The organism is Senegalimassilia faecalis (genome assembly GCF_004135645.1).
Lineage (GTDB): Bacteria > Actinomycetota > Coriobacteriia > Coriobacteriales > Eggerthellaceae > Senegalimassilia > Senegalimassilia faecalis.
The window spans coordinates 2,016,877-2,132,219 of the sequence record NZ_SDPW01000001.1; the positions used below are offsets into that span (position 1 = coordinate 2,016,877).

A 115,343-nucleotide genomic window follows, 5' to 3' on the forward strand; every position below is an offset into this window, starting at 1 on the left:
GTCGGGGTCGGCCATCTTCGCCAGCAGCTCTTCCATGCGCGCGTTGTCGCGCTCCATCTGTTTGTCCAGCTCGGCGATGCGCTTGCGATGGTTCTTCAGCGCGGCATAGGCGCGATTGCGCGCCTCGGCCTCGCGGCGCTTCTGCTCCTTCGTCTTCGGCGCGCTGCCGCGCTTGGCCGTCAGCTCGCCGGCCACAGGCTGTTCGGCGGCGGGCACCGGCGCCTTAGCGGCTGGCGCGGACGCCTTGCCCTTCGCCTTGCCGCCCTTACCCGAGCCGCCCTTGCCCATCAGCTCGTCCACCAGCGACTCGTCGGTGGGCGCCGGGCCGTCAAGCTGGCCGGACTTGAACAGGTAGTAGTCGTAGTCGCCGTCGTACACCGTCACCTTGCCCGGCTTCACTTCCACGATGCGGTTCGCCACGCTGCGGATAAGGTGGCGGTCGTGCGTGATCAGCAGAATGGTGCCCTCGAAGCGGTTGAGCGCCTGCTCAAGCACGTCGGCGCTGGCGATGTCCAGATGGTTCGTGGGCTCGTCCAGGCACAGCAGCGGTTTCGGCGCCACCAGCATCTTCGCCAATGCCAAACGGCCCTTCTCGCCGCCGGACAGCACGCTGACCTTCTTGTCCACCGCGTCGCCCTCGAACAGAAACGCGCCCAGCAGGCTGCGCACCTGCGAGATGTTCCAGCCCGGCGCCACGTGATCGAGTTCCTCGAACACGGTGTTGCCCGCGTGCAGCTCTTCCAGCTGGTGCTGCGCGTAGTACGTCAGCGCCACGTGCACGCCATAGGTGATGGTGCCCGCATCGGGCTTCATAACGCCCGCGATCATCTTCATAAGCGTGGACTTGCCCGCGCCGTTCGGGCCCACCAGCGCCACCTTGTCGCCCCGGTACATGGTGAAGTCGAAGTTGTCGTACACGCGCTTGTCGCCGAAGTGCTTCACCAAGCCGCGGCAGCGCACCACCTCGTCGCCGGTGCGCGGCGGCTGCACGAAGTTGAAGTGGATGGGCTTCTTCTCTTCCGGAATCTCGATAAGCTCTTCCTTCAGGCGCTCAAGGCGCTGCGCGCGCTCCTGGGCCTGGCGAGCCTTCGTGGCCTTGTAGCGAAAGCGCTCGACGAACTCCTCCAGATGCTTCATTTCCTCAAGCTGCTTCGTGCGCTGCTGGCGCAGGCGCTCGATGCGCTCTTCGCGCGCCTTGAGGTACGCGGAATAGTTGCCCTTGTACAGGTTGACGCGGCCGTTGGCCACCTCGGCCACGCGGTCGACCATGTTGTCCATGAACTCGCGGTCGTGGCTGACCACGATGACGGTGCCCTCGTAGCCGCGCAGGAAGCCTTCAAGCCACTTGACCGATTCCAGGTCCAGGTGGTTCGTGGGCTCGTCGAGCATGAGCACCTCGGGGTTGCGCACCAGAAGCTTCGCCAGCGCGATGCGCATCTGCCAGCCGCCCGAGAAGTTCGTGGTGGCCTGCTGCAGGTCGCCTTCCTTGAAGCCCAGGCCGAACAGCACGCCGCGCACCTTCGCCTCGATGGTGTAGCCGCCCAGCGTCTCGTATGCGTCGCGCGCGCGGCCGGCCGCAGCCAGCTGGCGTTCGGTGGGGTTTTCGCCCAGGGAGTTCTCCAGCTCGCGCAGGCGCTGCTCGGCCGCCAGGATTTCCACCTGCGAGGACATGACTTCCTCGAAGATGGGGCGGTCGGGCATCTCGATGGCCTCCTGCTCCAGGTAGCCCACGCGCGCCCCCTTCGCGAACAGGATGCGGCCCTCGTCGGCGTCTTCGCGCCCGCTGATGATGTTGAGCATGGTGGTTTTGCCCGCACCGTTCGGGCCGACAAGCGCCAGGCGGTCGTACTCCTCCAGCTTGAACGTGACGTCGGAAAACAGCGTGCGCCCCCCGAACGACTTCGTCAGATGCTCAACCTGCATGATCATGGTGCAATAACTCCTTTTCTTTGTTGCAGCCTTTCATCATACCGGAGATGCACCACGCACGGCCCCCAAACCACCCAACCTGACCGAAATGAGCACGAGAAAGAACAAGCGCCGGGCAATGGCCAGCAGCGAAGCAAACCTATTTGATTCAGGTTCTCAAAAAAGTGGCCATTGTTGGGCATTTTTCCGAAAAGCTGAACGAATGCGGGACATATTTCGACGAAGCTGAATGCCTCAAGCACGTCCCTCCGCGGCGTAGCGCAAGGCGTTATTCCAAAATTGCAAACCCCAGGTGAAAGGCTTGCTCAAACGCCAAGACGCAACAGCGCCCCCAACAAATCTGACACATTCAATGGCGAACATTCAAGAAATCGAAATATTGCCCAACAATGGCCACTTTTCCCATTTCCTGAATGCCGCGGTAGTGCCTGCAGCCGACGAGCATTGCGCACCAACAGGAAGCAATGGTGGCACAGATGAATTTGGGCTTATAGGGGAAAGACGATATGAGCAGGACATCGTGAGCCCCTGCTCCGTGCCGTTGCTGTTCTTCTCGTGGGTCGGGGCTGATAATGGCGTCGTCAGAACAGCTTGGTCCAGCCAGGTTGCCACACGCACGAGAGCACATAAGAAGGGCCAAACCCGAAAAAACAGCGGGTTTGGCCCTTCTTTGCCCTTGACAATGTCCTGCTCATATTAGCCCTCAGGGGTTTGAGGCCTCAATACTTGATAACCTGAAACAAAAAAGACGAACCGCTTTCGCGGTTCGTCTAGGAGCTTTATGGCTCCCCGGGTAGGATTCGAACCTACAACCCTCCGGTTAACAGCCGGATGCTCTGCCGTTGAGCTACCGAGGAATTTCGGTGCGCTTTCTTCTTTCGTGGCGCAAGAAAGTATTATAGACATTTCAATTTTCCGCGCAAGCCCCTTTTTTTAAAATTTTTCCGGACCGGGTTTTGAAGGCGCCCACGCCCCAAAACCCGCCCTATGCCCTCGCAAACGCATGAAGTCGAAACCACACGCTGACGACAGGGTCGGCCTCGTCGCAAGACGGCCTTGGCCCCTACAGCATTCGCCAGAAAGGAAAGTGGCCTCCCGTTTCTCCATCCAGGAAACGGGAGGCCACTCATTGTCGAACTCCTTGCAAGATCAACAGTAGCGAATTGCTTGCAAACCAGCCATCGCAAAAACCTGCGCGCAACGCCACGGGGCCGCGCTTACTGCAGCTTCGCCTCGGTCTCCTTCATGACCTTCTCGTAGTTGGCAATCTTGTAGTCAAGGCGGTCAACGCCGGCTTGCATTTCCGCAACGCGCGTGCGCATAAGGTCGCGCTGCTCCTCAAGCAAGCTGATGCGCTGCTTGATGGTGCTGTCGCCTTCCTCGATAAGCCCCATGTACTCGATGAGCGACTCGATGGACATGCCCGCGCCGCGCATGCACTTGATAAATTGAATGCGCGCGCAGTCTTGCTCGGTGTAGTCGCGGATGCCGCTTTCGGTGCGGCGCACGTGCCGCATAAGGCCGATGCGCTCGTAGTAGCGCAATGTGTCGGCGGAGATGTCGTACTGCTTGCTCACTTCGGCGATTTTCATGCGTTCCCCTTTGATGCGTTTCTGCTGCGCTTATTTCACCACTTTAAGTTTGCTCCATGTCAAGGTTTAGGGAACACAAAAACGCGAAATGTGCCGGAAAGTTGTGGCGCTTCAATATGCGCATCGCCATCGACCCTTGCGATTAAACGCGCGACGATTGCATAATAGTGCTCACAATCATGCAACGAAAGGAGCGAGCATGCCAACATGCGTTCCCATAAAAGATCTTCGCGACACTGCGGCGTTCGATCAGCTGGTTGAGACCAGTCCTTCACCCGTAACGGTGACGAAAAACGGATACGACCGATTCGTCTGCGTGCGAAGCGCGGACTACGAACGGCTTGAGCAAGCAGACGCACGCGCTCGTTTGCTTGAAAGAATCGTTGTTGCCGAACAGGAAAGGTCAGAAGGACTATCCACAGACGCGTATGAGGCAACCACGGCATTACGGGAGAAATATGGCCTATAACGTCCGCATCCAGCCAAGCGCGCTGATCGAACTTGACGAAATCGTCTCCTACTTGATGGTGTTCGGGCCGCACACGGCGCAATCGTTTCTTGACAATTGGGAAGCCATGCTCGACGAGCTGCGCGACGGCATTGCGGAACACGCGCTATCCAGATTCGAAGTGCTCGCGAAGCTTGGCTACCGCACCGCATTCGTGAAAAACTACATCGTGCTGTTTTTCAAAGAAGAAGACACCCTCACGGTTGCCCATATCTTCCATCAAAGCCAAGACTATGCGCGTTTAGTGCCGAACGGCAGCTAGAACGCCCTAATACATGCCGAAGGCGTTCCAGAGCAGAGCGTTTGCCGTGATCATAACCACCAGCGATCCGAACAGGAAATACAGCGCGATGCGGTACACCGACACCGTCTCGCCGGCGGCGCTGGCGTTCGCCATGGCGTGCGCGCCCACCTGCCCCACGGGCGCCACACCGTGCGCGCCCAGCTGCGTGGTCCAGCCCTTCGACAGCGGCTCTGACGAGCGCACCTGCAACAGCTCCAGGAACACCAACGCCGCGGCCAGCGCGAAGTACAGCCCAAAATCGCAGATGTAGCGCATAAGGATGCCCGCGCCCTGCAGGTCGAACACGCACAGCGCCACGGCCACAACCACTAGGCACACCCACAGCGGCAGCAGCCCCTTCGCCTTCAGCGCGTGGCGCACGCGCGGCAAGGCCAGCAGCACCAGCGTCATGGGATACAGAAAGAAGTAGCCGCCGAACATGGGCTCGTAGATGGTGACGCCTTGGTACGACGGGTCCATGTACGTCTGGTGCAAAAACGGGAACTGGCTGCCCAGCGCCGGCGGCTGCAGCAGGTACGCGTACAGGCCGAACGGGATGCGGTCGGCGTGGAATCCGCGATGCGTCATGTCGTTCGTGGTGAGGTTGTAGTTCGCGCCGAAATCCAGCGGGCTGCCGAAGCGCAGGAAGTTGTACGCCATCACGACCAGCGCCACCGCCGCAAACGGCGCAAGCGCCGCGCGGAACTCGCACAAGCACGCGCGGCGCGCCTGGGCGTTGCCGCGCGCGTCGCGCAAAAACGGCCAGAACAGCACCAGGCCGAACACGGCGGCCAACACCATCTGCGGGCGCGCCGCCAGCGTCAGCGCGATAAGCGCCGCACCTGCAACCACGCGGCCGCGCTCGATGTACCCGCGCGACGTGCCGCTGACCCACAGCCCCAGGCCCCAGCTGACCAGCGCCAAACCCATGGCCTCGGGCAGGAAATACATGCTGGGCGTGCGCGCCAGAATCAGCCCGCCGCCCGCCACGAACAGCATGATGTCCAGCACGGCGAACAGCCCCAGCGACGTGCGCGGGAACCACCGCCGCACCACGTTCGTCAGCAAGTACGCCAAGCCGGCCGCATACGCGCAATCGCAGATGGCCACGCCCAGCCACGTGGGGAAACCGGTTCCCGTGGCCAGAAGCCACGGCACATAGAACACCAGGCACGGCAGCACGCCGAAGTACACGTAGTACTTGCCCTCGAAATACGCGTGGTCCCACAGATACGGCACGCCGGCCGCGGCGCGCGCCGCTGTGTCGTAGGGGTTGTCCATGGCCTGCAACGCCGCGCTGGGCACGTCGTCAAGGTACAGGTGCCCCTGGAGCAGCGCCTGCGCAAGCTTTTGATACTGGAAGTAGTTTTCGGTGCTGGCGGTTTGCGTCAGCGACAGGAAGTGCGTGTTCGACATGACCAGCACGAATACGATGACCGCCTGCACGGCCACCAGGCCGACAACCATCCACCCGTGGCGCGTGATGCGCCCGTCGAACACGCGGCTGAACAGCATCGACTGCGGGCGCACGGCATACAGCAGCAACAGCACGGCCAGAATGTACGCAAAACGCACCGGGTCGATGTCAAGCGGCACCTGCTGGTTGAGGCTGACGCCCGTAACGGTGATCGGCCCCACATCGGCCAGGTTCGTGAACGACACGTAAATGGAATGGCACTTCCCCGCCGGGTCCAAGCTGATGTACGTGCTGGCCGCATCGGCCGGGTCCACCGTCACCGAAGGCAGCTGGTAGTAGTTCGCGTTGCCCTCGTCGGCAAGGTACATGGTCACCTGCAGCTTGCTATCGGTGGCTTTCGCGGCCGCCGCCGGGTTGTTGAGCACGGGAGCGAAGTGGATGCTGCGCACGGTGTCGTCAAGACTGGTCAGCTCGATGGCGTTGTTGGAGGCATCAAGCGCAATGGCGCCCTCGCTGCCGGAGGCCACGCCGTTGACCAGGTACGACCCCACCTCGGGATACGTCATGGACGTGAAGAACGCCAAGTTGAAGCCGAACACCTCGATGGCCACGGCCACCAGCACGCACACAAGCAGGCCGGCGAAGCGCTTCGCGGGGCTGGTGTAGGCGCCCGCCGAGCCGGCAAACCCCATGTCGCCGGTGTCGAAAGGCGACGCCCAGCCCGAACGCGGCTGCGCCGCAGCATGACGACCCGGGCGCGTGTAGGCGTTAGCGGCGCCGCGGCCAGCACCGCCGGCAGCTGCCGAGCCACCCGGCATACGCGAAGTACCACCATCAGGACGCGACCAGGGATTTTGCCGCCCACCGTTAGCACCAGCTCCGCCAAACGAGGATCCATATCCCCCGCGAACGCCGCTGGCATCGTGTCCGTTCGCGGCACCGTAAGCGCCATCGCCCGCAGCGCCCCGCCCACCGCCAGCGCCCGGCATGCGCGCCGTGCCGCTGGCATACGGCGCCCGACCGCCCTCCGCGCCCGAACGCGCGCGATTGCCGCCATGCGCCGAATAGTTCTCGCGGGCGTATTGCTGGAACTCCGGCGAGGAAACGCCAGGCTCGAAAGGGTCATGATACTGTTGATTCCGATTAGCCATAGGCCGGATTATACTTCCGATAACGAACCCGTCCGAAACCCTGGGAGGCACAATGGACGAAAAAGACATTGCGATTTTGCGAAACGCGAACATCGACTACGAAGATATCACCGACCGCTTCGAAGGCAACGAGGCGCTGTACCTCAAACTTGCCGAGCTCTTCCTGTCCGACCCGCACATGGCCAACATCAAGGCCGCATTCACCGAAGGCAACCTCGGCGAGGCCGAGCGCGAATCGCACGCCCTGAAAGGCGTGGCGGGCAACCTATCGCTGACCAGCTTGCACCAGCTGGCCACGCGCATGAACGACCTGCTGAAAGCCCACGACGAGCAAGCCGCCACCGCCCTACTCCCCCAACTCGACGAAGCCTACAGCGAAGCAATCCAAGCCCTACGAGCAGTCCTCGGGAAGTAACCAGCCCCAAGCACCCAGCACATCAGAAGGCTAGCCACCTACCCAAGCCCCGCCGGCCACTTGAGCAAGCCACGCATATGCAAAAAGGTGCGGCAAGCCCGCTGCTCGCCGCACCTTGCATCAATTCAGCTCTACGCTTGAAACGGTCAGAATTACCTGATCACAACCGCTTGAGCTCCTGTTGTCCAATAATTGTTGAAGAAACTGCTAGCCGACCTTGTAACATTGCCAGAAATGGAATCGGCAACGTAAACGATTCCGCGTTCCTCATCGTATCCTTGGACAACAATCGAATGATTGCCGGTGTAGAAGTTATATATGCGTCCACCGTACCACTGGGAAGCTTTTGCATACCCGGCTCCCCCGTTGTTAACCGTTCCCCACACCTGAATCGGTATGCCATACTGCAAATACCAATAAATGTCGGAACGCGAAGACCCCGTGACATCCTGTGCTCGCAAAGAGCTTCCACGAGAGCTGAGGTATCGATTGGCTGCATCGCGAACAGCAGGCGCCATACAACCGCCCATGGCATAAGCCGAAACGAAATTCCAATCGCTAAAGCTTAGGTAAGAATCCCAAATCGTTGTCTTACCGATTGGGAACCCGTAATAGCGAAGCATGTTCGCCAAAGCAACAGATTCGCAGCCGTCCGGAAGAGCCGGATACTGGTTCATCGCCGGAACATCGACCCAAGCACCAACCATACGCCCGCTTCCATTGAACTTGAAATCAACGGAGCCAACGTACTTCCACTTTGAAGACACCATCCGCCCGCCATTATTCGGATCGAGATAGTACCAGGAGGCGCCATCTTTTACCCAGCCCGTTGCCATAGCACCGCCACTACGCAGGTAGTACCAGCTGCCGCCGACACGTGCCCAACCGGTGGCCATAGTGCCCGAGCCGTCGAGGTAGTACCACGTGCCGTCGACCTGCTTCCAGCCGGTGGCCATGGCGCCGCTGCCGGGCTCCAGGTAGTACCAGGCACCGCCGGTGCGAACCCAGCCCTCGGCCATCGCGCCGGAGCCGTAGAGGTAGTACCACGTGCCGCCGACCTTCTCCCAGCCGGTGGCCATGGCGCCCGAGCCGTCGAGGTAGTACCACGTGCCGTCGACCTGCTTCCAGCCGGTGGCCATCTGGAACGTGGACTTGTCCAGCCAGTACCACGAGCCGCCGAGCTTCCTCCAGCCCGTCTTCAGGGCGCCCGAGGAGTCGGACCAGTACCACTTGCCGCCGTCCTTCGCCCACCCCGTGGTCATGGCGCCCGAGGACGCCAGGTGGTAGGTCTCGCCGTCCACCTTCTTCAGGCCCGTGGCCATCTTGCCGGATCCGGGCTCCAGGTAGTACCAGGCGCCGCCGGCGCGCAACCAGCCGGTTTTCAGCTTAGTTTTGGAAACCGCATAATACCAATCGCCGTTAATCAGGTTCCAGCCTGACTTATAGCGAACCTTGTCAGGAACCTTAGCAACATCGGAAGATTTTGCCGCCTTATCATCAGCATCCTTATTCCGACTTACGACCGAATCAGCCCCGCCGTTAGCGCTGCTCTGAGTCTGAACGGCCGAATCACCAGTCGCAGCACCAGCATCATCTGCCGCGTACGCCAAAGACGCACAAGCAACAGCCAACATCGCTGAAAAGGCGAAGGCTAGCAATAATCTTCCCGCGCGCCCGTTCATACTTAGCTCTTCTTTACGGCAGCCGGATTCCATCGCCCATTGGCATCAACGTAATACCCGCCAATCCAGCGAGAAGTTGCCATAGAACCGTCGCCCGTAACGTAATAGTTCCCTACCCATTGCGATGAAGCCATGGCTCCCGAGCCGTCGAGGTAGTACCACGTGCCGCCGACCTGCTTCCAGCCGGTGACCATGGCGCCGCTGCCGGGCTCCAGGTAGTACCACGCCCCGCCGGTGCGAATCCAACCCTCGGCCATCGCGCCGGAGCCGTAGAGGTAGTACCACGTGCCGCCGACCTTCTCCCAGCCGGTCGCCATGGCGCCCGAGCCGTCGAGGTAGTACCACGTGCCCTCGACCTTTTCCCAGCCCGTGGCCATCTGGAACGTGGACTTGTCCAGCCAGTACCACGAGCCGCCGAGCTTCCTCCAGCCCGTCTTCAGGGCGCCCGAGGAGTCGGACCAGTACCACTTGCCGGCGTCCTTCGCCCACCCCGTGGTCATGGCGCCCGAGGACGCCAGGTGGTAGGTCTCGCCGTCCACCTTCTTCAGGCCCGTGGCCATCTTGCCGGATCCGGGCTCCAGGTAGTACCAGGCGCCGTTCACATATCTCCAGCCCTCGGCCATGGCACCGGAGCCGTCAAGGTAGTACCAGCTGCCGCCGGTGCGAACCCAGCCAGCAAGCATCCACCCAGAACTGTCGAAGTAATACCACTTGCCATCGATCTTCGCCCACCCGTTAGACGGATAAGAGCCATCTTTGTAGTGGTACCACCAAGAACCATTCGAATTCACCCATTGATCACCATGGACGATGGGGCCCGTGTAATCAAAGTTGACATCCACCGCGCCGGCAATACCGGAAATCGAGCTTTGGCTATCAGCTTGCCATATGTCATAGTGCCCGCCGTAGGTGCACTGCCAGTTGTACTGAGCAACCCAACGCGGCCATTTGTTGTATTCGGAGCTGGTCAAATAATGCGTCCACCAATTGGTATTCGCATACACACCCGGCGTGAAGCCCGCAGCAGAAATGGCGGAGCAGAACGCCTTGGTGTTTGCCAGCAGCTGGCTGTTACTGATTTTCGGGCTGCTTCCGCCTTCTTCAAGATCGTAATACACGGGATACGATAGATTAACCGGGCTCAAGCCGGCTTTATCTAAAAGGCGCAAAACATGATCAGCTTCACTACGAGCCATGCTGGTATTTTCAGCATACGAATACAGGTAAACGCCGAACGGAATGCCGTATTTTTGGCATCCGCGAACATTCGCCAAGAACTGGTTGTCGTCCTGCGACGTGTAGTCGGAACCATAACCACATCGAATGATGGCGAACGTTACGCCAGAGCTTTTAACCTTCGACCAATCGATAGGCCCTTGGTGCGTGGAAACGTCAACGCCAAAGCCCTTAGCACCCCAAACAGTGGTCCCATTGCTGCCGTAATAGGTGCCTCCGCTTTTCCACCAGGTATTTCTGCTGGCGGCATACAGAGCAATCCTGTCTTCATTTCCCGCGTCGCCGACATAGCAACCGTCAACGAAACGCCAGCTTGACGCAGCTTCACCGGATGCTCTATCGAATTCAGGCTCGGATTCATACGCTTCGCCGTAAGGCGAATCAATCCCAAAGCCGATTTCCTCAGCATGCGCCATCGCCACGGGGAAAGCAGAAGCAATCAACGCTACAAAACCAATCGCCAAAGCCATTGGTAATCTGAAGCACTTTGTCATAGTTCTCTTTGCTCCTTTGCCTTATCCTATTTATGGGAACGATATTACCCGATTTTTTCTACATGGAAACTGTTTTCGGGCAAAGGGAGGGAACGATGAGAAACAAATTCGGCAAGTGTAGCCAACGCGCACCGATTCCGCTGCTGCTGGCCACGACAATGCTGTTACTCCTGTGCGGCGCGAGCGGCAGCCTAGCATTCGCCGCCGAACCATCAGACGGCGCCGATAAGCAGCAAACGCCCCTGGCGGAAGAGCAGTCCCAAAACCTCAACGACGACGCTCCCGATTCTGCAATGAAAAGCGGCACGGACGCGGTAAGCGAGCAGACGCAAGACGCGCAAAGCCGGCAAAAGGTCAACCCCAGCAGTACCGGAAGCAACGCCAACACCAACGGCGCCTCCAAGAGTGGAAGCACCGTCGGCAATGTCAGCGCTAGCAGCACTCCCGCCAAGCCCGTATACGACTACGCCAAAAGCGATAAGTCGCCTCACCTCACCTACACGAAAGACGGCAAACCATTCAAAACGTACGGATGGGCGCAGGTCGGCGGCTCCTGGTACTGGTTCAACAACAGCCCGTATGCATCCGAAGACTGCTGGCAACGCGTCAATGGCTCGTGGTATCACTTCGATGCTGCAGGCGTCATGCAGACAGGCACGTACGCAACAGCCGACGGATCGCTCTGGCATTCAAATTCGTCCGGCGCCATGATCACGGGAAACAACGGCTGGGTTCGCAGCGAGGGCCATTGGTATTGGGTGGCCCCCAACGGGAAGCTGTCCACAGGCTGGAAATGGAGCAACGGTTGGTATTGGCTCGACAAGAAAACGGGCGCCATGGCAACTGGCTGGGAAAAGGTCGGCGGAAGCTGGTACCTTATGAACGGCTCGGGAAAAATGCTCACCGGCTGGCAATGGCGCGGAGCCTGGTTCTATCTGAACGGATCCGGCAGCCTGCATACGGGCTGGCTGTGGGATAACGGCTGGTATTGGATCGACGAAAACTCAGGCATGGCAACTAGCTGGGTCAACGATAACGGAACGTGGTATCACTGCGCCAAATCCGGAATCATGCAATCTAACGCATGGGTGCTCGACGAAAAGGGCCTCTGGCACTGGGCTGGCGGAAACGGCGCCATGCAAAGCGGATGGGTCTACTACAAGTCAATCTGGTATTACCTCGACCCCAAAGACGCACGTCATCCTACGGTCACGGGCACCAAGTCCATCGCAGGGAAAGACTATCAATTCAACTCCGATGGGGCCATGAACGCGAATAAGTGGGTCGTCGTCAACGCGAAAACCGGGAAAGCAAGGTACGCCTCGGCAAGCGGAGCCCTTACCGCAAACGCCATCATCAAGAACAAATCGATTGTGCTCACCAACGAAAAGGGCACTCCTTTAAGCGGGTGGACGAAAATCGACGGACGTCAGTTCTACGCAACGCCCGATAGCGGGAAAGCGGCGATCGGCTGGCTGAAAATCAAAGACACGTGGTACTACTTCAACAACCAAGGCGCCATGCAAATCGGCTGGGTTTACACGGGCGGCGCCTGGTACCTCCTTGGAAGCAACGGAGCCATGCGGACAGGCTGGCAGAAGGTAAGCGGTACGTGGTATTACCTCGACAAGCAATCGGGAGCCATGTACACCGGATGGCTTAAGGATGGCGGCACATGGTATTACCTGTACGGAAGCGGAGCCATGGCTACCGGATGGGTCTACGTTGGAGGCGCTTACTATTACCTCAACAGCAGCGGAGCGTGGGATCCAAACGCCGATCCAATGTATCGCAAGGCGCAAGGTTACTCCAGCAACACGAATTGGCTGATTCTGTGCGACACAACCAGAAACCAGGTCTGCATCTATTGGGGTAGCAAAGGAAACTGGAAGCTGCAGAAGAACTGGACCTGTACTACGGGCGCATGGGATACGCCCACCGTCCTTGGCCAATACACCGTCGGCGCCAAAGGGTACGTATTCGGTTCCGGCTTTAGCTGCTACTACTACACGCAGTTCTATGGCAACTACCTCTTCCATTCAGTAACGTACTACCAGAACACGTTCAACATCATGGACGGAAGGCTTGGCATGAACTTGTCGCACGGCTGCGTGCGCCTGCAAATCGACAACGCAAAATGGATTTACGACAACATCCCCTCCGGAACTAAGGTCGTAACGTTCTAAGCATTTCGCAATATCGCAGTAAAACGGGGGCGCTTCGAGCGCCCCCGTTTTCAATTCAGAGCGATTTTAAACTAGCGCAAGCATCTTGCCAGCCGATTCAGCCAATGACTCATAACACGCCATCCGTTCAACACCCACATCACGGACAACAGCGTTCAAGCAACTTCCCTGCTGCGCAAGCGCGCAGGGCTCTTTAACCGCCGCAACAAGACCATTTCGTTCCAATTTCTTTCTATTTATCGATTTTCCGAACATACCCTCTTCCATATGTTCGCAATCTTGCTATGATAGTGAAAAAGCGAACAACAAAGGATTCGTCTCATGGCACTTAAGCATAACCACTTTAAAGTCATCTATGCCCTCAGCAAGCTTCCCCATGCAACGCAACGAGAAATCGCGAACGCTACCGGCCTGGGACTTGCCACCGTCAACGCCGCTTGCAAGGAATGCGAAGCCGCGGGGCTTATCAGCGACGGGCGCCTGACCGCACCCGGTATCGCATCGTTGAAGCCGTACGCCGTTGACAACGCCATCATCCTAGCCGCCGGCCTCTCTTCGCGCTTCGCGCCTATTTCCTACGAGCGCCCGAAGGGTTTGCTGCGTGTTCGCGGCGAAGTACTGATCGAGCGCCAAATCGAGCAGCTCAAAGCCGCGGGCGTTACCGACATCGTTGTTGTCGTCGGATACAAAAAAGAATGCTTCTTCTACCTGGAAGACAAATACGGCGTCAAGATCGTCATCAACAACGAATACGCCGTTCGAAACAACAACTCTTCCCTGATGCTGGTCAGGGAGCTGCTGGGTAACACCTACATCTGCTCTTCGGACAACTATTTCGAGGAGAACCCCTTCGAAAGCCATGTTTGGAAAGCCTATTACTCGGCCGAATACGCCGAGGGCCACACCAAGGAATGGTGCCTGCAAATCGGCACGCACGACCGCATCCGAGGCGTAAAAGTCGGGGGCGAGAACGCGTGGTACATGATCGGCCACGTCTTCTTCGATAAAGAGTTCTCCACCCGCTTCCGCGAAATCCTTGAAGACGAATACGACTTGCCGCAAACCCGCGACAAGCTTTGGGAAGACCTGTACGTCGAGCACATCAAAGAGCTCGACATGCGCATTCGCCGCTATGATCCCCCCATCATCCGCGAGTTCGACTCCCTTGACGAGCTGCGTGACTTCGATCCGCTGTTCCTGGAGAACCTTGATTCCGAAATCTTCGACAACATCGTTGCCGTGCTTGGCTGCAAGAAATCCGAGATTCACGACGTTTACCCGCTTAAGCAAGGTCTGACGAACCTGAGCTGCCACTTCGCCACCAACGATGGCGAATGGGTGTATCGCCATCCCGGCGTGGGAACGGAACTGCTTATCAACCGCACCGCCGAGAAAACCGCGCTCGAAACCGCCCGTCAGCTCGGCCTTGATGACACGTTCGTGTTCGAAAACGCGCGGCGCGGCTGGAAGATTTCGAAATACATCCCGCACTGCAAGAACCTCGATGCGCACGACGACAGCCAACTTGAAATCGCGATGGTTATGGCTCGCAAGCTGCACGAGTCGGGCGCAAAAGTCGAGCGCAGCTTCAGCTTCTACACCGAGGGCAAGCGATACGAGTGCATGCTGAAGGAACGCGGCCCTATCGATGTTTCCGATTGGCAGGAGATGAGCAGCCAGGCTGATATGCTCAACAACCTTATCAGCGCGGAAGCGGCCGACCCCGTGCTTTGCCACAACGATTTCTTCGGGCTGAATTTCCTTGTGGCCGAAGACGACCGCGTCAGCCTCATCGATTGGGAGTACGCGGGCATGGGCGATTATGCGAACGACTTCGGCACGTTCTGCGTGTGCGAACAGCTTGACGAAGAGCGCATGCGCGAGGCACTGGGGTATTACTTCGGCCGCACGCCCACCGCATCCGAATGGCGCCACAATCTTGCGCAGGTCGGCTTGGCGGGATGGTGTTGGTATGCCTGGTCGTTGCTTAAGGAAGCCGAGGGCGAGCACGTGGGCGAATGGGCCTACATCTATTACCGCTACGGCAAGACCTACCTGAAGAAAGCCTTAGACCTTTATAACCAAAGCGAACAGTAAGCATCGGGAAAGCACCAAGCGGAAAGGGCCAGACATGAATTCCTCGATCGAAACGCTTCGGGCCAAGCGGCGCAGAAGCTTCATGACGCGCGGCATCGCGTTCGCCGTTGCTTCGGGCATATGCTACGGACTTTACACGGGTTTTCTCACGCTTGCGGAAACGCAAGGCGTATGGGGCGAATGGTTCGCCGGAAGCACATGGGGCAATGGCAACGAGGCGTTGAGCGCGTTCGCCATCACGTTTACGCTTGCAGCGCTTGCCGCCGGAATCAACGACTTGTTCAGCGGCATATGGTCGGTTCTCGTTTGCGCAAAGAACCATCAGCTGGGCGATTTGCGCAAAACGCTTGCCTCTAAGCCCGGCCGCGTGATGATGCTGTGCGCCGCAGTTGGCGGCCCCTTCGCCACCATCGCCTATGTCATCGGCCTCAACTCCGCCACGGCCTCGGGAAATCCCGGCGTTATCGTGCCGATTGCAGCGCTGAACTGCGCCATCGGAGCAATTTTGGGCCGCATCCTGTTCAAGCAGAAGCTCAGCGCGCACAAAGTGCTCGGCATTGTGGTGTGCCTTGCCTCTGCAGGCATGATTGGCGGCGCAAGCTTCGCGTCCATGGGGCCCGATGCGCTGCTTGGATGCCTCTTCGCCTTCCTGGCGGCGTTCGGATGGGGCTTTGAGGGCTGCGTTGCCGGATTCGGCACCATCCTTATCGACTACCGCATCGGCATTGCCATCCGCCAAATGACCGCTGGCGTGCTTGAGCTTCTCATCGTCTTCCCCGTACTTGCGATTGCGGGAGACGGGGTTGGAAGCCTGGTGAGCCTGGCCGGCGCTGCCGCAACAAGCCCCACGCTGCTGATTTTCGCCATTTCCGGCCTGTTCGCTATGCCGGCGTTCTCGTTCTGGTACAAAGGCAACTCCATGTGCGGCACGGCGCTTGGCATGGCGTGCAACGGCATGTATGCGTTCTGGGGACCGCTGTTCATCTGGCTTATCATGGGCGTGCTGGGCATCGGCGGTCTTTCTGCTGACTATCCACCCCTCACGGCAATCCAATGGCTGGGCGCCGTCATCATGGTAATCGGAATCTTCTGCATCGCCGTAGAGCCCCGCAGCCTCCTCGGCAAGAACAAGAAGGGGGAATAATCCCATGAGCAGTAATCTAATGCCGCTGTATTTCGCCATCATGAAGCACTTCGAAAGCGGAAAGGCCGATTGCGTCGAAGGCGTGATGGACGCGCTGCGAAACGATTACGGCAGCTATAAGCTGTTTACCGAAAAGGACATCGAGGAGTCGCTGGCCACCGCGAAAGAAAACGGCCTGCTTGACGAATGCGATTGGCAGCTTGACAAGAACGGCAACCTCAAGGTTTTCTACCAAGCCAACGATTTCGGTAAAGACATGATTGCGAAATACCTGTAGCAAGCAGGAAGCAAACAGCAAGGCGGGCGACATCTTTGGGATGTCGCCCGCCTTTGCTTTCTTGCAGATAATTCTCTCATCATCACGCCGCCGGCATCTCTTACCCCGCCAGCGCCCGCAGCCCCCCGACATCGCATCGCAAGCCAAAGGGTGCGCAACCCCGGCGCTTGCCGAAAGGCCGCAAAAACAAAACGCGCGAACGTGGCGTGCGTGCCACGTTCGCGCGTTTGCAATTCCTGCCTGCGGAGGCCTTATGCTGCCGCTACGCGGGGGGAGGCGACGATGGTTTCGGGGTCGCCGCCGGCCTCTACCGTCTCGATGATCTGGGCCCACGTGGCCTCATCGCGATAGGCAAGCCACAGGTTGATATCGGGGTCGATATCGCCCTGGTACGGGCCCGTGCCGGACGTGAACTCGATCTTGTCCGCATTCTGCGCGAACACCTTCACCGTCTCCACCAGGTCAGCCGCATTCCAGTCGGTGTCGCAGTTGTCGACAAGCGCCTGCACATGCAGCGCGGCGTTAACAGGATCTGCGGCAACTTGCTGGATGCCCACCTGCACCAGCTGACGGTCCTGAATCTGGCGGCATGCGTCCAGGTCGTTGGCGTACTGCTTGCGCGAGCGCGCCAAAACCAGCGCCTCGGGGCCATTCAGCTCCTGCGTGCCGGCGTTCAGCGCAATGTTGTCGCCCGAAACAATGTCCACCAGCTGCATGTTGATGGGCACGTTCGCCGTCACGCCGCCCAGCTGGTCGACGAACTTCTCGAACTGCACGAAGTCCATGTCCAGGTAGTACTTCGGGGTGACGCCGGTGAGCTTGGCCACTTCGCTCTCAAGCGCCTCGATGCCGGCGATGCGGTACACCTCGTTCAGCTTCATCTTCTGGCCGTTGTACTCGGTGGACGTGTCGCGCGGGACGGAAATCAAAGCTACCGAATAGGTTTTCGGGTCGATGCGCGCAAGCATCAGCACGTCGCTGCGGCCGGTGCCGTCGGAATACTCCGGCTTCGTGATCTCAACCGTGCCCGTGCGCGAGTCGTTGCCCACGATCATCACGTAGAACGGCTCCGTTTCGGCCTTGGCGGTCTGCACGCTGTCGGAAACCTCAAGCGTCTCGTCCTCGTGAACGTTCGGCTCGGCCTTCTTTTGGCACCCGGCCAGCAAGCACAGCGCAAGCGTGCAGCAGGCCACGATCGCCAAAATCCTCTTCCTTGTGTTCATTCCCGTTTCCTTCCTTGCAAATCCTTGTTACGGAATGATTGCCGTTGAATCTACGTCGATGCCTTTCGGGTTCTCCCCGGCATCAACGGATTTCATGATGGTTGCCCAGCCCTCGGGGTTCTCGTAGCACATCCACAAACCGCCGGCTTCCTCGTTGTAATCGCCCTTCGACGGACCCGAGGTGCTGTACACGGTCATGCTGCCCGAGCCGCCCGCAAACGCCATGGCAAGCGAAATGATGTCTGCCGTGCGCATGTCGGTTCCCACGAAACCAGCAACGCTCAAGATGGTGTTGGGCATCTGATACACCGGCTCGCTGAGCACCTTGTTCATAATGGCAAGCGCAAGCTGGCGAACGTTATCCTGGCGGTGTTCGTCCTGGTCAACCTGGTATTCGTGGCGGGCGCGGGCAAACAACTGCGCCTGCTGGCCGTTAAGCACCTGCGTGCCCGGCTCAAGCGTGACCGTCTCGCCCGTCAGGGCATCCTGATACGAAAGCTCGATGTCCACGTTCACCTCGACGCCGCCCAGCTTGTCGACGATGTCCTGCAATTCGGAGAAGTGAACCTCGGCGTAGTGCGAAATGCTCACGCCCGTAAGCTGCGAAACCGCCTTGATGGACTCCGGCGCGCCGCCGATGTTATACGCCTCGTTGATTTTCATGAGCTGGCCATCGGACGTGCGATACGGCGTGTCGCGCGGCACGGTGACCATGGTAATCTGCTTGTTCGCAGCGTCCACGCGCATAAGAATCATGACGTCGGAGCGCTGATTGTCGCCGGATTCGGCCGCCTTGTCCGACGTGCCCGAGCCCTCGCGCGAGTCCGACCCCAGCACCAGCACGTAGAACGGCTGACCCATTTCGGCCGGAGTCAGCGCGTCGCTGACCGCAATGTCCTGCTCGGTACCCATCGAAAGCGCGCTGTCAAGCTGATGAGAGAACCACAAGCCGTAAGCGCCCACGGCGAAAACGCACACCAGCACCACCGCCAGGGCCGTCAAGCCGACGCGCTTGAGCAACCGCGCGCGGCGTCGCTTGCGCGCAACCGCCACATACGCGCGCTGCGCGTTCGCACGCGACTGAACGGGCGCGGGCGCCGCCGATGCACGCGGTGGCCGCTGACCTGCATAGGCACCACCAGCGCCACCGCGCGGGCGAGCCGCCTGGTTGCCGCGAGCTTGGCCCGGACGCGCCTGCGCGCCATACGGCCCGCCCGGCCGACCACCACGAGCCCCGCCCGGCTGGCCGCCGCCTTGCGGCATGGGAGCACCCTGACGTGCGCGCGAGCTCGGCGCGGCAGGCCTGCCCTGCGCGGGACGGCGCGGCGCGGCGCCCGGACGGGCGGCATAGCCTTGCCTTGGTTGATGCTCCCTGTTGCTCATGTCGAGAATGACCCTTTCTGTTTACGCTTAAACCCTTGAATTGTAACACCCTGGGAAATTCAGCAGCGCAAACACAACGCATCGTCTACAACCGAGCACAACTGGCAGCGAATGTACCGCGCTAATCCCCTATTCGGTACAACCTCATATCGCCTTCGCTCAACACCAGCGAAAAGCCCGGAGTTTCCGGCGTAATAGACTCGATACCCGCCCAATCTTCTTCCTTATAGCGAAGATTCACAACCGTGCGGTCGTCACCCGACTTGTCGTCAAGCATCATCACGTAGTGCGCGCCCGCCTGCTCAACAGCAGCACGCACCTCGTCCGACGACGCGTAATCGCACAAGCGGGTGCGAATGAGCGAGGCGAACTCTTCCAAACCAACCGGGCCCGACGTGCCCGCACGCCTAAAGTACGTGTTCACGCCCTCCACGCCATAAGCCCAACAACTGCCATCGTGAGGAAGATTGATCACGCAATCGTGACCCGCAATCGACATGACGTTCTTCACGAACGCGTCCTCTTCGGACGTGAGCCCCTTGTTCCACGAATAGCGGCCGCTCACCTCTTTGTGAATCTTCATAAGCCCTGGCCGAACATCGGTGTTGCCGAACGCGAAATGCACGGGAGCGAACTGGCACGCCGTCAGGGCGGCAACCACAACAACCACGGCAATCACCAAAGGACGGCGACCGTTCGCGCACGCAGGGCGCACACGACCAACCAGCTGCGAGCCAAGCTCCACCAGCCAGGCAAAACCCAACGCGGCAAGCGGGATGGCGAACAGCGCCGTCATGGCGCCGGTGCGGTAATAATCGGTGTACCAGAAGCCCGTCAGCAACTGCTTGACGAAGCCGTCGGTGGAAACGTCGATAACGTAGAACACAAGCGCCACCACATATGCCACGGACAACCAGCGCAAACGCTTGTCCTTCAGCGTCTTCGCAACGCCAAGCAGCACCAGCAACGTCAAGAAAGGCTGCACGCCTTCACGCGAGGTGAACATGAACAGCAGGCCGGAAACCACCGCCTCAGGAATGCTGAGCGTCGATTTCCAGGAGTAGGTGACAACGCTCTGCAGAGGCGGCGCAAGGAACAGCACAACCCATGCAGCGCATGCCACAAGAAGCAAAACCACAGCTGCGGTCTTGCCTCGACGGCTTGCGCCCGCTTCCCTACCCCACAGATAGGAAACGGCGAACAGCACCGACCATACGCCCAGCGTAAACGCCCCGTTCGGCTGTGCAAGCGCAACGGCCACCATGCTGCAGGCATAAGCGGCAACCCAAGCGCATTTCGACAAGCCGCCTTTGCCGGCAAGCCCGCAGATGAGCACGCCAAGGGCAGCAGGAATCATCGCGAACGAAAACAAGTTCGAAAGCAACTGGCCGTACACCACAAAGCCCCACGGAAACCCGCAAAACGCCGCCGAGAACAGCGACCCGCCGCACACGACCAGCTTATTATCCGGGAACAGCGCCCTCATCAGGCAAAGTACGCCCAGGGGAAGCACAACCGTACACGTCACAAAAATCATGGCGTTCGTTGCCAGCGCCACCTCGTTGCCAACAAAGGACGTCACAACAGCGGTAACCACGTGCCAAGCTGCCGGATAATATCCACCGGCTTCGCCCAGGTCAAGGTACTTCGTAACGTTCAGCGTGGAGTACGTACCCGAATCCAAGAACCCACGGACAACGGAAAGATGCACCGTCGTGTCATCGTTACGCGAAAACGAAGCCGGGTCGCCCATTGCGTGGAGGAACACAAGCGCAGCCACAAACACGGCAACGCCCACGCACAAAGCCACCTGCAAGCGCACATCGCCCAAAGCCGAAGGGTTGCTACAAGCCGTACCACCTTTCGCACGACGAACGCTGCCGCAAACAGCAAAGACCAGCAGGCACAGCACCACACAAGCAAGCAGCAGCACCCACGCACTGCACGTTATGCCGACGGCGAAGAACACAACGCCCAGCGCCACCAACGCAAACACGGAAAACGCCGGCGCCACCGCAACCGAGGCGAATCGGTCAAGCCGCAAACCTCTGCCAACCAAATACCCCGGCACATACAGCACCAAAACCGCAATCAAAACCGCAAAACCAAAGGTCAACCACATACCCTATTCCCCAACCAAAACAGCAAGTCCCACATCACGCAGAGCGCAACTTCCCAACTACTAACGTGTCCGCCAAATGCGTATAACACATCATAAACGCAACGTCACCAATATCATCACATCGCTCAATAAATCGAGGAAGAGGAAAGCAACCCAAAATCCGGCAGTTAGGCAAACGAAGCCACGGATGGGCCTCAGCGGTCAAACGCAGCAATAGCATTTAAATATGCGGCGGGGATTGTGAGCGGCGTTACCCGTTTCGGACCGCGAATTCAGATGAGATTTGCAAACAGGCGCATAAAACTAGGGCGAGGCCCAGTGGATCCCGCCCTTACAAAACCAAGAGGTTTTTACATCTGAAATCATTTTCAACGCATGGGGACCCATACGTCAACCAGTTTCCAAATAAAATCAAAAGAGTATTTCACATTATCGTTCGAGCTAAAGAGATGCGACTGCGATTCTGCGTACACGCGGACGTCGTTCATGAAGATGGCGTGCCTAGTGCGGGTGCCACGATTCGGGCAAAGCGCAGCCGACATGTAAAGGGTTGCCGCAATCTGAGACATTCGAAGATTGCGGAGCCTCGCTCGTCTCGTCTTCGTATTCCTCATGCCTGCGGTATTGAGCGAATCCGTGATGAGCTCATTCGGCCTGTACCCCGCAAGCTCCCCCGACGACCCAAACCCGTTGACAATGCAAGACCCATGAGAGACCGCATTGCGAAGGGCTTTAACGCTCTTGAGGACATAATGTTCTTGCATCATTCGAGAATCTTCCCATCGCTGGGAACAGAACAGCCAGAAATTCGCAAGCACGCCAAACTCCGATGCCTCCAGGAGTACCCAGACAGGCATCTGCAGTGATTTCACGCAGCGCAGCGCGCAATCGGCGATCAATGCGTGACAATTCGACAAGGTGAGCGAAGTCGAGGCCGACATAGGCTCCAACGTTCGGCCCGTCAACCTGACGGGGAAACAAAACCCGATAAGAGGCGGCGCGAAGGTAGTTGTTAGAGCTCGAAAGGTATCTAGCCGCATCCTCTTCCGAGCAGCCTTCAAACATGACTCCCTTAGACTTGAGATGGGCTATCTGCTGCTCGACGGTCAGCATGGGCTTTCGATGGGAATGAAGCTCGACCGCACCGGAAGCAGAAGCCGAAGGACTAAAAGGCAAAACATATCCGTGTTCGCTCACGCCCGTCCTCTCTTTCGAATTGATAGCGCTTATTGCTCATGTCGCAAGAGAGTATTATATCGCGATACGGAACGAAAAAGCCTGCTGCAAAGCTCACGATGTCCTTCCGGCGGCAATTCGATAGCTCTTCATTCTTCGTTCAAGAAAATCATTTCATTGCATCTCTGAACGCCCTCACCAATCAGATGATGCCCTCAAGAAAAACTACCGCAGACAAATCAGTATCCAACCACAATAACGGCGATATCGATTAAAACAATCATACACAGGTAGGAAGAGAAGGGTAACGAACAATCAATGAAAAGGTAAGCCGTGTCGATATGTTACCAATATTGATAACATATCGACACGGCTCAAGTTTCCGGAAGTCTTCAGGCTTTTTTACACAGCCGCTATATTTCTAGTAAATTATCTTAAATACTGGGCTGGCCGAAAGGCCCTGGCCCACCCTTCCGGCAGGGACATTTTCCCTGCCATTTTTGTTTCTGGTAGGGATTACTTAAGAAAGTTTGTAGCCGGCAAACTCAATAACCAAATATCGTCCGCCCTTATCTTCTTCATTATGCTTCACCTCAGATTGCAAGCAGACTTCTCATTGGTCAATGTGTTATAGCATGTCATGTACATAACATCATCGATATTGCTGTATTTCTGAACGAACTCAGATAGCGTCAACTTCGCGTACCGCGGGTCATAAATGTAGACATTTTTATAATTCGCCAAGTACAACCTCTCGATACAACTTGAATAAGAGTCTCCAACAATCAAAAGCGACTTATCACCAGCATCTTCGCTTTTGTTTACGAGAACGATTTGCGGACAATCCGTGTGATAATAATCCGCATAGTAGTTCGAGAAATCCCCTCGAGGCCAGCCCCCTTGTTCGTAGCGGTCAGCGCTATTGACAAAGTCTTCGTCTTTTTCCTCCCCACTAACCCATATGTCATAGGCAGGTAAATTGAACTTGTAGTCGATGACCCCATCCGCATCGTAATCGGCATCTAAGCCCGTTCGAGCCGCCGAACCATAAAACGAGATATCATCGAATGAAACCGTTTCGACGGGCTGAACAAGATCGTCACCAAATCCAAAGAATGTCGCCGTAGTGCAATATGCATCGTAAGCAGCCTTGATATTCCAGTGGTGATCGGAGTTGTAATACTTCTCTGCATACTCAGAGTCGGAAGACGGGCTCCAATGCATGAGGGAAACATTTTCATCAAGCTTCGAAGAAATAGCATCGAGAACATATTCCTCCCCCGCAGCATCGGATACCAGTCCCGAATGAGCATCGAGTTCGAGGACACCAGCGCGAGCGGGCACATACATGAGATAATTCAACTCAGGATGAGCCTCGACAAACGAATTGATAGATTCGATAGAGTTCACTACCGCGTCAGTTTTGATATTCTCTTTCTTCATAGGTATCGCGCGAACGATATTGTAAGCTGAATCATAATAATAACCAGACCCAAAAAAGGTCGGATAATCGCTATAGCCGACCATCATCGACATGGGCACTATACTCAGACGCTGAAGCTGCGCATTCGTCAAAAGAACCTTATCGCGCATAGGAACCAAATCCGAAACATAGCTTTCGAACCCACTTTGGAACTTCCCCGACATGGCTGTATCAACAGTTGCTTTCGGAAATTTCGTATAGTTACGCCCTTCAAGATTCGAGTGCTTCGCGTTCACGGACATCCAGTCTGGAAAATCAAATCCTATCCTATCCGCAACCGTGCAAAACAATGTTCCGCACAGCAATACCGCCGAGCCAAGCAGTAAAACAGCATTTCTAATCTTAAGCATAATAATTCATCACCCAAGGTCGATTAAAAACGGAAGTAAATGAACGGATTAAACGAGCCAGAAACAACTGACCCGATAGAAATGAGCAGCATGAGCAACAAAGCAAGATCAGCCAGCAAAGCAACAAATTCCACTGTAAGCAATCGAGACTTTGCCACGATCTTCGAGGCATCGTAATTCAACTCGCAAAGCCCGTCGGTTTCATAGTGCTTCTCGTTCGGCAAATCGACTTCAAGGAAATTCGTAAGCGTCCTTCCCTCAGCCCATGCAACAAGCTTTGCTCGAATCCACGGCACAATCGGAGTAGAGGCAATCGCGCAAACCAAAAACACGGGCACGTATTCCCATGCAGTAAGCTCCCAAGGCGTTGAAGATCCAGAAATGCCGAACGCGCCGAACATAGCGAGTAGGTAATTCCCCAAATCCCCCATATCCTCAACCCAGAACAGCAACCATCCGAACATGAAAATCACGATGCCGTAAAGATGCTGCAACGCATTCGGAAGCTTCCGAACATGTTTCAGAATAACCTGCTTTTCAAGCACAAGCATGACGCCATAGAACAAGCCCCACAAAATGAAATTCCACGCAGCGCCATGCCATAAGCCCGTAAGAGCCCAGACAACACCGATATTAAAAACCCAACGCTTCGTAGTAACGCGACTTCCACCAAGCGGAATGTACACGTAATCGCGGAAGAACGTCGAAAGCGAGATGTGCCAACGACGCCAAAATTCCGTTGCATTTTTTGATAAGTAGGGGTAGTTGAAGTTACGTAGATACTGGAATCCGAACATCTTTCCAAGGCCGATAGCCATGTCGGAGTACCCAGCAAAATCAAAGAAAATTTGGAACGTGTACGCTATTAGGCCAGCCCACGCGCCTACAAAACCGATTTCCGTTCCCCCCAACTGAAGCATCTTCGTTGCTAAAATCGCGACCACATTAGCCAGCAGGACTTTTTTCGCAAAGCCAACGCAGAAGAGTCTCATGCCCGAACAAAATCCTTTAAGCGTCTCCTTGCGGTGAAGCACCTGCTCCTGAATGGTTGAGTACCTAACGATAGGGCCGGCAACCAACTGCGGAAACATTGCAATGTACATGCCTAGGTACACGAGGTTGCGCTGGGCGGGAACCTCTCGACGGTACACGTCCACAATGTACGAGACCGCCTGAAGCGTATAGAACGAGATGCCAATGGGAAGCGGGAGGTTCAGGTCGGGAATAGCCTCAAAACCTACCAGTGCATTTATGTTTTCAGCAATAAAGCCTTCGTACTTGAAATAGCAAAGCAGCGCAAGATTAACCACCAGGTCAACAACCAAGAGCAGCTTTCTCTGCCCATCCTTGTTCGCCCGATCGATGAGGACGCCAAACAGCCAGTTAGCAATAATCGAAACGACCATGAGCACAATATATGTAGGTTCGCCCCACGCATAAAAGACAAGAGATGCAAGCAGGAGTAAGCAGTTCTTCGCCGCACGACTAGGAATGACAAAGTAAGCCACCAGCACAAGCGGCAAAAACACCAAGAGAAAAACCGAGCTAGAAAATACCATTTACTACCTAACCAAAGACAATCCAAACTAGAACCCGCCGTTACGGTGCAAAACTTTTCGGGTATCTCGACACCAAGCGCTACAGAACTTATACCAATTCGGCACATAAGCCACCCAGGAAAGCGGCACAAATGATTGGCATATTCGGCTGGAACCATAGTTTCACTAGTAAAAAGCCGAATAATGAAGCCCGATGTCCTCACGCATCAACCAAAATCAATATCTTCCTTCATCAAGCTCTTTAATGCGCTTATATACTCGCTCGCAACATTTGCCATCGTGGAAAGCAAAGAATTCACTCATTCTTTTTGCATATTTCTCCTCGGGAACGAAACCACGCTCCGCACATGCTTTCAATTCTTCGACAAGAGCCTTCTCTGTTTTAACGACAGGACCAAACCCGTCTTTTTTGAAGTCAAAATAACCCTTTGAGTAAACTTGCATCCCAGAAAAAAAGCTTTCAGAATCAAATTGATAGTACAAGCATTCTTTATTTAGATAGGCAGTTTCGAAAGCAGTCGACGAATAATCGGTAATCATAAGAACTGCATTCGCAAACTCCTGCTGAATAGACGCTCCTGTCTGATTACCTTCCACCTTAATATAGCTCGGAATGCTAAACACTCCACTCTCCACGTAAGGAAATGTATTGGCATGGGGATAAAAGACAACATCAAGACCCGTGTTTTGGGCAACAGAGCGCAGGCTATCGCTGTTCAAGAACGATTCCCATCTCTGCTTATATTCAGAATCCTTAAAAGCATCATTCAAGCCACGTACATTGCCCTTGCCAATTTTGTCGCCACTGAGTTTATTTCTCCAAGTCGGCATAATGAGAATGCTTTTTTTTAAGGACTTTTTTCTAAGCAAGGCATCATGCCTTGGCAAACCGGTCAATTCAACCTGCCTGGGCGTCAATAAATAGGAAGAACCGTCGCCCCGAATTGATTCAGCCTCCCTTGTCGCCGAAGTAAACATCACGTCAATAGGTTTCCCGTTAAGCCACCCAGAAAGGTTGTTATGGATAACGCCATGCTGGAGAAAAATAAACCTTTTCGACTTATAGAAGTTGTCGCCAAAATATGAGTGAACAAAACCATCAGCGTGACTGCTAACAATTGTGGAACACTTTTTGAGAAACTCCTCGTGCTCTTTCGAACCAAAAGCAAGCAACTCGAAACCTTCATCGGAAAGCCTTTGCCAATCTTTAGCTTCTTTGCGGAGTACGAAATAGCTTTTCTGCTCGGGATGATTTATCTTCATCCACCGATAGAGATGCTCAGCATTGTCATCAGCTTGAGTATCCCTATCCATAAACAGCCATATATCGTCAGAATCTTGCTTATACTTATCCCATCCCGCTCTATAGATAGCATTAATGTCTTTCATCTGAACATGGTGACATGGCTGCTTACCTTTTATCGAAAGCCTGAGATCGGCAGTATTGTCGTGCACGTTATAGGAAAGCGTATCCTTTTCTGCAGGTAACGAGAACCATGACATATACAGCGAATAGAACTCCCTGCCAAAAAGAGTCCGGCTTACACGTTTAATTTCGACCGGATCGAGCTTAACCCCGTTTTTGAACAAGTCAAAATCCATGTTCAACGAACGAATCTGCATAACTTTAGATTTATAATCAATGCGCTCAATATATGCCACTTGATTGTCTGGCCGAACCCTCTTAAAAGCATTCAGGCAGGCATACTTCGTTTCGAAATTAAGCCATCCCCCCGATATTCCCTCGATTACATTAGCGTCAATGTAACCAAATATCTTATGTAAATTATCCCAAAAAATATCCCCGAGACCTACGTCTTCGAAATGTTGCGATCGCTCTTCGTGGCCAATCAGCTGCTTGAAATACCATTGGAGATCATACAGTACGGTCTCTTGAATATAGTAAGGCGTGTGTCCGCATTTTTCATTAGCGCGCCTAAGGAGATCAAGATACCCTTTCTCCAAAACAGTGGTGAACTTTTCAGACGAACCCCAAGAAGAGTCCAGGGTCGATGTCCCGTTATCCCTTTTTCGATAGTAATAAATTGGTTTGCGCAAATAAGCAATTCTACCCTCATCGAGAGAAAGCAGATACCTATTGAGAAAATGAGCGTCTTCGAAATTGGGCTTTATCTCTTCATTGAACAGTGCATCCATACCCCCAATCCTGCTCATCCTAAAGAAGGATTTGCTAGCAGAAAGGGTTATCGGCAGATAATCATCGTTAACATTAAACAGAGAGATGTCGTTCTTAAATTCCCCACGCAAAGGATGCTTGTCAAAGTATTCACCTTTGGTCTCGTTGTAAAAAATAATACGACAGGTTGCAAATTGAACATCAGAATACGTCGACACCGTTCTATCTACTTCTTCGAAGTAAGATTCCGAGACAAAGTCGTCAGGATCGATAAATGTAACCCAATCGCTTGTTACATGATCCAGCCCGAGATTTCGAGCACTGGCCTGGCCGCCGTTTTCTTTGTAATAGTAATCAATCAGTTCAGGGAACCGCTGCTTCCAATTAGCTATGACTTTTGCAGAACCGTCGGTGGAGCCATCATCAACCATGACGAGTTTAAGCCGCTCATCATTAATCGTCTGCGTAGTTAAGCTCTCGAAAAAATCGTCAAGATATTTCTCTGCGTTATAAACAGCGGAAACTACGCTATAGGTGTAGCGTCCTTCGTAACTGTTCGGCTTATAGGTAACGCCAAATCCTCCCTCTAATCGCTGTTTTTGAATACGCAGCACAGTTTCCTGAGGAAGAACCTTCTTGGCTTTCTTGAATGCGGTCTTCTTCATTTTTTTCGCAAAAGCGTTCATATATCACACCTCGTACTCGGCAAAACACATTCAGAGATCGCTGACATGTCATTCAGCAATTAATTCAATCGACCATCAACGCTGGCAAAGGCATCCTTCAGCCTCTGCATAGTCAATTGCTCATCCTTATCAAGCACTATCCCAGTTTGCTCTATTATGCTTTGGGTTCGGGGGACGTCCCTGCTAAATAGCCTCTTCCACACGACCGCGAAGTCGTGGTCGGACCTCCCGAACTCTTCTTGCAAGTCCAAAACTCGCTGGTAAATCCTTATGCTCGAATGCGGGTTGTCCCAGGACGTTACTGAAGCCTGTTCATCTGCCGAATCGAACGAGACGTGGTAGTACGCGTAGTCTGCCGCCACTGAGATGCACTTCGCCCTTAAGTAAGCCTCGAGTACAAACGGGATATCCTCTGGCATATCGTTCGGGAATCTCATGTCGGCAACCAAATCGCGCCTAAACAGTTTAAGCGGCGCGAACGTCCAGCAGATTTTTGAGGTTGCGATGTCGGCTTTTGGTTGGTTGCGGTCGAACATGGACTTTGGTACTTCGCGGCCGTTTTCGCCCCACATCTTTACCAGCAGTACATCGCTTCCCCACTCCACGGCGTGGTCGAGCATGCGCTCGATCGCCTCGGAGCCCAACCAGTCGTCTGCGTCAAGGAAGAACACGTACTTCCCCTGCGCCTTCTCCAAGGCAACATTGCGAGGCTTCGCGGGCGACCCCGACGCAGCCTCCAAGCGTTCAACCTTGAACAGCGCAGGATAGCGTTCCTGATACGTGCACAGCGTTTCCCACGTTGCATCGGTGGAGCCGTCATCGGTTACCAGCACTTCCATGCGCTCGCGTGGATACGTCTGCGCTAGCAGCGAGTCGAGCGCCCTGGTCAGACGAGGCATAGCGTTATACGCCGGAATCACGATGCTCACATCGATACCGCTTGCGTCATGCGCCCGCAAAACATCAGCAGCTTTCACGTTCGTCGCTTCGTTAAGCGGCGGCGCAAACACCTCGTTGTAGATACGCACGGTAGCTTGCCCATCGCACGCGCTCATGAACTTCTTGCGGAACGCCGCCACCTGCTGCGCGTCGAAGCGCTCGTCAACGTGTTTCACCCAGTCGATAAGCGACTTGTTGTCGCGGAATACCGGCCCCGGCGTCAACTCCTCGTACGGGTAATAGAAGCCGCGCCAGTCGCAATAATCGTCCAGGTCATACGCGAAAAATGCCATGGGCTTGCCGAAAAGCGAGTATTCGAACACCAGCGACGAATAGTCCGAAACGCACACATCGGCAACGCACAGCAGCTGATCGATCGGCAAGCTGCGCGTAACATCGAACGCAAAGTCTTCGCAGCCTGCGGGAATGGGCGGCAACTGCTTCACGAACGGATGATGCTTGATAAGCAGAACGAATTCGCCGCCAACCGCAGCCTTCAGGCCGGCGATATCCAGCCGGTCGGGCCCTTCGGCAGAGGCAACACGACCGCGAAACGTCGGCGCGTACAGCAGCACGCGCTTGCCTCGCATCTGCGGAACAACGCTTTCCACGCTTTCGCGCGCGTTCGTCAAAAACTGCTGGTCGAAGAATACATCCGTGCGGCTTACGCCAAGCGGCTTGATGATTTCGGGGCGATCTTGCAGCACCATGGCCTCTTCATACGCCCAAGCCACATCGGGGCTGCTAACGGTAACTAGCGAGAGGTTCTTGTAGAACGGATGGCGCAGAAGCTCTTTTCGGGTGCCGCCGAATTTCAGGTCGGCCGTGCTCATACCCCACTTCTTGAACGCGCCGCATGCGTGCCACAGCTGCACGACGCGCGTTTCAGGGCGCAGCCTAACGCAGCTGACCAGATCGGAGGCATCCGCCAAAAAGACCACTTCAGCGCGGGAAATCTCGTGCAGCGCCCAGATGCTGTTCTTCAGATACTGAACGTACGACACATGATTTTGGTTGAGCGTCATATAGCGCGGATGCTTACCGGCATCCAGCTCGAGCCGCTGGTACAGCAGCTCGAAGCTGTCGGGCATGTCCGTTTCCTTCGTCTCGAAAAACAGCACCCGACCAGCTGCAACCGGCTTGCGCGCAAAATACTTATAAGCAATCGGGAACGCAAAACTCAACGTCGCGTTCTTTATGAAGCGCTTTGCAAAGCGCTTGAGAAAACGCTTCATGCTCCTTCTTCCACATCAATCCCACAGCAACGAATCGGGGCCGCTTTACTGCGCACGCTCCGTGCTTCCCTTCGCGCACTGAATGGCGAATGTCGCCAACTCGCCGGCCGGATCCTCGGCGCAATTTACAAACGAGTCTCCCACGAATCGCTGCAACTGCTGGTGCGGGTAAGCCGACGGCTCGACCGCCCACGATGCAAGCATGGCGGCAAGCTGCTCCGGCGTATCGGCCACAAGGCCGGGACACAATTCTAGCGGATCGGCGTTCAGACCAGGCGAAAGCCGATAATATTGTATGTCAGGAACATAGAAACCGACCAGCTTGCCCAACAAATATGCTTCATAAACTATCGATGAGTAATCGGTGATCACAATATCGGCATCGATAAGGCTGACCGGCACGTCCCCACCAGCATCTTTGCCCGCCGCAAGCGGATGCAAAGAGCACGAAACCCGGTAGCTTCCAGACTGAAACAGCTTGCCAGCCGCGCCGCGCAAGTCGGCAAACGGGTCAGCAGCCTTGTCGTACTTCCTGATGGTAGGCGCAAACAGCACCGTCGCCTTCTCGCTCGCGCGATTGGCATCGGCCTGAGCCGCTTGACGCATATCGCAAAGCTTGCGGTATTCGGGCCTCCCGATGGGAAGCACGCGTTCAACCGGGCACGCAAACGCTTCAGCAAACGCCGTCCGCGCACCTTCGCCAGAGCAGATCACCCACGAATTGTTTCGGTGAATCTTGAACGCAGCAGCCTCTTCCGCCGCGTGGCCTTCGGCAACGTCGATTGCCTGATAGCCGAACTTCTTGAATGCGCCGAACGCGTGCCACAGCTGAATCACAACCGGAACCGCAGGGAACTCAAGGTGCTGGGCGCCGCGCAACGCAGTGGGCTGGCACGTAAAATCGAGCAAGCTGATAACCGGGTCGTAGCGATCGATCACGCAAACCTTGCACCGCGCAAGGTGATACAGCTCCCGAAGCACCAGGCCCGCATAGGCCAGCACCGACGACTTCTTGAAGTGCTGCGATAGGTAAACCGGCTGATAGCCGCGCGCCTGGAACGCCTTCCCGCATTCCAGGTAATCGTAAGAAGGCTCACCCGACTTGCGGGACACGAACAGCACCTCGTCCCGCCGCTTAGCCAAGCAAAAGACGCCATACAACCCGCGAAACGCAACACGAGCAACGCCTGCGGCGACCTTTTTCGAAAAACGCAACGACATGGCCTACATGTCCCACTTCATGATGGTTTTCCCAGCGCTCTTGCGCAAATCCGCTTCGAACGCAGTGCACATGTCGGCAATGGAGCGTACGGGGAAAACGCCGCCGATAAGCGACTCCAGATACCTTGCCATGTCGGGATGCTGCTTGTACATTTCCACAACGCTGACGAAATCCGCGCGACCGCTGCGACTGCTGCCGAACAGGCGCAGGCCCTTCTCAAGCACCATGCGCGTGTTCACCGGAACGGGGTTTTCCGACACGCCCAGCAACGAAACGGTTGCCTCGGGCCTTACCGCGTCGATGATCTGCTCGATGGCAGCCACCGACCCGTCGCCGCAGCAGCATTCGAAGGCGTGATCGCACGTGCACTCGCCCGGCGCGTCGTAGGTCAGGTGCGTTTCATCGGCGAACGTGAAGTCGTTCAGCTTGTACTCGTTTCGCCCATACACGCAAATCTGCGCTTGTGGATAGCGCATCTTCAGGATAAGCGAAACGATGAACCCCAGGTTGCCGTCGCCCCACACACCGATGCGGTCGCGCTTTTCGTGCGCGATGGAATCGAATCGGTTCACGGCATGGGCGGCAACGCTTACCAATTCGGTAAACGCTGCGACTTCGTTGGGAATGGAATCAGGCAAAGCAACCACGCGTTCGGGCGGCAGCACCACAAGCTCCTGCATGAAGCCGTCGAAGCCGCTGCCGCAGAACTTGCTGCTGCGCAGGTAGTTCTCCGCAATGTAATCGCTGGTCTCGCACGGCGCGTTCGGCACCATGACCACGCGCGAGCCGCGAGCAAACGTGCCCGTTGCGTCCTTGACCACCACGCCGATGCCCTCGTGGATAAGCGCCATGGGCAGCTTCTTGGCAAGTACCTGCGGCGAGCGCGACCCCTGGTAGTAGCGGATGTCGGCATTGCACACGGAAAGATACGTAGGACGCACCACCACGCCCGCCGATGCGTTCAACTCCAGCTGAACCGGCTCGAAAACACGCGGCGCGGTGAGGCGATAGGCACAGCTAAGCACGGCGGCTTCCCATCAAAGCCGTTGCCACGCGCAAATCTTGCGGATACGTGATCTTCATGTTCGAAACGTCGCCGCGCACAAGGGCAACCGCTTTGCCGCGCAGCGTGTAGATTTTGCACGCATCCGTCAAAACAGCCTCTTCATCAGGCAAAAGGCTTTCCATAAGCGCTTTAAGCTCAAGCAGCTTGAACGACTGCGGCGTTTGCCCTTGATACAGCTGGCTTCTGTCGGGAATGGACGAGATGACCTTGCCGTCAGCGCTTTGCACAATAGTGTCGGTTGCGGGTACGACGGTATCGCAAGCTCCGCAGTCGATTGCGGCCTGGATGTTCTCTTCGATAATGCGATGGGACACGAACGGCCTGACAGCGTCGTGCGTGACGATGATGCTGCTATCGTCCACAGCATGGTTTTCGCACAGATACGAGATGGCGTTGCGCACGGTGTCGTTTCTGGTAGACCCTCCGGCAATGACCGCAACATCTTGGCAGCAATCGGGGCAATAACGGCGCAGGAGGTCCTGCGTTTTCTGAATCCACGATTCGGGGCACAGCACCAGCACGCGCTCGAAAACGCCTTCGGCGCAGAACTTCTCGACGGTGTGCGCGATGATGGGCTTCGACCCCAGCATCAGAAACTGCTTGGGCTTTTCGGGATTGCCCATGCGCGTTCCCGACCCGCCAGCAAGAATTGCCGCGTACACGTTGCGTCCGCTTTCCATGCGCTTCGCTCCTTAGTAGTTCTTCTCGTAATAGGCCGTTGCGGCTTCGATGGTGTCGTCGAACACTTTCTTGCCGTGGTCAAGCACGATGCCGCGGCTGCAGAATTCCTTCGCCGTGGAGCTGGTGTGCGTGACGAACAGCACCGTGACGTTCTCGTCCATCATAATCTCGCGGATGCGGGCGATGCACTTGCGTTGGAACGCGCGGTCGCCAACGGAAAGGGCCTCGTCGACCACCAGGATTTCCGGGTCGATGGCCACCGCGAACGCAAAGCCCAGGCGCGCCTTCATGCCGCTTGAGTACGTGCGCATGGGCTGGTCGATGTACAGGCCAAGTTCGGCGAACTCGATGATCTTCGGCTCAAGCTCTTTGATCTCGTTGCGCTTCAGGCCCAGAATCTGACCGCGCAGCGATATGTTCTCGCGCCCCGTCAGCTGCATGTCGAAGCCTGCAGTAAGCTCCAGCAGTGCGCTGACGCGGCCTTTGACCTCGACGTTGCCCGTTGTGGGGTGCGTGACGCCCGTGACCATCTTCAGCGCCGTGCTTTTCCCGGCGCCGTTGCAGCCCAAAAACGCCACCGCTTCGCCCTTCTTCACCTCGAACGAAAGGTCGTCGCTGGCGTTGACGCTGCCCAGAAACGTGCCCTTCTTCTTGTAGTTGAAGATGCCCAGGAAGCGGCCGCGGTCGTTTTTGTACAGGTTGTACGTTTTCGTCACGTGGTCGAAGCGGATGACCACCTCGTCGCTGACGCTGGTTTTGTGCTTCGCCTTCGCGTCGCCCAACGTTTTCTGCTGGTCGTTAGAGGACATCGGCCACCTCCTCGTTGAACTTCTTGTACACGAACAGCGCCAAAACAAGCGTCACCGCGAACACCAGCGCAAAGCCTGCGCACAGTGTGGGGTCTTCCCAGAACCACACCTTGTCGTAAAACGCCCCGCGAAACGAGGTGACGAAAAACGTGATGGGATTGAAATACAGGATGGTTTGAATCCAGTCCACCGGGACGCTTTTCACGTCGAAAATGACGCCCGACAGCCAGAAGAAAGGCGTGGACATGGCGTTCATCAGGTTCTTCACGTCTTTGCTGATGGCCGACAGCTGGCTGAACATGATGGACACGATGTCCCAGAACACGAACATCAGCAGCAGCAAAATGGGCACTTGCAGCAAATACGCGTCGAACTGCATGCCGCACGCCGCGTAGATTACGAACAGGGCGACCATCAGCATAAGCTGCACAAGCATGGTGGCGCCGGTGTAGATGGTGGAAATGCCGCTGAGCGGGAACTTGATCTTGTTGACCAGGTACGGGTAACGATGCATGACGTCGATGCCGGCGCCAAGCATGTCCTGCATGAAGAACCACGGGATCAAGCCCGCGCACAGCCACAAGATGTACGGCGGCGCGCCGGCATCTGCCGCGCCGCTGCCAACGCGCAAGCCGATGTCAAGCGCAAACCAGAAGCAGAAGATGTACATGGCGGGCTTGATGAAGAACCACGACCACGACAGCACCGCGCCGCGGCTTTTCTTCACCAGTTCGAACAAGGCAAGGCGAGCGATTTGCTTTCGCCACTCCCAATTGTCCTTCAGTATTGTTCCGAGCGTGCTCACGCAGTTCTCCATTCAAAACGCCCTGTTAGCAACCACTGATATTACCATAGCCGTAGCAGCGCATGTGCTGCTACGGCATAGCGGGGCCCTCAACGATGCCAGAGGGATCGCTGCCGGAATCCACCGCGGCCATAAGGTCTTCCCAGGCCTGCGAATTCTGGTCGACCACCCACAACCCGCTGCTGTTCACGTCGCCCGTGTACGGCCCCGTGCACGAGTACAGCGTCACGTCGTCTTTGTGCAGGGCGAAATCGACGGCCAGGTACCCCACCTTGCTCATATCAAGGTTCGTGGAGGTGCTGCGCTTCAGGCTGACCAGCGCCTGATCAATGTCGCTTTCGTTGGGCATGTTCAGCACGTTGCGGAAGATGGCGACCTCGATTTGGCGGACGTTCGCCTGGCGCACGGCGTCTTGGTTGTCGGCATATTCCTTGCGGGCGCGCGCGAACACCAGCGTTTCCGAGCCATCAAGGTGCTGGTTTTGGCCCTTCTGAACGGTGACGTCCTCGGCCGTTGAGGGGTCGGGCACTTTCACCGTGGCGGGAACGTCAACCGTCACGCCGCCTAAGGTATCGATGAAGTTTTCGAACCCGGTGAACGTGGTCATCATGTAGTAGTCGATTTCGACGCCTGTGAGACGCTGGACCGCCTTGACGGTTTCCATGGGGTCGCCGTTGACAAGCGTATCGTTGATTTTGCTGCTTTCACCAGGCAAAACTGTGTCGCGCGGCACCGTTACCAGCGTGATTTGGTAGCTTGCGGGGTCAACGCGCACAAGCGTGATGACGTCGGAATGCTGATTGACCTGAGCGTGATCGGACGCCTTGCCCGTGTACAGCGCCGTGCCCTTACGGGAGTCGGAACCAATCAGCAGCACGTAGAACGGGTCTTGCTGCTCAACCGCCGAAAGCTGCACGGTGTCGGCAACCTGCCGTGGACCGGCCAGCGCGCCGATGCCCAAGCACACCGCAATGAACGCAGCGGCGAACACCGCAACGCCCGCAAAAGCACGCGCGGCCATGCGCGTTGACCTGCGCTTGTCATCTTCGCTGATACCGTGAGCTCCAGCTGCCATCGGCTACTTCACCTGCTTTCCCTGGCTGTGCGGCAAACGAGGGCCTGACCTGCCCTTATTGTCGTAGTGGTGCCTCAGCACCGGCTTGAACAGGCCGAAGTACCAAATGATCACGAATAGCGCAACGGCCAGCAGCGCAATGATGCCGATTTGCACCGGACCCGAGAAACTGCCGATGAGGCACCCCGCCACCGCAAGGCACGCGGAGCACAGCCACAGCAAGGCAACGGAACGCTTCTGGCTTAAGCCCGCGCGCATAAGGCGATGGTGAATGTGGCCGAAGTCGGCGTGATCGATGCGCTCGTGGTTGCGCAGGCGGCGGACAACGGCAGACATGGTGTCCAGCACGGGAACGCCGGCGATGACCAGCGGCACCAGCATAACCACGAAGCCCTGCGCGCGCACCACGCCCGAAACCGAGATGACGCCGACCATAAGTCCCAGCAGATGGCTGCCGCAATCACCCATGAACACCGATGCCGGGAAGAAGTTGTAGCGAAGAAACGCCAGGCACACGCCGATAACCGCCAGGCACACCAGGGCCATGGTGACGCTGCCGCGCTGCCACACGAGGAATAGCAAGCTGGAGCAAGCGATGGCGACGATGCCGGCGGCAAGGCCGTCGAGGCCGTCGATGAGGTTCGTGATGTTCACGAACACGACCAGGTACGCAACGGTAAGCGGGAAGTCAAGCCATCCCAAGCTCACATAGCCGCCGGCCTGCGCAAACATGGTGTGCACCATGCCGATGGACACGCCCGAAGCGGCAACGATGCACGCGGAGACAACCTGGCCCAGGAACTTCAGTTTCGGCGGCAGCTGCGTGACGTCGTCAACAAGCCCGACGGCGAACATGGCGCTGATGCCCAGGAACAACCCGATGTAGTTGATGCCGCTGAGCGTGTACAGGTCGTTGAGCTGCCAATCGAAGAACACCAGCCCGATGTAGGAGGCAAGAAACGCGGCGCAAAGCCCCAGGTACAGCGCGATGCCGCCGCAGCGCGGCACAGGGCCCCGGTTGACGCGGCGGTATCCGGGCTGGTCGATAGCGCCAAGCGCGACGGCTATCCTGCGGGACAGCGGCACGGCGCAGTACGTGACGATAAACGCCACGCTAAACACTATGGCAACTTGAACAAAAGCCACAAGTTGGGACCTTGCCCCTTTCCATGCAGAGAACCGGTATTATGCAAACTTACTTTATTATACTTTAAAGTAAACCTTACGATTCCTCAACGCATCCGCCACCGAGGAGCATTCGAACACCATCGGCAAACGTCAAGAACGCTTGCATTCTTGAAAGGAGCGAGGCAATTGTGCGCACAGCTTCACAACGCGGCCGTTGACGTCATTGTTACCGCGCACAACATGGAATCCTGCATCGGCGCGTGCCTTGATTCGCTTGAACGCCAGACGTTCGAGTCGCTGCGCGTTGTTGTGGTGGAAGACGGGTCGACCGACGGCACCGCGGCGATTGCGCAAGATTTCGCTGCGCATCACGCGCGCTTCTCCGTTATTTCCACAGGCGGGCTTGGCGCCGGCGGCGCACGCAACAAGGGCATGCAGGAAGTGCGCGCGCCCTACTTCATGATTCTGGACGGCGACGACGTGTTCCATCCCGACATGGTTGAGGCCCTGCACCGCGCGGCCATAGACGGCGGCGCCGACATCGCCATCTGCGACATGCAGGAAATGGACAACGCCACCGGCGCGCTGACCCATCCGTTGTGGGCCCTCAAGCAAAGTCAGCTTCCCACCGAAGGCGCGTTTGACGGATGGCGCGGCATGGACGGCAACATCTTCGCCGCCTTCATGGGCTGGCCGTGGGACAAGCTGTACCGCACCGAGTTCGTGCACGAGCGCGGGCTTTCGTTTCCTGAAGACCTTCCCAACAGCGAGGACATGGTGTTCACGTACCAGGCGCTGGTGTTGGCAAAGCGCCTTGCCGTGGCAAACCGGGTGCTGGTGGACCATCGCATGGGGCGCGGCAGCACGGTGTCAAGCTCGCGCGAACGGGCGCCGCTTGCCTTCTACGACGCCATTTGCCGCGTGAAAGCGTTTTTGCAGAAGCAGCCCGATGGCACGTGGGAAAAGCTGCAAAGGGATTACCTGAGCTGGGCGTTCGACTGGACGCTGTGGAATATCGAGACCATGCCCGACGAGGGCACGCGCCGCATGATGGCGCGCACGTTGCACGATGGGGCGCTCGAGGCGCTGGAGCTTGAGGAGCATCCTGCATTGTATTTTGCGGAGTATCCCCGCAGCATGCAGCGCTACGCCACGCTTATGACCTGGCTTGATGTAGATTCGCGCGACAACGGTCCGCTCGGTCGGCTTGACGCGCTGCCCTACGGCGCCTACAAGTTCTGGGACTTCATGAACCCCGCGCAGAAAGCGCTGGCCGCATGGAGGGAACGCCACCCGAAGCCAAGCGAGTGGTAAAGCGCGCAGCGACGTTACTCCCCCGGCTTGGCCTGCGGAAGCTCCACCAACTTGCGAATTTTCTGCGGGATGGCGATAAGCGCGTGGCCGATGCGGTATGCGTGCGACGTTTCGTACTCGTCGTACACATGCCCCATGCTGCGCCACAGGCCCAGCACGTGCATGTCGAACGCTGCGAGCTCTTCGGTGGAAAGCCCCTCGCGATACGCAGCCACGTCCGCTTCATCGATCTCACGAAGATAGCGAGCCGCCACCTCGCGCGTGTCGGACGTCCGCCATGCGTAAGCTTCGCAGAATTCACACGAGTATTCGCCAGCGTGTGCCGCCAGCCATTCTTGCATGCGCTGCGCCGTTACCGCCAAGCCGTGGACGTTGCGCATGGTCGGCCGCGTGGTCATGATGGAGCCTTCGCGCATGCGACGCTGGTACAGCGGCTCGTTTAGAAACGCCACGCGCTGCGGATGTGGGATGAGCTGCATCTGGAACAGCACGTCCTCGTGCAGGATGCCGTCAAGAAAGCGCAGGCCACAGCCGTCAAGCAGCGCTTTGCGGACGGTGTATAGGCAGGCGGAGGGGCGAAACGCCTTCGTGCGCTCCATCAGCACGTACATGTCGGGGCCGCAATGCACGCCTTCGACGCTTTCGCGCACTTCTTGGTTCTCGTAGTGCTCCCTGCGAAGTTTGCGGCTTTCGTAGAACGACGCAGCGCCGAAATACAGCATGTCTAGGTTGTCCGCCGCAATGCGCGCGTCCAGGCGCTCAAGCGCTTCGGGGTCATAGTAATCGTCGCCGTCCAGGAACATGATGAACTCGCCGGCGGCCGCGGCCATGCCCGCGTTGCGCGCGGCAGACAGGCCGGAGTTGCGCTCCAAGGTCAGCACGGTGAAGCGACCATCGCCAGCGATAGCGCGGCCGATGGCGTCAAGCGTGCCGTCTTGCGAGCAATCGTTGACCACGATGCACTCAAAATCGCCGAACGACTGGCTCTTGAGCGATTCCAGGCATTCACCGATGTAGCGTTCAACGTTGTATGCCGCAACAACAATGGAGAATCTCACGAGTGGCCGTCCTTAGAACGAGTCCGGATGCGCCGCCGCAAACGCCTCGGCGCCATCGCGAAGAAGCTGCTGCAGCAGAGCCGCGTCATCGGGCGCGAACAGGGAAAAGTCCAGCTCGCCCGCAGCGTTTGCCGCCTGGTATTCGGCGGCCACGCGCTGCGCGAAGGCCACGTGTTCGCTTTGCGAGATGCGCTCGTAGTTCCAGCGGTACTTTCCCCACTTGTCAACCGCAAGCCACGGCAGCAGCACCACCGCGCGCTCAGGACGCCGGCGAAGGAACGCCTCAGCGTCGGCCACTTCGTCGCACACTATGAACACCTTGTCGGTGGTCTTCGACGACGAACCAGGGTTGTCCATACGGTAATGCAGCAACGGCTTTTTGACCAGCGCGCATGTGCGGGCGGCAAACCACACCTTCAGGCTGAAGCCCGCGTCCTGGAATGCGGCGCCGGGCGTTTCGCGCAGAGAGATGCCCTCGCGCTCCAGAAACGACTTTCGGTACAGGCCCGTCCAGATGGACGGGATGGTGCACACGACGCGAGGCTGGTCGACGGGATCGAACGGGCGCCTGTACGGCAGGCCGGCAAAGTTTTCCACCAGATGATCGGCGCCGTCGAAGTAGTTGTAGTAGTTGCACTTCACCACATCGGCGCCCGTGCGCTCAGCAGCCTTGAGGAGCTTCTTGAACATGCGACGGTCAGGAAAATCGTCGGGCTCGACGATGCCGACGTACTCGCCCGCCGCCTGGGACAGACCCATGTTCAGCGACGCGCCATAACCAGAGTTGGCCTTGTCAATCACGCGAACCCGCTGGTCGCGGTCAGCGTAGTCATGCAGGATAGCCGACGAGCCATCCGTCGCGCCGTCGTTGATGCAGATGATTTCGATGTCACGCAACGTTTGCCCACAAAGCGCATCCAGACACTGCGGCAAAAACCGCTCCACGTTATAAACCGGAACAAGAACCGAAACCTTTGGAGTGGACACTTTGAATTGCTCCCCCATCAACCTAAGCGCTATCGGCCCTCGAAGCCGGCAGCTTTCAAACCGAATTTGCTGTCGTATTCAATCTGAAGCAACTGCAAAGAATCAGAAAGCTCGCGCTCGATCCTCTCGCGCTCAACATTCTCCATCATATACTCCTGCATGCTCGAAGCAGGAAGCGGCAGCACGCCCTTCAAAGCCCGCTTGAAAGCTGCTAAGCGATCACCAAGCTTTTGCTTGTAATAAGCCTTTGAACCAGCCAAACGTTTAGCGAACCCATCAGCTAGCTCTTTAGTGCAACGCCACGAAACGCCTTTTTCGCGAGACTCTTGCATCGATACAACGATTTTCGAGTCTATTCCGCCCATAGACAGCCCAGCATCACGCAACTCTGGAGCCACATCGAAAACCAACGTTAGCAGGGCATCCGAAGCCTCGTTCAATTCATCACGCAAGCCGCAGCCCTCGCGATCTTCAAAAATCTGAACGCAATGGATGTCGAACAGAACGAACTCCAGCAACCAATCGAGCATATGTTCAGGGTACTTATCAAGCAGCCCACGCTGCTTCCAGTCGGCAAAAATCGCCGAAGCAATCTTCAAATGCCTCTTAACCTTCAGAATCCTATCGTGCGCAACGGACGACATTAATGAGTCGTCACGTATAACGCGATAGTAATACAGGCAGTCAGAAATCAGCACCGTCTTTTTCGAGAGCGGATAGAGCAGGAAATGGAATACCTCGTCTTCGCCGAATCGAATGGCTTCGTTAAAGAATATCGATTCTCTTAACAGCAATTCCTTCTTAACGGCAGATCGCCAAATATAAGGATGCGAATTCTCCTCGAACAACAGAGCCGGATCAAATCCGTCATACACGACATCGCGAGTACTCAAGCATTTCGCAAGCCAAACATTGCCATCAAACGCCGGAAGACACTGAGCACCAAAAGTTACAACTTCGGCATCGGTCTTTTGGAAGGTGTCGAAAACAACCTTGCAAGCATTCTTGTCTAGGCAATCATCGGGATCGACGAACATGATGTACTTGCCGCTAGCTGCACGAATGCCCGCGTTACGGGCCGAGGATACGCCACCGTTCTCTTTGCTGATAACGCGAACGCGCGCATCAAGCGCCTCGTGCATCCTGACCACCGATTCGGAGCGATCCAGGGCACCATCGACAACGCAAATAATCTCGATGTCCGAAAACGTTTGAGCGCGCAAAGAATCGAGGCACAGGGATACGTAACGTTCGACGTTATAAACGGGAATTACAATTGAAATCAAAGGCATGAGAACTCCCTTTATCTCCTTATTTTCCGCCAAAGAGCACGTAAGACAAGCGAGGGTCCGCCGATGTGGTAAAACCGCACCAACTTCTTTCCATAGCCTTCTTCTTCCGGAGATTCACGCTGAGCATGAAACAATATCGGGTCAGTGAGCATGACAGCCAGGTCATCCTTTTTCCACGGATCAAAGATATCCAGGTCAACATACTGCGATTCGATGTCTCGCTGGAATTCTTCGGCAAATCGAACGATGAACTGCCTGCGCAGCGGTTCTGTCAAACGCTCGTAATTCCACATGTACGTGTCGTATTTCATTTTTTCTTCAACAGCTTTAAGCGATGCCTTTTCGGGGTGGCTCGCAAGGAATCGATCCATCTCGGCGTACTCATCGCAAACGCAATATACTTTTGACGGCGAATTGATAGACGAAGATTCGTTATCCTGTCGGTAATGGAGGATTTCGTCCTGAATGTAATACGCCTTCGTTGCGGTAGCCCAAACTTTAAAATTGAAGCTAGAATCCTGGAAAGAGGCGCCGGGCGTCTCCAAGAAGCGAATGCCGTTATCTTTCAGGAAATCCCTTCGATACAGAGCGGACCAAATTGACGGCTTGAGATAGAAGATCTCCGTTTCGATCTGAGGGTTCACAAGATGCTCCGCCATATCATTCGACACAAGCTCAAACGGCTCATTACGCTCTTCGGGCTTCGACCAGTAGAACCAGAAGTTCGCTTTTACCACTTCGGCGTCATGGGTTTCTGCAGCTTGATACAGTTTCTCCAGCGCATCAAGCTCGAAGTAGTCATCAGACTCAAGAATAGCAATATACTTGCCCTGAGCGGCGTCCAGACCCTTGTTCATCGAAGCGCCGTAGCCGGAATTCGCTTTATCGATCATCCGGAAACGGGAATCTTCCGCCATATATTCCCGAATAATGCTTGGCGAAGAGTCTGTCGAACCATCGTTGATACAGATTACCTCAATGTCTTCAAGCGTCTGATTACGCGCAGAGTCCAAGCACTGACGTAGATACTTCTCGACGTTATAAATTGGAACCAGAAGAGAAACCAACGGTTCAGACATGAACTTTCTCCTTAGCGTACGCCCATCCTCAAAGAACAATTGATAGTATCATACGTCTGCATCACAAATAGCAAACGCCAAAGGAGCAACATGCGCTTATACAAATACGATTTCGTAAGAACGGTGGCAATTTTCTTCGTTGTCGCCGTCCACTCGCTCTACTTCGTCGACCAAAGCAGCACGGCCTGCCTATGGATTTACTGGGCTCTACAAGCGTTGTTCCTCACCGGCAACGTGCTGTTTTTCCTCTTGTCGGGAAAATTCAATCTTCGTGAAAGAACCGATGATGCAGGCGTGAAGAAATTTTATTACAACAAGATTCGCAATATCGTCTTGCCCATTCTTATCTTCTTCCTCATCAGATCGTTTTACGACCTTTATCCTTCGATTTCGGTATCAGAATTCACAAAATACTTTATTAAGAACTCCTCGTATGGATTTGCAAGCACGGAATATTGGTTTGTTTTCTCGCTTATGGGATGCATCCTAGTTGCGCCTTTCTTAGCCCATGCGTTTGCAAAACTAACAAAGTTCGAACAAAAGACGTTCCTTGCAATAGGCCTAGCCTTTAACCTCCTGACCATTGTTGCCGAAAACGCTGGCTACAGCTTTCGATGGGGATACCTCTTTTCAGGTTTTTCGTTCGCATTTTGCCTGGGTCAATATATCGAGGACTTCTTTACCCATCGGAACAAACGAATACTCGCCGCAGTCTCGCCTCTCTGCCTGATCGCAACTGTGCTTCTGATGAACGCAGGCATGACTTCAAACATTACTGACGTTTCCCCGATTTACACGATTTTAGCTTTAGGCGTTTATGCGCTGCTTTTGTTCCTCGGCGACAAGATGAAGCCCTCTAAGCTCGTATCGTTCATCGCAAAGCATTCATTTAGCATTTACCTTGTGCATATGATGATTCTCATCCCACTCAAGAACATGCTGCCGATTTTTCCTGGCGCACCGTCTTTTCTGATGTTCATTGGCGTCGCGCTGTTTGTGTTTATAGCTTCAACTATCGCCGCATTCCTGATTGACACGACCATCGTCGAGTTCGCGAAAAAACTGTTCGACCGATTGTTCAAGCGATTCTTACCCAAGCAAGACAACAAGGCCGCATAACGATGATGCTGCGTTGGTTAGCCTCAGCAACGCAGCATCATCGTGCAGCCATCAAGCAACTCTCGTACCGAGCGATTGCCGCAATTTGAATATAGGCGCAATCGCTCGGTCGCCTATGCACTTGACAGCATACTCGCATCGCCACTCGCTTGCGCATTCTCCTGCCAGCACAACCTGCAAATTCGGAGGCCATTTGCGGGAATAAAAAGTCCGTCAAGCCTTAATGTTCGCGCAGTTGTTTCGTTATAGCGGCTTTCGTCTCCTCTTTTGCAAGAGCGCCGCTTGGCACATGACTATAATGCGAATGAATATCCTTCGGCAAGCTCCATATATCACCGTAATACCTAGATAGAATCCCCAGATAATCTCGAGGCACTGAAACGGCAGTGCCCGCAAACGGTAAACGTTCTACAGGAAAGATATCCTTTATGTCGTAGGACAAAATTCCATCGTTGCTATCGCAATAATTCTCGATAGAAAAAGTGATGCCAGAACAATCCTCGCAGGATGCACTAGTAATGTTTATGCTCTCCGCCTTTGCCCGATAAGAGCGGAAGACGTCCCAAACATCTTCCGAAAGCGAGCTTTTGTCATTAGCGTCCAGAATTGGATTATCACGGTTCCAGAAAGCAAGCTTATCCGCTGAATTCATCTCGTCTATCATTGATTGCCTCAAGGAAACCAAATCGCCAAACACCTCAGCGCCATATCGTTTGGAGTAATCAAAAATGAACAAATCGATGAAACAAGGGTTGTCGATATCACGGTACATAAAACGGAGCTGCCAACAATGCGCATGCCAGTCAAACGCACTGCTGATGCGATATTTATCACTGGCTTTTGTAACGTGGATTAATTTTTGAATATCCCCGCGCATCATGCCAACGTCCAGATCATCATCCCAAGGAATAAAACCACCGTGGCGGACCGCACCAAGCAATGTGCCAAACATAAGCCAGTATTGGACGTTGTGCTCCCTGCAAAATGAATCGAATTCGAAAAGGAGACGCGAATTCCCCTGTTGGAGCAATCGCAAATCACCCTCAGCCTCAGGAAGGGTTCCGAAAAACCTTCTTTTTGTCGATTCGAGCGATTCCCCATCTTCTTGCATGATATTCCATAGCATCATTTTTGCATGCGTGTCATGAGCGTCAAAATCATCCTTTAACGAAGACGTCGATGCTGAAACCAAGTCACCCAATTCACTGCAGAGCTTTTGCAAATCCATATTCTGCTCACGAAGCTTCCAAACTTCATCATTGAGAACCCTGACATCATTCCGGAGATCAAGCACTTCTGAGAACAATGCATGAAAGGAGCGCGACGAAGGCGGAACAAAACGACTAATCGCATCGTGCAACAAACCCATAGCTATCTATCCTCTCGAGTCAAACCATCCTATTGCGATACGCTCGGATAACGTCAATAAACGACTATCCCAGAATGCAAGAACGTACGGTTGCATACGACACTGTTGAGCTAACCATCGATTTTATAAAAACGCATGTCGCCTTCTGAAGCCAATAAAGAAAACCCGGGAGTGTCTTCGTTGATCGAAGTGATACCGTTATACGTTTCAGCATCGGCGACACCATCGTCCAAACTCGATGACGAAGCGCCAATACCGCCCGCATCAAGCTGAAGGACATATTTTGCATTCAGAGCGGCAGCCGCATTTTTAACGGATTCATTGTCGCTAATTTCGTCTAGATGTTCACGCACCAGAACGCTTTCCGGCTTTTCAGAACTTGCACCCGCCGTCATATAGCTTCGAAACATAACGTTAGCGCCATTCGACCCATACGAGAACACGCTTCCATCGTAGGGAATGTTAACAATGCCGCCCGGATCGTCTTTTGCAAGATCTAGCGCGTTGTTCACGAAATCGGACTCTTCAACCGTATAACGACGCACGTCTTCAGCAGACAGCCAAATCAATTTGCTATCCACCACCTCAAACGCAGGCTCGTCATCGCCGATGCCAATCATGCTCGATGGGCGATAGATAAAGCACACCCCGAATAAAACGACCAGACATCCGACAGTGCAGACAATTGGTTTCGAAATCTTCAATTTCGCCCCAAGGGCAACGACAGCCCGGAACACCACATACATGCCCATTGAAGCAAGAGGAATTGAAGAAAGTGCCACCAACGCAGCTATGCGATAGGCATCGTTGTACCAAAACCCAGCAAGCAAGCTCCTAAGAGGACCATCCGAGCTAGCGCAAAGCACGAACATTACGATGCAAATCGCATACGATACCGTTAAAGCCCGATATTTCTTTTTGAACAACGACCAGATGGCACCGATCAAAACGAGTCCGGCAAGCAACAACTGGCTAGGATAAGCGCGTAAAGACAAATCGAGAGCGCCAATGAGAGCCTGCAAACGCCCTTCGAAAGGAGGCCAGGGATAGGTCACTATACCCTCAAAAAACGGAAGGCGCCACGCAACTATCCACGCCAAAGCGAGAATCAGCACCACTGACGCGCAAATCAATCCCGAACGCCTTTTGCTCACGCCCGCCAAACTCAGCGACCCCATGAGGTTCGCAGCACAAAGTGGAGCCGCAAGAACAATCACGGTAAAAACAGCGTTGGGCTGCAGCGCAAAAAAAGCAAAGCATGCAGCGAGAAACGCTATACCCCACCTCAAGCGACCCGCTTTCGATTGGTCGACGGAGAAAACGGAAGCCACCGAGCAAACAGCTAAGGGAGTGACGGCATAAGCCGCAAGATTTGAATACAAAGGCCCGAACGTCAAGAATCCCCAAGGGAATGCAGAGAACGAGAGAGTAATGAACGACCCGAGCAAAACAATCAAACGATCCGAAAATGTTTTCAACATCAACAAAGCCATTGACGCAGGAAACACTATCCCCATGAAAACGAACAATGAAGCGTTCTCGGCAATAGGAGCGCTTGCTCCCGAGATTGCCGACCCAAGTGCGGTCACTACATGCCAACCCGCAGGATAAAATGAACCGCTCGACACGGTTGGAGCGATTCCGGACGATATCTCCTCAACAGAATACAAACTCGTATAGAGAATAGAATAGTTTCCATTCTCAACCATATAACGAATAGTGTTTAAATGAGAAGCGTTATCGTACAGCTGAGCGAAAGAGTCAGGCCCATTTAAATCCCTGACGAAAAATAATCCTACGATAACGACCCCGACAACGACATACAAAGCAAGCGCAAGCCAATCATTACCGGTCTTGCTATTGCGATAAATCGAAGCCTCTTTCCTTCTCGGAAAATGCGAGATGCCAAAACAGCCAATTGTCAAAACTGCAATAGGAAGAGCAATCATCCACCACTCGGCAAAGATGCCCAAAAGTCCAAGCAAAACGCCTGCAATCACATACAAAGAAATGGAAAAGATTGGGGAAATCGCAAGAGACATCAAAGAGTCATGCGAGAAAGACCGAACGAGAAAGAAGCCCGGCACGTACAGCAACAGCAATATAACTAAGGCGCACAGAAAGAACAGCCCCCACATTTACTAATAACCCAGCCCTTTCATTTCACTACATCCGTCCATTGATTAACTGAATTGATAATATGCGAAAACAGACCGAGAGCAATCAGGTTTGCCGAAAGCCTTCTTGCTAAGTAAAACCTTCATCAAATGAGCAAGTCAATCACGAGAACGACCTAATCACTTTCGGCCAAACCGCATACCAACCAAACGCCAAATAGCGCGCTTAAAGCAGGAATCAATAACCACTCGAATCCATAAGCCCCGCGTCGGCAGCACACAACAGGACACCAAGCACTCAACCCCCACCTATCAATTCATGATACATCCACCAACAGCTATCGTGTTTACGATATCATGAGCGGTTGTTGCAAACGAAAAGAAGAGCAACTCGTATTCGACGTACACAAGGAATGCAATGATCGAAGCCTTAAAGAAGAGCCAGCTGCACCGCAATTGGTTCACCATCACTTCCCTTGTTTCAAAAGACTTCAAGCTGAAATACCGCCGAAGCGTTCTTGGCGTGCTGTGGTCGGTTCTGAACCCGCTGCTGATGATGTGCGTCCTTGCCGCGGTCTTCACGAATGTCCTGAAATTCGGCGACGTTGCGAACTTCCCCATGTACCTTATCTTGGGAAACGTGTTGTTTACCCTTATGACCGACTCGACGACCGGCGCAATGACGTCGATTCTCGAATCTGCTCCGCTTATTAAGAAGATTCGCATCGCAAAGCTTATCTTCCCTATCGAAAAAGTGCTATTCCAGCTTGTAAACTTCGCCATCTCGCTTATTGCGGTTGTTCTGGTTATGGCCTTCTTCCGCATCGCCCCGACGGTGAACCTTTTCGCGTTGCCCCTGCTTCTTATCTATATGCTGCTGTTCTGTAGCGGACTTGGCATGCTGCTTTCGGCGCTAGCCGTTTTCTTCCGAGACGTGTGCCACCTGTGGGGCGTCGTAATCACCGCATGGACGTACGCAACCCCTCTGTTCTATCCCGTTAGCCTATTACCCGATTGGATGCAGCAAGCTGAATTCTTCAACCCCATGTACCACTACGTGACGTATTTCCGCGATATCGCCATGTATAACTGCACGCCTGACCTGCAGGAAAACCTGATCTGCTTTGGTATGGCGCTTATCACTTTCGCCATCGGCTTGCTTGTATTTAAAAAGTCCGAGAAGAAGTTCATTCTCTACGTTTAGGCGGCTTATATCATGACCGAAATCGTAAACACTTCCCCGCTGGCCAGCCACACTGATCAAAGCAGCGTCGTCGACACGCGGCCCGTAATGATTGACGTCGACCACGTATCGATGGTGTTTAACATGGCCAGCGAGCAGCTGAACAGCCTGAAAGAATATGCCGTGGCCTTCGCCAAGCGCGAGCTTATGTTCAAGGAATTTCGAGCCATCGACGACGTATCGTTCACGGTGCGCAAGGGCGACGTGTTCGGCATTCTGGGAACCAATGGCTCCGGAAAGTCGACCATGCTCAAAATCATCGCCGGCGTCCTTGAACCCAGCAGCGGCTCCTGCCACGTCAACGGCAATATCGCGCCGCTAATTGAGCTCGGCGCTGGTTTCGACTTCGAGCTGACGGCCCGCGAGAACATCTATCTGAACGGCGCGTTGCTGGGCTACTCGCGCAAATTCATCAATCAGCATTTCGATGAGATTGTTGAGTTCGCCGAAATCGAGAAATTCCTGGACATGCCCATGAAGAATTACTCTTCGGGCATGGTGGCCAGAATAGCCTTCGCCATTGCAACGGTGATTGTTCCTGACGTCCTGATTGTGGACGAGGTTCTTTCCGTTGGCGACTTCATGTTCCAGCAAAAATGCGAGCAGCGCATCATGAGCCTCATCAAAGAGCACGATGTGACTGTTTTGATTGTTTCGCACAACAATGACCAGATCGAGCGCCTTTGCAACAAGGCAATCTGGATCGAAAAGGGCCACGCGCGCATGATGGGATCCGCGTCGGAAGTTTGCGATGCGTACCGCGCGCTTGGAGGCCATATCGGAAGCGCCGAATCGGAAGCGATTGTGTACGACACGCTTGTTAGCCCGGTGCCCGTTGACGACCAGATCGCTACCACCATTGCCGGCGATGACCGCTACGGTACCGCCGTAAAGCTTTCGGCGCTTTGCGAGCGTCCGAGTTCGGATGCGGTTGTCCTATCGGTTGCCGAGCTACCGTCGATTTGCTTCTCTGCAGCAGCGCTTGCAGCAGCTTATGATGCGCCGCTTCTGCTTATCAAGCCGGACCATATCCCCGACTCCACCATGCAAGAGCTGCAGCGCCTGAAACCTAGCACCATTATTGTTGCCGGCGTGGCAAGCGAGCGCGAGCAAGGTGTCCTGGCCGAGCTTCAGCAGCACTTCAACGATGCGCACCTTCAATTCGCACAGGCGACGGAACCGCAAACTGCAGCACTTGATATCTACCGCTCTGCAGAGCCTCAGCAATGGGGTGATTGCGCCATCGTTTCATGGGACGGCTGCTTTGGCGACCAAATGTCGCTTTTGCCGTACTCGACGCTGAAGAAGGCGCCATATTTTTATATTGACGAGAACGATCAAATCGACAATGAAACTTGGGGAGTTCTTACGTCGGGCCATTTTAGTTCGGTTTTGTTTCTTGGAAGCGACCGAACGTTTCCAGACGAAATGCTCACGCGACTTCATAATAGCGGAGTTATCGGCACACGAATTTGCGAAGACAACGCATCGTTGGCGAACAAACGAATCAATGCGGACTACATAATCCCCACCTTGCAGCAACAGGGAAAGAACGTTCGTTCGCTTATAGTCTCGTCAACATGGCAGCCATTCAACTCGTTCAACATTGGAGGCTACGCCATCGAGAACGATGCCGCCATGCTGCTTGTAGATTCGACCAACCTGGACAGCATGGCTTTCGCTATCCAATACCTCAAAGAGCTTAACGGGGACATCAACCGCTTGGTATTTGTCGGAGACGACAATCAATTCAACCGAATTGATAAACGGCTGCTCATTAAGGCAGTCCAGCAGGCAAAATAGAGCAGAGGCCCTATAAGCCCTTAAGCGATGAAAGAAGCATCATGGAAATGCCCTCTAACCGCATAGATCAAGCGCCGCGTGTCCTGATCGTGATACCAGCCTACAACGAAGAAGAGTCCATCGTTGCGGTTGCTAAGACGGTCTCAGACGCCGGATGGGACTACGTTGTCATCAACGATGGTTCAACCGATAGCACCTTTCAGCTTTGCAAGGATAACGGCATCAACGTGGTCTCCCTTCCGCAAAATCTTGGAATTGGCGGAGGCGTTCAAACGGGCCACAAGTATGCCCTGGAGCACGGATACGATATCAATATCCAATTTGATGGAGATGGCCAGCACGACGTGGCTTGCATCCCCGACCTGGTGGACGCCATTTCACAAGGAGCAGACTTGGCCATCGGGTCGAGGTTTGCGGACGACAGGGAAAACTTTCGCTCAACATGGCTCAGGCGCGTGGGCATCAATTGGCTATCCTTCTGGATCAAACTATTTACCGGCAAAACCGCCACCGATCCTACGTCTGGTTTTCGAGCATGCAGCCGAACCGCTATAGAATTGTTCAGCAAATCCTACCCTATCGACTATCCTGAACCGGAGTCTATCGTTCTCGCACTGAAAAATGGCCTTGCTATCAAGGATGTGGCCGTTTTAATGCACGAACGCCAGGGGGGCAAGTCGTCAATCGGGGGCCTTTCAAGCATCTACTATATGGTTAAAGTCTCCATTGCGATTGCAATTACCGGCCTGGCAAAGAGCGCCCAGTAACAAGGTGGTTGATATCAGATGATTTCCGTGCTTCAGATTGTTGTGATAATTGCTGCGATTGCCTTTTTCGCCTACGTCATATCGTTGGTTGCAAAAAACCGCATGCTTTTAAAATATTCGCTGCTTTGGATGCTGTTAACAGTGATTGCGGCAATTTGCGCGATTTTCCCAACTCCCATATATCGCCTGTCCACCCTGCTTGGTTTCGAAACCCCTTCAAATTTCATTTTCTTCATGGGGCTATTGCTTCTTATGGCAATCTGTCTTTCCCTTAGCGTCATCGTAAGCGGACAAACGATTAAAATTAAAAACTTAGTGCAGGAACAGGCTCTTTTGCAAAAGCGACTTGAGGATTTCAAAGCGCAAAACGATGAACAGTAGAATCGCCGAATCGTTGGACTCGTAGATTTCCTCGCCTTCAGTCTTGCGATGCTTTTAGCCGTATATCCTGAGTATCACTGATTATACATACCAAAGGCTATCAAAATGTTGATAGCCGCAAGCGAAACTCATAGTAACCAGCATGGCAAACATCGCCAGAAATGCGCCTGGAATTTAATTCTATTCGCTATCGAAGTAGGACTTAACATGAAATACAACATCGCCCTTTACACCGCATATTACGCCCCCCACATTGGCGGCGTAGAACGTTTCGTGGAAAGCTTAGCCGACAAACTTCAAAGCCAAGGTCATTGCGTCACTATCTTTACTTCCGCGTCATCCTTTAGTGACCAAATTACAAACACGGGAACCAGACTAATAACGATTCCTTCATTCTCCATAATGGGAGACCGCTTTCCGCTGCCAAAACCAACACCTAGCTGTTTAAGGGCACTTCAAACACAAAAAGAAGTGGCATTTGATGCAGTAATCGTAAACACGCGATACTATCCAATATCCTTGATGGGGTGCCTTACCGCAAAACGTAACAAAATTCAGCCCATCATCATTGACCACAGTTCAGGTTTTCTGTCGAAAACCGACAGCATTGCCGGGTTTGCAATTCGCATCTGGGAGCGAGCAATGACCTCGTTGCTAAATTTATTCAAACCCAACTATTATGGAGTTTCGCAAGGAAGCGTGCGTTGGCTAAAATCGCTTCGAATTGACGCAAATGGAGTAATACCGAATTCAATTGATGCTGACGCATACAAACAGATCAATTCAAATATCGACTGGAGAGCCAAGCTGTCTATAGGAGAAGATACGTGTATCGTTTCCTACGTTGGAAGATTGGTCCCCGAAAAGGGAGTCACGAACCTCATTGCAGCAATGAAGCAGATTGCTGGAACAGAGGATGATGTTGCTCTTGTCATAGCTGGGAACGGACCTTTGGAGCAAGAAGTTAAGCAGGTAACTTCACATAGCGTCTATTATGTCGGACCTTTAGCACCTGCTGATATATCGTCTTTGTTTGCAAGCAGCGATATATTTTGCCTGCCAACGGAATATCCGGAGGGGCTCCCCACGGTGCTTTTAGAAGCTGCAAGTCAAAATAACGCTATTGTGGTATCGAATTGCGCAGGTGCAAAAGAAGTCATCCCTGATGACAGCTATGGAACCATTCTCAGCAGCACAGCTCCGAACGACATAGCTGAAGCTATTCTTCACTACGTTCGCAACCCCAAAGAAAGAGAAGAAGCTTCCGTCAAAGTAAACCATCACATAGCCCATGCATTTTCATGGAACGCAACGGCAAGCAAAGTCGTTCGGCTCATTGATGAATCGCTCCATAAATAAACAGACGATACACGAAGATACACGCATGATTGCAAACAAAGGGATGGCACTACCCTTAGCATCGCAGCCATCCCGTAAAACTTCATTGACTTGAAATATACTACGCTTTCGTTTCAGCAGCCAGGTCGGCAGCTTCAAGCTCTTCGGCTTTCTTTGCGCCAGCACGTGCGCAAACGCGATGGCGCAGATACCCGCGGCAAGTTTGCGCCACCAGCACGGCGAATTCTCGTTTTGATAAACCCATGACATTCCCCTTACAATCTCAAGCGAGATTATAGGGATTGTTCAATAGCAATGTCTAGATTTGCGGGTTTGAACACACAAGGTTCATGTCGGTAGTCATGCACACGAACCACAGCGCCCAAATGACACCCTGCAAAAAAGCGTGCACCCTTTCATGAGGTGCACGCTTTGGCATTTCGTATATATTCAGCTTAACGCGCCCGACTAGCAGCGGTACGCTTCGTCAATTTCCTGCAGTTCGGCGAACGTATCAATTTCGCGCACGTCATCGAATGTGCAAGCGCGCACACGCACATCGAAATCATCCGGATACCAGTTCAAGGCAACATCATCCCAGAATATCTGCTTGCCATCATCGCGCTGGAAAACCGTTTGCAAGCAATCGGCCAAGCGGCGCCCGTCCGCATCGGTCCAATACGAGATGCCGAACATGTGATAGCAATCGTCGCCGCCCTTTGCAATGTGCACGGCGCGGCCGTCTTCGACCGTCAAGCACCAGTCGTCGGTATGCTCAACCGGCACGCCAATGTAGTTCGTAGCGTACTGATAACGCGTGATGAGCTTCGGGTTGCGCAGCAGCAAATCTGACTCGAACACGTAGGCATCGCGCATATACTCAGCCGCGGCAATGGCCGACGAGATATTATTCGTGCAGTTATAGTGAGGGTTGTCAATAAAGTGAATGCCGGGGTTTTCCTGAGCCAGCACATCAAACTCGTGCGGCAGGTAGCCGCGCACCACGTAGATTTCGTCGATGCCCGCAGCGCGCACCGCATCGATAAGCCGCTGAATAATGCGAACGCCGTGCACGCGGATAAGCGGCTTAGGCGTGTTCAGCGTGATAGGCATCAAGCGCGAACCAAAGCCAGCGGCGAAAAACACCGCTCGCTTGGCGCGATACGGCTCAAGCGCTTCAATGCCGCTATCGGTGATTGCGCCGTCAGCGACAAAGCCCTGCTCGGCAAGCCAGGCAGCTTCCGCAGCCGGCACCTCACAAGCCGCCTGGCCCGTTCGCTTCGCTTCCTCAAGCGCCACCAGTGCGTTGAACTGCTGCTCGTTCATCGATTACTCCGCTTCCTTCCCCATCCACACGTCGGACAACGCGCACGGTTCGTAAGGGAACTTGCCCGAACCGCGTAGCGCATCGACCGCATTCGCATACTCAATGGCCGAACGATACCACTTATAGAGCCATTCGCCCATAGCGTTGCCCTGCGATTCCTTGTACATTGCCCACACGTACCAGTAAAACCCCACGACCGCCGTGCATGCCAAGCAGTGAAGCACCTCCTGCGCCGTTGCCGGACGACCGAAGTACAATTCCAGCACTGCAACGGACTCGGCAACGGAGTACCCCGAACCTTGAGCGAAGAAGTTTCCCAGGTCGCAGCCGTAATCGCCCATAGCTGCGTACTCCCAATCGATCAGGTGCATGCGATCGGGACCCACCAGCACGTTGGGGCCATAGAAATCGTTATGGCACATCACCGGCGCTGCTCCTTCGGCGGCAAGGCGCTGCGCAATTCCCGCAATACGCTCGCTCAGCGCATCGAAATCCGCCGGGAACGGATACCATTTGTCACGCAACAGCTTCGTCACATGCTGCGTTTCCTGAGCGAAATCGAACGACCACGGCGATGTTTCGCCGCTTTCGTGCAAACAACGCACAAGCTCAAGCGCGCCGCGCACGTGCTGCGGATTGCGGTAATCAAACGAGACGCAGCCGTCAACGTAGCGCGAAATCTTCCAACCCTCATCGGCTTCCGCAAACACATACGTGTCGTCAAGCCCCAAGCGCTTGGCCAGGCGCAGCGCATATGCTTCGCTTCGGCGGTTCACGATCTCCTCCGTGCCATCACCAGGATGTCGATACACATAGCGAACCCCATGTACGCTGAACAGCACCGACAGGTTCGTCAGACCCGCCTTCACCGGCTCGACGTCAACAATGTCTTCGCGCTCGCACGCAAGCGTCCGGCAAATGTTGTCCAGAATGGCGGAGTCCACGTTCGCCATGAAATCGCGGTCGAACGCGCATAAATCGCTAAGGTAGTCGAACTCGTACACCACGCCTGGCTCGAATTTATCGAGCATCATGGGCGGCAGCTCGCGCAAATGTTCCGCCAGCAGGTCCTCCCACAGTTTCGGTGCTGTTTCGGGCCGATAGTATTCCCGCCGCAGCACATCAAGAAACGCCTGCGAAAACGATACATCGAAGTAGGCATAGCCAAGCAGCGTCCACACTCCGGCGCCGCCTTGCTGCACGTGAGTGATCGTTCCGCGCGATGAACATTCGACACAGTGCTCAGCGGTTTCGCCCTCGGAAAACACCGAAGCATAGCATGCCTGGTATTGGTACGGCTCAAACACGTTGCGAGCATAGTAATTGTCCGACGAGCAGATATAGGTGTTGTGCAGCTTATCGGCCACCTGCATAAGCGTGCCGTTGTTGTTGCGTGTGGCGTATGTGGGGTTCACCACGATGTTCACGCCGAGCGCGTCTTCCAAGTAGAAGAACGCTTCCTTCATGTAACCAACCACCACGGTGATGTCGGTGATGCCCGCTTCCTTCAGCTGGCGAATCTGGCGCTCGATGAGCACTTCGCCACGCACCTCAAACAGGCCCTTCGGCTTTTCGTACGAAAGCGGAGCAAAGCGCGCGGAGATACCCGCCGCCATAATGATGGCATTATCGACCTTGTATGGCTCCAGCGCGGCATAGCCCTGCGGGGTCAGGCGGAAGCCTTCGGCCAAGCCATCATCGGCGCATAACCGCAAGATGCGATTCGCGGAACCAAGCGACATTCCGGCAGCCGCAGCAAGTTGACGCTGATTGGCAATATCGTGCTGCGCCAGCGCACGGAGCACGTTGAAAACGCTGTGCGATATGTCCACGTAAACAAACTCCTAGACTCGAACTCTTGGAGACGAGTCTAGGGTGAGTGTTCATTTTTGTAAAGGCTTTGTTAAATATGAACAGACTGCGCGAACGTAATCTTCTTGTTACATGCAATCGCCAAAATCCAACACACTGGGCGCATGATTACGGCGCTGGTTCTCAGGCGGAAGCTCATTCCAAGTCGGACCGTATTGCGTCCGCAAATACCCATCAATATCGGCAGGGGCGGAAAAGGTGTACCCCTCAAACTCAATTTCACTCGTCGGAAGCAGCATCTCACGAGGATATGGACTAACAGCAGCGTACGAGGATGCCATCATAAACGCCGTATTTGCATCATCGTAAGCCGCCTTCGCTGACGCATCGAACCCCTTGGCAATGCGCGATGGGTTCATAAAGGCTCGAACCAATACGTGGGCAACGCGGCAACCAAAGCGCTCAACCGACCCAAGCGCTCCAGAATGAGGAACGACAATATGCTTCGAGTGATACAGATACGAAAGGCTCTGCCACATTATGCAGCGCCGCCGCTGTCGCTTGGCTTTAGCAGAATCCGAGCATACGGCATCGTATGGGAAGATATCTATAAATATACCCTGATCGAATCCCGCCTCCTGCGATTCTTCCGTCTCGAAGCGTGTGCCCGTCAACATAACCTTTGCGAAAAGTGCAGCCTGGTGGGGATTATCCTCCGGGCGCGTAACGCAATAGCGGTCCCCAAGAGCCTCGGGTGCCACCGCAAGAAAACGCTCGTAGTCGTCTCGAGGCATACCCAAATCAACATCGTCATCCCAAGGGATGAATCCACCGTGGCGCCTGGCTCCCAAAATCGTCCCAGAATCCAAAAAATATGCGATACCGTGCTCTCGACACACGCAGTCAATATCCACAAGCATTCCCAGCTCCGTCAGCTGCAAGCGACGAAGTACTTGTTGGTTGTATTGCATCTATTCTCCCTACGTCTATCGTTTCAGCCCAAGCTGTATACATGCAGATAAGATATAATAGACTATTCTATTGCATTATCTTTCTCATGCTCAAGGAAGGCACAGCCAATGGCATCTTCTAATGAATTATGCATATTCACGCCAACATATAATCGTGCATATTGTCTTTCTGACCTGTTTGATAGCCTTTGCCGCCAGACAACAATGCAGTTTGAATGGCTTATTGTGGATGACGGATCGACCGACAACACGCAAGAACTCGTAAGTAACTTCCAAGCTAAAGGTCAGTTCCCGATAACCTATATCAAGCAAGCCAACGGAGGAAAGCAGCGCGCCTTCAATACCGGCGTCCAACATTGCAAGAGCGAATTGTTCATGTGCGTTGATTCCGATGACACAGTACCCGTTGATATGGTTGCAACGATTTTAAACAAGTGGGGCGAAGTGCACGACGACCCAACGATTGCCGGCGTAATCGGCATGGACGGAAAAGATGTCGCAACGCCCTTGCAAACAAGTTTTCCAAAAGGTTTGCAATTCACTACGATGTGGGATCTCTACTACAAACATCATCACAAAGGAGATGTAGCGGTAGCTCACAGGACAGAGATTTTAAAACAGTATCCTTTTGATGTCGCGCCAAACGAGAAGTTTATCGCCGAGACGTATGTGTTTCATCAAATTGATCAGCATTATAAACTCGCCGTCATTCCAAAAATTCTGATAATTGCGAACTACCGCGCAGATGGCTATTCGGCAAACGTTAGAAAAGTCACGCGCGAAAACCCAATTGGATATATGAAACTTAAGCGGATGTATATCGAATACGCTGAGACCTGGCGGCTTCGCTTCTATGAAACTATCCTTTATATGGTAGGGTGTCATTTCGCGCAGCAAAGCGGCGCCATTAGCAATGCACCTTACCGGTTTTTGGCAGCAGCTGCTTGGTTACCAGCGCAAATACTCTGTCACACTGTATACCGGCCAAAATAAGAAGTGATGAAGATGAAAGAAATCAGCGTCAGCGAACGCAAAAAGTTACAATTAGATATCCTTCAAAAAATCGATGTTCTATGCCGCGAACAAGGATTTCGATATTACTTAAATTCAGGTACCTTACTTGGCGCAGTGCGCCACAAGGGCTACATTCCTTGGGACGATGACATAGATATAACGATGCCTAGACCAGATTATGAAGCGTTCTACCGATTCTTCAAAGAAAACAACACCGACGACGAAATGCAGCTGATTTCGTATCGCGACAAAACATCGATATATCCATTCTTCAAAATGGTCAATCCAAAAACAATTGTGATTGAACACTACATTGATCCGAAATATCGCACGGGCGCATGGGTTGACATCTTTCCTCTTGACGGCGTTAAAAAGAACGACAGCGAACCATTCAAGTTAAACGCAAAAGCCCATGCAAAATATAATGTTGTTGTCGCTAATCCCAATTACGGAACGACTAAATTAAGAAAACTGGTTAAGCGAATCCTTGTTCCCCTATATCGCAAAAACGATATCTACGAAATCGCACGGAACCTTGATAACCAAGTTGCCTCTACACCAATATGCCCTGAAAACGACGTCGCGCTCGTGGTCTGGAGCTACGGAGAACAAGAGCGTATGCCTTACAGCATACTCGAAGCCACCGAACTAGAATTCGAGGGGAAAATGTTCCTTGCGCCTCGCGACTGGGATCAGTATTTAACATCCGTATACGGTCAATATATGGAACTTCCTCCTGTCGACCAAAGAGAAACCCACTTCTGCACTGCGTATTGGAAAGACTAGAACAAAAATGGCAGACAATGCGGATAACGGCCTTTCTCTAAAACAAAATATGTTTTGGAATTCGTTCGGCTCACTTGTATACCTAGGATGCCAGTGGCTCATTACCGTTCTGGTCGTAAGATTGACAAACGGTTACGATGTTGCTGGCATGCTATCTTTGGCAATGTCCGTTTACAACATGTTCTCGTCTCTTGCGTTGTACCGAATGTACACATATCAAGTTTCGGATGTGAAGCACGAAAACTCTGTTGGCGAATACTTTGCTTTCCGAATCCTCACTTGCAGCATTGCTTTGGCCTGCATAGCTGTCTACTCAATTGCAACCTGCGAACCAGCTGCTCTGCCTGCTATCATTGCTTATGCTGCATACAAAATCGCAAGCCTGCTCATAGACGTTTTGCATGGCCTTGATCAGCAATTTCGACGAATGGATCTTGTCGGAAAATCCCTCACCATGCAGGGCGTTGTTTCTCTGCTGATTTTTTGCATTGCGCAAGTACTCACAAGCAATCTCGTTATCACGCTCATTGCAATGACGGTAGCTATTATCGCAATAGGACTTTTGTACGATTTGCCGCAATCAACGCATTTCGAACCGCTAAAAATCGGAATCAGCCGTAAGAAAGCCTGGCATTTACTAAGCTATTGCTTCCCTATCGTGGTTGCCGCTGTCGCTTGCGGAGCGGCCCCATCGCTCCCAAAGCAGATCTTATCGTCAATGGAAGGCACGACCGCTTTAGGAATATACGCTTCTGTTGCAGCACCAGTGACCATAATTCAAATGGGCGCAAGCTATATTTACAACCCTTTGCTAGGTTACTTTTCCGAAGCGTATGCGAAAAAGGACATGCATCACCTGTTTCTTCTTCTTGTAAAAGCAAGCCTTGGAATAGCCGCACTCGGAATCGTTGCAGCAGTTGCTCTTGAATTCCTGGGAGAACCGATTTTGACGCTCATGTACGGAAGCGGCATCGCGCCGTACACATACCTTCTGATTCCCGCCATTATCTGCTCAATGATTACAGCTTATGTGTGGTTCTTGAACGATGTCCTTGTTGCACTCCGCAAGTTTCGTGGAAGCTTCATTGGCAATGTATGTGCTGCGGCTCTCTCAGTTCCTGCAGCATTCGCGTTCATACCGCTATTCGGAATGAACGGCGTCAGCTTTGCGAACATCGTTGCTTACGCAATAAGCGCCCTCATCATGATCATCTCCCTGGTCTCATCGTTTCGTAGCCGCACCCAATGCGCCTCAGATGCCCAGGAATAACTTCAATCCTGGGCACCAATAATCCGCAGCGTTGTCGCCGCTATCGCGGAAAGCCATATCACAGAATCAGCATTCCTACGATATGGTTTTCCGGCATCTACTCGTTCAACGAAAGGCGTATTTTTAAATCTTTATCCGCATGTAAATCAACGCTATTTCGTGGCTTCAAATCGCAAAAGCCAAATAGGAGAAACAAAGGAATCGCTAAATGGAGCGCAAACATATATCGAAAATCACTTGCTGGGGCCGCAAGCAGAAAAGTTGCCCACAATATGATGAATGGAATACAGAAGATTGCGCCTGAACATCGCTTCTTTATAACGGCAATGAAAAAGCAAAGAACCATAAGCCACGCCAATGATCCAATTGAATACAGATGCGGAAATGCTAATACGGCCAGATTTAGCGCATCATTCAAAAACGCTTCGCTGACTGGCCAGGAAAAGCCTGAATCAACGCTATCCTGCGTTGCAAAATCGCCAAGCCCCGAACCAACAACATACCAAGTATGAGACTTTAAACTCCAGTAGTCCTTTGTTTGGTCAATCCACGCTTTAACGTACGTTCCAGGATTGTTGATCCCTACACGCACCCAAGCACAAACAAATGATGCTTTGTTACTCTCGAGAAATTCATCGTTAAAATCAGGCGCGAATTTTATATAGTTCGGTGATGAGCTGTCATACAAACTTCCCCAGCTTTCAAGCGGGAGAATCTGAGCAAGAAATACCTGGTCTTCCTCGGAAATGTCCCCTCCATCGTGAATGGCTTTTCCAATTTGCTGCAACGGCACGCCAATTGCTTCCGAAAAATGAGCCGGGACAACATTTGCGAAAGAATAAATCGGGCCGGTAATCACGCAGTACAACAGCGCAACGCAAACGGTCAATCCACCCAAGTATTTTCTAAAATCACGAGATACCGCAAAAACGAATATCGCCATGGTCGCGATAACGGCAATGAACCCGTTGCTTCGAAGCAGACAGCAAGCCAACGCTATGAGCAGCACGCCCCCCCCGAAGCAGATGAGCGGCATATTGTTTCGGGTTCACCTTAATATCTACGAGTAGCAAGGCAAAGCAGGCAAATAGCCCAGAGAAGACGACATCTTTCCAAACCGTTACAGAATACCAAACCAGCAACGGGTCCCAAAGCAGAAACGCAAAGCACGCGAGAGTGAGCGCTGGCCGAAGAAAAAGCTCGGACACCTTACGAACAATAAAGCCACAGCACAATGCCAGCACAAACAGATGGGCGAACGCGACAATCGCTGCGCTCGTCGCTTGAGAGAATCCAAACAACATGCAGGCGTTATATATGATGTAAATAAGGAAAACATACGCAGCAGGATGATGATTGTTGAGAGTATCGTAACGAAAATGATCGGATTCGAAAGGCATCCCAGAGACCATTTTCAATATATCGATGCTATCGGTAGAAAAACATCCCGGGTACAAAGGAGCAAGGCCGAGTACCACCCATATCGCAATGAATGAAACCGCCGCAAATGCAAACAAACGCGTTCCACCATTTCGCGATCGCTCGCATTCGCCAGGCTTAAAGGAGAATCTTGCGAGCAAAGACAAAACCACGAATACGAGAACGCCTAGGGGAAACGCGAGCGCGGCGCAAGATACCAAACCACTTCCGTTAGAATACAGAGGAAGCGTCAAAGATAGTGAACATGCGGCGGAGAAGACAATCCCCAAAAGGCAACCCTTGCTCGAGCCAAATGACAATATGAGATACGAGGAAATCTGTTCACAGATATTGCTTTTGGAATTAGCTCCAAAGCATGCTTCGGTTTACCGTTTGTCATCAAATAATACCGAGCCTCTCACTATTGATTGAATGCGATGCAGAAATAATAGGATATCTTAGAAATCCTATGTCAACAACTTCACAACTTTGGAGAAGAACTCTAGTAGGGCTCGACGCCGTAATCGGAAAGCAACTGCGCGCACAAACGCCAAGTCGTTCCTGAGCCCCGCATTCCGTCGCTTTTGTTGCGCGTGCCGCCCTTCCGCTTCGCTGGTATATACTGAGCCTCTAGCGAAGAAAGGTTGCGCATGCTCACGATTCACTACGGCGATATGGACGGCGTGGTCTACAACACGTCAGTTTATTTCAACAACGTGTACTCCCCAGAATGGTTCGAGGACCCCTTTGCCCAAAAGGTTATCAAGGCGGTCGATCGTGGCGTTGTGCTGGGACCGAACGCTATCGAAACGAAAATTCTGGGCGTCATTCCCCCCGAGAAGCTATCAAGCGGAACTAAAACGCTCCTCCTTATGCATTTCATGCCAGAGCGCGTTTACAACGCCTCGAACTGCGGCGACAACTGTGCGCGATGGATACTGGCAATCGGCAAGGCTCAGGACATCACGATCAACCTGTACCATCTTATGAACTTCGGCAATCGCCGCTTCACCATCCACGTGGCGAACACGAGCGAAACCGTGCACACCATGGATGAACTTGTTTTGGTTGCAGGCAAGTGCCTAAGGGAGGCTGCGCAATGAAGGGGTCTTACCAGGTCATAGCGCGCAACAACAAGGTGCAGATCAAGCTGACGATATCGCGAAACCTCACCATCCTGCAAGGAAACAGCGCAACCGGCAAAACAACCTTGATCGAGTTGATTGCCGCCTACGACGAGCTTGGCGAAGACAGCGGCGCCTTCGTCAACTGCGCAGCGCCTTGCAAGGTCCTGGCGGGGCGTAACTGGATGCACGACCTAGCCGCTATCGAGAACAGCATCGTATTCGTCGACGAAGATAACGCCTTCATGCGAACGTACGAATTCGCACACGCAGCGCGCCACAGCAGCAACTACTACGTACTGGTCGCGCGCGAATCGCTGCCGCAGCTGCCCTACAGCGTGGACGAGATCTACGGGCTTAGAAACACCAACCGATCGACCACGAAATATCCCGTGTATTCGCGCACATATGCTTCAACATACCGCGTTTATGGCGACGCCTCTTTCGATGGCTCAAGACCGGATGTGGTTGTTGTAGAGGATAGCAATTCAGGGTTTGAGTTCTTTAACGCTTTGTGCAAGCGCAGCGGCATCCCCTGCATAAGCGCTGGCGGGAAATCTAACGTTTACAACGCCGTACTCGAACGGCAAGAAAGCAACGTACTTGTCATCGCAGACGGCGCAGCGTTTGGACCCGAAATGGAACTTCTGACCTCGCTCCAAAGGTTCAAGAATATCCAGCTTTTCCTTCCCGAATCGTTTGAGTGGCTTGTACTGCAATCAGGGCTGTTCAACGACAAGCAAACGCGGGATATGCTTGCGAACCCCGCCGCATACATCGAGAGCGAAAGCTTCTTTAGCTGGGAGCAGTTTTTCACCCACGAGTTGATTGAGAAGACGCAAGGAACGTACCTGGCCTACGACAAATCAAAGCTCAGCAGTGCGTATCTTGATGACCATGTGAGCAAGAAGATCGAAGGGCGCTTGCCGCAACTTGGGTTGTAGCCCGTGAGCTAGCGCTGTCGCAGAGCCGCAAAGCCCCTCTACCGAAAGCGCTGGTTTACGTATTCGCCGAAGCCGGGCAGGGCGAACGAGAAGCTGCCGTCGACGCCCTCTTCAATGACGCCGGCGTCGAGCAGGCGCTGCGGTACGTCGACACAACCTACTTTACGGCTCGGTTTGCTCGCAAAGCGCGTCGCTCCGCTAGCCCCACAGCCCCTTGTTCGCGACGGCGTAGAGCGGGACGTTGCGCATCCAGTCTTGCTGGCGGTAGGGCGAGAGCGAGAAGCGCACGGCGTTCACCTGCGGATTCGCCTGCTTGAACGCGCGCAAGCTTTTTGCGCGCAGGTTCTCTTCCGCCTTGACCTCCATTGCGTACACCGCCCCCTGGTCTTGCGCAAGGAAGTCGATCTCCCCCGTCGAGCTCTTGGCCGACCAGTAATAGGGCCCAACGCCGCAATCGGAAATCAGCTGTTGGCACACATACTGCTCCGTTAAGGCCCCTTTGAATTCGGTGAAGATCCCGCTTCCCTGCACGATGCTTGCGGCATCGACGCCGCTCATGGCGCCAAGCAGCCCGATGTCGAGCAGGAACACCTTGAACGCCTTGTGGTCGTCATGTGCAGACAGCGGAAGCGCAGGTTTTTTCACCCGGGAAACCGTGCTGATAAGGCCCGCCTGCTGAAGCCAAATGAGCGCATCCTCGAAATCCTTCGCACGAGCACCTTCGCGAATGTGCCCAAAGACGAACTTCTTGTTTTTGTGCGAGAGGTGCGCCGGAATAGAATGCCACGCATCAAGCGCCTTCGGGAACAGCCGCATGGGCATGCGCTTGGCGAAATCGCGGGTATAGTCCTCCAGAATTTAATTCTGCAATGCCCTGACCTGGGCGAAATCATCGCTTTCAACATACTCGTTCACCACTGCAGGCATGCCGCCAACTAAGTAATACGTTTTCAACGCAAGGACTTCGCGCTCGGAGAACGCCGCCATGGTCTGCGTGTCCTGCGAGTCGAGCAGCAGGCGCAGCGACCGATCGCCCGTCGCGTCAAGATATTCGCGAAAGCTAAGGGGGTGCAAGTTGAGGGTTTCGACCTTGCCGACCGGATAACCCGAGCCCTCGTGCGCCGACAGGCCCAGCAACGAGCCCGCCGCCGCAACCGCATACGCAGGAAGCTCCTCGCAAAAATACTTCAACGCCGTGATTGCGCGCGGGTTGTCTGAATTTCATCGAGAACGATAAGCGTGGAACCCGGCTTGATCTCCTGCCGCGTTGCAAGCGAAAGCCCCCATGAGAACGCGCTGGGCATCGAAGCCTTCGTCGAAAAGTGCACTTGCCGCCTGATTGGAATCGAGGCTCACGTAGGCAACGTTGTCGAACTCGCGCTTGCCGAATTCCTTCAGCAACCACGTTTTCCCAACTTGGCGCGCCCCGTTGAGGATAAGCGGCTTTCTGTTAGCCTTGCTCTTCCAAGCAACAAGCTGCTCCATCAAATAGCGCTCCATAAGCACCTCATTCCATGTTCCGCCTAATTTCTGTCAATTTCCCCACTTTTAAGGCCTAAGAAGTGGGAAAAATCGCATTTTCCAGGCGGAACATGACAAACGCTTCTTTTCGAACTTCGTGCGCTGCTGCATATGCGGGCCAATCGCAATATCAAAACCTGAGCGAAATCGCGCAGCATTACGCTCTGCAACGTTTTTCGCGACACACCTCAGACAGCTGCACACACTCATCTAGACCTTAGGCGGTTAGACACGTTATGGGAACCACGAACACGCCATCGTTGCGTCGCATCGCGTAACCACCCGGCGTCAAAACCGCGCAAAATGCAGGCTCGCCCATAACCGTCGTGTCAATCTTCTCCTTCAGCGCAAGCAGGCTTTTTGCGCCGTCATCAGCGAACGCCGACCCGAGTTTCGCCTCGAACAGGGCGTAGCGGCCATCTCTCAGCTGAACCACCGCATCCGCCTCGCGGCCCGATTCGTCATGGTAATGAAACACTTCTCCACCGAGAACCTGCGCATACACGCGTAAATCCCTTACGCACAGCGATTCGAACAGAAGCCCCATCGTCGACGTATCCATAAGCAGCGCCCTCGGCCCAATGCCAAGTGCAGCCGCGGCGATGGAGGGGCACGTAAAATGTCGCGTCGGCGTCTTCGTTATGCGGGATCTGGCATGCAGCGAAGGCGTCCAGGCCGAAAGCTCTTGAATGACGTATAGCCTTCTCAATGCCGCAAGGTACCCGTTTACCGTGTCTCGCGATAAGTCGATATCGCGGTTCTTCAAGTCTTTGTTGATGGATGCCTGAGTTGCCTGCGACGAAACCACGCGAGCGTACTCCTGCATGATCAAGCGGGCATATTGTGGATTTCGGCTCACCCCATCAGCACGAGAAATATCCTGCTCCGCGATGGTGGTCAGGTAGTCGCGAGCAAGCTCAAGCGAGTCTTCCTTATCGGGCAAAGTCACCGCACGAGGCCAGCCGCCACGGCATATGAGGTACGCCATCTCTTCAACATCGCATTCGGAATACCCCGAGCAGTCGGTTTCACCGTTAAACAGCGCCGCCAGCGACACCTCGGCGGTAGAGTCCCTCGATTCCGCAAGGCTCATAGGGCTCATATCGACCGATGCAATTCGGCCAGCGCCAGAATGCGAAGGCGCCGAGGCGGGGGTTGCAGATCCCGTCAGCAAAAAGCGTCCCGGCTCATCGCATTCGTCGACAGCAAACCGGACAGCATCCCAAAGCTGCGGCGCATCCTGCCACTCGTCGATAAGATGCGGAGCTGCACCTTCAAGCAGCACCGAGGGCTTCGTGTTTGCAAGCAGCAGATAATCTTGCCGCTTATCGGGATCTTGCATCATCGTCCAACTTGATGCGTGCTGCAATGCAGACTGGGTTTTACCGCACCATTTCGGTCCCCTGACCTCAACAGCGCCGATATACCCCAGCTTTCGCTCAATAAGCCTATCAACAAAGCGAGGAAGATACCGATTTGAATTCAATTTCGCACTCATAGCAGGGTCCTTCCTGCGAAAACAACCGATTGCAAAGATTATAACCAACCAATTGCGAGGTTTTCAACCAACCGATTGCGAAATTTTTGACCAACCGATTGCGAAACATGTAGCAGTCAAGTTTCGCAGCGCAGCGGATTGCGTAGCAAATAAACGGCGTAATCGTCACTAGTCATGCGAAATCTCCTTGGTACTCGACTGCATGGCAGCTGGTACCCACCAGAGAGGCGGTGCCGAATGGAATATCGCCGGTGCTAAACAGCAATAACGCCTAGGTGGGCGAGCGGTGCTCAACCGCAACAACGATGGCATCGATTAACGCAAATACTCATTTCGGTAGTTTCAGCTTCGGCTTGCGACGCTTTTCGCGGTTACCAGGTTGGCGGATCAACGCGCAGTGAGGTTCTTGCTTCACTGGGCCGCTCAAAAGCGCCAACGTCAGCATTGAGCCGCTTGGTCAGGCTGCTGATCGAGTAAAGGGGCAGATACGACACGACTTTCCCGCACTTCTCCTTTTCTCGAGCAGCGAATTCGGAAAGCACTACTGCCTCGGAAATACCGAATTCATCTGCGGAAAGCAGATTGTTTAAGGCGCTATGAATCTTGTAATCCTTGCCGGACTTCACTTCAATCGGCAGCACCTGAGCCTCGTTGGTCTCAACGACGAAATCAACCTCACCGCGCCGGTTGTTGTGGTAGTAGCGCAGCTTAACACCTGCCGCCGCAAGCTCCTGAGCGACGAAGTTTTCGTAAACCGCGCCGAAATTCACGCTTTTGGCACCGGCAAGAACATCAGCGGCCACCTCGATGGGATTGCGGGACATAAGCATCCCGCAATCATGCGCATACAGCTTGAAGCGCGAGGACTCTTCAGTGCGTGCAAGCATGAACTTAGGCTCCGTAACGTTAACCGCCTTAAGCGCAGTCTTCGCGCCGACAAGCCATGCGAAATCGTTCGCAAACCGTTCATAACGCGCCTGCTTTCGTAACGAGTTCAACTGAAAGCGCTTGTTTTCCTTGGCAAGCTGCTGCGGAATCTCATCGTAGATAGCCTTGACCTGCAGCGACCTTCCGTTCGCATATTTGGCAATGTCTTTCCGATACAAACGGACAAGGTCATTAAGAACCTCACGAACAGCACTTAAATCGTGCGAGGAATCGAGGTATGTTTGCACGGCCTCAGGCATACCGCCGATTACAAGGTACAGGCGGAACAGGTCGATAAGCTTCCCGTGGACTTCGTCAGAAATCGCACCCGGACCGCCGTTGCCAACGCCGGCCGAGTCAAGCACCATTTGAGGAACGTTTTGCGCCCAGCAGAATTCCTCAAACGTCAGAGGGTACATATGGAGGATGGTCATATACCCAACGGGAAACGACTTCACTTCCGTCAGCTCGACGCCAAGCATCGAGCCAGACATGACAACATCGAATCTGCCGTCTTCGAGCAGGTACTTCGAAATGGTCACGATGTTCTGCGCCTTTTGCACTTCGTCGAAAAACAGCAGCGTCTTCCTATCGCCAAGCGGTTTGCCAGAAATAAGGGAAACCATCTCGACAACCTGACGAGCGTCTTGCGCTTTACCAAGAAGCTCGACCGCGCGGGCATCGTTAAGGAAGTCGATTTTGATGTAACTGGCGTATTCGTTGCGCGCAAATTCCTCGATGAGGAACGTTTTACCGATCTGACGTGCGCCGTCGACCAGCAGCACCTTTCTTTTTGCAGCCGCCTTCCACCGCAGCAAAGCATCATAGGCCATTCGTTTTAGCAATGCAATCCAATCTCTTGGCACTAACACAACCATTTTTAGCTGCTATTTGTACATTATCACAACTAAATTTTGGCAGCATTTTGGCATTTTCACAACTTTGGCGAAGGATTCAAGGCTCCCGCGATTGCAGCAGGCAAATTACTGCAATAAGCATGCAATAACCTTAGAGCTTGATGGACTTTTCGCATGCTCATGCGAAAAGTTCCTCGATTCCTGTCGTTTTATCAACCGCTAGCGCCCACACTTAGCAATTGCATGATGGCCCAGAACACTCATCGGCACCATTCAGAGAGGACAAGCAAGCGGCCCGATCACTCAGGGCCGCTTTATCACTCCCGCGCTAGCTATGCGAAATGCCGCTGGTGTTGATCTTCGACAGCGTGTAGGTGATGTAATCTGAATTCGGATATCCCGAGTTCAGGGCTATGTTCACTGGCGTGTCGATCACGCTGCCGCTAGCGTCCAGTAGCTCGGCCGACAGTACCAGGCGATAGTTCGCATATGTGAAGTTGTTGTCCTCAACATCCGTATTAACCTTGACTGTGAACGGGAACTGAAACATCTTCGCGCTCTTCTGAGTAGCAAACGCATTGTTAGCCTTCTGATCAATGAAGACGAAAGCGTCCTTGGTGCCCATCGGCGTCAAAGTCCCTTCTCCAAGCGGGCTTTCGATAACTGAGAAGTGGCTTTTAACAGACTCGTCCTCATACGTCCCATCCGTCCCCGTACGCTTTTGCAACTTCAACATGTAGCGCACCGAAGTTGCCTCGCCAATCCTGTCATCAGCATCAATCATGGCGGACAAATCATACGTTCCATATGCGGCAATGGTACCGTTGGCCAACGCCAAATCGTTCACGTTGATACCCAGCTGCGATTGCATGCTCGCCGACAACTCGATCGTGGAATCACCGTTTTCCTCGCGATAGTAACCAACGGTACCTGGGATGTTTGCGGTGATGCTCGACGTTTCCAACGTGCTTTCGCTTACAGCCAAACTAGACTGGAAACGTATCCTCGTGAAAGCCGAAGGCACCTGCTGCTGGTTCAACTGACCCGCTGCAATACCGGATAAACAAGCCATCTCGCTCATCTGGATCGAGTCGATTTTCACTTGAACAGTAAATGCTGCATCCTCAGTGTCTGCAGCGGTAGCCACGCTCGCCGCGACAGAACGGATGCCCGACAAGTCGTAGGGCAGCTGCAACTTCATCTCACCGCCATCGGACGACCAGGGAACTGATGCTCCGGCATCCGTTTTCGTAGACCCTACGCTTTTCCATCCGCTACCATCCCAAGTGTAGTATTCGTCGCCCACCTTCACATAAAAGTGCGCGGTTCCACTCACACCAGTCGGCCAGCCGCCAGCGCTTGTCAAGCTGCCATCTTTTCCGTACTGCCCCAACGAACTGCTGAGCTGAAAGTACAGCTTGTCATTGGGGTTGTATTGCTGATTCCTGTTGAAGGTTACCGTGTCGGTAACGTCAAGAGGTAATCGATACCCAACCCCATCTTCGTTTTTGCAGGTACCCATCTCCGCGTATGCTCCCGAAACGTTGTCGCTCAGCTTTTGCCCATAGTTCGTATAGATGCTATATGTTGAAGCCGTGTTGGAATGGCTATCGGCGTCGAGAAGCTTCTCAGCATTGCGAGGACGAAGCGTCGCGTTCACGCGGCTGTTCACATTCGTGTCGATGCTGGAATATGTGTAACCGTTCACTGCCGCCTTCGTACCCGCTGGCACGGTGATGACAAGGTAGAAGTTTTCGCTAGGCGAAATCTCCATGCCCTTGTTCTCGCCCTCGGCAACAGTAGCAACCTTGAGGGTGTACCTTGTGGCCGTATCAGATTCATTAGTAACGCGATAATACTTTACATCATCGCCCGAGCCGATCTTGGCTCCCGGATTATCATCCTTCGAGCACTCGACCCATACGCCGTTGTTGTCTTCCAACGCCGTTACGCCCATCGTTTGGCTGAACCAAGGCTCTTCATAGCGAGACTTCCCATCGACCGCGGCAACGAAGTCCGTGAGCTTGACCGACGTGGCCCCGCTTTGAGGAACCGTGTAATAGTACTCCTTGTCGTTGTCCGCCGTGTCGACCAACGTCAGTTGCGTACCAGCCGGCAAGGTTGGAGTCTTTCCGCTAAACAGGATCGACTTGTTCAGCGGGCCCATAGAACCACCGCTGGCAAGGTGCGTGTCCCAACCATATTCCGTTGCGGATCCGTTTGCCTCGTTGTACGTCCAGGTGAGATAACCGGCCATCGACTCGCCGGAGCTGCTCAGCACGTGGCTGTTTTCGCCTAGCGTGCTGTAATCATCGGGATTGAACTTCGTGCCGTACGCATAGCTGGCAGTGAAGTCAATCTCGAGCATGCGCTTCACGATGATGGGCACCTGTACCTTGTACTTCTGCCCCGTCTCGGAGAAGGTGACGGTCAGCAACGTAAAACGATGCCTCTCGTTATCCCAGCTCGTAGAAGCACGGAACCCCATTGAAGTGGTGCCATCACCCACGACATACAACGATGCCGCATCGGCCGAACGCACAAACGATCCATCCGACTGCAATTCGAACATCTCGGCCTTCGCCGTCACATGAGGGCCGCCGGCGTCGTTATTGAGACGCACAGCGTCGGAAAAGCCACCGTTCGTCACAAGGTTAAGATAGTTCGCGACGGTCGTCGTGTCGTTGCCCGAAATCAACAGGATGGGGAAATCGTCAGCAACTTGCGGAAACTTTCCGGTGCCTTCTGAAGACACCGTATTGTTCTTGTTGTAAGTGCTCGCAGCAGTTCCGGCACTGTAGCTGTTTGTGTTGTTGTATTGACCATCATCGGTGATTCCCCCGATATTGGTATAGGTGTAGCGACCAGGCTGGGGAAACCTTGCTTGCTCTTTGATTGTAGCCGCCGTGTCGATTGCGGCACCGTCACCGAACAGGTATTTTGGATCCCCACCCGAGGCATCCTTAACCGATAACTTGTTTTCCGGGTTGGTCGTGACATACGGACTCACCGACTTCACGGTAGCCATGGAACCGTCAGCATTGTCATCATCGTTGTACAACCTGTTACCAGGGACAGCCTTGGGCTCATCTTTGTAATCGGCAAAAGCGATGTAGGACTTCTTGTTGATTGCAGCCTTTTGGCTATCCTGACGGTAGTGCATGATTCCTGGATTATCGCTATTCGTCGCTCCGGTTTTCAGCTTGATTGCCAAACCCGCAACAGCGAAACGAGTCAAATCGCTATCAGCGACATCACCGAGCAAAAGCCCTTGGTGCGTTTTGTCTTCGAAGGCGTTTTCGGCAATCAGGATATTGCACATTCGAATCGTACCTTTTGCATCGCCAACAACTCCGCCCGAATAGGTGTAATTGCCATCGGGATGCGTCCACCCCATACACGAGTTCTTCTTGAACAGACTGTTTTCCACACGTGAGTTAACCACCGTTACGCTTGAACCGGTGCTGGACGTCTGGCCAAGAACACCGCCCGAATACGCTCCATCAATTTGAATCGAGTCAATCGAAACCCCATCCGCAACGAACGAGCCTCCTGCAAGGGTGCCCATGATTCCGCCGCCAGATTCACGCGAAGCGATTCTGATATTCGAAACAATGCAATCGCTATAGGACGAATATCGATTCCCATAGCCAACAAGGCCGCCGACGTACCTATAACGCTGGTTCCCCTGTTGTTGGCAACCGAAATAGTAGGCGTCAGTATCAGAAGCATTTTTGTCCGAGGTCACTTTCGCATGGGAAACGCTAACGGTATTGTTTTCGACATAACCCGCAATACCCCCCAATCCTCTAGTAAAGTTCACACCCGTAGAACTCGACCCCTCTGGCCAATCGGTAGTTACCGTCGCGTTCGAAACCGTTACGTATTTTCCTGGTGAAGTTTTCCCGCCAACAACAACCTGTCCGCCCGTAAGGCCAACAATGCCACCAGCGGTATTGGCTTCACCGTTCCATCCATTAGTCGCCCGAATCACGGAATTCGATGCGACGGGATTATAAGTCGTCACGTCTACCTCGCAATTCGATTTGCGAATCTTGCCGACAAAGCCGCCAGCATTGTGAGACGCCGTCACGGTGCAATCGATATAGGACGAATCCATCAGTTTGACTGGCGCCTGGAGAGAGCCCCAGCTATTCCACTCGATCTGAGTCATTCTTGAATACCGGTCCGTTGCATTCGTACGCATTTTCATATAGCCGGCGTTGCCGAGCAGGCCACCCGCGCTAGAGACGCCCGTAACCGCGCATCCCGTCATGTGAACGTTTTTGTAAATGCCATAATCAACCTGGCTATTCAGGTTCGACGTGATGCCAGCAAGGCACCCGACGCCGATGTGAACAGTGTCGTCATTCTTGTTTTCCAATACTTTGCCCGACTCATCAATGTATTGGATAGACAAGTTGCAACTATCGAACGTCAAGTCTTTAACGGTTGCACCATCGTTCGCCTTGATGCTCTGATCCACCTTCTGCGACGTATACATCACGTTTCCGAACAGGGCTCCAACACCCGATACCTTGTAATCGTCGTTGGCGTATTCCTTGACATTTGAGACAACCTTAATCGACGCCCCGTTGCCGTTGATGCACGCAATCGGGGGCGTAATGAAGCGACGCTCCGCAGAAGGATAATTCGATACGCAGGCATTCGAATAATAGCGTCCCGACAAGCCCAGATAGCCAGACCCGTAATCGGTCATATCGTAGTCAATGCCTTCGCCGCTTTGCTTAGCAAACTCGATAGCTACGCCGGAAATACCAAGTGCGCAAATATATCCCGTTGCCCAATTTGCATTAGTTCTTACCAGATATGGTGAATTGATCTCGCGTTTGTTGTTTTGCACCTCGGTGCTATTAAGAGGACCTTGCCAATTCTGGTTACCCGGCGCTTGCAAGTCATCATATTTCGAAAGGGACCAATTTTCATCAGCGGTACTTGCAACTGCGCCTACCGTACTGTATGCAGAGTTTCTTACTTTGCCATATTGCTCATTACCGAATTTATACTTCTTTGCCGCTAAGGCCGCATTGTTATAGGTTCTTCCCCGGTACGCATATGAACCACAAAACGGGCCAACGTTAGGCATCACATAGCCCGAGCTTGCTGCTCCGGCCGCCGCACCGCTATTGATGATTGCGGAAAGAACAAGCAGCCCCTGTTTATCACTGACCGTGACTTTCGCAGCCTCGTTCTTGCTTCCCCATGAGTAATTGTTATAAGTATTCGTGGTCGTAACACAACCCGTATCATTAGAGTCAAGCAGATTCACCTTATAGCTGCTGTCGCCATTATCCACTACGCATTTCTCACTGAATGCGTAGCCGTCGATTACGCGGCCAACATAGGGGTTGTCGTAAAGCGATGAGCCACCGTCGCGCCATTTCGAAACGTCATCGCTCATGCTGCGGAAGATCACGCCTCCGCCAGCAATGACGCCAATATAACCGCCAATGGGAACCAAGTGTGCCGACGAGGCAGCTCCGGCAACGCTGAAATTGCCTGTGTTTGAAACCGTTACCCCATCGATGATGTTGTCGCCGCCCACGATACAGCCGATCACGCCACCGAAGAATGCTTGGGGGACGCCGTTATTCGAGCTGCTCTTACCCGCATACGCCACACCGTTCGAACCCTGCAGGGCTTCGCTGCTATCGTATTCAACCGTGAGGCCCTTCACCACACTGCCGTAGCTGTAGGGGATAAGGCCCATCAGCGTGCTGCTCTTTTTTTTCAGCACGAGCTTCGTCGGAACCGACTGACCTGTTACATTTTTGTTCAAGTTGCCAACGATCACGCCACGGAACGGATTCACTTCATTGCCAAAGCCCTGGAATGAATCGCCATCTAGAACGATTTCTCCGGAATCACCTGGCTCGATGCTGTAATAGGCGCTCTGCAAGTAGCGTTGCATCGTGTCGCCTTCAAGTTTATCCGTCGAGTTATTTTTGTTGACCCAGCCGTTGCTTGTGCTGTAGACGTATGTTACTTCGTTATCGTGATTGCTGGAATCGGCGCGGCGCTGACACAGCGTCTCCTGATCCTTGACAATTGTGATTTCCCATCCGTCCATGGCTGCAGCGTTTCCACTGCGGATAAAGTTTGATACTGCATACAGTTGATTGGCATTTACTATTGCGTACGGATCACCATAAGTGCCGCAGCCGGTCACCAAACTCGGGATGCGCTGATTGACTTTGATTTCGTGGAAGCTTTTATGTGAGCCTACAGGATCGCCGTCGTCGCTTTTATAGACGTAAGGAAGATAATCTCCAAATTTCGCGTCGTTTTCATTGGCTATATGGCCTCGATGATCATCAACCAGATTGCTGGAGTCTCCATAGCCTTCTTCGTCGTAGTACCAGAACTGCGACCCGTGATATTCGCCGTTGGAGTCAATCTCCTCACCAAACGTAACCATTCCAGCAGTCTGATCCGACTTCACGAAGGTATAGCTTGCCGTACCGGTTTTACCATCACCGTAGGCGAAGCTTTCCAGCAAGCTTGCATGCGTGAATATGCTACCGCCATTATTCAATGACGGGACGAAGACCTGGTTAAAAGTAGCCGAAACCATGTCGGCATTGCTGCCGCCAAGATTGCCAAAGAGACTGGTGCCCGCAGTCACCCATTTGTTCTCACTATTCTTGTAGTCAGACTCCGAGATACTGAGTTCTTTAACGTCTAAACCCGCAAACGTAGTCATGTCAGCAACAAGCAGCGGGGCATAATCCGGATCCGCATTGGCTACACGAAGCCCCTTTAACGTCAGACCGTTAATGTTCACGACGGCTCTTCCACCAGCCGTATCCGACCCATTGGCAATTTTGCAGATCAAAGCTCCTGAAGTGATGGTTTTCCCATCATCGTCGATGTTCATTCCTATTGTGCCGGACAACGTCGTGTTCTCGACGTTCATCGTCTTGTTGTCCGAACCAGTTGCCGCAAAATGCCTGAACAAACCAGCGTGCATATTCATATGCTGCGTCTGCTCGCTATTCTTCTTGTTGCCGTTTTCCTTTGCATTGACCTTCTCGTAGGCGAAGGTAATCGAAGCATTCCTGATAAACATCGCAATATTGCTGGCATCCACAGGATAGTAGCTATATCCTGTTAGGTCAATTTCACCTCTAATACGAGCAGTACTCGTCATATAGGGATAGCCGTCAGATCCTGATGTTTTCACGATGTAGTCCCGAATGCCAGCCGCTGCATAAGTGGCCGCACTCCAAAGCAGCACCTCTTCAGGAGTTTCTAGCCATTGGATCCCGGTATGCTTATTCTTGCTTTGAACCACCTCGAACGCTCGATCGAGGTTGTAATAATAGCGAGAATATTTATTTGTGGGATGATCTTGGCCAAACGCTGTCCGGTTCTCATACGAGTTACGCTGATCGGCATCTTCCATATGCAACTTGTCATCAACCGTATGGAGCGAGACAACGCCATCCACGCCAACGTCCGTGACCAGGTACTTGGTACTCCAGTTGACTCCACGCGTATCAGCAATCCATTCGTCAAAATTTGCCGAGCCCTTTGTGGTAACGGCCCCTTTGTCTTCGTTCACCTTATAAGCGGTTTCCCACGGTGCCGCGTCGAGCAGATAGAGGCCACTGAGCCAATCGAAATAGCTCCCGTTACCCCTTGTGACGTTCCTGCCAGCACTGCACACGAGCATACCAAACCAATCGGCATTTGGCGCGCTGAACGTCGCACCGGTCAAATCGATTGCGTAATCATTGATCGTCCATTTACCACTTGCGGCATACACCAGGCCGCCAAATTGCGTGACATTTTGAGCGGATACCGACGACTCGTTCGCCGTGAGCGCATAGTTGGCGGCACCGTTGTTCGCATCGCCGAAGTCAACAACTGCCTTTCCCCAGCTATAGCCCAATAAGCCGCCAGCAGTTTTGTTTCCCGTACTAACTCTATTCTCAATCGTAAGATTATCCAACGCGAGTTTCAAAATAGAGACATGGGACTCAGCCGAGTTTCCGTTCCAGGAATCCTTCTCCCTGATAACGCCGATGAAGCCGCCAACACCGGCATAAATGTTCCCGTCTTTGCCGTCTGCATAATTGATATTGCCAGAGATCGAAAGCCCCGATGCCGTGATTTGGGCCGCAGAATTTGCAGCAACAAGACCAATAGCGCCGCCAACGTTTGCGTTGCCGTTTTCCGTTTTAGCTGATGTTATGTTTGCCACAACTGCCGCGCCTGAGCCAAACGTCACGCTGCCCCCAGCGACAGTACCGATGATGCCACCAACCCGCGCGACCTTGCCATCACCTGTGTTCTCGTAGTTGATAGCCGGCTTAAACGTAGAGTTCGTAACGCTTACTGTGCCGCTACTTTTTGCAGCAAGCGGTCCGGCATCCACGCCAGCTTTATCGTCGAAGCGCATCGAGCCATCGATTGTGAGACCCGTGATCGTCGCACCATCACCCAGGGCCATGAACAAGCCAAGACTATCGTGGCGATACACCATACCGTTGCCATCACTGGTGTCGGAAACATTGATAGCGTTGTCTCCGCGCCAACCGTAGGCTTCGCCAACGGCTAGTTTTATCGTTTTGCCGTTACCGCTTACCCTTCCGGAAAAAGTTTGGCTCGCTGCGGGAAGCTCGCTCGCGTTTCCGGGTATCCGATCCTTCGTCAAGCCCGTGATTCCCGTGCCCGACAAATCAATATCTCCTTGAAGATTTATCGTCGCTGTCGCGATAGAGCTCACATTTCCCGCAGTAACACCATCCACGCACGAAAAGTATCCGCTTGTTTGCCAAGCAATAGCCAATTTCGCGAAGTCTGCCGCGCTTGGAAGCTGAAACACCCCTCCGCTCTTTGCAAGATTTGTTCCGCTGAAATGCCAATTATGGCCGTCATCCAGGAAGATGAAGTTGCTGTCGAGATTACCGCCAAGACGAATCACCTGGCCAAAGTCATAAATATCGTCAAGCTGAACCACGTTCGTCGGACGCACGTATTTCCAACCAGTCGACGTGCTTTCAGCCGTAATCTCATTTCCGCCGCTTCCAGTCGCAAAAATCAAAGAGTTGAAATTCTCGTGCACCAGCAGAGCGGTTTTATCGTTTTTCTTGAACTTTGCTCCAGACAAATCGGTAATGCCACTGAACTTGATTATCCCCCGCCAAGACGATCCGGCAATGCCAGCAGACTCACCGTTGTCACCGCCAATAGCCGCATTATCTGCCGTTGACACTGACAGATTCCGAACGTCCAGCACGTTGTTCGTGTCAAGAACACCGACCGCCCCGCCGAGCCTGCAAACATTCTGGAAAAAAGGTCCTCCACCTTTGTATGTAACGCTCACGCCGTCAAGCACAAGGGCAACGGTGTTAAGGCTGCTGCCACCCTGGCCTTCGTATCCCACGACGCCACCAGCTTGTCGCACTTTCGTATCGCCGGACAGCGCAAATTCAATAGACGCATCGCCTGAGACCGTCAGCGCCCGAAGCGCATTGCCAGCATTGCCATCCTTCTGCCCCCAAACGGAACCAACTAAACCGCCATATGCACCGCGTTTCGTGGTATCAGAGCTATCACGGCCATAGACGAGATCGCTTTTATACGTTCCTCCATCAATCGAGACATCGCCATTAGACAAATTCAACTCGCCGAACAACGCACCCGCCCGAGGTGCCTTCGCCTCGTTCTTTTCATTGGAGACGCTGAGCTTGACGCCTCCGCCATAATTCAACGCTTTACCGGAAATCGTGACGGCGGCCGAACCCGCGACAGCACTCCCTGCAAACAGAACTTGGCCAATCACGCCACCAGCGTATAGGCAGCCCGCGCTGTCGCCCACGTTGAGTGCAGGCTTGACGGTGCCCGCATCGGCTTCTCTGCTCGGAAGCGTCAGCGTCAACCCGTTCGCTTTGCCGATGAGGCCACCGGACGCATTCGCGCCTTTCACGGTGAACGCGGAGACGTCCACCCCTGCAGCGATTTCAACCTCCGCCGCTTCCGTCGTATCGCTCCCGTTATCGTCAACGCAAACTGCGCCGACGAGGCCACCGGCGTTTACGGCTGCGGTAACCGTCGGAGTGCTCACGATGTCATCAGGCAAGCTGACGCTTGCAATCGTAAGTTTGCCATATGCAACAGTATTCGCAATCAAGCCGGCATTTGCCGTCGTGGAAGCAACGGCAAAGCCCTTGCGGGTGGCACCGTCCGTAAAGGAATACCCGGCACTTACCGCCAAGTTGCCCGAAGCGGTTCCCAACAGCGCCGAGGATGCAGCGGGGGTTGAAGGTTCGACGGTGACGGAGGCATCGAACGGATTCGCAAGCTGCACCTGGACGTTAAGCGTCTGGTCATTGCCGTCGATGCTCGCCGCAACGATAGGCTCGTTGTATGTCGGAGCACCTTCCCATCTGATTTTGATGGAGCTGCTTGCGCTGTGGAGCTTAACGCCGTTGAACAGCGTGCGAGTGATTCGAAGCCACATATCATTCGGCAAGGTAAGAGAACCCTCGAATGGAACGGCTTTGCTTCCAAGGCCTTGGAACGTATATCCGCTTACCGGAGTGCACAAATCCAACCCCTCAGTGCCAGTCATACCCGAAAGGGAGATGTTGGCAGATTGGTACAAGCCGGGATCAGCATTCGAGAGGATCGGCAATCCAGCAACACCAGTAACGTTTACCGCAGTGACAGCGTCGGCAGGCGCCGTTACTGTTCCGCAGCTGTTATCCTCGAAAGCCTTCGCCAAATCAGAAACGGTGTGAATCGTCGGATCGCTATTCGCGGCGGCCGCGTCCTCTGCAGCTTGATCTGAGTTCTCATCGGAAGGTGCTTCGCCAGCAAGGTCGGTGGATTGCGCAGCTTTACTATCGGCATTGGATGCTGCCGAGTCGGACGTCGCAGCATCGACATCAGTCGCGGATTCGGCGGGCTCCTCCTCGGAGGGTGCCGCTTGCTCCCCATCGGAATCGGCCCGGCTACCCTGATCGGCGGCAGCATTCTCCGAAGCCTCTTGCCGACCAGCCGTTGCGGCTGCATTCGCCACCGTCTCCGCCATTGCGGACGGGACGGGAACCAGACCCTGGACTATGAGCACTGCCGAAAGGCATATCGCCACTATGCGTTTTGCCGAATTCGTCACCTGCACGTTTACCTCATTCCATATGCACCGCAATCGCGGGTTAATCAACCTTCTTGACCGAAATGCCCAATTCGGACCAGTCGCTTGGCACCACGTCCCCATGACGGTAAAAATTCACGACGGTTCCGCCAGGCTGCAGGGTCAGCGTCGCTTTACCAGCCCGCTTGTCAACAACAGCACTGAACCTCGTATTGAAGAAGTAGTCCAAATCAACCTTGGTAGGGTCCCAACTCAGTTCGACTTGCGCCTCTTGAGCCGTGACAGTGATGCGGTAGTTGTAAGCGTCATACTTACTGAACGGGATGACGTTGCTGTCCATATCCTTCGCGTCCTTGTCGACGAACGCGCCTTCGACCGAAGCGCTCTGCACAACGACGCGCTCATTCGGGATGATTTTAGCGGCAAGGCAATTGAGCGTAGTGCCCGGGCTGTTCCGAACGTCAACCGCTGCTTTCACCGTAAAGTACGCATTTTCCGTTAAGGCTTGTTTCGGGAAGGTGATGGTGTACGTGTCGATTTTCGCGCGGCCACCCAAAAACGTTGAAGGCTGCCCAACTTCCGGCACGCCTTCACTGCGAGAAATCGTCCAATTATCGCCACTCCAATTATGGAGAACAACGGACAGCGTATAGGTTACGTCTTTCATGTTGACGACGTTTTGGTCAGCGGGCAAGCAGTTGTAAACGCTGAACGTGAAGCTACAATTGCCCGAGGCATCAGGGTCGACCGCTAGCAATTGCTCGGCAGGGTTCTCCTCAGGATCTTGGGTATACGAATACAGCAGATCGGAGGCGAACAGGCTTTGCGTGTCGTTAGTAACGACGACACCTTTTAAATAGTCGCCAGCCATAAAGGCAGAGTATGTCACGCGCATACCCGTTGCCAGTGCCACTAAGCACAAAACAAGGGTGCCGGCCACGAGCGCACGCTTAGCATGCCTACGCACGGCGCGTGCAGCGGGCACCTTCGCCATCGCCTTCGCGGGAGCGTTCGCCGCGGCCTCGTTGATAGGTTGCACTTCGGCCTTCGTTTCGTTGTCTGCGCTGCTCATGTTCGACACCTCCTTCACTATCCTCGTTGTGCGATATATGCGCGCATGGTGGGTTTTCTACGACGTTGCTCCCGCTTCCGACCCTCGAGCGATCAGATACAGGACGTCGGTCTCTTTCTGGCTTTCCGTCCATTGAAGCTTCAGAATGAAGTTCGTGACGTCAGCGGCAGAGCCATCTTCCTTCTGATCGAGGTTGTTGCTTGAGGTTCCCCCAAAAAGCGCATAGCGATACAACGGTGCAGCATTGGCTTGGATGCCGCCCGAATTTTCCTTACCCGCGTAATCGCCAAACGTCGGGTCTTTCGAATCTCGCGGCTTAGCGGCAATGCCCGAATCGCTTTGATTGATGAACTCGAATTCAATCGGGTTACCCACCGCCGTCCAGTAGTAAGGCTGTCCAAAAACCGTGCCAGACACCGTCTCGCTCCCCGTATGGCCCACTGCAACGCGATACACTTCGATATTCAAGTCGCTGATATTCGTGGTGTTCGCCAACTGCAGCTCGAACGGACCGCCATCGCTTTTCACGCAGAACGGGCGGTACAGGGTAACCTTCCCGTCCTGGTCCACGTTGTCGGACGTGTACGACATGTCGATTTGCTCGATGGCCGTAGCATTCGGGCCGAGCACGCGCAGCTGTTTGGGCTCCTGCACTTTTCCAACTGTTGACGCGCTTTGACCGGCAACAAACCAACCGAACGTCAGGCAGACGATGATGGCGATAACAGCCAGAAGCGAAAGCGCAGCCATCAACCGCTTGCGCTTGTCGACGTACCAGGGACTTTTTGCCACCGCAGCCGAGGCGTCCTGCGGCGCGTCGACTTGCGCGGCGACGGACGGGGCCGTGGCCTCGAGCTCCGAGCTGTTGTTCGGACGATCGGTCATTGCTAGTTGTTCACCTCCTGCGCGGAGAAACGCAGCTGGAAATACTCGACCTGAGAGCCAAGCTGCTCGTCAGCGTAGTTGTAGTACAGCGAGCACGTGTCCATGTTGTTCGAGGACATGCTTGGGGAAACCTCGGGGACCATTTTCGGCGTGAAGTACCGTCCCTGATTGTCGAGGGCTGCGTAGTAGCAGCCGAGATTTTTGTTGATATCGGCTTGCAGAGTTGCATAGCCCGCGCTGTCGAACGCCGTCGTGTCCGAGGCGGGAGCAAACAGGTTCTGGTAGTAATTCACATTGCCAGTCAGCACGAACGCCTGGAGCTGCGACGGCCATGCCCAGTAAAGCGTGCGGGTAACAGTCTTCGTAGTCTTGCCGCTTTCGTCTTGAAACTCGGACGACACAACGGTCAGGACATCGGAGATCAGGGGGTTGGAGTAGTATCCGCTCGCATCCTTCCCCGGAAACACGCCTTCCCCATCCTTCTTCTCAAAGAACAGGATGTGCCCGCGGAATAGGTCACAGAGGGTGCCATCCTTCTGAACCTCCCCCACAGAGTTATCGCTTGTCCGCAGCTGCACCGCGCGCTCTAAGCTAACCTGGACGTTTCCCAAGTCGGTGGCTACAGGCGTGACGGTGAACTGGATGGTGCCCGAAGCACCAGGCCCAACTTCGCCGCCGTTGTAATTGTTCAGATTCACGGTTGCCGAAACCGCCATGGAATCATTAGTGCCAAACGCAGCCACATTGTCATACACGCCTTGATGCGTATCGTCCCCCGAGACACCTGTCAACGCAAAACGATCGCCCTTCGCGCTGAGGGTTGCCGTTTCGGCCTTTACTTGGTTGTTGCTGACAAACCAGGCTAGGCTGGCGAGGATGATAATTATGGCTGCCATCACGAACAGGCCGCTTACCAGGAAACGCTTCCAGAAGTCCTTGAGCGTTTGCGCGTGGGCGTCGGCCGCTTGGCGGTATTGCTCCGCCGTTTTCGGCTCGAGTTCGCTTTGTTCGCGCTTGCTGGTCATCTTGGTTGCCCGCCCGTGCGGCGAGATGCCGTCCTTTCGCGTTTCGCTTGCAGCTTCCGCGCTTCTCACCTGGGGAAACGCTTTGCTGCCGAATTTTTTACGTACGTTTTTATTTTACCATCTACCTGGAGTTTTTCGATTATCCAGCTTGCAAATCTCACATATTGCGCGAGGCGTAAGGCAACGGTCGACATTCGTGCTAACGCTGATCAAGGCGCATAAACGTATCCGGATGACGCGCAGGAAATAGTCGAGCCGGGGGCAACCCGGCTCGACAGCCTAACAACCACCGCGCCGCCCGCGACTCTGAAGTGCGACAGCCTAGGAGACGGGCTTGCTGGTGTACCTGCAGTATTCGAAAGCGGCCAGACCCGAGGCAAGCCGCTTTCGACAACGATTCGGGAACTTCGCGCAGGGGCCGGCACGCACCGGCCAACATGTGCGGCGCGTGCTAGCCAGCCGCTATTCGGGCCACACAATGGGCGGCAGCTCGATTTCATTCAGCAACTTCACCGATGACTCGCCCGACGACCCTTCTGCCGCCACGAACCCAGCCATATACAGCGGCAAATACGTTAACCGCTTTCCGCACCTCGTTTGTAACGACACGTTCGCTTCGGTCAGCACCACCGCTTCCGAGATGCCGAATTCGCTGGTCCCCAAAAGGGTGTTCAGCGCCGTGTGAAGCTTATAGTCCTTGCCGGACTTCACCTCGATAGGCAAAATTCCGCCCGTTGCCTTTTCCATCAGAAAATCCACTTCGCCACGCTTGCTATGGTGATAGTAGTACAGCTCAACGCCCGCCGCAGCCAGCTCTTGCGCGACAAAGTTCTCGTACACCGCGCCGAAATTCACCGACCGCTCCCCCATAAGCGCCGACATCGCCGTCTGAGCAGGGTATTGAGCAACAAGCATTCCCACATCGGAGCTATAAAGCTTGAACCGATTGACCTCGGCGGTGCGAGCCAACATGGGCCGAGGGTCGGAAACATTGTCGACTTTCAGCGCAGCGCGGGCGGCGGTCAGCCATGCGAAATCGTTCGCGAAACGATTGTACTTCGCCTCTTTCGCCACCGCCTTGAGTTGAAACCGTTTGTTCTCCTTGCTAAGCTGAGCGGGTATCTCTTGAAAATCGCCTTGACCTGCGGCGACCGCGTTCCCGCATATTTTGCGATGTCTTCGCGATATAGCCTAGCCAAATCCGTCTGAACTTCGCGGACCGCGCCTAAATCGCGCTTGCCAGTGATACTTTTCTGCACTGCTGCCGGCATTCCGCCGATCACGAGATACCGGCGAAACAGCTGAATGAGCGCATCATGAACCGGTGCATCAACCGGAATCTTCTCTTCATAGCACGTGCGAACTTGGCTCAAAATCGTATCGGGAACGCCCTGTGCCCAGCAAAACTCCTCAAACGAAAGCGGAAACATGTCCAAAATGCGCAGATATCCGACCGGCATGGAGCGTATCCACCGCAGCTTCGATCCCAACATAGACCCCGACAAAACCACATCGAAGCGCCCATCTTGCACAAGGTACTTCGACAGCGCAACCACTTCAGGGGCCATTTGCACTTCATCGAAAAAAAATCAACGTGGAATCGGGCCGCAAAGCCTGACCTAGTTCGAGCGAAAGCAAATCGACAACCTGATCGGCGTTTTTTGCACTGAATTATTCGTGGGCGCTCCCAGCGTCATTCGCAAAGCCGGCTGTATTCGTTGCCGCGCCGTTACCCGAACTCTAGCTTGCTAGCGAATACAATAGGAACTCCACCAGCAAGGTCCGAACGTGGGCGGCGCTTCTTGCGAGAGGAGTGATCGCCTATGGATATAATCCACGAAATTCTCGACTGCATGGCTGATATAGCCACGGTGCTGGCCTTCGCGCTTGCACTGATCGAGACATATAAACGGTGTCGGATGGGGCGGAAGAAGTAGTCGAGCCAGGTTGCAGCCTGGCTCGATAATTCATATCCACCGCGCCGCCCGCGAGCTCTAAAGTCTAACCCACTGCAGAGACGGGCTTTGCTGGTGTACCTGCAGTATACGAAAGCGGCCCGCCCCAAGGCAAGCCGCTTTCGGTAACGTTTTAGGAACTTCGTGGAAGGGCCGCACGCGACGAGCGAAGCGGAGCAGGAGACACTCGTCGCCGCGTTTATAAATGAGCGGCGCGCCTTCGGCGCTTTCGATTTGGTGCCGCTTTCGCTCGACGCTACGAAGCTGGACCTCAAGGGGCTTCGGATTCGCAGATGAGCCGAACCCGCTACAGGCGCTCGCCGCTCAACCGTACACCCTTACGCAACATCGTAGCGTGACGAACAACGCGGTCAACACGCGCGCAAAGCGCCTGGTGCAGCTTATCGATGCGCCCGGAGTCATTCGCAATGAATGGGTTACCGCGCAAAATCTCGCACGCCTCTTCGGCAAATCCGTCCAACATCCGCGCATCAAACCAGCTCATGTCCACGCAGAAACGCTCCAGCTGACTATCGATGTCGCGCGCAAACGGCCGCACAGCCCCCGCCTTCTCGCTCACATATCCACGAAACGGCTGCCCCGTATCAACGTTGCACCAAAACGACTCGCCCGTGTCGAAAATCGGCGCTGCGGCCTTCCACTCACGCGTCTCGGTGTCGACGATGATGCCGAAGTTGTTCCAATGCCGGTCGAAATTCGCCGTAAGGTAGTCAACCACCAGCATCTTCTCAACCGCCTGCAAAACATCCAGCCCGTGCGCCCGACACGCACTCACGTAGAAGTCGAACAGACTCTGGTCGTTCGACACCTTCGACGACGCATGGATGTGAAACGCCGGCACGAATTCGCTGAACTCGTCCACCATGGTCGGGCACACGCTCGCCCACTTGGCAAAGCCGTTGTCTTCAAGCGCATAGGAAGCGTACTCGCGCGCGCCCATAAGCCGCGCGCAAAGAGCCGTAGCGACAACCTCGTTGAACGGCTCCTGGTATCGGCAGCTTGCACGCCCCGCTTTGACCAGCACCTTCGTTCCATCAGGCTCAATCCGCCAGCGCTTCGGCAAGTTGCCGTTCAGCGCCGCATCGGGAGACAACTTCAAAAGCGCGTCCGATGACCTCAGCTTCTTGACGATATCGGGCATGGAAGAATCATCGTGCGGAAGCATCAGCTCGCCGAATTCTTCCGGAAACGCGTTGGTGAAGCAGTTAATCTCGTCCCACGAGGCCGAAGATCCTTCCGGCCGAAGCCAATATTGGTCGGAAAGCGAAAGGCCAAAACCGCGCGCCATGATCTCCGTCACGCTGGTGTAGCCAAGCTGCTGCAGTCGTTCCTTGACCATCGGGCGAAGCGCTGGGATACCGCGATCTCTGAACCAAGCGGTCAGCCCAGACTTCACGAATGAACCTTGCGGATCAAGGCAGCAAATCGGAAGGTAGCGGGGCGAGATTTTCTGCACCTTTCCCACAACCGCCTGCCTGCCGGTATCCCAAGCAAAACGTGCCACTTCGTGGTCGCGACACATAAGCGTAAGCTGCAAGATTTGCGATTCCGCCATTACCTTCACCCCCTGCCGAATTATCCGCGGATGCTGCCGACACCAAAGCAATCGCCAACGATGTAACAAAACGCGCCGTCAGCAAGAGATGTCCACGTGATAAAAGAATACCAGGTTGCGCCCATCAATTTTTGCTAGCGCGTATTTAATGGATATATACAGAACCGGATGACGCGCAAGAAGTAGTCGAGCCGGGCGGCAACCCGACTCACTAATCTAACAACCACCGCGCCGCCCGCAACTCTAAAGTGTGACAGCCTAGGAGACGGGCTTTGCTGGTGCACTTGTAGCATACGAAAGCGGCCCGCCCCAAGGCAAGCCGCTTTCGGTAACGATTCGGGAACTTCGCGGAAGGCAGCCGCTGAATTAAGCAGCTGCTATGCCCGCAAGCTTTACGGTTACATCATAGGTACAAGGATCGTTTTCAATAGACTTGCCGTTTACACAATCGGAATCGGTACCCTCCATCCAAATGTAAACATGAACGACAATTCCATCGTAACCAACACGAGCTACAACGGCCTCGGAATTGTCAGGAACCTTATAGGCGTCTCCATCCTTTGTGGCTACCCAATTTTTACCGGAAGTTTTAGCTCCGTTGGAATCCAACGTCACATCGATGTAGTTGCCACCGAAGATATGCCTATAGGATGCATAATCGAGAACGGCCCCGCCATCGCGTTTCCAAATAGCAGTCCAACCATTCTTACCTTGAGCATCGTTGCCTTGGCCTGTTTCATCGTTGTTAGCGTAAACCACACGCAAGGATTCTGGGCCGGTTGCAGATTTGCCATCGGAACCAACCTCTTGCGTTGTAATGGCAACACGCATAGAGCCAGTGATCGTCTCAGAAGCACTGCCTACCGTTCCATCTGCGTTCTTCGCCGTCACGGCAATAGGAGCCCCGTCACTAGCATCAAGATAGACATCAGCCAGACCAGTCTCATTAATGGTGTAGACAATGTAGTCGCTACGAATGAATGCATAGTAATCATCGTTGCCGACTTTGTAATTGCCAGGCTTGGCATTTGGACCAGTCTCAAAGATCGGCTGAACATAACTCGTAATCAAGCCTTGGTTATTCCAGCCTTGGCAGATGTACCAATCTGATAAGTCATTGGAAGAAGCAGGGCTCAAGGTTGCACCATCCGAAAACGCAGCAAGCGACTTATCATTACCGCCATGCTGAGCGCCCTCGTCAAGCGTTGCAATCTGGAGAATGAAACCATTGGTCGTAGCGCTAATAGTAGAAGTTTTTGCTGAAACCGTATTGTTTGCAACATACCAGGCGTAAGTTGCAGCGCATAGAGCAAAAGCCGCAAGCATCACGCATGCCGCAGCCTGAACAAGCTGAATCTTCAGTTTGTTAATGCGCCACATAACTCACAGCCCTTCAAAAAACTAAACGTTAGCAAGAATGCTATATGGGATAAGTAGATAACCTCCTTATCCTATTTTACCCAAATCAAAGGCAACCGCAAATATACTCGCATGCGTCAATCAAGTGAGTATATCATCTAGCAAAACGCCCCCGCCAATCTCTGGCGAGGGCGTTGAGTCCGCTATTGCCTATGCTGATTAAGCAGTAGCATTAGCGTCATTGGTGACGTCAACTTCATTGCCGTCGGTGTTGACGGGAGTCGCAGTAAACGAAACCGTAACGCCACAGTTCTTCAGGCTTGGAAGGTTGTCAGTGAAGACGGTTTCGTAAGACCCATCGTAAAACACGTAAATATCAACCGTAACCTTAGCATTAGCAGCAATGGTGGCAGCCAGAGCACCGTTATTCGTCAAATTGCTAGGAGCAACAGTCCCATCTCCATAAGCATTTGCCGCAACATCAGTGCTGCCAGCTTTCAATTCGCCGTTTGCATTCCAAACAGTCCAGTAGTCACCGCATTTGACCAACACGCACATTGCGTCTTTAAGATTGTTGCCGGTCTGGTCAGCAATATTGCCAGCGTTAACAGTAACGCCCGAAACCTTCAGATCCTTAAAGGAGCCCGCATTCGCGTCAGTGGTTCCAATGTCAAAAGACTGCACCAGCGTATAGTCTCCAACGTTAGCGGATGCTACCGCAAAGCGAGAACCCTGCAGCATAGTAGATGCATTAGCCTTTGAAGCATACGCAGACTCCCACGTGTACGAATTGGCAGCAACCTCATCGTTCCACTGAACAGGATACAAATCAGTCTTCGCGTCTTTGCCAGCCGTCTGCGTAGCGCTCGTGTCTGTGAGCGCCGCACCCTTGGCGGCAATCTTCAAAAACGGAGCATTAGATTGAGCACTTACCGAAGCGGTCGTAGCCTTGACCGTGTTATTGCTTACAAACCATGCGTATGTGCTGGCGGCTAGGGCTATGGCCGCTACCAGCACCATGGCGATGGCGGCACCCATCTGTTTCTTTAGTGCCTTGGTTTCCATGGCGGACCCTTTCTCTTTCCCTTTCCGTACTCGGAGCAAGGGATATGCCCGCGCTCCGCTGCAGAGGGATGTCACCCCCCTACTTAACCGCCCTGTAATATACCATGCAAGCGCTGTGATTCGCGCTAACTTTGCCGCACTTGCCCGCTCAAACCACAACATTTTGCAAGTTTTTTGCACTCCCCCACACCACCTGCGTTCGCTACCGCGAACATGACGTCGCGCCATCACACATCGCAGCCGCATCTTGCAACGCAAGCAGGCAGGGCGTCCGACATCTGACGTTAGACAATCAATCCACGCCCGCAAATCTTTGGAATCGTGCAATCTCAGAGACTTTCATACCCTTGGAATCGTGTATTTTCACCGGTATCGACACTTTTGGAAACGTGGGAACCGACAGCCTTCGCAATTTCAATCCCGCAGATGAACAGGCACAATGCTATTCGCCAACCGCCATGATTCCGCGACTTAAACAAGGGCGTCGTATCGGCGCCCTCGCCCCTCGCTATGCTGCGGGGGAGTTTTCTTGGTTGCGGCGGTTATCCCAGGTTACGTCGTGGTCTTTGTAGTAGTCGGGCGCGTCGTTGCCCGAGGCGCTGATAGGGTCGTTGCCCGTGAGCGTGTCGACGATGTCGCGCACGAACTTCACCACCAGGCCCGAGTTGTCCTCGTCGAGCGTTTCGAAGTCCATGGCGAACTCCACCGCGCCGCCGACGATGTCGTCGACGCATTCGGGATCGTCACCGTCGAGCCAGATGACCACCGTGTACTTGTCCACATTTCCCACCTGGAAGTTCTCTTCCGGGATGTTGCACACAATCTTGTCAGACTCGAAGTTGACACAGCCCGGCTCGGGGTTGCCGTCGGCCGCAGCCGCGGCGTACACCGTCGGCTCGCCGTTCTTCCAGATCTTCACGCGCGCGGCCTTCTCCACGCCCTTCGACGCCGACACCACGCGTACGTTGCAGCTGTAGTTCAGATCGACCTTACCGGCGTTTCGGATGTAGAACGTGTACGCCACGTAGTTCTTGCCGTTGTGGCTACCGTCGATTTGGTCCAGGTCATCGGGCAGATCTTCCGTCGCGATGTTCGTTCCGTTCGTCACAGCCTGCGCCTGCAGGCGCGCGGTGGCCTGGCCGAAGTTGGGGTCCTCGTCGATGGCCACGCCATAGCGGAACAGCTCCAGGCGGTTGAGGTTGATGGTAAAGTTGCCCATGTTCTCCTGCATGAACGACAGAGCGAACAGCAGGCCGAACAGCAACGCCAGCGCGATGAGGGCCTTCTGCAGCTTGTCCATGCGCAGAAGCGCCGCGCCGATGCGATGCATGCGACGTTTCGGCAGGTACATGGACACGGCGGTTTCGGGGTCGATGTTCTCGATGCCCTCGCGTTCGATGAGGTCTTCCAGGTCTTGGATGCGCACGACGCCTTTGGCCGCGCGCTTGTCGGCGCGCTTGGCGGCCCGCCTTTCGCGGCGCGACTGGCCGCGTTTACCCTGCTCGCGGGCGGCCTCGCCCTCAAGCGTGGGGCGCGCGGCGGGCTTCACGCCGGTGGGTACGGGCACGTCGGGGGCAGCGGGTGCGGCCTCCGCAGGCTGCGCGGGCTGCGCTTCGGGCACGATGGGTGCACCGAGCTGTTCCGCCTGGTCAGCGGGCAAGTTCTTCGCCGTGTTCTTTCGCTTCAGTATGGCCATGGGCTACATCTTGTACTTCGCGCGGACGTATTCCATGTACTCTTTCACCGTTTCGCGCTCGATGTCGTCGGCGTAGCGGAACTGCAGGCCGCACACGTTGCGGTACAGGCTGCCCTTCGGCGCCTGGCGCACCCAGCACACGATGCCAAGCTGCACGGGCAGCTCGTGGCGTTCGCCCTGCAGGCGGATGGTGGGCATCTGCACCTGCAGCGCCTCGCCGACGTCGGGGTAATCGTTCAGGTAGATAGCCACGCCACCTGCGGAAACGTCGATGGTCATGGCATCTTCGGTCTCGGGGTTGTCCACATTGTCGCGCTGGTACTCAAGGCGCATGGACACCTTGAAACGTTCGTCGCGGCGCTTGAAGAACGTGCGCTGCTCGGCCACCTGGCGCATCTTCCAGAACGTGCGGATGCCCACTTTCTCCACCGCTTCGGGGTACCCGGCGATCATGAACGTGTTGTCGCCGACGGAATACTGCATGAGGAACTTCTGGTTCTCATCCAAAAGCAGCGGCTTGCCCGCAAGCATGGGGACGCTGACCAGGAAATATGCGTCGTCGATGGCCTCTTTGAACGTGGCCATCATGTTGAAGTCGGTCTTCTGGCCCATGGGCACGTCGAAGGCCATCTGCAGCTTCGTTCCCGGCTTGATTTGCAATTCCGCCATGTGGGGTCTCCTAATCCCCGCGCCGGCGCGCTGGCGGCCACCGTGACGAGGACGATTTCGCGTGTTGGTACAGTCTGCCTTATTATATCCACCCCCGCGCACGGCGGCAGTGGAAATATGGCACCCTGCCGTATGTTTGCCGCGCCTTTGCGCGCACAATACCCGACCAATCTGAAATACGCCTTGTCAACCCAATTGAACGCGCTTTTGCTGGTGCCAAAAGTATTACGTTTTCATAATATTTTGGTACGGTGGCTCGCTCCGTTATTTGGCTATAGCCGCACGCCGCTATTGAATCGGCGAATTCAATAGCAGGCTGGGGTTGCGGGGCGCGAATTGCGGGGCGTTGGCGGACGGTGAGTGTTAGCATGGGTTGCAGGGATTGTCGGCGCGGGGTTTGCGACCGGCATGCGAGGTTCAAGCCAAGGAGGGACCATGGCATTCGAGGATGAAAAAGATCCGTATTGCACCAGCGACAGGTTCGCCGCGAAAAACGGTATGAAGGTGGTTGAGCTGGGCGAAGACAGCGCCACCGCCACCATGACCATCGATGAGTCGTTCTTAAACGGCATCGGCATCCCCATGGGCGGGTGCTATTTCACGCTGGGTGACTACTCGTTCGGCGCGGCGTGCCATTACATCAAGAACGAGATTGTGACGCTGAATTCGCAGATCGACTTCATCGCGTCGGCGCAGCTGGGCGACACGGTGTACGCGCGCTGCCATTGCGTGTCGGCCACGCGCCGCACCATGCGCTACGAGGTGGAGATGACCGACCAGAACGGCAAGCTGCTGGCGCTTATGCACGTGACGGGCTACCGCAAGGGCCACAAGAAGTAGTGGATGCCGGCGGTGCAAGCGGCGCCTATTGCGTTTGCCGCGATCGAAAGCCCCTGCTACTTGGGAATAAACCCAGGTGGCAGGGGCTTTTTGGTGCGGGTCCGGTGGATAACAGTTGTGGGCGGTTTTTGGCGATGATTTTACGCTAGCTCTTCGTTTGTGGTTGGTTATCGATAAGGTTTCGTGCATTCACGAAAAGAAATGGCTGGTCGTGATGCGGCGCTTACCAATAGCACGAGGCCAAACCGCCAGCAACCGAACAGGACACGCAATGGCATCGAGCGCTATGCCGTAGGCCCAAAAACAAACGCCAACGCCAGAAGCGCCGTCAGAAACGCTACGTTGACCAGGGTGAACGTGCGCAGGTAGTGCGTGCGGATGCCGGCTCGGCCGACTGAGACGGCCTTGAACGTGATGAGGCTTGCCATGGACGCGATGAGCGTGCCCAGGCCGCCGAGGTTCGTGCCAACGATAAGCGCCGACCACTGGTCGGTGAGCCTCGACAACAGCACGGCGGCGGGCACGTTGCTGATGACCTGGCTGGCGCCGACAGCCGCCAGCAGCGCGTTACCGTCTACCGCCGCGACCAACGCGTCGTGCAGCAGCGGCACGCGCGCCATGTTGCCCACGAACACGAACAGCGCCACGAACGTGGCAAGCAGCCCCCAGTCGACGCGACGCAGCAAACTGGCGTCAGACAGCGCCGTTGCCAGCAACACCACCGCCAGCAGCATGCGCACGTCTAGCGCACCGGCAACGGCAGCAAAGCACGCAATGAATAGCGCCAGGTAGAGCGCGAATCGGATGGGATGGGTGGTGAATTCGGAAGATTTTGCCTGGCCGCCAGGGCGTTCGCCTTCGGAAGAGCCCGGCCCACTCGGCGAGCAGAATGTTCTGGCATCGTTCGCATCCGCATTGCTTTCGCGATGAGTTTGCTGCCGATTGCGGACAACCGCGACCGAGCTCGTCACGCTTTCGGACTTCGCCAGCCCCTTCCCCTTCGCCATCTGGGTAGGCTTTTCGCGAAACGCCAGAGTAATCACGGCGGTCAACAGAGCGGCCGACGCCAACGTGTACGGGGCCATGAGCAGGAGAAACTCGCGTATGCTCATGCCCGACGCCGTGAACAGGTACAGATTTTGCGGATTGCCGACGGGCGTGAGCATGCTGCCCAGGTTCGCCGCCACCGTCATAAGCGTGGCCACCAGGCACAGGCGCGCTTCCATGTTCGCGCGGCGCAGCACCACCAGCGCCAACGGCACGAACGTGATGAGCGCCACGTCGTTCGTCACCAACATGCTGGCGAAAAACGCAAGGGCTACCAGCGCTGCGGCCACGGCGCGCGGCGTGCGGGCACGCGCGACCAGCCATGCGCCCGCCGAATCCAGCACACCGAGCTTGCGGAAGCCCGCCACCACCGTCATCAGGCAAAACAGCAGCGCAAGCGTATGCCAGTCGATGTAGTGCGCATAAGCGGCGTCCGGCGGCACCAGCGCACAAGACGCCAGCGCGGCTGCGGCCGCCACCGCCAGCACGGCCTCGCGCGCAAGAAAGGCGCGGATGCGGGCCCCAATGGACCCACGGGGCCGCTTGTTCATGCTGCGCTCCTTTCTTCGCCGCTCGACTGATTAAAACGTGCTTGCCATCAGGTGTTTTGCGGCTGGTCAGCAGCGCTTTCCGTAAACCCTGATAAAGCAAAAAAGGGGCCGGCATTGCCCTGCCGGCCCCTTCCGCGGCTGTCACACAAGCTAGCCTGCCCGCAAACGCTCAAGCTGCCGGCGGCTATTTGATGAACATCGCGTCGCCGAACGAGAGCATGCGGTAGCGTTCGCTGATGGCGTGCTGGTATGCGTTCATAACGTTCTCGCGACTGCTGAAGGCGCTGACCAGCATCATGAGCGTGCTGCGCGGCACGTGGAAGTTCGTGATGAGCGCGTCGACCACGTGGAACTGGCTGCCCGGCAGCAGGTACAGGCTGGTAGCGTCGCGGTTGCGCGGCGTGATGGCGCCCTGCCCGTCGTTCGCGGCCGGGTCCCACGCGCTTTCCAGGCTGCGCACGCTGGTGGTGCCTACCGCGATGACGCGCCCGCCCGCGGCATGCGTGCGGTTGATGGCGTCCACCGTTTTCTGCGGGACGGTGTAGAACTCGGTGTGCATCTTGTGCGCCAGCGGGTCTTCCTCGTCGACGATGCGGAACGTGTCGAGGCCCACTTCCAGCTCGACGGTTTCCCAGTCGATGCCCTTGGCCTTGACGCGCTCGATGAGCTCGGGCGTGAAGTGCAGGCCGGCCGTGGGCGCGGCGGCCGAGCTTTCGCGGCGCGAATAGACGGTTTGGTAGAGCTCTTCGTCACCGGCGTAGTGCTTGATGTACGGTGGCAGCGGCGTGTGACCAACCGCGTGAAGCGCCTGGTCAAGCGAGGGATGCGTCGTAGTCAGGCGCGCGACGCGCTCGCCGCGCTGGGCGCCTTCGGCCCAGTCGATGATCTCGGCGGATAGCGCCACGTTGCCTTCGGCGTCCGTGAAGTCAACAACGGCCCCGCTGCCGGGCTTCAAGCGCTTGCCCGGGCGCACGAGCACTTCCCAGATGGCTTGCTGGTTTTCACCGGGCGCAGGCTGGCCCGCAATGTGCGGCACATCGGCGTATTTCGTTGCTTTCTCGCCCATGAGCTGGCGCAACAGGAACACCTCGGACTGCCCGCCCGTGCCGCGCTTCGCGCCAAGCAGGCGCGCGGGCATGACGCGGGTTTCGTTGGCCACCAGCAGATCGCCGGGGTTGAGGTAGTCGATGATGTCGCGGAAGATGCGGTCCTCAAGCGCGCCCGTTTGCCGATTCATCACCAGCATGCGGCACGCGTCGCGCACGGCTGCTGGCTCCTGCGCAATGAGCTCCTGAGGGAGATCGTAGTCGAAATCACTCGTCTTCATCGAGCCACCAACCTTCCTCGCAGGCCTTGTGCTGCGCTTCGCGCTTCTCGGGTTCGAACAGCCCACTGGGCTGTTCGATAGTCGAAATCGTTTGCTTTCATCGAATCCACCATCCTTGCGAACCCCGCGCCGCGCGGCATCAGGGCATATGAAAAGCCGCAAACCGCGGCCACATTATCGAACGCAAGGATTATACGACAGCGCGGCCGCGTACACGCGAATTAGCCCCTGCACCACGCAAAGCTACATCAAGTGCGTAGGCTGGCGCAGCGTTTGTCGCCTTCGCAATCAAAAGGTGCGCGAAGTGCGTAGGTTTCAGCGGCGCCGCTGCACGATGGTGCGTCAAGTGCGTAGGTTGACAAGCGCGCATGGATGCAGGTGCAGACAGCAAGGCCATTTGCCCAGGTCGCAAAAAGCGCACGGGCGCGTGCCGCCCGGCCCACGATTTCAACCTACGCACTTCGCAAACCATTTGTCCTTAGAGCCCAGGCCCGCTGTACGTACCCGTCGCCTCATCGTAGGCCAGCACCAAAACGCGTCCGCTTCGCATGACCGTGCCATCAATCGCCCAGAAGCACCAGCTTCGATCCGCCATCCGAAAGGTCGATGGTGGCCAGCGCCTGCTCAAAGGGTTCGAGACACCCATGGATTTCGCTCATCGCGTAAATCAAGCGCCCTCCCTTCGTGTTCGCATTGCTTTAAGACGCCCATGGCCTAACGGGTTGCGCCCTCAACGCGTTTCGCAATCTTATCGAACAGCGTATGATACGCAAGCTTATTGCCACGCTTGCGATCGTCAGGAGCCTGGAGCATTGCATCGACCACTTCGCCAACGCCCGAAACGCCAGCAACTTCCGCCATCCAGACATATAGTTCGCCACATTGGATGGGCCAGCGAAATTGTTCATGATCGGCCGACCGATCACTCCAAGAATGGATCAGATGCCAATACTGCGCAGGTTCGACACCGCACTCTTTGGCGTACTCTATGTAACCGTCGCTTTTCTGCATATACCCTCCCGCGATCAACCGGTCTGTTTCAGGCGTGGGCACATGCTCTTTCGAGAGGTAAAAATTACGAATCTGCTGGTTATCCATGGTTTTGTTTCCTTTCTTATCATCTGTGATGATTAAGATTATAAGAAGAGATATGCACTGAATTTTGGGCGTCGTCATATTCGCTCAACTACGGCGAGTATTCGGCGCGATGCACGGCTTCTTTCGAAAGGAAGTTCCCATGGCTTCAAAGCTTACGTCCCTGCTCATCGTCGAGGTACTTCAGCGGTGTGCAAGCGAAGAGCACCCTTTAAGCCAATTGGACATTCGCAAAAGGCTGGAACGCGATTACGACGTAAAGATAAGCCGCAATACCATGAGCAGCTACATCGGTGAACTCCAGGCGCATTTCCCCGACAGCCTTCGGGCGCAGGTGCGCGAGCGCATGAACTGCCACGACGGATCACCGCAAGTCATTTCCACGAACCTGTACTGGATGCACGAGTTTAGCGAATCCGAAGTCCGGCTGATTGGTGACGGGGTCATGGCCGCGCCGCTTCCGCAAGCACAAAAACGGGAGCTGCTTGAAAAGGTAACGGGGCTTAACCCGCACGCAGGAGTCGGGGTTCTCAAGCACATCGTTTCGGCCGACAGGAAAAAGGAGCACACGACCGTCAGTCAGCTTCTCTATAACATTGAGACGCTTGACCAGGCGATTTCTCACAAGAAGCGCATTCAGTTTTACTGGGGTGAGTACGTTGCGAAACATGGGAAACTAGTGCTTGAGCGTACGGAAGATTGTGCAAAAGTTGACCCGCGACAAATCGTTGCAAGCGACGGGCATTATTACCTGCTGGCAACGTATCCTGGTGCGCCGGACAAGATCTACCACTTTCGCATCGACGTGCTGCTCGATGTCGAAGAACTTGACGAACACGTTGCGAAAAGCACGACCCATCAGGGCCTTACCGATTATCGGCAAAAGCATCTCATGATGTTCGGGGGCAAATCCACCGCAACCATTCGCGTACACGACGAGGCGCCCGCGCGGCTGCGCGTCTTCGATGCGTTCGGCGTGCACGCGCGCGTTGTCGGCAGCACCGATGGGTTCATCGACTTTGAAGTTAAGGCAAACCTTGATGCTGTTCGCTACTGGATTAAACAAAACTCAGAGGCAGTCGAAGCCATCGCCCCGAAAGAGCTGCGCGGAAGCCTAGCCAAAGACGCACGAGCAATGCTAGCGCAATACGAAACCAGCTGAAGCGAATCGAGTTTGCAAGTTCAAACAACAGAAAAGGAGCCCCGACGCCGGGCTCCTTTTGGAAGCCATCGCTGTGTTTGCGAATGCTTTATACGTTGAACTTGAAATGCATGACGTCGCCGTCTTGCACGACGTATTCTTTGCCTTCTTGGCGCAGCTTACCGGCGTTGCGGCAGCCCAGTTCGCCGCCGAGTTCGACGTAGTCGGCATACGACGCGGTTTCGGCCTTGATGAAGCCGCGCTCGAAGTCGGAGTGGATGACGCCGGCGGCCTGCGGGGCCTTCGCGCCGATGGGGATGGTCCAAGCGCGCGTTTCCGTTTCGCCGCTGGTGAAGTAGCTTTGCAGGCCCAGCAGCTTGTAGGCGCTGCGAACCAGGCGGGCCAAGCCTGACTCCGCAAGGCCCATGGCCTCCAGGTACTCCTTGGCTTCGGCCGGGTCGAGTTCGGCCAGGTCAGCCTCAACCTTCGCCGAAATGGGCACCGGCTGGCAGCCGTCGATCTCGGCCAGATCGGCGTCAAGGGCGTCCTCGTCGACGTTGGCGATGTACAGGATGGGCTTCATGGTAAGCAGGTGCAGGTCGTAGATGGCGTCCTGCTCGTCCTCGTCAAGGCCGAGCGTGCGGGCGCGATGGCCCTCGTTGAGGCCCTCGAGCACCTTCTTCGCCACCTCAAGCTTCTTCACGCCCGCTTTGTCGCGCTTCGCTTCCTTCTCCAGGCGCGGCAGGGCCTTGTCAAGCGTGCCGATGTCGGCCAGAATGAGCTCGGTTTTGATGGTTTCCATGTCCGACGTGGGGTTGACGCAGCCGTCAACGTGCACGACGTCGGGGTCGCTGAAGAAGCGCACAACCTCGCAGATGGCGTCCGTTTCGCGGATGTTCGCCAGGAACTGGTTGCCCAGGCCCTCGCCCTGGCTGGCGCCCGCCACCAGGCCGGCGATGTCGACGAACTCGACCGTGGCCGGGACGATTTTGGCGGGGTGGTCGATTTCGGCCAGCTTCTCCAGGCGGTTGTCGGGCACGGGCACGATGCCGACGTTGGGCTCGATGGTGGCGAAGGGGTAGTTGGCTGCCAGGCCGCCCTTGTTCGTGAGGGCCGTGAACAGCGTGGACTTGCCGACGTTGGGCAGGCCCACGATACCGATGGAAAGCGACATGCTGAAACTTCCTAACTCGTGAAATACGTACCCGCCATCATACCGCAAACGCCGCGCCCGCGCGCGGGCGGATTGCGGGCCGGCACGGCGAGCGCGCGAAGTCGCGAACGGGGGCAAGCGGCTGCAAGGGGAACGGCCGTATCGCGAAACGGCAACGCAGCTGCGAGGTTCGCCGCCCGCCGCAAGACCTGCGCAGGCGCGCCCGGCAACCTTGGCTGCAAGGGCGCCGCCGGCGCGGCGCCTTCGCCCTTCCCTATTCGCCGAACGAGAAGTCGCCGGGGATGATCTCGATCCAGGAGCCGTCGGGGTCGGCGATGAAGTAGATGCCCATGCGCGGGTTGTCGAACACGATGCAGCCCATGTCCTCGTGCAGCTTGCGCGCGGCTTCCATGTCGTCGACGGCGAAGGCGATGTGCGTGTCGCGCCCGCCGTTTGCGTAGGGCTCGGTGCGACCGCGGTTCCACGTCAGCTCGATCTCGAACGGCGACTGGTCGTTGACCAGGTACGTGTTCGACCACGAGCCGTCGTCGGGGCCCATTTCGTGCGCCACGTGGAAGCCGAGCGCGCGCTCGTAAAACGCGATGGACGCTTCCTTATCAAGCACGTGGATGCACCAGTGGATGATGCGAGCCTTCATGGTGAAGTCCTTTCGTCGAGGTTTTCGCTTGCCGCTAGTGTGCCGCAAGCATGGGCGGCAACGAGAGCGCAAGCGCGCGAATAGCCGGGAATTCCACGAGCAACGTTTGCCGAAGCTAGCCGAGCGCGGCGCGCGGAAGACGGCACCCTGGCCGAGCGGTGTCACTTGCACCAAGATCCCGGCTGGCTTTCAACAGCGCAGCCGGGTTGTTATCTGCCGCAACCAACCGCCGCAAAAAGCGTTCGCCTATCTTTGGCGGCCAGCATAAGAAAAGCCGCCTTTGGGGCGGCTTTTCTCGTATGACCTGCGGTTTTGCGGGCGCTATCTTAGAGACGCAGTGGCCTAGAAGTTATCGGCCGTGATCTCGAAGTAGGCCTGCGGATGGGCGCACACGGGACAGACGTCGGGGGCCTGCGTGCCCACGACGATGTGGCCGCAGTTGCGGCATTCCCACACCTTGACCTCGCTCTTTTCGAACACCTGCGCGGTCTCCACGTTGTGCAGCAGCGCGCGGTAGCGCTCCTCGTGGTGCTTTTCGATGGCGCCAACCTGGCGGAACTTCTCGGCCAGCTCCGGGAAGCCCTCTTCCTCGGCCGTCTTGGCGAAGCCGTCGTACATGTCGGTCCACTCGAAGTTCTCGCCCTCGGCGGCAGCGGTCAGGTTCTCGACCGTGGTGCCGATGCCCTCAAGCTCGCGCAGCCACATCTTGGCGTGGTACTGCTCGTTGGCCGACGTCTTGCGGAAGATCTCGGCGATCTGCTCGTAGCCTTCCTTCTTCGCCACGGACGCGAAATACGTGTACTTGTTCGTGGCCTGCGACTCGCCGGCAAACGCCGCCTGCAGGTTCTTCTCGGTCTGCGTTCCTGCGTACTTGCTCATGAGAAACCCCTCTCGCTGTATGTGGGCCCGCCGCGCACGTCGCGCTCGGTGCCCCGGTTTCCGTCCCTAGATGGTACGAGCCAGCGCGCCACGGGGCAACCCTCTCCGCGAAAACGCAACGCAAGCGTTGCCCATCGGGCAACGAAATGTTAGGGCGAGGACCCTAGCAGACTGGCGCATGGGCCAGCAACCTGTGCGCAACGGGGTGCCCCGCTAAACCACCCTTCCGCGTTTGCCGCACCAGTAAACGCGCACAAAGAAGGGCGGCCCCCACGGGAGCCGCCCTTCTTTGTGGTTATATTGTTAGCAATCGCGCGACTAGTCGACGTCGATCTTGCAGACCCAGTTGTGCTTGTCTTCCAGGTCGCCGTCCTGGATGCCGGTGAGGGTTTCACGCAGCTGCTTCATGACCGGGCCGATCTCGGTGCAGCCAGCCGGGAACGTGACCTCCTGGTCGGCACCGTACACCTTGTTGTCGATCTGGCCGACGGGGCTGATAACAGCCGCCGTGCCGCACAGGCCGCACTCGACGAATTCGCCGCTGGCAACCTCTTCCCAGGTCACGTAGCGCTCGTCGACGGTCATGCCCAGGTCCTTGGCCACCTGCACCAGGCTGCGGCGCGTGATGGACGGCAGGATGGAGTCGGTGTGGGACTTCGGCACCACCAACGTGCCGTCTTCCTTCACGAACAGGACGTTCGCGCCGCCGGTTTCCTCGATGTAGGTGCGGCTCTGCGAATCCAGGTAGATGTTCTCGGCGTAGCCGTTGCGGTGCGCTTCCATGGTGGGGCGCAGCGACATGGCGTAGTTCAGGCCGGCCTTGATGTTGCCGGTGCCGTGCGGTGCGGCGCGGTCGTACTCGGAAACGCGCAGCTTGATGGGCTTCAGGCCGCCCTTGAAGTACGGGCCAACGGGCGTGACCAGGATGCGGAAGGTGTATTCCGGCGCAGGAGCAACGCCGATGACCTCGCCAGAGCCGATCATGAACGGACGCACGTACAGCGTGGCGCCGGAGCCGAACGGCGGCACCCACGCGGCGTTGGCCTTCACGACCTGCTTGACGGCGTCGACGAACTTGTCCTTCGGGAAGCCGGGCATTTCCAGGCGCTGAGCGGAGTCGAACATGCGCTCGGCATTCATGTCGGGGCGGAAGCACACGATGGTGCCGTCGGCCGTGGTGTAGGCCTTCAGGCCCTCGAACACTTCCTGGCAATAATGGAAGATGCCGGCGCACTCGGAAAGATGCAGGTCATGGTCGGTGGTCAGACCGCCCTCGTCCCATTCGCCGTCCTTCCAATGGGCCTCGTAGCTGTAGTCGGTCTGGTGGTAGCCGAAGTCGAGGCTGCCCCAGTCAAGATCTTTCTTCTCGACCGTCATCGTGATGCTCCTTCGTGAAACGTGCAAGTAATGCTAATGCACAACTTTACACCCAAACCGATAGGGAAACGGAGATTAACCGGGCGCACGCGCCGCGTTTTGCGCCTGGCGGCGCGCGAATTAACACGTCGGAAACAATCGGGAAGCCGCCGGCAAGAGGAATGTTCGAGCCCTGCGTTATCGCGCTTGCTCGCGACGCGCCAGATAGCGCCGCAAAGCACTTTGCCTTGACCTGGGGAAATGCGCGTCAATTTTAGGACCACGCGCCGAGAAAGGAATTAAGTCCCAAACTCGAGCGAGTTTGTGCGCGACGAGGTCCCTCCCACACGTTCCGGAGAGCCCCGGCGGCACGAAAAAAGGAGGGCGGCCACCGCCACCCTCCTTTGAACGTGGGCCTTTCCGCCGTCGGACTCACAAAAAGCTCGGCGTGACTTCGACGCCCCGCAGCGCAAGCCGCGCATCGCGCGATCGCGCTACATGCTGAACAGGCCGAACTGCGCTGCCACGTAGGCAAGCAGAATGACGACCAGCAGCACCGGCGCGATGTACTTCACCATGACGGTGAACATCTTCTCGGCCTTGAAGGGGCTGGAGATCTTGACCTCGTCGATGATGGCTTTCGGCTTGATAACCCAGCCGACGAACACGCAGGCCAGAAGCGCGGCGATGGGCATCATCACCGAGTTCGAGATGAAGTCGAGGAAGTCCAGGATGGTGCTGCCCGGGCCAAGCGGCTGGATCATGGCCAGCTGGCAATAGCCTAGGTTCACGATCATGGCCATAATAAAGATGAACGCCATGGTGATGCCGAGCGCCTTTTTGCGCGTGGTGTGCGCGCTGTCCTGCACGATGGACACACACGTTTCCGTCAACGAGATGGAGCTGGTCAGCGCGGCAAACACCACCAGCAGGAAGAACAGAAAGCCCATAATCGAGGCGATGCCGCCCATCTGGTCGAACACGTTCGGCAAGATGATGAACATGAGAGACGGGCCGGACTTCGACGCCACGGCATCGGCTGAGCCCATGGCCACGAACGCGGCGGGCACGATCATGAGGCCGGCCAAAAACGCGTAGCCGGTGTCGAAGATCTCGATGTGGCGCACGGACTGCTCAAGGTCGTCGGACTTCTGCATGTAGGAGCCGTACGTGATCATGATGCCCATGGCCAGCGACAAGCTGTAGAACATCTGCCCCAGCGCGGCCACCACCAGCTGCACGCTGAACTTGCTGAAGTCGGGCGTGAGATAGTAGGCCAGGCCGTCGATGGCGCCGGGCATGGTCAACTCGTAGATGCAGATGCCCACGGTCATGACCAGCAGGATGGGCATGAGGATGCGGTTAGCGCGCTCGATGCCGTTTTTCACGCCAAGCGCCACGATGGCGAACACGATTGCCAAAAACGCGATGGCCCAGATGAAGCTTTCGCCGCCGCCCGAGATGAAGTTCGTGAAGTACGTGCCGCCGTCGGCCAGCGCCGCCGAGCCGTCGGCGATGTAGGCACCGGCGTACTTGAGCACCCAACCGCCGATGATGCAGTAATACGGCACGATGATGAACGGAATTGCCGAGGTCAGAATGCCGATGAACGCGTATTTCTTGCCGAACGACTTGAACGCGCCCAGCGCGCTTTGACCTGTTTTGCGGCCGAGCGCGGCTTCAAGCATCATCAGCGTGAAGCCGAACGACACCACCAGCACCACATAGGTAATAAGGAACACACCGCCGCCGTATTTCGCCGCCAAGTACGGGAAACGCCACAGGTTTCCCAAGCCGATGGCCGACGCGGCGGCCGCCAAGATAAACGCCCACTTGCCGGACCACGCCGCACGCGCGCCGCCTGATTTCGATGCCATGATGTCCTCCGTTCCTGGCGCGCCATCGCCCGCGCGCCGCAAGCGACTCCCCCGCTTGCCTTCGTTCGCCGGCCTTTCCACCGGCGCATTTGCGTATAAGACGGAAAGTATAGGCCTGCCAGCGAAAACCGGTAAGTAACTGCACACATTTTCGGAATACGGTGCATTTCGGCGGATTACGGAGAGGCGTTTGTTCGCTTGCTGCTCGAAACTATCGCGTTGTGCGTAGGTTGGCCACGGCCAGTCGTCTGATTCCGACCGCGTCGAGCGCAAATGGCGGCAGTGCGGGCGGGTTGCAGCCTTCAACCTACGCACTTCGCGTAGGTTTCGTTCGGGGATTACTCGGGAAGTCAATTTCAAACTATCGCGTTGTGCGTAGGTTCGAGACGGAAGGCGTGCTGTCGCGTTTGCGCCGTTGGCGTTTTTCCTGGTCGGCCTTTTTCGCCCCGCCCTGCTCCCCGACGAGCCGCCAACGACCTACGCACTTCGCGATGGTTTCGAGCCTAATGGCCCGAAAGCGCTACGCAAGAGCCAGCTTCGCCACACAGGGTGTTGCCTATTGTCACCCATGGGTAACCTGTGCTATATAGTTAGGTTATGGAAACTAGCGGAGCACAACGCACCGAAACGCAAAACGCCTGATAGAAGGAGCACGCTATGGGCATGAACGACGCCCCCGCACAGCAATCCCCCACCGCAACGAATTCGCCTGCCGGCGCGAATGACGACATGCCCGCGAACCCGTACTTGCAGGTCAGCGGCTTGTGCAAGCATTATGGCGAAGGCGAGGCGCGCGTGAGCGTGCTGCACGACGTCAGCTGCGCCGTGGGCGCCGGGGAAATCTGCGTGCTGCTGGGCCCTTCGGGCAGCGGCAAGTCGACGTTTCTCAACCTGGTGGGCGGACTTGAGGCCGCCGACGCCGGGTCCATCACGGTGGGCGGCACGGAACTCACGGCGCTCACGCCCAAACAGCTCGGTGAATACCGCCGCGACAAGCTGGGGTTCGTCTTCCAGTTCTACAACCTGGTGCCCGACCTTACCATCCGCGAGAACATCGAGGTCACAGCCCATCTTTCCGCAAACCCGCTTGCAATCGACAACCTGCTGCGCAGCCTGGGCCTCTACGAGCACCGCGCGAAGTTCCCGCGCCAAGTTTCCGGCGGCCAGCAGCAGCGTTGCGCCATCGGCCGCGCGCTCGTGAAGAACCCCGGCCTGCTGCTGTGCGACGAGCCCACCGGCGCGCTGGACTACCAAACGTCGAAGGAAATCCTCGAGCTTATGGAAACCGTCAACCGCGACTTCGGCTGCACCATCGTCATCGTCACGCACAACGACGCCATCAAGCACATGGCGCACCGCGTGCTGCGCCTGCGCGACGGGCAGCTGGTCGAAAACGTCGCGAACGCCGAGCGCATGCGTGCGCGCGACCTGACGTGGTAGGAGGCTGCCATGGCATCGCCTTTGCGCAAGCGCTTTCCGCGCGAAATGCGGAATAACCTGGGCAAATACCTGGGAATCTTCCTGCTGATGTCCGTGACCATCGCGCTGACGTCGGGCTTTCTGACCGCAGCGCACTCCATCAGCGTCATCATCGACGACATCCCGGCCACCTACCACGTAGAGGACGGCCGCTTCACCACCGCGTTCGAAGCCACCGACGCCCAGCTTGACGCCGCGCGCGACGCGGCCGAGGACGCAGGCGGCATCGACGTGTTCGCCAACTGGTCGATCAACGCGGATTGCACCGCCGAAAGCAACGACGGGCGCGACTGCACGCTGCGAACTTACGTGCACCGCACCGACGTTGACCTGGCCGCATACGCCGAGGGGCGCGTGCCCGAGGCCGCCGACGAAGTGGCCATCGACCGAGTGTTCGCGCAGAACAACGATGTGCGCGTGGGCGACGCCATCACGCTCAACGGGCGCAGCTTCACCGTGTGCGGCATCATGACCACCCCCGATAACCAGGCGCTGTTCCAGAACAACTCCGACTTCACGGTGAACACGCTGACGTTCGGCGTGGCCGAAGTGTCCGACGAGGGCTTCGCCGCCCTGCGCGCGGGCGGGCAGCAGCCGGCGTTCACGTACTCGTTCACGTTTTCCAACCCCGACCTGACGCTGGCCGAGCGCACGGATGCGGAAAAGGACATGGTGCGCGCGTTGGCCGACGCCGACGCCACCGTGAACGACCTGACCGACGCCGCGTCGAACCAGGGCATCGGGTACGCCGCCGACGACGTGTCGGGCGACTCCACCATGTGGAGCGTGCTTTTGTACATCATCATCGCCATCATGGCGTTCGTGTTCGTGGTGCTGACCTCGGGCACCATCGAGGAGGAAAGCGCCATCATCGGCACGCTTCTGGCCAGCGGTTATCGCCGGCGCGAGCTGGTAGCGCACTACCTGGCGCTGCCGTGCGCCGTGGGCGTGGCCGCCGCCGTGGTGGGCAACGTGGCGGGCTTCACGCTGATGAGCGAGCCCATGCGCAACCTGTATTACAGCAGCTACAGCCTGCCGCCGTACTACGCCACGTGGAGCTGGGGCGTGTTCGCGAAAACGACGGTGGCGCCCGTGGCCGTGCTGGTGCTCATCACGCTGGCGGGGCTTGTGCGCAAGATGCGCCACACGCCGCTGGAGTTTTTGCGCCACGAAACCAGCAAAGGCGGCGTGAAGCGCGGGTTTGCGCTGCCCGAGCGGCTGGGGTTCACCGCGCGGTTCCGGCTGCGCGTGTTTTTGCGCAACCTGGGAAACTTCGCCACGCTGTTCATCGGCATCGGGTTTGCCAGCATGCTGCTGCTGTTTTCGCTGGCCATCTTGCCGACCATGACGCACTACGCGGAAAACCTGCGCAGCAACGTGGTGGCCGAGCACGAGTACACGCTGAAAGCACCGCTTGAGCTTGAGGGCACCGACGACGAGCGCGCCGCGTGGTCGGCGGTCGACGAGCTGGCGAACGTGGAGGGCGGCAAGCTTTCCGCCGCGGCCGATGCCGCCGACGAGCTTTCGCGCGCGGGCGATGCGCTGCAGGCGGCCGCCGATGCGCTTGCCGCAACGCCTACGGCCGAGGGGCTTGCAACGGCGCAGCAGGCGCAGGATGCGGCGGCGGCCGCACAGGACCGCCTGTACGAGCGCGTGGACGATATTGCCGCTGACCTAGGAAAATCGCGCGATGACGTCGTAGAGCTGCTGCAGGATGCCGCCGATGTGGACGTCGACGGCGACAACGTGCACCCCGTGAACACGCGCGACAACGGCGCGGCGAAGATCGAGCAGGCCGAGAAGTACGCCGTGTACACGCTGGAGTATGACCGCGGGTCGGGCAACGGCACCGAGAGCATCACCGTGTACGGCGTGGCGCCCGATTCGCGCTACTGGGACGGCATAGGCGTGGGCAGCGGGCGCGCGGTGTTCGGGCGCGGGCTTGTCGACAAGTTCGGTTTCGCCGAGGGGCAGACGGTCAGCCTGTACGACAAGTACGCCGACGAAGCGCACGACGTGGTGTTCGAAGGCGACGGGTTCACGTGGGGCTCGAAGTCGGACATGGCGGTGTATATGAGCCTTGACGAATTCAACCGCCTATTCGGCAACGACGCGGGCTACTTCAACGCCTACGCGTCCGACCAGCCGCTTGACCTGGACGCGCGCTATCTTGCCAGCGACTTGACGCCGGCGGACATGGACGCCATCGGCGAGCAGTTCGTAGGTATGATGGGCGATATGATCGGCATGCTGGTTGGGCTTTCCGTGTTCATTTTCCTTGTGTTCATGTATTTGCTGACTAAATCGGTCATCGACCGTTCGGCGCGCGCCATCAGCTACATGAAGGTGTTCGGCTACCGCGACCGGGAAATCAGCCGGCTGTACGTGCGGTCGATCACGCTGACGGTGGTGGTGTCGCTGGTGGCATGCCAGCCGCTTATCATCGGCGGGCTGACGGCCATCTTCCGTGCCATGCTGTTGGCGTACTCGGGCAACATCGAGATCTTCGTGCCGCTTTTCGCCATCGCAGAGGTGGTGGCCATCGGGTTCGCAACGTACCTGGTGGTGGCACTGCTGCACGTGCGCCGCATCAAGCGCGTGCCGCTGGCGTTGGCGCTGAAGGTGCAGGAATAAGGCAGCTGCGGCCAAGCCCACCTCCCCGCAGCCTTCATCAGTAGGCTACGGGGAGGCACGACCGAGCAAAAGGTACGAGCGCCGGCAATGCGAACGGGAAGCGTCGGCGAAAGTCGGTTTTGCGCTTTGCGCAAAAATCGCCTTGCACGCGAAGGCTGCAGCCGTTCGGGTTAAATCGCGGCAACGTTTTGCAAGTTTCGGCGCCGTGGTTTCGCCGACTGCTACTATTGAAGGCGGAACATTCACCTGCCTGAAGGAGGAACCATGCCCACCCGTGACGAGCGGCGCGCCGCCGCGGCGAAGAACCTTGCGCTCATGCGCGGGGCGTTCGCCGGCGACACCGCGAAGACTATCGAGAACGCAAAGATTTACGAAGACGGCGAAGGCCGCGAGCTTGAGCTGCCCGAAGTCGAGGAGGGTGCCGTTACCACCACCAGCGTGACCAGCGATTTCGCCGTGAAGGCGCTGCATGCGGCGCATGGCAAGGTAGTGCTGGTTGACCCGTGCTCGTTTACGCGCCCGGGCGGCGCTTACGAGGACGGCGCGTTCGGGCCCGAGCAGATTTTGTGCTCGGAGAGCAACCTGTACCCGGTTTTGCAGGGTTGCAAAAGCGCCTACCACGACGCAAACCGCGGTTTTGCATCCGGGCAGCTGTTCACCGACCGCGCGCTGTACCTGCCCGATGTGACGTTCACGCGCGATGGCGAGATTCGCCACGCCGACGTGCTGGCCATCCCCGAGCCGAACCGCGCCCGCGCGCTGGAAAACCATCGCAGCGAGCGCGAGGTTGAGGTGGCGCTGGGCGCGCGCATCGAGGCGCTTTTGCGCATCGCCGCAGCTAACAGGGCCGAAACGCTTATCGTGGGCGCGTTCGGCGCGGGCCCGCAGGGCTTCGATGCCGAAGTGGTGATCGAGCTGTTCCGCGCCTGGATTGCCGCGCACCCCGGAGCCATCGGCCACATCACGTTCGCCGTACCGCGTGCGGCGTTCGGCGCGTTCGACGATGCGTTCGGCGAAGTACGCGAAGCTGCGCCCCAGCCGGCCGAGGCGGCCTCCGACACGCCAGCCCAGGACGACGAGGACGAGTTCGACCCCAACGACCTGCCCGAAGGCGTGACGTTCCGCTCGTAGAGCAGGCGCGAACGCAGGGGCGACGTTCAGGAATTCGCAAAAGTGGCCACTGTTGGGCAAAAATGCGAGATTCTGAATCGTAGGAGCGGATTTCGCGCTATTTTGCGCCCCACGTGTGGAATATCGTGGAGATAAAGCGCACTTCCTGAATCGCACAGCGCCCAAACCACAAGAAAGCCCGGTTCAAACAGCGCAAACGCTGATTTGAACCGGGCTTTTGCCCTTGCGTCTCGTTCAGCTTCTAGACTTTTTGCCCAACAGTGGCCATATTCGTTCGAAGCTGAACATCATCGGGTTATCCCCATTTCCGGAATCGCGCAAAAACGCGCTTCCCTACTTTTGACCTTCCACGTCCGAATGCCAGGCGGCGAAGCCCGCAAGCGCCTCGTCGGTGCGCACGTAGAACGGCTTGCCCTTGTCCAGCGCGCTGACCTGGGCCATTTCCGCATCGGTCAACTCAAAATCGAACACGTCGATGTTCTCGGCAATGTGCGCAGGCGTCTTCGAACCCGGGATGACCACGTTGCCCTCCTGCGCCTGCCAGCGCATGATAACCTGCGCGGGCGCCTTGCCGTACTTCGCGGCCAGCTCGGCGATGACGGGCTCGTCAAGGATGACGGTGTTGCCACGGCCACCCAGCGGGTACCACGACTGCACGGCGATGCCGCGCTCGGCCAAAAACGGCTTCATGTCCGTGCGCGGGAAATACGGATGGCACTCCATCTGCACGATGGCGGGCACCACATCGCACTGCTCGATGACCTGGGAAATCTCGGCCTCGTTGAAGTTCGACACGCCGATGGCGCACAGCTTGCCGGCCTTGTAGGCGGCCTCAAGCTTGCGGTAGCCGGAGATGAAGTCGCCGGCGGGCTGGTGCAAAATCATCAGGTCGATGTAGTCGGCGCCCAGGCGCTCAAGCGTTTCGTCAACGGCGGTGTCGCTTTCGTAGAAGCACGGCCACAGCTTCGTTTCCAGGAAAATTTCCTCGCGCGCCTTGCCCGACGCCTTCATGCCGCGGCCGACGGCTTTTTCGTTCACGTAGGCGTTGGCGGTGTCGATCAGCTCATGGCCGTTCGCCAGCGCGCACTCCACGGCGGTCTGCGCGTCGTCGGGCTCCAGTATGAACGTGCCCAGACCCAGGATGGGCATCTTCACCTGGTTGTTAAGCGTGATGTATTCCATGCGCAACCCTTTCGTAAGTTGAAATGATTGCGCATCGCATGATTGGAACTTTACGCTCGTCTACCCACGTTGTAACCTACGAAGTGTGCAATCTGTGTTTCATATTTTGAAATGTGAAATGCTCTGCGAAGCCAGAGTCAACACGCGAGAGGTGCAAATGCAGCCAGCGAGGCACGATCCCTTCCACGCGCGCACGCTGCCCCGGCCTTTGCCAAGCAAGTGCCAAAGGCGGTCCAGCAGAGCCTTATGAAAAGGTGTCCTATGCTGAATCGTGGCCGACCTGCCGGCAACCGAACAGGCGCTGCGCACCAACGCGTGCGATATCGCGGTGCTGCCGTACCGGCCCGATGACCAGGGATTGCGCGTGCGACACCTTATGGACGAGCAGCTGTTCGTGTGCGTGAAACGCGACCACGCGCTGGCGGGACGCACATCGGTAACGCTTGACAACTTGAACGGGTTCAACTTCTTGCTTGGTTCTGACCTGGGGTTTTGGAGCGACTTATGCCGCAACAGGCTCACAGCTTCGAAGCTCTTGGTACAAAGCGACGACTTCGCGCTTGCCGAGGTCATCCGACAGTCGTCGCTGCCGTGCTTCACAACCGACGTGGCCGTCCGCATGCGCTATCGCAACATCGGAAACAGCCGCGTGAGCATCCCTATCGAAGACCCCGAGGTCAACGTGTCGTTTTACCTGGTAGCACACGATTCGCCAAAGATCGCGAAGCTGTTTGGGTAGCCTGGCGTTTGACGTCACAACCAGAAGGAGACACCATGGAAACGCTTGTTGTTGGAGATTTGCACTTGAAACAGCCGTTTGTGTTGCCGCGCATCGACATGCTGCTGGCCGAACGGCCCGCAATCGGCCGCGTGGTGTTTTTGGGCGATGCGTGCGACGATTGGGGCGCGCAGCCGTTTCAGGCGCGCGAGGCGCTCGAGCAGTACGCGGACTGGGCGGAGCGCCGCCGCACCGAAGGCATGCGCGTGGACGTACTGCTGGGCAACCACGATTTCTGCTACATTCGCGGGCGGCGCGGACCGGGCACCATCGCCTCGCTTATGCGCGACATCCGCCCGCTGCTTGAAGACAGACTGCACGCGCAGCTTGCCTGCGCCATTGGGTCGCACCTGTGCACGCACGCCGGCGTCACCCGCGCATGGGCGAAGCGCTACCTGTGTGACCTGGGCGAACAGAACGCGGGCGCCATTGCCGAGCGCCTTAACGCCATGCTGGCCGATCCAGGCTGCTGGAGCGCGCTCGACAGCTGCCCGCCCTCGCGCGGCGGATGGGAACTGCCCGGTCCGCTGTGGGCCGATCTGCGCGACCTTGCCGACGACCCGCTGCCCGGCATCAGCCAACTGGTCGGGCACACGCCCGTCGAAACCGCCACGGCCCCGTGGGTTTGGGCGGCAGACAGCCCGCAGGCCCACGTTTGGGCATGCGACACCATGTCACTCACCAGCGCCGGCACGCCCATAGGCGATGGCTCCCTGCTGCTTGTCAACGAAAACGACCAGGTCAGCCCCCTCACATTCCCCGGCAACACGCAAGGCTTCCACACCTGCGTCAACGAATACCTCGCCAACAACCGATAACGCAAACCCCGCAGCCACTACACGCAAAAGGCCCAACGGCAAATCACGCCGCTTGGGCCTTTTGCGTCGGAATCGCCCCTCCCCACATCTCAGTTCCAGAATCGCCAATTCGCGCACGAAATTCCAAGCAATTCACTATCATTCGCGAAGTGCGTAGGTTCTCGCCGCAAGCTAGCGCAGGGCGCTATCCAAGCAGAAGCCGACCAGGCCATATTGCTCGGTGGCACACGGCCATTCACGAAGACGTCGCTCAACCTACGCACTTCGCGACCCTTTTGCTCAGAGCAGCGCGCACCAAGGCCCAACGGCGCAAGGACGAACGCTTCAACAAGCGCTTTACGAAGTCTTTACGAAGCGAATTCCGCCCACCACTTCGCCAAACGCCTACAATCAATCAGGAACAACTTGTAATTTAGGGGCTTACCTCTATGTCTTGGATTGCGGCAGCATTCGCTTCGGCATTTTTCGCCGGCATCACATCGATTCTTGCCAAGTGCGGCATCAAAACCACCGACTCCGACGTGGTCACGGCGCTGCGCACGTGCGTGGTGCTGGCGTTCGCGTGGATCATGGCGGCACTGGCTGGGCCGCTTTCCGCCATCGGCAGCGTAAGCGGGAAATCGTGGCTTTTCCTGGCGCTATCGGGCCTGGCCACTGGCGCGTCATGGCTGTGCTCCTACTACGCCATCGCCGCAGCTCAGGTAAGCGTTGTGGTGCAAATTGACAAGCTGTCCATCTTGATTTCCGTCCTGTTCGCCTTCCTGGTGTTCCACGAGAAGCTCACGCCGCGCGGCCTGGCCGGCCTTGCGCTCATCGCAGCCGGCACCGCCGCCATGGCCTGGTGGATGTAATTCGCCCCGCAAAAGCAAGCAACCTCTTGTCAACTGTGCTTAGTGTATATATACTGTGCTTACCGGTTATACACACGTGCCGCGCGAGGACGCTCGGGCAGCACGAGGCGCCGCGTGCGCAGCGGGGCCGCAAGCACAGGAGATAGCGTGGACATCATCCTATCGAACACCAGCGACTTGCCCATCTACGAGCAGATATCGCAGCAAATCAAGGGGCAGATTCTCTCGGGCGAACTGGCCTGCGGCGAAAAACTGCCTTCCATCAGGGCGCTTGCAAACGGGCTACGCGTCAGCGTCATCACGACGAAGCGCGCGTATTCCGACCTAGAAGCGCTCGGGTTCATCGAAACCGTGCAGGGCAAAGGCAGCTTCGTGGCGGCGGGCAACCGCGAGCTTTTGCGCGAAGAGGGCCTGCGCCACGTGGAGGAACTGCTGGCGAAAGCGGCCGACGAGGCCGCGCGCCTGGGCGTTTCCCGCGACGAGCTGCACAGCATGCTCGACCTTATGGCCGACGAGTCGCACAACTAGAGACGGAAACAAACATGGAAACCCTTTTCGAAGTTCGCGGCGCGAGCAGGCGTCTCAGCGACGATTTTGCGCTTGCCGATGTGAGCATAGCCTTACAACCTGGGGAAATCGTTGGTTTTGTTGGCGCAAACGGCGCGGGCAAAACCACGGTGATTCGTGCAATCTTGGGGCTTTTGCACCTTGATAGCGGCCACGTGCGCCTGTTCGGCCAGCCTTTCGGGGCCACTGCGCCCGCCGAGGCGCAGCGGCGGTTGCGCGGCCGCATCGGCGTCGTGTTCGACACGTGCCCCTTCCCCGCCGAGCTGAAGGTGAAGCAGGCGATTGCGTGCGTAGCGCCCGCGTTTGCGTGCTGGGACGCGCAGCGTTTAGCCAGCTTGCTTGACGAGTTCGACATCCCGCCGAAAGCGAAAGTGCGCGACCTGTCGCGCGGCATGGGCATGAAGCTGCAGCTAGCCGTAGCGCTTTCGCACGGCGCTGACCTGCTGATACTCGACGAGGCAACCGCCGGTTTGGACCCGATTGCGCGCGATGGCGTGCTCGACCGGCTGCGCGAATTCGCCAGCGACGGGCAACGCGGCGTGCTGCTTTCCAGTCACATCACCAGCGATCTTGAGCGCGTAGCCGACCGCGTCGTGGGCATCGACGCCGGGCGCATCGCGTTCAACCTGCCGCGCGAGCAGATTACCGACGATGCCGGCGTGGCACACTGCACCGCCGAGCAAGCGTGCGAAGTCATGCGCGTACTGGCCGAAGTTGGACAGGCCGGGGCCGAGCTGGATGCTGCAGAAGGCGAAACGTCGGAGAATGCCCAGGTCGGCGGCATGTCCAGCCTGTCAGTCAGCGGCTCGGGCGAACACGCCAGCAAACAAGTAGACGCAACAGCCGCAAGCCCGAACGACCATCGCGCCAGCCAACCCGCCGACCCCTTCGCCACCTTCGGCATTTCCACGCCGCGCGCCATCCGCCGCGCGTACTGCACCGACGTGCTGGTGTCGAACCGGTTCGCCTTCGCGCAAGCGTTTCCCGAAATCGCCTGCGATCGCGCCACCATCGAGGACTACCTGCAGTTCGCTCTCAACGGTGAATGCCAGCTGCATTAGAGAAAGGAATGCCTGATGAAAGCCATTTTGCAAACGGAATTCGCCTATGTGTGGTCTACGCTTTTGGCCACGTTGGGGGCATTCGTGATCGTCTACGCGTTCCTTTGCTGGTCGCTGCAAACGCCCGCGATGATGTCGATACTGTGCGCAATGGAACCGCTGCTGATCATGTTCACGTTCATGAATGCCGACATGGCCAACGGCTGGGGGCGCTACCGCGCTGCGCTGCCGTTTTCGCGGCGCGACATCGTAGTCGGCCGATACGCGGCAATCCTGCTGTTCGCAGCTGCGACCATCGCGGCGGCGTTCGTGCTGGGCATGGCCGGCAACGTCATCGGCCCAGCCGCAATCGCCGAGTTCGAGCCAATGCCCGCATTCGAGCTTGCAGCCACGTGCATTTGTTCGACCGCCGTGGTGCTGGTACTTGTTGCCTGTATGCAACCGTTTCTGGTGAAGTTCGGCAACGCGAAGGGCGTGCGCTATGCCACGCTGGCGTTTCTGCTGGTCATCGGGCTGGGAATTGCGGCGCTGTCGCAAGTGCTCGATGCGCCCATGATGTACGAGGTGGCCGACTGGATCGAAGCGAACGCCGGGCTGATGGTGGCCGGCATCGCCGCCATCGGCGCGCTTGCCCTTGCCGCCAGCTGCGCTATCAGCCTGCGCATCTATAAGCGCAAGGACCTGTAAGGCCAGCCGAAGGCGAGCGCGTGGCAGCGCTGGGCAACAAGAAAACCATGGCACTTCGCAAAACGCATGATGCCCGTAAAGATTACAGCGACTACCTTGACTTAGAGCATACTTTAAGTTCTAAGGTGCATTTCGTTCAACGAAAGACGAGCAAGCAAGCGAAGGAGCATTCATATGGTTAAGCAGACCGCAGGCCACGACGCGCTGGGGCAATTCGCGCCCGAATTTGCGCACCTCAACGACGACGTGCTGTTCGGCGAGGTGCGGAATCGCACCGACAAGCTGGGGCTGAAAGAGCGCAGCATCGTTACCATCAGCGCGCTTATCGGCAAGGGCATCACGGATAGCTCGCTGAAGTATCACCTGATGAGCGCCAAAAACAATGGCGTGGCGCAAGTTGAGATGGCCGAGATCCTCACGCATATCGCGTTTTATGCCGGCTGGCCGAACGCGTGGGCGGCGTTCAACATGGCCAAGGAAGTGTACGCCGAGGACGACGCCGCGGCAGCCGACGTGGCCGAACAGCACGGCGGCTTTTTCGGCCTGGGCAAGCCCAACGACAGCTTCGCGCAATACTTCATCGGGCAGTCCTACCTCAACCCGGTGACGGCACCGGACGCGTACCTGCCCATCTTCAACGTCACGTTCGAGCCGGGCTGCCGCAACAACTGGCACGTCCATCACGCCGACAAGGGCGGCGGCCAAGTGCTGGTGTGCGTTGATGGCCAGGGCTGGTATCAGGAAGAGGGCAAGCCCGCGCAGGCGCTTAACCCCGGCGATGTGGTGGAGATCCCCGCGAACGTGAAGCACTGGCATGGCGCGCAGGCGGGCAGCTGGTTTAGCCACCTGGCGTTCGAATACCCGGGCGAAAATACGTCGAACGAGTGGTGCGAACCGGTCACCGACGAGGAATACGCAGCGCTGTAACACCAGGTAATCAAATTATTTGTTCGGTCACCGTTATTGTGCGTAAAGAT

86 protein-coding genes, 1 tRNA gene and 2 pseudogenes (1 of these 89 running past the window's edge) are annotated in these 115,343 nt (G+C 55.9%); 31 read left to right on the forward strand and 58 right to left on the reverse strand.

Going from position 1 to position 115,343, the window contains the following annotated elements; all coding sequences use genetic code 11:
• The 3 genes from abc-f to ET524_RS08440 form a co-directional block, all read right to left on the reverse strand.
• Positions 1-1,929, reverse strand: partial view of a ribosomal protection-like ABC-F family protein gene (gene abc-f / locus ET524_RS08430; RefSeq protein WP_129424936.1) — the 5' portion only. 144 nt of this gene lie to the left of the window's left edge; the window shows 1,929 of its 2,073 coding nt (coding positions 1-1,929); it begins with the start codon at positions 1,927-1,929; its stop codon lies beyond the left edge, outside the window.
• A 782-nt stretch (positions 1,930-2,711) separates the two neighbouring features.
• Positions 2,712-2,786, reverse strand: a tRNA-Asn gene (locus tag ET524_RS08435).
• A 360-nt stretch (positions 2,787-3,146) separates the two neighbouring features.
• Positions 3,147-3,521, reverse strand: coding sequence for a MerR family transcriptional regulator (locus tag ET524_RS08440; protein WP_129424938.1), 375 nt, complete (start codon positions 3,519-3,521; stop codon positions 3,147-3,149).
• Positions 3,522-3,979: 458 nt separating this feature from the next.
• Between ET524_RS08440 and ET524_RS08450 the strand changes: the two genes are divergently transcribed.
• The gene (locus ET524_RS08450; protein WP_129424943.1) at positions 3,980-4,291 is read left to right on the forward strand and encodes a type II toxin-antitoxin system RelE/ParE family toxin; all 312 of its coding nucleotides are present in this window, start codon (positions 3,980-3,982) and stop codon (positions 4,289-4,291) included.
• Positions 4,292-4,297: 6 nt separating this feature from the next.
• On the opposite strand, the gene ET524_RS08455 is transcribed toward ET524_RS08450, so the two are convergent.
• Complete coding sequence (locus tag ET524_RS08455) at positions 4,298-6,880, reverse strand: hypothetical protein (RefSeq protein WP_129424945.1); 2,583 nt, start codon at positions 6,878-6,880, stop codon at positions 4,298-4,300.
• 52 nt (positions 6,881-6,932) lie between these two features.
• Here ET524_RS08455 and ET524_RS08460 point away from each other — a divergent pair, with 52 nt between their 5' ends.
• Positions 6,933-7,295 (forward strand): Hpt domain-containing protein, encoded by a 363-nt coding sequence (locus ET524_RS08460; RefSeq protein WP_129424947.1) that lies wholly within the window; start codon positions 6,933-6,935, stop codon positions 7,293-7,295.
• A 152-nt stretch (positions 7,296-7,447) separates the two neighbouring features.
• On the opposite strand, the gene ET524_RS08465 is transcribed toward ET524_RS08460, so the two are convergent.
• A complete protein-coding gene (locus tag ET524_RS08465; RefSeq protein WP_161566649.1) occupies positions 7,448-8,905 on the reverse strand; it encodes a C39 family peptidase in 1,458 nt (485 codons plus the stop codon).
• Between the two features lie 74 nt (positions 8,906-8,979).
• Positions 8,980-10,683: a GH25 family lysozyme gene (locus ET524_RS12095; protein WP_161566650.1), complete on the reverse strand. Its 1,704-nt coding sequence runs from the start codon at positions 10,681-10,683 to the stop codon at positions 8,980-8,982.
• Positions 10,684-10,802: 119 nt separating this feature from the next.
• On the opposite strand from ET524_RS12095, the gene ET524_RS08475 reads away from it, so the two are divergent.
• Positions 10,803-12,893, forward strand: coding sequence for a L,D-transpeptidase family protein (locus tag ET524_RS08475; RefSeq protein WP_161566651.1), 2,091 nt, complete (start codon positions 10,803-10,805; stop codon positions 12,891-12,893).
• 66 nt (positions 12,894-12,959) lie between these two features.
• Here the strand turns inward: ET524_RS08475 and ET524_RS08480 are convergent, their stop codons facing one another.
• Positions 12,960-13,148 (reverse strand): hypothetical protein, encoded by a 189-nt coding sequence (locus tag ET524_RS08480; protein WP_129424955.1) that lies wholly within the window; start codon positions 13,146-13,148, stop codon positions 12,960-12,962.
• Between the two features lie 66 nt (positions 13,149-13,214).
• On the opposite strand from ET524_RS08480, the gene ET524_RS08485 reads away from it, so the two are divergent.
• Genes ET524_RS08485 through ET524_RS08495 form a run of 3 tightly spaced genes read left to right on the forward strand, consistent with a single transcriptional unit; the run spans position 13,215 to position 16,411 of the window.
• On the forward strand, positions 13,215-14,990 hold the full coding sequence (locus ET524_RS08485) for a phosphotransferase (RefSeq protein ID WP_129424957.1): 1,776 nt from the start codon (positions 13,215-13,217) through the stop codon (positions 14,988-14,990).
• Between the two features lie 34 nt (positions 14,991-15,024).
• The gene (locus ET524_RS08490; protein WP_129424959.1) at positions 15,025-16,134 is read left to right on the forward strand and encodes a hypothetical protein; all 1,110 of its coding nucleotides are present in this window, start codon (positions 15,025-15,027) and stop codon (positions 16,132-16,134) included.
• Between the two features lie 4 nt (positions 16,135-16,138).
• Positions 16,139-16,411, forward strand: coding sequence for a hypothetical protein (locus ET524_RS08495; protein WP_129424961.1), 273 nt, complete (start codon positions 16,139-16,141; stop codon positions 16,409-16,411).
• 251 nt (positions 16,412-16,662) lie between these two features.
• On the opposite strand, the gene ET524_RS08500 is transcribed toward ET524_RS08495, so the two are convergent.
• The 15 genes from ET524_RS08500 to ET524_RS08570 all read right to left on the reverse strand — a co-directional run bounded on the left by ET524_RS08500 (position 16,663) and on the right by ET524_RS08570 (position 37,508).
• On the reverse strand, positions 16,663-17,634 hold the full coding sequence (locus ET524_RS08500; RefSeq protein WP_129424964.1) for an LCP family protein: 972 nt from the start codon (positions 17,632-17,634) through the stop codon (positions 16,663-16,665).
• 27 nt (positions 17,635-17,661) lie between these two features.
• Positions 17,662-19,017 carry an LCP family protein gene (locus ET524_RS08505; RefSeq protein WP_201738741.1) on the reverse strand — a complete coding sequence of 452 codons (1,356 nt, stop codon included), beginning with the start codon at positions 19,015-19,017 and terminating at the stop codon, positions 17,662-17,664.
• Between the two features lie 121 nt (positions 19,018-19,138).
• Positions 19,139-21,139, reverse strand: coding sequence for a DUF6541 family protein (locus ET524_RS08510; RefSeq protein ID WP_129424966.1), 2,001 nt, complete (start codon positions 21,137-21,139; stop codon positions 19,139-19,141).
• 732 nt (positions 21,140-21,871) lie between these two features.
• Positions 21,872-22,336, reverse strand: coding sequence for an Abi family protein (locus ET524_RS11980; RefSeq protein ID WP_236648293.1), 465 nt, complete (start codon positions 22,334-22,336; stop codon positions 21,872-21,874).
• A 567-nt stretch (positions 22,337-22,903) separates the two neighbouring features.
• Positions 22,904-24,148: a hypothetical protein gene (locus ET524_RS08520; RefSeq protein WP_129424970.1), complete on the reverse strand. Its 1,245-nt coding sequence runs from the start codon at positions 24,146-24,148 to the stop codon at positions 22,904-22,906.
• A 23-nt stretch (positions 24,149-24,171) separates the two neighbouring features.
• Entirely contained in the window at positions 24,172-25,707 is a 1,536-nt protein-coding gene (locus ET524_RS08525) for an MBOAT family O-acyltransferase (protein ID WP_129424972.1), read from the reverse strand.
• Positions 25,708-25,923: 216 nt separating this feature from the next.
• The gene (locus tag ET524_RS08530) at positions 25,924-28,530 is read right to left on the reverse strand and encodes a bifunctional glycosyltransferase/CDP-glycerol:glycerophosphate glycerophosphotransferase (RefSeq protein WP_129424974.1); all 2,607 of its coding nucleotides are present in this window, start codon (positions 28,528-28,530) and stop codon (positions 25,924-25,926) included.
• 59 nt (positions 28,531-28,589) lie between these two features.
• Complete coding sequence (locus tag ET524_RS08535) at positions 28,590-30,704, reverse strand: CDP-glycerol glycerophosphotransferase family protein (RefSeq protein WP_129424976.1); 2,115 nt, start codon at positions 30,702-30,704, stop codon at positions 28,590-28,592.
• A 45-nt stretch (positions 30,705-30,749) separates the two neighbouring features.
• Positions 30,750-31,847 carry a CDP-glycerol glycerophosphotransferase family protein gene (locus ET524_RS08540; protein WP_161566653.1) on the reverse strand — a complete coding sequence of 366 codons (1,098 nt, stop codon included), beginning with the start codon at positions 31,845-31,847 and terminating at the stop codon, positions 30,750-30,752.
• Between the two features lie 81 nt (positions 31,848-31,928).
• A complete protein-coding gene (locus ET524_RS08545; RefSeq protein WP_129424980.1) occupies positions 31,929-32,951 on the reverse strand; it encodes a ribitol-5-phosphate dehydrogenase in 1,023 nt (340 codons plus the stop codon).
• Complete coding sequence (locus tag ET524_RS08550) at positions 32,944-33,672, reverse strand: IspD/TarI family cytidylyltransferase (RefSeq protein WP_129424982.1); 729 nt, start codon at positions 33,670-33,672, stop codon at positions 32,944-32,946. The genes ET524_RS08545 and ET524_RS08550 overlap by 8 nt, the downstream gene beginning before the upstream one ends.
• Positions 33,673-33,684: 12 nt before the next feature.
• The gene (locus ET524_RS08555; RefSeq protein ID WP_129424984.1) at positions 33,685-34,482 is read right to left on the reverse strand and encodes an ABC transporter ATP-binding protein; all 798 of its coding nucleotides are present in this window, start codon (positions 34,480-34,482) and stop codon (positions 33,685-33,687) included.
• The gene (locus ET524_RS08560) at positions 34,472-35,287 is read right to left on the reverse strand and encodes an ABC transporter permease (protein WP_201738742.1); all 816 of its coding nucleotides are present in this window, start codon (positions 35,285-35,287) and stop codon (positions 34,472-34,474) included. Before ET524_RS08560 ends, ET524_RS08555 begins: the two co-directional genes overlap by 11 nt.
• Positions 35,288-35,357: 70 nt before the next feature.
• Positions 35,358-36,362: an LCP family protein gene (locus ET524_RS08565; RefSeq protein ID WP_129424986.1), complete on the reverse strand. Its 1,005-nt coding sequence runs from the start codon at positions 36,360-36,362 to the stop codon at positions 35,358-35,360.
• A gap of 3 nt (positions 36,363-36,365) precedes the next feature.
• Positions 36,366-37,508, reverse strand: a complete 1,143-nt coding sequence (locus tag ET524_RS08570; protein ID WP_129424988.1) for a glycosyltransferase family 4 protein — start codon at positions 37,506-37,508, stop codon at positions 36,366-36,368.
• A gap of 168 nt (positions 37,509-37,676) precedes the next feature.
• On the opposite strand from ET524_RS08570, the gene ET524_RS08575 reads away from it, so the two are divergent.
• Entirely contained in the window at positions 37,677-38,804 is a 1,128-nt protein-coding gene (locus ET524_RS08575) for a glycosyltransferase family 2 protein (protein WP_129424990.1), read from the forward strand.
• Between the two features lie 14 nt (positions 38,805-38,818).
• Here the strand turns inward: ET524_RS08575 and ET524_RS08580 are convergent, their stop codons facing one another.
• The 4 genes from ET524_RS08580 to ET524_RS08595 are packed head-to-tail and all read right to left on the reverse strand — an operon-like array spanning position 38,819 to position 43,220.
• On the reverse strand, positions 38,819-39,862 hold the full coding sequence (locus tag ET524_RS08580; protein ID WP_129424992.1) for a glycosyltransferase family 2 protein: 1,044 nt from the start codon (positions 39,860-39,862) through the stop codon (positions 38,819-38,821).
• Positions 39,863-39,874: 12 nt separating this feature from the next.
• Positions 39,875-40,849 carry a glycosyltransferase gene (locus tag ET524_RS08585; RefSeq protein ID WP_201738743.1) on the reverse strand — a complete coding sequence of 325 codons (975 nt, stop codon included), beginning with the start codon at positions 40,847-40,849 and terminating at the stop codon, positions 39,875-39,877.
• Between the two features lie 29 nt (positions 40,850-40,878).
• The gene (locus ET524_RS08590; protein WP_129424997.1) at positions 40,879-42,141 is read right to left on the reverse strand and encodes a glycosyltransferase family 2 protein; all 1,263 of its coding nucleotides are present in this window, start codon (positions 42,139-42,141) and stop codon (positions 40,879-40,881) included.
• A gap of 11 nt (positions 42,142-42,152) precedes the next feature.
• A complete protein-coding gene (locus ET524_RS08595) occupies positions 42,153-43,220 on the reverse strand; it encodes a glycosyltransferase family 2 protein (protein ID WP_129424999.1) in 1,068 nt (355 codons plus the stop codon).
• A 90-nt stretch (positions 43,221-43,310) separates the two neighbouring features.
• On the opposite strand from ET524_RS08595, the gene ET524_RS08600 reads away from it, so the two are divergent.
• Entirely contained in the window at positions 43,311-44,339 is a 1,029-nt protein-coding gene (locus ET524_RS08600) for an acyltransferase (RefSeq protein WP_129425001.1), read from the forward strand.
• Between the two features lie 220 nt (positions 44,340-44,559).
• Here the strand turns inward: ET524_RS08600 and ET524_RS08605 are convergent, their stop codons facing one another.
• Both ET524_RS08605 and ET524_RS08610 read right to left on the reverse strand, forming a co-directional pair.
• Positions 44,560-45,708, reverse strand: coding sequence for a LicD family protein (locus ET524_RS08605; RefSeq protein WP_129425003.1), 1,149 nt, complete (start codon positions 45,706-45,708; stop codon positions 44,560-44,562).
• 110 nt (positions 45,709-45,818) lie between these two features.
• Positions 45,819-47,846, reverse strand: coding sequence for a DUF6541 family protein (locus tag ET524_RS08610; RefSeq protein WP_129425005.1), 2,028 nt, complete (start codon positions 47,844-47,846; stop codon positions 45,819-45,821).
• A gap of 397 nt (positions 47,847-48,243) precedes the next feature.
• Between ET524_RS08610 and ET524_RS08615 the strand changes: the two genes are divergently transcribed.
• The 5 genes from ET524_RS08615 (at position 48,244) to ET524_RS08635 (ending at position 53,378) form a co-directional block, all read left to right on the forward strand.
• Positions 48,244-49,029, forward strand: coding sequence for an ABC transporter permease (locus ET524_RS08615; RefSeq protein WP_129425007.1), 786 nt, complete (start codon positions 48,244-48,246; stop codon positions 49,027-49,029).
• Between the two features lie 12 nt (positions 49,030-49,041).
• Positions 49,042-50,871: an ABC transporter ATP-binding protein gene (locus ET524_RS08620; RefSeq protein WP_129425009.1), complete on the forward strand. Its 1,830-nt coding sequence runs from the start codon at positions 49,042-49,044 to the stop codon at positions 50,869-50,871.
• Between the two features lie 41 nt (positions 50,872-50,912).
• A complete protein-coding gene (locus ET524_RS08625; protein WP_129425011.1) occupies positions 50,913-51,638 on the forward strand; it encodes a glycosyltransferase family 2 protein in 726 nt (241 codons plus the stop codon).
• A gap of 18 nt (positions 51,639-51,656) precedes the next feature.
• A complete protein-coding gene (locus ET524_RS08630; RefSeq protein WP_201738744.1) occupies positions 51,657-52,019 on the forward strand; it encodes a DUF2304 domain-containing protein in 363 nt (120 codons plus the stop codon).
• Positions 52,020-52,226: 207 nt separating this feature from the next.
• Positions 52,227-53,378, forward strand: a complete 1,152-nt coding sequence (locus ET524_RS08635) for a glycosyltransferase family 4 protein (RefSeq protein ID WP_161566654.1) — start codon at positions 52,227-52,229, stop codon at positions 53,376-53,378.
• Between the two features lie 100 nt (positions 53,379-53,478).
• Here the strand turns inward: ET524_RS08635 and ET524_RS11565 are convergent, their stop codons facing one another.
• The 4 genes from ET524_RS11565 to ET524_RS08650 all read right to left on the reverse strand — a co-directional run bounded on the left by ET524_RS11565 (position 53,479) and on the right by ET524_RS08650 (position 57,467).
• Positions 53,479-53,622 (reverse strand): hypothetical protein, encoded by a 144-nt coding sequence (locus tag ET524_RS11565; RefSeq protein WP_161566655.1) that lies wholly within the window; start codon positions 53,620-53,622, stop codon positions 53,479-53,481.
• 203 nt (positions 53,623-53,825) lie between these two features.
• Positions 53,826-54,683 (reverse strand): NTP transferase domain-containing protein, encoded by an 858-nt coding sequence (locus tag ET524_RS08640; protein ID WP_129425015.1) that lies wholly within the window; start codon positions 54,681-54,683, stop codon positions 53,826-53,828.
• Between the two features lie 3 nt (positions 54,684-54,686).
• The gene (locus tag ET524_RS08645) at positions 54,687-56,516 is read right to left on the reverse strand and encodes a phosphotransferase (RefSeq protein ID WP_236648294.1); all 1,830 of its coding nucleotides are present in this window, start codon (positions 56,514-56,516) and stop codon (positions 54,687-54,689) included.
• Between the two features lie 108 nt (positions 56,517-56,624).
• On the reverse strand, positions 56,625-57,467 hold the full coding sequence (locus tag ET524_RS08650; protein WP_129425017.1) for a LicD family protein: 843 nt from the start codon (positions 57,465-57,467) through the stop codon (positions 56,625-56,627).
• Positions 57,468-57,575: 108 nt separating this feature from the next.
• Here ET524_RS08650 and ET524_RS08655 point away from each other — a divergent pair, with 108 nt between their 5' ends.
• Genes ET524_RS08655 through ET524_RS08665 form a run of 3 tightly spaced genes read left to right on the forward strand, consistent with a single transcriptional unit; the run spans position 57,576 to position 60,537 of the window.
• A complete protein-coding gene (locus ET524_RS08655) occupies positions 57,576-58,460 on the forward strand; it encodes a glycosyltransferase family 2 protein (RefSeq protein WP_129425019.1) in 885 nt (294 codons plus the stop codon).
• 12 nt (positions 58,461-58,472) lie between these two features.
• Positions 58,473-59,267: a LicD family protein gene (locus ET524_RS08660; protein WP_161566656.1), complete on the forward strand. Its 795-nt coding sequence runs from the start codon at positions 58,473-58,475 to the stop codon at positions 59,265-59,267.
• A 7-nt stretch (positions 59,268-59,274) separates the two neighbouring features.
• Entirely contained in the window at positions 59,275-60,537 is a 1,263-nt protein-coding gene (locus tag ET524_RS08665) for a lipopolysaccharide biosynthesis protein (RefSeq protein ID WP_129425023.1), read from the forward strand.
• A gap of 97 nt (positions 60,538-60,634) precedes the next feature.
• Here ET524_RS08665 and ET524_RS08670 read toward each other — a convergent pair whose 3' ends face one another.
• Together ET524_RS08670 and ET524_RS08675 are read right to left on the reverse strand one after the other, a co-directional pair.
• Positions 60,635-61,546 carry a DUF6020 family protein gene (locus tag ET524_RS08670; protein WP_408005793.1) on the reverse strand — a complete coding sequence of 304 codons (912 nt, stop codon included), beginning with the start codon at positions 61,544-61,546 and terminating at the stop codon, positions 60,635-60,637.
• Complete coding sequence (locus ET524_RS08675) at positions 61,449-62,246, reverse strand: hypothetical protein (RefSeq protein ID WP_408005794.1); 798 nt, start codon at positions 62,244-62,246, stop codon at positions 61,449-61,451. The genes ET524_RS08670 and ET524_RS08675 overlap by 98 nt, the downstream gene beginning before the upstream one ends.
• 360 nt (positions 62,247-62,606) lie before the next feature.
• On the opposite strand from ET524_RS08675, the gene ET524_RS08680 reads away from it, so the two are divergent.
• Both ET524_RS08680 and ET524_RS08685 read left to right on the forward strand, forming a co-directional pair.
• Positions 62,607-63,059: a DUF4869 domain-containing protein gene (locus ET524_RS08680; protein WP_129425029.1), complete on the forward strand. Its 453-nt coding sequence runs from the start codon at positions 62,607-62,609 to the stop codon at positions 63,057-63,059.
• A gap of 35 nt (positions 63,060-63,094) precedes the next feature.
• Complete coding sequence (locus ET524_RS08685) at positions 63,095-64,024, forward strand: translation initiation factor 2 (protein WP_129425031.1); 930 nt, start codon at positions 63,095-63,097, stop codon at positions 64,022-64,024.
• 198 nt (positions 64,025-64,222) lie between these two features.
• Here ET524_RS08685 and ET524_RS11770 read toward each other — a convergent pair whose 3' ends face one another.
• From ET524_RS11770 to ET524_RS08755, 15 genes and pseudogenes are all read right to left on the reverse strand, one after another.
• Entirely contained in the window at positions 64,223-64,882 is a 660-nt protein-coding gene (locus tag ET524_RS11770; protein WP_408005802.1) for a DUF4143 domain-containing protein, read from the reverse strand.
• Positions 64,883-65,524 (reverse strand): annotated as a pseudogene (locus ET524_RS11985) (ATP-binding protein).
• Positions 65,525-65,762: 238 nt separating this feature from the next.
• A complete protein-coding gene (locus ET524_RS08695; RefSeq protein WP_129425033.1) occupies positions 65,763-67,043 on the reverse strand; it encodes an ATP-binding protein in 1,281 nt (426 codons plus the stop codon).
• Between the two features lie 371 nt (positions 67,044-67,414).
• On the reverse strand, positions 67,415-68,848 hold the full coding sequence (locus tag ET524_RS08700; protein ID WP_129425035.1) for an ATP-binding protein: 1,434 nt from the start codon (positions 68,846-68,848) through the stop codon (positions 67,415-67,417).
• A 307-nt stretch (positions 68,849-69,155) separates the two neighbouring features.
• A complete protein-coding gene (locus ET524_RS08705; RefSeq protein WP_129425037.1) occupies positions 69,156-79,979 on the reverse strand; it encodes a hypothetical protein in 10,824 nt (3,607 codons plus the stop codon).
• A 34-nt stretch (positions 79,980-80,013) separates the two neighbouring features.
• A complete protein-coding gene (locus ET524_RS08710) occupies positions 80,014-80,991 on the reverse strand; it encodes a hypothetical protein (RefSeq protein WP_129425039.1) in 978 nt (325 codons plus the stop codon).
• Between the two features lie 90 nt (positions 80,992-81,081).
• Positions 81,082-81,909 carry a hypothetical protein gene (locus ET524_RS08715; protein ID WP_129425041.1) on the reverse strand — a complete coding sequence of 276 codons (828 nt, stop codon included), beginning with the start codon at positions 81,907-81,909 and terminating at the stop codon, positions 81,082-81,084.
• 2 nt (positions 81,910-81,911) lie between these two features.
• Positions 81,912-83,003: a hypothetical protein gene (locus ET524_RS08720; protein WP_129425043.1), complete on the reverse strand. Its 1,092-nt coding sequence runs from the start codon at positions 83,001-83,003 to the stop codon at positions 81,912-81,914.
• A gap of 393 nt (positions 83,004-83,396) precedes the next feature.
• Positions 83,397-84,008, reverse strand: coding sequence for a DUF4143 domain-containing protein (locus ET524_RS08725; RefSeq protein ID WP_161566657.1), 612 nt, complete (start codon positions 84,006-84,008; stop codon positions 83,397-83,399).
• A pseudogene (locus ET524_RS08730) lies at positions 83,957-84,511 on the reverse strand (AAA family ATPase); the annotation flags it as partial. The pseudogene ET524_RS08730 and the gene ET524_RS08725, both read right to left, overlap by 52 nt.
• Before the next feature lie 685 nt (positions 84,512-85,196).
• Positions 85,197-86,249 carry a hypothetical protein gene (locus ET524_RS08735; RefSeq protein WP_161566658.1) on the reverse strand — a complete coding sequence of 351 codons (1,053 nt, stop codon included), beginning with the start codon at positions 86,247-86,249 and terminating at the stop codon, positions 85,197-85,199.
• Positions 86,250-86,831: 582 nt separating this feature from the next.
• A complete protein-coding gene (locus ET524_RS08740; RefSeq protein WP_129425051.1) occupies positions 86,832-87,845 on the reverse strand; it encodes a hypothetical protein in 1,014 nt (337 codons plus the stop codon).
• 198 nt (positions 87,846-88,043) lie between these two features.
• Positions 88,044-88,889 carry a hypothetical protein gene (locus ET524_RS08745; protein WP_129425053.1) on the reverse strand — a complete coding sequence of 282 codons (846 nt, stop codon included), beginning with the start codon at positions 88,887-88,889 and terminating at the stop codon, positions 88,044-88,046.
• Between the two features lie 508 nt (positions 88,890-89,397).
• Entirely contained in the window at positions 89,398-90,585 is a 1,188-nt protein-coding gene (locus ET524_RS08750) for a hypothetical protein (RefSeq protein WP_129425055.1), read from the reverse strand.
• A 3-nt stretch (positions 90,586-90,588) separates the two neighbouring features.
• Positions 90,589-91,254, reverse strand: coding sequence for a PilZ domain-containing protein (locus ET524_RS08755; protein ID WP_129425057.1), 666 nt, complete (start codon positions 91,252-91,254; stop codon positions 90,589-90,591).
• A 435-nt stretch (positions 91,255-91,689) separates the two neighbouring features.
• On the opposite strand from ET524_RS08755, the gene ET524_RS08760 reads away from it, so the two are divergent.
• Positions 91,690-92,094, forward strand: a complete 405-nt coding sequence (locus tag ET524_RS08760; RefSeq protein ID WP_161566659.1) for a PaaI family thioesterase — start codon at positions 91,690-91,692, stop codon at positions 92,092-92,094.
• Positions 92,095-92,378: 284 nt separating this feature from the next.
• On the opposite strand, the gene ET524_RS08765 is transcribed toward ET524_RS08760, so the two are convergent.
• The 3 genes from ET524_RS08765 to ET524_RS08775 all read right to left on the reverse strand — a co-directional run bounded on the left by ET524_RS08765 (position 92,379) and on the right by ET524_RS08775 (position 96,117).
• Complete coding sequence (locus ET524_RS08765) at positions 92,379-93,692, reverse strand: SLC13 family permease (protein WP_129425061.1); 1,314 nt, start codon at positions 93,690-93,692, stop codon at positions 92,379-92,381.
• Positions 93,693-93,876: 184 nt separating this feature from the next.
• Complete coding sequence (queA, locus tag ET524_RS08770) at positions 93,877-95,019, reverse strand: tRNA preQ1(34) S-adenosylmethionine ribosyltransferase-isomerase QueA (protein ID WP_129425063.1); 1,143 nt, start codon at positions 95,017-95,019, stop codon at positions 93,877-93,879.
• Positions 95,020-95,733: 714 nt separating this feature from the next.
• Complete coding sequence (locus tag ET524_RS08775; RefSeq protein ID WP_129425065.1) at positions 95,734-96,117, reverse strand: hypothetical protein; 384 nt, start codon at positions 96,115-96,117, stop codon at positions 95,734-95,736.
• A gap of 139 nt (positions 96,118-96,256) precedes the next feature.
• Between ET524_RS08775 and ET524_RS08780 the strand changes: the two genes are divergently transcribed.
• On the forward strand, positions 96,257-97,276 hold the full coding sequence (locus ET524_RS08780) for a helix-turn-helix transcriptional regulator (protein ID WP_161566660.1): 1,020 nt from the start codon (positions 96,257-96,259) through the stop codon (positions 97,274-97,276).
• Positions 97,277-97,364: 88 nt separating this feature from the next.
• Here ET524_RS08780 and ychF read toward each other — a convergent pair whose 3' ends face one another.
• The 5 genes from ychF to ET524_RS08805 form a co-directional block, all read right to left on the reverse strand.
• Complete coding sequence (gene ychF, locus ET524_RS08785; protein WP_129425069.1) at positions 97,365-98,429, reverse strand: redox-regulated ATPase YchF; 1,065 nt, start codon at positions 98,427-98,429, stop codon at positions 97,365-97,367.
• A 253-nt stretch (positions 98,430-98,682) separates the two neighbouring features.
• Positions 98,683-99,066, reverse strand: coding sequence for a VOC family protein (locus ET524_RS08790; protein ID WP_129425071.1), 384 nt, complete (start codon positions 99,064-99,066; stop codon positions 98,683-98,685).
• 342 nt (positions 99,067-99,408) lie between these two features.
• Complete coding sequence (gene rbr / locus ET524_RS08795) at positions 99,409-99,945, reverse strand: rubrerythrin (RefSeq protein WP_129425073.1); 537 nt, start codon at positions 99,943-99,945, stop codon at positions 99,409-99,411.
• Positions 99,946-100,263: 318 nt separating this feature from the next.
• On the reverse strand, positions 100,264-101,322 hold the full coding sequence (locus tag ET524_RS08800; RefSeq protein WP_129425075.1) for a branched-chain amino acid aminotransferase: 1,059 nt from the start codon (positions 101,320-101,322) through the stop codon (positions 100,264-100,266).
• 473 nt (positions 101,323-101,795) lie between these two features.
• Positions 101,796-103,178, reverse strand: coding sequence for a sodium-dependent transporter (locus ET524_RS08805; RefSeq protein WP_129425077.1), 1,383 nt, complete (start codon positions 103,176-103,178; stop codon positions 101,796-101,798).
• A 657-nt stretch (positions 103,179-103,835) separates the two neighbouring features.
• Between ET524_RS08805 and ET524_RS08810 the strand changes: the two genes are divergently transcribed.
• From ET524_RS08810 to ET524_RS08820, 3 genes are all read left to right on the forward strand, one after another.
• On the forward strand, positions 103,836-104,618 hold the full coding sequence (locus tag ET524_RS08810; RefSeq protein WP_236648295.1) for an ABC transporter ATP-binding protein: 783 nt from the start codon (positions 103,836-103,838) through the stop codon (positions 104,616-104,618).
• A 9-nt stretch (positions 104,619-104,627) separates the two neighbouring features.
• The gene (locus ET524_RS08815; protein ID WP_129425079.1) at positions 104,628-107,291 is read left to right on the forward strand and encodes an ABC transporter permease; all 2,664 of its coding nucleotides are present in this window, start codon (positions 104,628-104,630) and stop codon (positions 107,289-107,291) included.
• 264 nt (positions 107,292-107,555) lie between these two features.
• Positions 107,556-108,422 carry a TIGR02452 family protein gene (locus ET524_RS08820; protein ID WP_129425082.1) on the forward strand — a complete coding sequence of 289 codons (867 nt, stop codon included), beginning with the start codon at positions 107,556-107,558 and terminating at the stop codon, positions 108,420-108,422.
• A 333-nt stretch (positions 108,423-108,755) separates the two neighbouring features.
• On the opposite strand, the gene ET524_RS08825 is transcribed toward ET524_RS08820, so the two are convergent.
• Positions 108,756-109,604 carry an aldo/keto reductase gene (locus tag ET524_RS08825; protein ID WP_129425084.1) on the reverse strand — a complete coding sequence of 283 codons (849 nt, stop codon included), beginning with the start codon at positions 109,602-109,604 and terminating at the stop codon, positions 108,756-108,758.
• Between the two features lie 271 nt (positions 109,605-109,875).
• Between ET524_RS08825 and ET524_RS08830 the strand changes: the two genes are divergently transcribed.
• From ET524_RS08830 to ET524_RS08860, 8 genes are all read left to right on the forward strand, one after another.
• On the forward strand, positions 109,876-110,343 hold the full coding sequence (locus ET524_RS08830; RefSeq protein ID WP_161566661.1) for a LysR family transcriptional regulator substrate-binding protein: 468 nt from the start codon (positions 109,876-109,878) through the stop codon (positions 110,341-110,343).
• 35 nt (positions 110,344-110,378) lie between these two features.
• Complete coding sequence (locus tag ET524_RS08835) at positions 110,379-111,200, forward strand: metallophosphoesterase family protein (RefSeq protein WP_129425088.1); 822 nt, start codon at positions 110,379-110,381, stop codon at positions 111,198-111,200.
• Between the two features lie 428 nt (positions 111,201-111,628).
• Positions 111,629-112,051, forward strand: a complete 423-nt coding sequence (locus tag ET524_RS08840; RefSeq protein WP_129425090.1) for an EamA family transporter — start codon at positions 111,629-111,631, stop codon at positions 112,049-112,051.
• Positions 112,052-112,198: 147 nt separating this feature from the next.
• Positions 112,199-112,579: a GntR family transcriptional regulator gene (locus tag ET524_RS08845; protein WP_129425092.1), complete on the forward strand. Its 381-nt coding sequence runs from the start codon at positions 112,199-112,201 to the stop codon at positions 112,577-112,579.
• Between the two features lie 14 nt (positions 112,580-112,593).
• The gene (locus tag ET524_RS08850) at positions 112,594-113,679 is read left to right on the forward strand and encodes an ABC transporter ATP-binding protein (protein WP_236648296.1); all 1,086 of its coding nucleotides are present in this window, start codon (positions 112,594-112,596) and stop codon (positions 113,677-113,679) included.
• A 15-nt stretch (positions 113,680-113,694) separates the two neighbouring features.
• Positions 113,695-114,366, forward strand: coding sequence for an ABC-2 transporter permease (locus ET524_RS08855; protein ID WP_129425094.1), 672 nt, complete (start codon positions 113,695-113,697; stop codon positions 114,364-114,366).
• 20 nt (positions 114,367-114,386) lie between these two features.
• On the forward strand, positions 114,387-114,548 hold the full coding sequence (locus ET524_RS11570) for a hypothetical protein (protein WP_161566662.1): 162 nt from the start codon (positions 114,387-114,389) through the stop codon (positions 114,546-114,548).
• Positions 114,541-115,293, forward strand: coding sequence for a carboxymuconolactone decarboxylase family protein (locus tag ET524_RS08860; protein ID WP_129425096.1), 753 nt, complete (start codon positions 114,541-114,543; stop codon positions 115,291-115,293). Before ET524_RS11570 ends, ET524_RS08860 begins: the two co-directional genes overlap by 8 nt.
• The last annotated feature ends 50 nt before the right edge of the window (positions 115,294-115,343 follow it).

Coding starts and splice junctions, on each gene's coding strand:
- ET524_RS08440 (WP_129424938.1), bottom strand. CDS start 3,521: ATGAAAATCGCCGAAGTGAGCAAGCAGTACGACATCTCCGCCGACACA.
- ET524_RS08450 (WP_129424943.1), top strand. CDS start 3,980: ATGGCCTATAACGTCCGCATCCAGCCAAGCGCGCTGATCGAACTTGAC.
- ET524_RS08455 (WP_129424945.1), bottom strand. CDS start 6,880: ATGGCTAATCGGAATCAACAGTATCATGACCCTTTCGAGCCTGGCGTT.
- ET524_RS08460 (WP_129424947.1), top strand. CDS start 6,933: ATGGACGAAAAAGACATTGCGATTTTGCGAAACGCGAACATCGACTAC.
- ET524_RS12095 (WP_161566650.1), bottom strand. CDS start 10,683: ATGGCTTTGGCGATTGGTTTTGTAGCGTTGATTGCTTCTGCTTTCCCC.
- ET524_RS08475 (WP_161566651.1), top strand. CDS start 10,803: ATGAGAAACAAATTCGGCAAGTGTAGCCAACGCGCACCGATTCCGCTG.
- ET524_RS08480 (WP_129424955.1), bottom strand. CDS start 13,148: ATGTTCGGAAAATCGATAAATAGAAAGAAATTGGAACGAAATGGTCTT.
- ET524_RS08485 (WP_129424957.1), top strand. CDS start 13,215: ATGGCACTTAAGCATAACCACTTTAAAGTCATCTATGCCCTCAGCAAG.
- ET524_RS08490 (WP_129424959.1), top strand. CDS start 15,025: ATGAATTCCTCGATCGAAACGCTTCGGGCCAAGCGGCGCAGAAGCTTC.
- ET524_RS08495 (WP_129424961.1), top strand. CDS start 16,139: ATGAGCAGTAATCTAATGCCGCTGTATTTCGCCATCATGAAGCACTTC.
- ET524_RS08500 (WP_129424964.1), bottom strand. CDS start 17,634: ATGAACACAAGGAAGAGGATTTTGGCGATCGTGGCCTGCTGCACGCTT.
- ET524_RS08505 (WP_201738741.1), bottom strand. CDS start 19,017: ATGAGCAACAGGGAGCATCAACCAAGGCAAGGCTATGCCGCCCGTCCG.
- ET524_RS08510 (WP_129424966.1), bottom strand. CDS start 21,139: ATGTGGTTGACCTTTGGTTTTGCGGTTTTGATTGCGGTTTTGGTGCTG.
- ET524_RS08520 (WP_129424970.1), bottom strand. CDS start 24,148: ATGCTTAAGATTAGAAATGCTGTTTTACTGCTTGGCTCGGCGGTATTG.
- ET524_RS08525 (WP_129424972.1), bottom strand. CDS start 25,707: ATGGTATTTTCTAGCTCGGTTTTTCTCTTGGTGTTTTTGCCGCTTGTG.
- ET524_RS08530 (WP_129424974.1), bottom strand. CDS start 28,530: ATGAACGCTTTTGCGAAAAAAATGAAGAAGACCGCATTCAAGAAAGCC.
- ET524_RS08535 (WP_129424976.1), bottom strand. CDS start 30,704: ATGAAGCGTTTTCTCAAGCGCTTTGCAAAGCGCTTCATAAAGAACGCG.
- ET524_RS08550 (WP_129424982.1), bottom strand. CDS start 33,672: ATGGAAAGCGGACGCAACGTGTACGCGGCAATTCTTGCTGGCGGGTCG.
- ET524_RS08555 (WP_129424984.1), bottom strand. CDS start 34,482: ATGTCCTCTAACGACCAGCAGAAAACGTTGGGCGACGCGAAGGCGAAG.
- ET524_RS08565 (WP_129424986.1), bottom strand. CDS start 36,362: ATGGCAGCTGGAGCTCACGGTATCAGCGAAGATGACAAGCGCAGGTCA.
- ET524_RS08590 (WP_129424997.1), bottom strand. CDS start 42,141: ATGCCTTTGATTTCAATTGTAATTCCCGTTTATAACGTCGAACGTTAC.
- ET524_RS08595 (WP_129424999.1), bottom strand. CDS start 43,220: ATGTCTGAACCGTTGGTTTCTCTTCTGGTTCCAATTTATAACGTCGAG.
- ET524_RS08600 (WP_129425001.1), top strand. CDS start 43,311: ATGCGCTTATACAAATACGATTTCGTAAGAACGGTGGCAATTTTCTTC.
- ET524_RS08605 (WP_129425003.1), bottom strand. CDS start 45,708: ATGGGTTTGTTGCACGATGCGATTAGTCGTTTTGTTCCGCCTTCGTCG.
- ET524_RS08610 (WP_129425005.1), bottom strand. CDS start 47,846: ATGTGGGGGCTGTTCTTTCTGTGCGCCTTAGTTATATTGCTGTTGCTG.
- ET524_RS08615 (WP_129425007.1), top strand. CDS start 48,244: ATGATCGAAGCCTTAAAGAAGAGCCAGCTGCACCGCAATTGGTTCACC.
- ET524_RS08620 (WP_129425009.1), top strand. CDS start 49,042: ATGACCGAAATCGTAAACACTTCCCCGCTGGCCAGCCACACTGATCAA.
- ET524_RS08625 (WP_129425011.1), top strand. CDS start 50,913: ATGGAAATGCCCTCTAACCGCATAGATCAAGCGCCGCGTGTCCTGATC.
- ET524_RS08630 (WP_201738744.1), top strand. CDS start 51,657: ATGATTTCCGTGCTTCAGATTGTTGTGATAATTGCTGCGATTGCCTTT.
- ET524_RS08635 (WP_161566654.1), top strand. CDS start 52,227: ATGAAATACAACATCGCCCTTTACACCGCATATTACGCCCCCCACATT.
- ET524_RS11565 (WP_161566655.1), bottom strand. CDS start 53,622: ATGGGTTTATCAAAACGAGAATTCGCCGTGCTGGTGGCGCAAACTTGC.
- ET524_RS08640 (WP_129425015.1), bottom strand. CDS start 54,683: ATGAACGAGCAGCAGTTCAACGCACTGGTGGCGCTTGAGGAAGCGAAG.
- ET524_RS08650 (WP_129425017.1), bottom strand. CDS start 57,467: ATGCAATACAACCAACAAGTACTTCGTCGCTTGCAGCTGACGGAGCTG.
- ET524_RS08655 (WP_129425019.1), top strand. CDS start 57,576: ATGGCATCTTCTAATGAATTATGCATATTCACGCCAACATATAATCGT.
- ET524_RS08660 (WP_161566656.1), top strand. CDS start 58,473: ATGAAAGAAATCAGCGTCAGCGAACGCAAAAAGTTACAATTAGATATC.
- ET524_RS08665 (WP_129425023.1), top strand. CDS start 59,275: ATGGCAGACAATGCGGATAACGGCCTTTCTCTAAAACAAAATATGTTT.
- ET524_RS08680 (WP_129425029.1), top strand. CDS start 62,607: ATGCTCACGATTCACTACGGCGATATGGACGGCGTGGTCTACAACACG.
- ET524_RS08695 (WP_129425033.1), bottom strand. CDS start 67,043: ATGAGTGCGAAATTGAATTCAAATCGGTATCTTCCTCGCTTTGTTGAT.
- ET524_RS08700 (WP_129425035.1), bottom strand. CDS start 68,848: ATGGTTGTGTTAGTGCCAAGAGATTGGATTGCATTGCTAAAACGAATG.
- ET524_RS08715 (WP_129425041.1), bottom strand. CDS start 81,909: ATGACCGATCGTCCGAACAACAGCTCGGAGCTCGAGGCCACGGCCCCG.
- ET524_RS08735 (WP_161566658.1), bottom strand. CDS start 86,249: ATGGTCAAGGAACGACTGCAGCAGCTTGGCTACACCAGCGTGACGGAG.
- ET524_RS08740 (WP_129425051.1), bottom strand. CDS start 87,845: ATGTGGCGCATTAACAAACTGAAGATTCAGCTTGTTCAGGCTGCGGCA.
- ET524_RS08745 (WP_129425053.1), bottom strand. CDS start 88,889: ATGGAAACCAAGGCACTAAAGAAACAGATGGGTGCCGCCATCGCCATG.
- ET524_RS08750 (WP_129425055.1), bottom strand. CDS start 90,585: ATGGCCATACTGAAGCGAAAGAACACGGCGAAGAACTTGCCCGCTGAC.
- ET524_RS08755 (WP_129425057.1), bottom strand. CDS start 91,254: ATGGCGGAATTGCAAATCAAGCCGGGAACGAAGCTGCAGATGGCCTTC.
- ET524_RS08760 (WP_161566659.1), top strand. CDS start 91,690: ATGGCATTCGAGGATGAAAAAGATCCGTATTGCACCAGCGACAGGTTC.
- ET524_RS08765 (WP_129425061.1), bottom strand. CDS start 93,692: ATGAACAAGCGGCCCCGTGGGTCCATTGGGGCCCGCATCCGCGCCTTT.
- queA (WP_129425063.1), bottom strand. CDS start 95,019: ATGAAGACGAGTGATTTCGACTACGATCTCCCTCAGGAGCTCATTGCG.
- ET524_RS08775 (WP_129425065.1), bottom strand. CDS start 96,117: ATGGATAACCAGCAGATTCGTAATTTTTACCTCTCGAAAGAGCATGTG.
- ET524_RS08780 (WP_161566660.1), top strand. CDS start 96,257: ATGGCTTCAAAGCTTACGTCCCTGCTCATCGTCGAGGTACTTCAGCGG.
- ychF (WP_129425069.1), bottom strand. CDS start 98,429: ATGTCGCTTTCCATCGGTATCGTGGGCCTGCCCAACGTCGGCAAGTCC.
- ET524_RS08790 (WP_129425071.1), bottom strand. CDS start 99,066: ATGAAGGCTCGCATCATCCACTGGTGCATCCACGTGCTTGATAAGGAA.
- rbr (WP_129425073.1), bottom strand. CDS start 99,945: ATGAGCAAGTACGCAGGAACGCAGACCGAGAAGAACCTGCAGGCGGCG.
- ET524_RS08800 (WP_129425075.1), bottom strand. CDS start 101,322: ATGACGGTCGAGAAGAAAGATCTTGACTGGGGCAGCCTCGACTTCGGC.
- ET524_RS08805 (WP_129425077.1), bottom strand. CDS start 103,178: ATGGCATCGAAATCAGGCGGCGCGCGTGCGGCGTGGTCCGGCAAGTGG.
- ET524_RS08810 (WP_236648295.1), top strand. CDS start 103,836: ATGGGCATGAACGACGCCCCCGCACAGCAATCCCCCACCGCAACGAAT.
- ET524_RS08815 (WP_129425079.1), top strand. CDS start 104,628: ATGGCATCGCCTTTGCGCAAGCGCTTTCCGCGCGAAATGCGGAATAAC.
- ET524_RS08820 (WP_129425082.1), top strand. CDS start 107,556: ATGCCCACCCGTGACGAGCGGCGCGCCGCCGCGGCGAAGAACCTTGCG.
- ET524_RS08825 (WP_129425084.1), bottom strand. CDS start 109,604: ATGGAATACATCACGCTTAACAACCAGGTGAAGATGCCCATCCTGGGT.
- ET524_RS08835 (WP_129425088.1), top strand. CDS start 110,379: ATGGAAACGCTTGTTGTTGGAGATTTGCACTTGAAACAGCCGTTTGTG.
- ET524_RS08840 (WP_129425090.1), top strand. CDS start 111,629: ATGTCTTGGATTGCGGCAGCATTCGCTTCGGCATTTTTCGCCGGCATC.
- ET524_RS08850 (WP_236648296.1), top strand. CDS start 112,594: ATGGAAACCCTTTTCGAAGTTCGCGGCGCGAGCAGGCGTCTCAGCGAC.
- ET524_RS08855 (WP_129425094.1), top strand. CDS start 113,695: ATGAAAGCCATTTTGCAAACGGAATTCGCCTATGTGTGGTCTACGCTT.
- ET524_RS08860 (WP_129425096.1), top strand. CDS start 114,541: ATGGTTAAGCAGACCGCAGGCCACGACGCGCTGGGGCAATTCGCGCCC.